Genomic DNA, 82,792 nt, shown 5'->3' with positions numbered 1-82,792 from the left:
GCACACACCGCAAAACCCCTGAAATCAGCCTATTACTTCGTAGCTCACTTCAAGTATTTCAATCTCACGCACCCCAACAGGACTCTGAAAACGAATCGAATCCCCTTCTCGACTCTTGATCAAGGCTGGGGCCATGCCTACTGCGAATTAACTACCCACACTGCGCCTCACCCCCTATCTGATTAACCTGAACGTAAAAAAGGCGGCTTTCGCCGCCCTTTTCCTTACTCCCGAACCGATCAGGCAGAAAAGGAGGAGCCACAACCGCAGGTGGAAGTCGCATTCGGATTACGAATGACGAACTGAGAGCCTTCAAGCCCCTCGCTGTAATCAATCTCGGCACCAACCAGATACTGATAGCTCATAGGGTCGATCAACAGCGTAACGCCATTCTTCTCCATAGTCGTATCGTCTTCATTGACCTCTTCATCAAAAGTGAAGCCGTACTGAAAACCGGAACAACCCCCACCCGTAACAAAGACTCGCAACTTGAGCCCCGGATTGCCCTCTTCCTCAATCAATTCCTTTACCTTGCCAGCGGCACTATCGGTAAAAACAAATGGCGTAGTCGTTTCGGTAACTGCATTCATAAGGCAAACTCCTGAGAAAATTCGTGCAAGATTATGCAAGCCGGCGATATCACGGTCAATCTAATTAGGCAGAGGTAGCCAACTTTAGTTCCACCGGCTTATTAGCCGAATGAAGCAGGCGGCCCTCGATCACCGCCCCTTGATGCATTTCAATTACCGCGTACTCGACATCGCCAACAATCTGTGCCTTTGATTGCATCTCGAGCGACTGAGTCACAACAACAGGACCAACCACAGTCCCATTGGTCACCACATGCGCCACGTTTACAGCCCCCTCAATGCGCGCGTGCTCGCTTATCACCAACACAGAAGAAGACGCGCCTTCGGCCGCAAGAATACTTCCCTTTACCTCTCCATCTATCCGCAAACCACCGGTAAAGTGAATACTCCCCTCAATGCGGGTTCCCGCGCCGATCAGGCTATCGATCCGCCCCAAGGGCTTGCTTTCATTTTTTTTTCCGAACACTTGATCCACTCCTAGAGTTGAGCCGATAACTTTGACTTAAGTGTATCACCCTGCAAAATCCTAGCCTCTACACCCAACAAGGTAGCCGACTCGGGCAACTCAAACTCGCCTTCGCGACGCAGAAAACGTTTTAGATCAATCTGATACTCCGCAAGCGCTTCGCGTTTATCCGGTAGCACCAACTGAACACTTTTGCCAGATTGAGCATAACCAATTACCAACTGAAGACGCCCCCGAAAGTCCGGAGTCAGCCTATCGGGCTGAAACGCAAGGAGCATTCGATATTGGAAACGCCCCGCCCCCCTCTGAACAACACGAAAACTCTCGACACGAACGGTAGCCCCATCACCAACTACCGGCATCAAACGCTCAAATAAAAGAATATCTTCCTTTAACGCTGCGTTTTGCGCCTCCAGCTCCTGAATTCTCCCCAACAATTGCTGCTGGCTCGCCCGCTCGATACTGACCGCATTTTGCCCCGTTCCCGCAGTCGACCGCAGAACATTCAATTCTTCTCGCTGAGCCTGTATTTGCTTGCGCAATCCATCCAATTCCTGGCCCGACATCCTGGCTTCACCACTCCGGGCAACAAGCGCCCCTACAAAGGACGCAAAGACCACCAACAAGAGCACAAGCAAAGCAAGCCACCGCCACGAAAAATGGCTTCGCACAACCACCCTAGGCGCGGCAACCCCGAAACGGCGGCGAAACCGCCTCACCTTCAGAGCAATAGCTGGAGTTGGCATAACCTTGATTCTTCAACTCGATACAAAATAAAGACCACTCCCCTTCGCACCAGCTAACCATCGCTGGCAAAACCCTTTAGATCTCATAGCATCGCCGACATCAGGAAGCCCCCCCCCCCTGCACTTAACATAGGCGAGGCCAGACTGGAGCATGATACTCCGCGCGCCCCAAAAACAAAAAAGCCGCCCAAAGGCGGCTTTTTGATCCTGCAGCGTATTAACGCTTGGAGAACTGCTTCCGGCGACGGGCCTTGTGGAAGCCGACTTTCTTACGCTCGACCTCACGGGCATCACGCGTAACGAACCCGGCTTTCGACAGCGCAGGCTTCAGTGCAGCATCGTATTCAATCAGCGCACGGGTAATACCGTGGCGGACCGCACCAGCCTGGCCTGATTCGCCACCACCGATAACATTTACCTTGATATCAAAACCGCTCAATTGCTCAACCAGCGCCAGCGGCTGACGCACAATCATGCGGCCCGTTTCGCGAGAGAAGAACTGATCAACCGGTTTGCCGTTGACAACGATGGCACCAGAACCACGCTTCATGAACACACGAGCAACGGCGCTCTTGCGACGACCGGTACCGTAAAAATAACCTTCAGCCATGATAACCCCTTAGATTTCCAGAGCCTTCGGCTGCTGGGCAGTGTGAGGATGCTGTTCGCCAGCGTAGCACTTAAGCTTCTTGAGCATGGCATAGCCCAGCGGACCCTTGGGCAGCATGCCCTTAACGGCGGTTTCCAGGGCACGACCCGGGAAACGCTGCTGCATCTTCTTGAAGTTGGTTTCGTAAATACCGCCCGGATAACCGGAATGGCGGTAGTACTTTTTATCTTCGGCCTTGTTACCTGTCACGGTAAGCTTTTCGACATTGGTGACGACGATAAAATCGCCGGTATCAACGTGCGGAGTATAGATAGCCTTGTGCTTGCCACGCAGTCGGCGGGCAATTTCGGTTGCGAGGCGGCCGAGCACCTTGTCTGTGGCGTCTACCACAAACCACTCGCGCTTCACCTCATGTGGCTTGGCGGAAAACGTTTTCATATAAGTGTGCCGTCCTGAAAAATTTGGGCGCAGATTGGAGAAAGGCGCGGATTCTAGTCGACTCCTGCTACAGGTGTCAATGCCTATCGACTCATTTCAACAAAAGGACAAAAAAAACGCGGCTCGCTGAGCCGCGTTAAATCCACACCAAAGGAGGAGGGTGGAGGAGACAAATCTGAACTGGAGAACTTATCGCTGTTAAGTCACTTCAGTTCGTACGCTTTGCATTCTCCACGAACAGCAACCTGAGCGCAAGAGCTTGTTTGTGCAACGCACCATTATTGTTCTTATGATTAAATAACTACTATTTATCAACTCTAACACAATGTTAATAAATATTAAATATTAGATGTTATGACGTAATTGATCATTATGGAATTACATGACAGCTCCATTAAACACAAGAAACAAACAATAATTTGCTGCGCCGCAACAACGCCCCAAGCCAAACCCGAATGCATCACATCCGTTAGAATTCACGATCTTGCAAGGAGATCAATATGGAATGCACCGTTAGATGGATGGGTAACGACGCCGGAATGTCGTTTGTCGCGGAGACCGGCAGCGGTCACGCCGTGGTCATGGATGGCGCGCCGGAGGCGGGTGGAAGAAACCTGGGCCTGCGGCCAATGGAGATGGTTCTAGCCGGGACCGGCGGCTGCACGGCATTTGATGTCGTATTGATTCTGAAGAAAGGGCGACATGCCATCAGCGCTTGCGATGTCAGCCTGAAAGCTGAGCGAGCGGAGAGCGATCCCAAGATTTTTACGCACATCCACTTTCATTACCGCGTCAAGGGCAAGCAGCTCAAGCCCGACGTAGTTGCGCGCGCTATCGAGTTATCGAAAGATAAATACTGCTCGGCATCGATCATGATCGCCAAGACAGCGGAGATCACTCACGACTTCGAAATTATCGAAGAAGCCTGAGCTCAGCCGCGACAAATCAAATGCGGTAGGCGACCCCGGTCATCACCTTGGCCGCCATTTTCATGGCAATCTTTACCGGCACGGGAAGTTCTGCAGCCCCGTACCGAATGGCCGTTTCGGCATGCTGAATCTCATCCCGGCGCATCTGGTCGACTATTGCCCGCGAACGACCGTCATCCACGGGCAAGCTGAGCAAATGCCCATCCAGATGGGCTTCGACCTGCCTCTCGGTTTCGGCCAGGAAGCCGAGATTCCACTTGTCACCCAGAGCACCTGCGGCAAGACCCAGGCCCAAAGAGCCAAGATACAGGAGCGGATTTAGCAGGCTCTTGTGCCCGCCTAATTCGGTGATGCGCTGTTCTGTCCAGGCCAGATGCTCGGTTTCCTCGTTGGCAGCACCGCGCAAAGCATTGCGGATTTGCGGATCCCGGGACGTAAGTGCTTGTCCCTGATACAAGGCCTGGGCGCAAATTTCGCCACAGTGATTAACGCGCATCAGGCCGACAACATGGCGCTTTTGCTCGGCATCAAGATCGGCCTCCGGCAGCACTTCGCCAGGCGTTGAACGAATGCTGCGGGCCGGTGCCAGCACCGTGCGCAGGGCACGGTCAAATTCGAGAATCAATTGATCCGGGGACATGAGTTTCAACGTTTGTTATCCGGGTGCACACCCTTGATCAAGGCATTCCGAGCTTCGGCGGCGTCTTGCACGATATTTCCAATTGGGCAGAAATACTCAAGAAAGAGCGCTGCATGCTGGCGATTGGCATAGGCATCCTGAATGCGCACCCATTCGTTTTTCCGCGCCTTCGACCAGCTTCCATCCTGCCGCCCCGAGGCATAGATACGACGCTCACGGGTCTGGCAACGCATCCCTTCATAGGTCACGTTGCGCGCGCCCTGCGGCGTCAAGACAAGTAGGACGTAGCGCACGACGCCATCGCTGCCGACGGTGAGCGTCGCCCCATCAATAAAAAAGCGATTTTCAGTGGCCGCGCTGACGTAAAACGGTAGCAAAGTTTCTTGCTTGGGCGCCGCCGGCAGTTGGACCTCGATTTCCTGCCATTCCTTGCTTTCGTAATCTTCTTCGAAATCAGCGAAGACCGCGGCGGATGCCAGCATGGCAGCCAACAGGAGAGGCGCACTACGGAACAATGACATGGCTAATCCTCGTGCTGGGCGGAAACATCGAAATCCGACGGTTCACTAGAAAGCCGCCGATGCTTCGCCCCTTTGCGGTCGAAATCGATAAAGCGGACGAGCTCGTTGAGCGCCTGCTCGTAAACCAGCCGTTTGAACTCAATCACCGCGTCAAGCGGAATCCAGTAATCGTTCCAGCGCCAGGCATCGAATTCCGGCTTGTTGGTGGCGCGCAGACTGACATCACTGTCGCGCCCTACCAGGCGAAGCAGGAACCAGATCTGTTTCTGCCCCTTGTAGGATCCGCGCCATTCGCGCTTGATCCAGTGTGTCGGCACTTCATAACGCAACCAGCCTTTGGTTCGCCCAAGGATACGCACGTGTTCGGGCAGGAGCCCGACCTCTTCGTGCAGTTCTCGAAACATGGCTTCTTCCGGCGTTTCGCCGCGTTTGATGCCACCTTGCGGAAACTGCCAGGAATGTTCACGTATGCGTTTTCCCCAGAAAACCTCGTTCTTGGCGTTACAAAGAATGATGCCGACGTTCGGGCGATAGCCTTCGCGGTCGAGCATAGAAATCCTGAAAAATTAATAGTTAGGCGGATTCTTTCACAAAGGGCTCCCGCATGCAAAGAAGCTGGACCGTGTAAAATCGAGGTTTCGCAACGAATTCAAGAGCATCCCATGCGCACTTCGCAGTTCTTTTTTACGACTCTCAAGGAAGCCCCGGCCGACGCTGAAGTTATCAGCCAGAAAATGATGCTGCGCGCCGGCTACATCAAGCGCGCTGCGGCGGGCATTTATACCTGGATGCCGCTTGGCCTGCGCGTACTGCGCAAGGTTGAAAATATCGTGCGCGAAGAGATGAATAATGCCGGCGCGCTGGAATTGCTGATGCCTGCAGTCCAGCCGGCCGAGTTGTGGCAGGAATCCGGCCGCTGGGAGCAGTACGGCCCGGAGTTGCTGCGTTTCAAGGATCGCCACCAGCGCGAATTCGTCATCGGCCCGACACACGAGGAAGTGATTACCGACGTGGTGCGTCGCGACGTGAAGAGCTATCGGCAACTGCCGATTCACTTGTATCAGGTCCAGACCAAGTTCCGCGACGAAATTCGCCCGCGTTTTGGCGTGATGCGCGGCCGTGAATTCCTGATGAAGGACGGGTATTCCTTCCACTCGTCTTTCGAGGATTTGAAACGCGAATACGGCAACATGTACGACACCTACAGCCGGATTTTCACGCGCCTGGGCCTGCGGTTCCGTGCCGTGGCGGCCGATACCGGCTCGATTGGCGGCACCGGCTCGCATGAATTCCATGTGCTGGCCGACTCCGGCGAGGACGACATCGCTTTCTGCCCGGACTCCGGCTATGCGGCCAACGTTGAACTGGCCGAGGCCGTGGCGCCCTCCTCCGCGCGCGGCGCCGCGACGCAAACGATTACCAAGGTCGCCACACCGGGCAAGATGGCTTGCGTCGACGTCGCTGAATGCCTGGGCGTGCCGCTGGAAAGAATCGTCAAGTCGATTGCCGTACTCAGCGAAAAGGAAGATGGCAGCACGACTTTCGCCCTCCTGCTGCTACGCGGCGACCACGAACTGAACGAAATCAAGGCGAGCAAGATCGCCGCCATCAACCCTTTCCGTTTTGCCACGGAAGGAGAGGTCGAGGAATATCTGGGCTGCAAGCCCGGTTACATCGGCCCTTCCACGGTCAACCGGAAAAAAGTGGCTATTTTTGCCGACCGCAGCGTTGCCGCGATGAGCGATTTCGTCTGCGGCGCCAACGAAGCCGGCTTCCACCTGACTGGCGTGAATTTCGGCCGCGACTTGCCGGAACCGGAAGTTGCAGATATCCGCAACGTCGTCGCTGGCGATCCATCGCCTGATGGCCAAGGCAAGCTGGAAATCTTGCGTGGCATTGAAGTCGGCCACATTTTCCAGCTTCGCCAGAAGTATGCCGAAGCACTGAACTGCGCTTACCTCGACGAAAACGGCAAGAGCCAGATCATGGAAATGGGCTGTTACGGCATTGGCGTGTCGCGCATCGTCGGCGCCGCCATCGAACAGGGCAACGACGACAAGGGCATCATCCTGCCGCCGGCCATTGCACCGTTCGAAGTCTGCCTGGTGCCGATGGGCTACCACAAGAGCGAGGCGGTCAAGGCGGCTGCCGACCAATTGTACGGTGAGCTGAAGGCAGCGGGCGTTGATGTCGTGCTCGATGACCGCAACGAGCGTCCAGGCGTCATGTTTGCCGACATGGAACTGATCGGCATTCCGCATCGCGTCGTCATCGGCGAGCGTGGCCTGAAGGAAGGCCAGCTCGAATACAAGGGCCGCCGCGATGCAGAAGCAACGATGATCGCCCAAGCCGATGCCCTCAGCGTCCTCAAAGGAAAGTTGTGCGCCGGCTGATTGCGGCGATTTGTTTGTGTAGCGCGTCGGCGGCCTTCGCCGGCGCGCAAAAGTATGAACCACTGTCGGCCAGCGTCCAGGCTGCACTGCACAAAGCTGTCTCAGACTCCCGCCCGACGGTCAGTTCGTTCAAGACACCGATGGAGGCGGCTGACTGGCTGGGCGAGATGTCGCGTCGGCTGGAAAAACGCATCCCGAACCGCGAATACCGCATCGATCTTCTGCGTAGCGTGCATTACGAAGCGACCAGGGCCGGGCTGGATCCGCAACTGGTACTCGGGTTGATGCAGGTCGAATCGGGCTTCCGCAAATACGCTGTATCGTCGGCTGGCGCGCGGGGATACATGCAGGTCATGCCGTTCTGGGTCAAGGTGATCGGCCGCCCGGACGACTCGCTGTTCGACCTGCGCACCAGCCTGCGCTACGGCTGCACCATCCTGCGTCATTATCTGGATATCGAAAAGGGCGATCTGTTCCGCGCCCTTGGCCGCTACAACGGCAGCCTGGGCAAACCGGAATACCCAAACATGGTTCGCGCCGCCTGGCAGAACCAGTGGGGCTACGAGAAGCCTGCTCGCCTGGCCCAGTCAGGACTTTGATTTTCGGCATTTTTTCCGGTTGACCGTGTGATTGCCACGGTCAACCGGAAAAACCGGCCAAAATTGAAATCAGCGCATTCCCGGCATCATGCCCTTCATGCCGCGCATCAGCTTGCCGATGCCGCCCTTGGTCATCATCTTCATCATTTTCTGCGACTGCTCAAACTGATTGAGCAGTCGATTGACTTCCTGCACCTGAACACCCGCCCCCATCGCGATGCGGCGTTTGCGGCTGGCCTTGATCAACTCAGGCTTTGACCGCTCAAGCGGCGTCATCGAATTGATGATGCCCTCGACCCGACCGACCATCTTGTTCTCGGCACCGGCCGGCATCTGGCCAGCCATCTGAGCGATCTGCGCCGGCATCTTGTCCATCAGCGCCGACAGGCCGCCCATGTTGCGCATCTGGCCAATCTGTTCCTTGAAATCGTTGAGATCGAAGCCCTTGCCGGATTTCAGCTTCTTGGCGAAAGCAATCGCCTTTTCCTCGTCCAGCCCCTTCTTGGCATCTTCAATCAGCGACAGCACGTCGCCCATGCCGAGAATCCGCGAGGCCATCCGTTCCGGATGGAACGCTTCGAGGCCCGAGAGCTTTTCGCCCACACCCGAGAACTTGATCGGCTTGCCGGTAACATGACGCACCGACAAGGCGGCACCACCACGCGAATCACCATCGAGCTTGGTCAGCACGACGCCGGTCAGCGGCAACGCTTCGTTGAAGGACTTGGCCGTATTGACCGCATCCTGACCCAGCATGGCATCGACGACGAACAGCGTTTCGATCGGATTGATCGCCGCATGCAGCCGCTTGATTTCGGCCATCATTTCTTCGTCGATAGCCAGACGGCCGGCCGTATCGACGAGCAAAACATCGTGGTAATGACGCTTGGCCCAATCCAGCGCGGCCAAGGCAATCGCCTCCGGCTTCTCGCCGATGGTCGACGGGAAGAAGTCGACACCAGCCTGCCCGGCCACCGACTTCAACTGCTCGATAGCCGCCGGACGATAAACGTCACAGGAAACCACCAGCACCTTCTTCTTGTGATTTTCCTTGAGAAACTTGCCCAGCTTGCCGACCGTCGTCGTCTTGCCGGCGCCCTGCAAGCCGGCCATCAGGATGATCGCCGGCGGCTGGGTATTGAAATTGATGCCTTCGTGGGCGTCGCCCATGATCTTGGTCAGCTCGGCGTGCACAACGCCGATCAGCGCCTGGCCGGGGCTCAGCGAACCGATCACCGCCTCGCCCACCGCCTTTTCCTTCACGGCAGCGATAAAATCCTTGACCACCGGCAAGGCCACATCAGCCTCGAGCAGCGCCATGCGCACTTCGCGCAGTGCGTCAGCAATGTTGGTTTCAGTCAGGCGAGCTTCGCCCTTGAGCGTCTTCATGACGCGTGCAAGGCGATTGGTCAGGTTATCGAGCATGTCGTTTGGGCTTCTAGTAGAATCTAAGGATGGTTGATATTGTAATTCAGCTTCTGCCGCACATTCTCGCCGCTCTGCTTTATGGTGCACTTGGCTTCCATTTCTGGAACACCCGTTGGCGCGAGGGAGAAAACCAGTGCGTCGCCTGTCCCATGCAAACCTGGGAGCGCATCGCCATTGCCGTGGCGCTGGTCATTCACGCCACCGGCCTCTACGACGCCCTGTTTGCCGAAGTCGGCATGCGCTTCTCATTCAGCTTCGCCCTGTCGCTGATGATGTGGCTTGCCGTGCTGATCTATTGGCTAGAGAGCTTCATGGCCAGAATGGAAGGTATGCAACCCATGGTGCTGCCGCTGGCCGCACTGTGTACGGTGCTTCCAGCCTTCTTTCCGAACGTTCATCTGGTCGCCCACGCCAGCGCCACCGGCTTCAAGCTGCACTTCCTCGCCGCCATGCTGGCCTACAGCCTGCTCACCCTGTCGGCGCTGCACGCTATCTTCATGGGCTTTACCGAAAATGCCCTGCACAAGCGCTCTCTAACACGCAGCCTGAGCAGTCTGCCGCCGCTGCTGACCATGGAAAAGCTGCTGTTCCGGATGCTGCTGGTCGGCTTCATTCTGCTGACCCTGACCGTCGGGAGCGGCGTGCTTTTCTCCGAAGCCCTGTTTGGCAAGCCGCTGACAGTGGATCACAAAACTCTATTCGCCTTCGCTTCGTGGGGCATCTTCGCCACCCTGCTGGTCGGCCGCCACGCATGGGGCTGGCGCGGCAAACGCGCTCTGCGCTGGACCCTGACCGGATTCGCGCTGTTGATTCTGGCCTACGTCGGCAGCCGTTTCGTCGCCGAAGTCATCCTGGGACGAGTCTGAGCCGTGGATGAAATTCCGCTATCGGCACTGCTTATAGTGCTGGTTGTCCTGCTGGCTCTGTCGGCTTTTTTTTCGCTCAGCGAAACAGCCATGATGGCCAGCAACCGCTTCCGTCTTCGCCATCTGGCCAAGTCGGGACATCACGGCGCACAAAAAGCGATCGCCCTGCTCGACCAGACCGACAAGATGCTCGGCGTCATCCTGCTCGGCAACAATTTGGTCAACTCCGCAGCAGCAACACTCGTTGGCGTAATCACCATCGCACTATTCGGCGAAGAGAAGTGGGCCCTCGCCGCAGGCACGCTCGCCGTCACCTTTGCCATCCTCGTCTTCTCGGAAATCACCCCCAAGATCATCGGTGCCACCCACGCAGACCGCCTGGCCGGCCGCCTCGGCTACGTGCTAACCCCGCTGCTCCGGCTCTTTTACCCGGCGGTCTGGTTCATCAACCTGTTCGCCAGCGGCCTGCTTCGACTTTTTCGCCTGACGCCCAAAAGCACCGACGGCCCAGCCAAGCTATCGCCAGAAGAGTTGCGCAGCCTGGTGCTCGAGTCATCGCACCTGATGCCCCACAAGCACCACGCGATTCTTTCGAGCTTGTTTGAGCTCAACAACATCACCGTCGAAGACGTCATGACGCCTCGCGGCAGCATTGAAATTCTCGATCTCGACCAAGAATGGGATGAGGTACACGCCCAACTCGCCACCAGCCATCACAGCCGACTTCCAGTCTGCCGTGAATCACTGGACCAATTGATCGGCGTACTGCCCGTTCGCCGCCTTCTAACCAACCTTGGCGACCCCGACTTTGACGAAGCGGCCCTGTTGCAACAGCTGCAACCACCTTATTACATTGCCCCGGGCACACCGGTTTTCTCGCAACTCGCCTTTTTCCAGGAAAACCGCCAACGAATCGGCTTCGTTGTGGACGAATACGGTGAGATCCTCGGCCTTTTGACGCTTGAAGACATCATTGAAGAATTTGTCGGTGATTTCACCACCTCTTTACCCGGCCTTGGCCACGAACTCGGCTGGTCAGATGCCGGCGATGCGATTGTTGAAGGCTCCCGCGCGCTGCGCGATCTGAACCGGATGCTTGGCCTGGATTTCCCGATCGATGGTCCCAAAACGCTAAATGGTCTGATTCTCGAACACTTTCAGGATATCCCCGAGTCCGGCACGAGCATCAAACTGGCCGGGGTGGCCGTTGAGGTTCTCCAAACCCAAGATAGAAGCGTCGTAACAGTCCGTATCTTTCGACCAGAAAGCACCTAGTACCTGACCTGTCCTTTACAAACGGGCGCCTGCGTAGCATCATCAAGCGATCTAATCAGCATTTCATATTGATCAATGGCGGCAACACCTCAAAATCCTCCACTCGGCGGCCTGGCACGAGCGCTTGTACAGGCCGGGCAACTCAAGGAGGCTGAGGCAGAACAATTGCTGGCCCAGGCCCACAGCAGCAAGACATCGCTGATTGAGCAGATCATCGCCAGTCAGAAAGCAGGCGCGTTGGATATTGCGCGTTTTGTAGCGGACACCTTTGGCTATCCGTTGCTTGACCTCGCTGCCTTCGACGAGGCGCACATTCCGTCAGATGCAATCGACCGGAAGCTGATCGCCACCCACAAAGTCATCCCACTCAACAAGCGCGGCAATCGCCTTTCGGTAGCCATTGCCGACCCGACCAATCTGCGCGCACTCGACGAAATCCGCTTTCAGACCGGACTCGCTGTCGATCCCATCGTCGTCGAGCAATCGAAACTAGCCCCACTGGTCGCCAAGTACGCCGAATCCGCCGCAGATGCCCTTAAGAGTTTCACCAGCGAAGACATCAACCTCGACTTTCTCGACGAGGAGGCGGCCGGCAAAGCCGACGAAGTAGCAGGCCAAGAGATCGATGACGCACCAGTTGTCAAATTCATCCAGAAAATGCTGCTTGATGCCATCAACGACGGCGCTTCGGATATCCATTTCGAGCCCTACGAAAAATTCTATCGCATCCGTTTTCGCGTCGATGGCATTTTGCGCGAAGTCGCCACCCCGCCATTAGCCATCAAGGAAAAAATAGCTTCACGCATCAAGGTCATTTCACGGCTGAACATCGCCGAAAAGCGTGTGCCACAGGACGGACGCATGCGATTGGTTCTTTCCAAAACAAGAGCCATCGATTTCCGGGTCAGCACCCTGCCGACACTGCAGGGCGAAAAGATCGTCATGCGGATTCTCGACCCCACTTCAGCAACCCTGGGCATTGAGGCCCTTGGTTATGAGCCGGAACAAAAAGCAGTATTGATGGAAGCCATCAGCAGGCCGTATGGAATGATTTTGGTGACCGGCCCTACCGGTTCTGGCAAAACAGTGTCGCTCTACACCTGCCTCAACATCCTGAACAAGGACGGCATCAACATTTCAACGGCCGAAGACCCAGCTGAAATCAATCTGCCGGGCGTCAATCAGGTCAATGTCGATGATCGCGCTGGTTTGACCTTCCCCGTCGCACTGAAAGCCTTTCTTCGCCAGGACCCGGACATCATCATGGTCGGCGAAATCCGCGACCTGGAAACTGCCGAAATATCGATCAAAGCGGCGCAAACTGGCCACCTTGTACTTTCGACGCTACACACCAACGACGCGCCGCAAACGCTGACCCGCCTCATGAACATGGGAGTTCCCATGTTCAATATTGCCTCCAGCGTTCTCCTGATTACCGCACAACGTTTGGCCCGTCGACTCTGCAATTGCAAAAAACCCATCACCGTTCCGGAACAGGCGCTTCTTGATGCGGGTTATACGGAGGCCGACCTCGATGGATCCTGGACATTGTTTGGCCCAGGAGGCTGTGATCGCTGCAAAGGCACCGGCTACAAGGGACGAGTCGGCATTTATCAAGTCATGCCAATCTCGGAAGCCATGCAGCGCCTTATCTTGAGCGGCGCCTCCGCTCTAGACCTGGAAGCACAGGCGAAGGTTGAAGGCATAAAAAACCTCCGCGAATCAGGGTTGTTGAAAGTAAAACAAGGCATGACGTCGCTTGACGAAGTTTTAAGCACTACCAACGCCTAATGAAAAGGAAAAGATATGGCTACCGCCGCAAGATCTAGGGCCTCGGCAGTCAAGGAAAGCACCTTCCTCTGGGAAGGTAAAAACAAGGATGGAAAATCCATTCGCGGCGAAATGCGCGCGGCCAGCGACTCCGTTGTGCAAACAACGCTGCGCAGGCAAGGCGTGACCAACACCAAGGTCAAAAAAGTCCGCTTTAAGACAGGTGGCAAGATCACCGAAAAGGATATTTCCCTTTTCACCCGTCAATTGGCGACCATGATGAAATCCGGGGTTCCACTGTTACAGTCGTTCGACATTGTTGGCCGTGGACACTCCAACCCCGCTGTGGGCAAGCTATTGCTCGACATAAAGTCCGATGTAGAAACAGGAAGTTCTCTGTCTCAAGCATTCCGCAAATTTCCGCTGCAATTTGATGCCTTGTATTGCAACCTGGTGGCTGCTGGCGAACAGGCCGGTATTCTAGACACATTGCTAGACCGTCTTGCTACCTACAAGGAAAAGATCATAGCAATCAAAGGAAAAATCAAATCGGCGCTTTTTTACCCGATTGCAGTTTTAGTTGTCGCATTCATCATCACAGCCGTGATCATGATATTTGTCATTCCTGCCTTTAAGGAGGTATTCCAGAGCTTTGGCGCGGACCTACCTGCACCAACCTTATTTGTCATTGCGTTGTCTGACTTTTTCGTTGCCTACTGGTGGGCGATATTCGGCATTCTCGGCGGTGGCCTTTATGCATTTCTGGAGAGTTGGAAGCGCTCTGAAAAAATCCAGATGGCAATGGACAGACTGCTTCTGCGCATGCCCATTTTTGGAGATATCGTCCGCAAATCGGTCATTGCTCGCTGGACCAGAACCTTGGCGACAATGTTTGCTGCAGGCGTACCGCTGGTCGAATCGCTTGAGTCTGTAGGTGGCGCGGCTGGTAATCATGTATACAAAGTTGCGACCCGACAAATTCAAAGTGAAGTATCGACAGGCATCAACCTGACCACTGCAATGCAAAACGCAAATATATTCCCCAATATGGTTACTCAAATGGTCTCCATTGGAGAAGAGTCCGGGGCACTCGATTCCATGCTTTCAAAGGTTGCCGATTTCTTTGAAGCAGAGGTTGACGATGCAGTAGATGCCATGTCCAGCCTAATGGAGCCCATCATCATGGTCGTCCTCGGCACGCTGATTGGGGGCATGGTTGTCGCCATGTACCTACCTATATTCAAGATTGGGGCGGTTGTTTGATGTTCCCCGAATCACTGGGTGGCCTGGCCGCCATGGCAGGACTGCTCGGTTTGTGTGTTGGCAGTTTTCTCAACGTGGTCATTCACCGTCTGCCCAAAATAATGGAGCAAGAGTGGCTGGCACAATGCGCCGAATTACGTGGTGATACACTTGCCACCACAGCGGAACCCCTGTCACTAGCAAAGCCTCGCTCACGCTGTCCTGCTTGCGGTCATCAGATCACGGCCATCGAGAATATTCCTTTGATCAGTTACCTGTTCGTCCTCAAGGGAAAATGCTCGGCGTGCGAGGCGCCAATTTCGTCTCGCTATCCGATCATCGAAGCTCTTTCGGGACTCTTGTCAGCGTATGTTGCCTGGCATTTTGGCGCAACGCTTCAAGCCGCCGGGGGGCTGATTTTGGTCTGGGCGTTGATAGCGCTCGCCGCCATCGACCTTGATACCCAACTATTACCGGATTCGATCACCTTGCCACTGCTGTGGCTGGGGCTCAGCCTGAACCTGTGGGGAGCTTATGCCGATCTCCCTTCTGCAGTCGTCGGAGCGATGTTCGGCTATCTGGCCCTGTGGAGCGTATTCTGGCTATTCAAACTAGCAACCGGCAAGGAAGGCATGGGTTACGGCGACTTCAAACTCCTTGCCGCGCTCGGTGCATGGCTGGGATGGCAAATGCTGCCCGCGATTATTCTGCTCTCTTCGGTTGTCGGCGCCATTGTCGGTATCACGTTGATCGTTGCAACGCGTCATGGTCGCAACGTGCCTATTCCATTTGGCCCCTACCTTGCAGCCGCGGGAGGCATAGCCCTTTTCTGGGGTGAATCCATTACACGCAGCTATCTTGGTCTGCTCGGTTGAAAAAAGCTGCCCTCGCCCCGATATAGCCAACTCCGACTCTCGGTTATAATTCAAGGTTTTGGAGGACTCCCATGCCGATTTACGAATATCGCTGTGACTCCTGCGGCTTCCAGAAAGAACATCTGCAAAAAATGAGCGATCCTGTGCTCACGATTTGCCCGGAATGCAGCAAGGAAAGCTACAGCAAGCTACTTTCCGCCGCCGGCTTTCAGCTCAAGGGCAATGGCTGGTATGCCACTGACTTCAAGGGTGGCAGCAAGAAGACTGATGCCGCGCCCCCATGCCAGACCGGAGAAGGAAGCTGCTCGTCGTGCGTGGCCAACTGATCAAACGCTATTTCATCACGGGCCTCCTGATTTGGGTCCCGCTGGTTATCACCGGCTGGGTTCTGTCAATGATCATCAGCACGCTCGACCAGTCCTTGCGCCTGCTACCAGAGGGCATGCATCCGCAAAGTCTGGTGGGCTTTGCCATTCCTGGCGCCGGGGCGGTCCTGACGCTGGCGATGATTCTATTTACCGGCCTGCTGGCCGCCAATTTCATTGGCCAAAAACTGGTGGTCTGGTCGGAAAAGGTCTTGGCCCGTATTCCAGTCGTGAACTCCGTCTACCACAGCGTCAAGCAGGTTTCCGACACGCTTTTTTCACCGAACGGCAATGCCTTTCGCAAAGCGCTGCTGATTCACTACCCCCATCAGGGAAGTTGGACCATCGCCTTCCAGACCGGACATCCAGGTGGCGATATCGTCAATCATCTTGATGGCGAGCATGTCAGCGTCTACGTGCCGACTACACCAAACCCGACCTCGGGATTCTTCCTGATGCTACCGGCCAAAGACGTCATTGAACTCGAAATGACCGTCGACGAAGCACTCAAATACATCATCTCGATGGGCGTGGTGGCTCCCCAGCCGCACCCCCGCGTCATCACCAACACCTGAATCAACCGGAAAGTTTCATGCGTACCCATTATTGCGGACAACTTAATGCCGCCCTCGACGGGCAAATCGTTACCCTGTGTGGCTGGGCCCATCGTCGGCGCGACCATGGCGGCGTTATTTTCATCGACCTGCGCGATCGCGAAGGCTTGGCTCAAGTCGTTTGCGACCCTGATCGCGCCGCCACGTTCGCCATCGCCGAATCGGTCCGCAATGAGTTTTGCCTGAAGATCACCGGCAAAGTCCGTCCGCGCCCGGCCGGCACGACCAATGCCAACCTGGCATCCGGCGAGATAGAAATCCTCTGCCACGAGATCGAGGTGTTGAACCCATCCGTCACGCCACCGTTTCAGCTGGATGAAGACAATCTCTCGGAGAACGTTCGCCTGCTGCATCGCGTCATCGACCTGCGCCGTCCGCAGATGCAGAACAACCTGATGCTGCGCTACAAGACCTCCCGCGCCTTCCGCCGCTTCCTTGACGACAATGGTTTCATCGATATCGAAACGCCGATGCTGACAAAGTCGACTCCGGAAGGGGCCCGCGATTATCTGGTGCCTTCACGCGTCCATCCGGGCCAGTTCTTCGCCCTGCCGCAATCGCCGCAACTTTTCAAGCAGCTGCTGATGGTCGCCGGCTATGACCGCTACTATCAGATCGTAAAATGCTTCCGTGACGAAGACCTGCGTGCCGATCGTCAGCCCGAATTCACCCAGGTCGATATCGAAACCTCGTTCATGAGCGAGGCCGAGATCATGGCGCTGACGGAAAAACTGATCCGTACCGTCTTCAAGGAAGCGATCGACGTTGATCTGCCCGACTTCCCGCGCATGACCTACGCCGAAGCTATGCACCGCTTCGGCTCCGACAAGCCGGACCTGCGCGTCACGCTGGAGCTGACCGAAGTCACTGATGCCTTCAAGGATGTCGCCTTCAAGGTATTCGCCGGTGTTGCCAACAGCGAGGGCGGCCGCATCGCCGCCATGCGCATTCCGGGCGGCGCCACGCTGACTCGCGGCGAGATCGACGCCTATACGCAATTCGTCGGCATCTATGGCGCTCGCGGCCTGGCTTACATCAAGGTCAATGACGTCACCCAGATCAACGAAACCGGCCTGCAATCGCCGATCGTCAAGAACCTCTCCGAAGCCTCCCTGAAGGCTGTCATCGAACGCACCGGAGCCCAATCCGGCGACCTGATCTTCTTCGGTGCCGACAAGGCCAAGATCGTCAATGATGCCCTCGGCGCATTGCGCATCAAGATTGGCCACGAAAAGGGCTTCGTCACCGGTGCCAAGTGGGCGCCGCTGTGGGTCATCGACTTCCCGATGTTCGAATACGACGACGAAAACAAGCGTTGGTCGGCCTGCCACCACCCGTTCACCAGCCCGAAGGACGAGCATCTCGACCTGCTGCTCAGCGATCCTGGCAAGTGCCTGGCCAAGGCCTACGACCTCGCGCTCAACGGCTGGGAGCTGGGCGGCGGTTCGGTCCGTATCCACCGTGCCGACGTGCAGGAAAAAGTCTTCTCGGCCCTCAACATCGGCCCGGAAGAACAACAGGCCAAGTTCGGCTTCCTGCTCGACGCATTGAAGTACGGCGCGCCCCCGCATGGCGGCCTGGCCTTTGGTCTGGATCGTATCGTCACCATGATGACCGGTGCCGAATCGATCCGCGACGTGATCGCCTTCCCGAAGACCCAGCGCGCCCAGTGCTTGCTGACCGATGCGCCATCTGGCGTCGACGAAAAGCAACTGCGCGAACTGCACATCCGCTTGCGCCAGAAGGTCGAAACGCAAGTCGAAGTCAGCCCGACCTAAACGCTGATGCAGATTTGCCTGCGCCTCCTGATCGTCGCCTGGCTGGCGATCGGGAGTGCGTTCGGTTTCAGCTTCGGCCGCGATGCTGCGGTCGACACGATTCTTGCGGCAAATTTGCCGGCCGAAGCCCGGCAAACACTCGCCCTGATCAAGGCAGGTGGCCCCTTTCCTTATGAGCGCGATGGCATCGTATTCGGTAACTTTGAGAAACGGTTGCCGCTACATCCGCGTGGCTACTATCGCGAGTACACGGTAAAAACCCCGTGGCGCAAGGATCGCGGGCCTCGCCGGATCATCACCAGTCGCGACAGCAGCTACTATTACACCGACGATCATTACCGGACCTTTCGGCGGATTGTCGAACAGGGACCTACCCATGAGCGATAACCTGCTGGAAAACGCTAGTGCTTCCGGGGTCTATCATCTGGAAGCAACACAACAGTCGACCATCGAGATGGCTGCCCACCAAGCAGATTTGTGTGTACTGAAGGCCGACATCGCAAAACAAGCGTCAACACAGGACGTCTTGCTTCAACTCGGTACCGCGCTGGATTTTCCGAGCTGGTACGGCAACAATTTCGATGCGCTCTACGACTGCCTGACAGATCCCGACTGGCACCCTGCCAAGGGGCACGTTCTGTTCATCAACGGCATAACCCGCTTGCGTGCATCGCAGCCGGCCGATTTCGCCACCTTGATCGAGGTCTTGGAGGCTGCCGCCGAAGACAGACGCAAAACGCATGTGCCTTTCTGGGTGCTGATCGATGCCCCGGCCCGCGGCATTTCGATGCTTGCCGAGGCATGACCACCGGCCACAAACAGCCAGTTTCCGTTCTGGTCGTCATTCACACGGTGGCCCTTGACGTACTCCTGCTGGAAAGATCTGCCCACCCGGAATTTTGGCAATCGGTGACGGGAAGCCGCGAAGGTAGCGAAGCACTGATCGACACCGCACGCCGCGAAGTCCTCGAAGAAACCGGGATCGACACTGCCCAAGGGCAGCTTGTTGACTGGCAGATGACCAACACCTTCGAAATATTCACTGAATGGCGGCACCGCTACGCCCCAGGGGTGACCCATAACGTTGAACATGTATTCAGCCTGCAGTTGGCTGATCGACCGCCCATCGTCACTGCACCTGATGAACACCGCGACTGGCAATGGCTTCCCTGGCGAGAAGCCGCCGAGCGCTGCTTCTCATGGACCAATCGAGACGCCATTCTTCTGTTGCCAAAAAGGCGCTCTTCGCGGGCTTGAAACTGCCAAAACCTCTCCTATATTTGGTCCACGAAAGCTTCATCAACCAAGGAGAAAACCATGGCAAACATTACCCGAATCGACCCATTCGACGACCTGTTTCGCGGCTTTTTCGTACGTCCCATGGATTTTGAAGGCGCCCCAGCCCAACCTCCGTCCATCAAGATGGATGTCAAGGAACAGGGCGACAGCTATCTGATCCATGCCGACCTGCCGGGCGTCAAGAAGGAAGACATCCATGTCGTCGTTGATGGCAGTCAGGTATCGATCAGCGCCGAAGTCAAACAGGAGAAGGAAACCAAGGAAGGGGAGCGCGTACTTCGTTCCGAGCGCTATTTCGGCAAGGTGTCCCGGTCGTTCCAATTGGGGCAGGAAATTGACGATGGCAAAGCTGTCGCCAAGTTCAACGATGGCGTACTTGAACTGACCCTGCCAAAGCGGACTGAAACGACCAGCAAACGCTTAAGCATCGTTTAACACCTGCGCCGTTCGCAACAGGCCGGACCCCGTTCCGGCCTTTTTCTTTGTACAATCCGCGGCGATTCCACTTGGAGCCCGCCATGAGCATCGAAGACCTCACCCCCGGCATCAAGGCCGCCGTTCTGGCCGAAGCCCTGCCTTACATCAAGCGTTTCCACGGCAAGACCATCGTCGTCAAATACGGCGGCAATGCGATGACCGACGAGCACCTGAAAAGCTGCTTTGCCCGCGATGTCGTGCTGCTTGAACTGGTTGGCTTCAATATCGTCGTCGTCCATGGTGGCGGTCCGCAGATCGAAAGCCTGCTCGCCCGCGTCGGCAAAAAGGGGGAATTCATCCAGGGCATGCGCGTCACCGATGCTGAAACCATGGAAGTCGTCGAAATGGTACTCGGCGGCCAGGTCAACAAGGACATCGTTAACCTGATCAACCAGCATGGCGGCAAGGCCGTCGGCCTGACCGGCAAGGATGGCAACTTCATCCGCGCCAAGAAGCTGATGCTCGAAAACAAGGACCACCCGGGCGACCTGATCGACGTCGGCCAGGTCGGCGAAATCGTTTCCATCGACCCGACCCTGATCGACCATCTCGACAAGGGCTCCTTCATTCCGGTCATCGCCCCGATTGGTGTCGGCAAGGATGGTGAAACCTACAACATCAACGCCGACGTCGTCGCCGGCAAGATCGCCGAAGTACTCAAGGCCGAAAAGCTGGTCCTGTTGACCAACACACCCGGCGTACTCGACAAGAACGGCGATCTGATCACCGGCATCACGCCCAAGCAGATCGATGAAATGGTCGAGGACGGCACGCTGTCCGGCGGCATGCTGCCGAAGATCGGCTCGGCGCTCGATGCCGCCCGCAACGGCGTCAAAGGCGTCCATATCATTGACGGCCGTGTCGAACATGCGTTGCTCCTGGAAATCCTGACCGACCATGGCGTCGGCACGATGATCAAGTCGCACTGATGCTTGATTGCTCCCCGAAAAGCCCGCGCCAGCGGGCTTTTTCCTTTCCGCAACGGAAATTGCCATGAAAAATCCGGTCTGGCTATTCGACCTCGACAACACCTTGCACAACGCGACTCCGCACATTTTCCCCCACATCAACCGTTCGATGCGCGAGTACATCGAGCGCCACCTCGGTGTGGACGAACATGAAGCAACCCGCATCCGGCATGGCTACTGGGTCCGCTACGGCGCCACGTTGCTTGGCCTGATGCGCCACCACGGGACAGACCCGCGCCACTTCCTGCGCGAGACCCACCAGTTTCCCGACCTGGAGCGCATGCTCGTCTTCGACAAACCACTGATCCACACGCTACGCCGACTACCAGGCCGCAAGATCATTTTCTCCAACGCACCACGCCATTACGCCGAGGCCGTTCTTGACCTCACCGGACTCGGCCGCTGTTTTGATGCGGTCTACACGGTTGAAAATCTGCGTTTTCAGCCCAAGCCCATGCTCGCCGGATTTCGCACACTACTCCGTGCCGAGCGCCTCGACCCGCGCCACTGCATCATGATCGAGGACAGTCTGGCCAACCTGGTTACTGCCAAAAAGCTCGGCATGAAAACCGTGTGGGTAAGCACTGGCTCACGCCGGTCGCCTTTTGTTGACGTTAAAATCCGCTCGGCAACACAACTATCACAATGCTACGGTCGACTGGAAATTTCGACCAAAAATGAAATCTGAGGAGGGGTAAACCATGGCGACAAAACCGGGCGAACGCCGCCTGCAAATCCTGCAGACACTGGCCGAAATGCTGGAAACTCCGAAAGGGGAAAAGATCACCACCGCCGCGCTGGCCGGCAAGCTGGCATGCTCCGAAGCGGCGCTCTACCGCCATTTCGCCAGCAAGGCACAGATGTTCGAAGGTTTGATCGAATTCATCGAGCAAAGCCTGTTCAGCGTCATCAACCAGATCACCACCGAGGAGAACGAAGGTTTCAAGCAAGTCGAGCTGATCATCGGCCTGCTGCTGCGTTTTGCCCAACGCAACCGCGGCATGACCCGGGTCCTGATTGGTGATGCCCTGGTCAATGAAAACGAGCGCCTGCAAATCCGCATCAACGCTCTGCTCGACAAAGTCGAAGCGGCCATCAAACTGGCCCTGCGCATCGCCGCCACCCAGGAAAATCTCAAGCCCGACGCCGATTTCGGCGCTCTCGCCAACCTGTTGCGCTGCTACGTCGTCGGCCGCTGGGAACAATACGCGCGCAGCGGCTTCACGCGCGAGCCGCTGACTCAATGGCCGCAACAATGGCCAATGCTCTATTTCGCCTGTCTGTCGCAATCGGGCGCCCCAGGCGCCTGAAAAACGAATGGCGGCCCAGGCCGCCATTTTTGAATCCAAAATCGCCGAGCTCAGCCCTTCAGATACTCCGCTGCATCGAGCGCAAAATAGGTCAGGATGCCATCGGCCCCGGCCCGCTTGAAAGCCAGCAAGCTCTCCAACACGCAAGCCTTTTCGTCCAGCCAGCCATTCTGCGCCGCCGCCTTCAACATCGCGTACTCGCCGCTGACCTGATAGGCATAGGTCGGCACCTTGAACTCGTCCCTGACGCGCCGCACGATGTCCAGATACGGCATGCCGGGCTTGACCATGACCATGTCGGCACCTTCTTCTAGGTCGAGCGCCACTTCGCGCAACGCCTCATCGGTGTTCGCCGGGTCCATTTGATACGTGTATTTGTTGCCTTTGCCCAAGTTGCCGGCCGAGCCGACCGCATCGCGGAAAGGACCATAAAAGGCCGAGGCGTACTTGGCTGAGTAAGCCAGAATGCGCGTGTAAATCTGCCCGGCGCCTTCCAGCTCGGACCGGATACGGGCAATACGGCCATCCATCATGTCCGACGGGGCGACCACATCCGCCCCGGCCTGGGCATGACAAAGCGCCTGCCTGGCCAGCACAGCCAGCGTCTCGTCATTGAGCACATAACCTGTTTCGTCGATCAATCCATCCTGCCCGTGGCTGGTGTAGGGGTCGAGGGCGACATCGGTAATCACGCCAAGATTCGGGAATTCGCGCTTGAGCGCGTTAATCACACGCGGCACCAAGCCGTTGGCGTTGTACGCCTCCTCGGCCCCGAGCGACTTCAGTGAAGAATCAATCACCGGAAACAACGCCAAAGCCGGAATGCCGAGTTTTACAGCCCGCTCAGCCGTCTTCAACAAAACATCGAGCGACTGGCGCTCGACGCCGGGCATGGACGACACCTTTTCGATGCGCCCTTCGCCCTCCAGCACAAAAACCGGGTAAATCAAATCGTCGGCCGTGAGCACCGACTCCCGCATCAAACGGCGGGAAAAGTCATCACGCCGCATCCGGCGCATCCGGGTTCCGGGAAAACCACCAGTCACAACAGCCATGCTTCAACCTCAATCAATTGAACACAGAAAAATTTTGATACTCGGCGGAACTTCCCGCCATGACGCGCGTCAGATTCCGCAGATGGCACGCGCTGTCTCCCGCTTCACCTCCCTGAGCGGGCGCCTTGATTATGTTAAGGCTTTTTGGCCCCCGGACCCCCCTTATCCGGGGGCCCTTTGTTTTCTTTTGGCTTGATTTCGATCTCCAGCCAACTGGCGAGAACTCCCTCAGCCTCTTCGACACCCGTCTTTTTCAGGCTGGAAAAGAGCTGGACCGAATACAGGTCAGCATCACCCCATGTCGCCACCTCGGCCTTGACCGATTTCAGGGCTTTCATCTGCTCCTGGCGGCTCAACTTGTCGGCCTTGGAAAGCAGGATGTGGATCGGCCGCCCGGTCGGACGGAACCAGTCGATCAGGCGCAAATCGAGGTCGGTCATCGGCCGGCGAATGTCCATGATGACGACCAGCCCGGCCAGCTGATCCCGCTTGCTCAGGTAGGGACCAATCAGACCCTCCCACTGCGAGCGGATGGCCTCTGGCGCCTTGGCGTAACCGTAGCCGGGCAGGTCGACAAAATACTTTCCGTCGGCCAGCGTGAAATAATTCAGGTGCTGTGTCCGACCGGGTGTTTTGCTGACGTAAGCGAGACGAACACGCCCCGCCAGGGTATTGATGGCAGAAGATTTTCCGGCATTGGAACGGCCGGCGAAGGCCACTTCGCGAACAGAATCCTGCGGTAAATCACGGAGATTGGCGACGGTTGTCAAAAAAACCGCCTGCTGGAACAGAGGCATAAAAAACTCGGAAGACCCGCCAAGAGGGCGGCGAACTGATATAGAATAACAGGTTTGTAACCTCCGTTCCGGCCAAAGCGCCCATAAACGCGCACTAGGAGTTCGAAATGATCCGTAAAGCGGCACTGGCGATCCTTTTCGCCACCAGTTTCGTCACCCACGCTTCAGAAGAAGCGCATGCCAAGGCTGACCCTGCCAAAGGCAAGGCTATCGCCGAATCAATTTGTGTTGCCTGTCATGGCGTCGATGGCAATAGCCCGACCTCGGCCAATCCGAATCTGGCAGGCCAGGTTGAGGAATACATTGCCAAACAACTGAAGAATTTCAAGCCGGTTGGCGACAAGCCACCCGTGCGCAACAACCCGATCATGGCCGGTATGGCTGCCCCCCTCTCCGACGACGACATCAAGAACGTCGCTGCCTGGTTCTCCAGCCAAAAGCAGAAGCCTGCTGCGGCCAAGGATGAAAAGCAGATCGCGCTGGGTCAGAAAATCTGGCGTCAGGGTGACTTCAAGAAAGGCGTTCCCGCCTGCGCCGGCTGTCACGGCCCGGCTGGCGCCGGCTTGCCCGCCCAGTACCCGCGTCTGGCAGGTCAGTTCCAGGAATACACCGAAGCCCAGTTGAAGGCTTTCCGTGTTGACGAACGCGCCAACGATCCGGAAAAGATGATGCGCATGATTGCAGCCAAGCTGTCCGACGCCGAAATCAAGGCAGTCGCCGAATACGCCGCCGGCCTTCGCTAATCAGCGTCGCAGCAAGGAAAAGGCAGCTTCGGCTGCCTTTTTGTTTTTCTGGCGCTTGGCAGTCTACGTCGACCGGGCTAGACTGGCCGCACAACACCCCACCTGAGTAGGAGACAAGAAATGAAGACGCTCAAACAGCTTCTCGCGGGCCGGAATCGCCCATTGGCCGTCGTCGCACCTGGCGACACCGTTTTTCACGCTCTTACGGTCATGGCCAAGCATGAGGTCGGTGCCGTGTTGGTTCTGGACGGCGAACAACTGGTCGGCATTTTTTCCGAACGCGACTATGCCCGGAAGATCATCCTGCACGGCAAGACATCAAAGGAAACCCTGGTCAAGGAAATCATGAGCGACAAGGTTGCCTACGTGACTCCGAGCGTTTCGCTTGATGAATGCATGGCCCTGATGACCGAAAAGCATTTCCGCCACCTGCCGGTACTGGATGACGAAGGAAATGTTCTTGGCATCATCTCCATCGGCGATCTGGTCAAGGAAACGATCTGCGACCAGCAATTCCTGATCACCCAGTTGGAACACTACATCGCCGGTTGAAATGACCAGCGGAAGCAGTATTCACTTTCATATCCTCGAAGACATCGCCCGCGATCTGTCGGGCGATGTCAATTTTCCGACCTGCCTGGATGCGGCCTTGCTTGTTCGCAACGCGCTGAAAGACCCATTTGCCAGTACCGAGCAAGTGGTTCAGGCAATCAGCGTCGAGCCACTGATCTCCAGCAAGCTTTTGCGGCTAGCCAACTCGGTCGTCTACAACCCTTCCGGCGAGGAGGTCTCCAACCTCAATGCCGTAGTCAAGCGACTGGGGTTCGACATCGTCCGAACGACATCCCTGGCCGTGGCCATGGATCAGATGCTGAGGTCCAGAAATCTTGCGGCCTACGACGATATTTCCCGGCAAACCTGGGAGCACTCATTGCAGGTTGCTGCAGTCGCTCGCGTACTGGCGCGCAATCTGGGCCGCGTTCAGCCGGAAAACGCCATGCTGACCGGCCTGGTCCACAACATCGGCATTTTTTACCTGCTGTTTCGTGCTGCGGAATACCCGGAGTACCGCAACAACGAACCGGCAATGATCGAACTCCTGGCCGGCTGGCACGAAGGGATAGGCGAGAGCCTGTTGCACATCCTGGGGCTGCCGGCGGCGATTACTGATGCCGTGCGCGACCAAAGCCATTTGAGCAGGGTCGAAAAGCCCTGCACCATCAGCGATATTCTCTATTTTGCCATCGCACTATCCGACAACAGCCTACCGTGGCAACGCAACGTGGTGGACCCCGAGGAAGCGGCGAGACGCGAGGCGGACCGCGTGCGCTACGCCGATCTCCTGAAGAGCGCTGAAGAGGACATCATTGAGTTGCGCGCCGCGCTTTCTGCCTGAACCTGCGGGCACCCTGACAGTCTGAAATTCATTGCACCGGGCCCTCCCCGTAAGGATTCGGGAAGAATACCGACTAATGGATACGCAGCCCCTCAGGAACCATCATGCTGATTCGCCATACCCCGGAACTCCCCAGCTCTGAAATCACTGATCCGCAGGTTTATGCTGGTCGCCGCGACTTCGTTCGTACGCTGGCCCTCGGCCTCGGCGCCGCCAGCCTGGGCCTGGCCCATGGCGCGGAAACCCGCGGCAGCAACCGTTTCGAGGGGCTGCTCGCGAGCCCATTGTCGACGCGTGACGACAAATTGACGCCTTACCAGTCGATGACGACCTACGGCAACTTTTACGAGTTCGGGCCGGACAAGGACAGCCCGGCAAAAAATGCGCACCGTCTACGCACGCAGCCATGGACGGTAACCGTCGATGGTGAAGTCAAGGCTCCAAAAACCTTCGCCATCGATGACATCCTGAAATGGGCGCCGCTGGAAGAGCGTATTTACCGGCTACGCTGCGTCGAAGGCTGGAGCGCTGTCGTGCCTTGGGTCGGATTTCCGTTCAGCGAACTGCTCAAGCGCGTCGAGCTGACCGGCAATGCCAAATTCGTCGAATTCTGGAGCCTGGCCGACCCCGAACAAATGCCTTACGTGCGCATTCCATTGCTCGACTGGCCATACCTCGAAGCGCTCCGGCTCGATGAAGCACGACATCCGCTCGCACTTTTGGCGGTGGGCATGTACGGCGAGGTCATGCCTAAACAGAATGGAGCCCCCCTCCGCCTCATAGTGCCTTGGAAATACGGCTTCAAGGGCGCAAAATCCATCGTTCGCATTCGGTTCGTCGAAAAACAGCCGCAAACAGCGTGGATGAAAGCCGGGCCTGACGAGTATGGCTTCTACTCCAACGTCAATCCGGATGTCCCGCACCGGCGCTGGAGTCAGGCAACCGAACGCCGCCTTGGCGAATTCCTCAAACGCAAGACCCTGCCTTTCAATGGCTATGCCGAGCAGGTCGCCGGCCTGTACGCCGGCATGGATTTACGGAAAAATTTCTGACATGAGCTTCAACCCCGACAACCGCCAACTTGGCTGGATCAAGATTGCCCTCTTCGCCCTCTGCCTGATCCCCGCGCTACGCCTCCTGTGGGCGGCCTACACCGACGACTTTGGCGCCAACCCGGTCGAGTTCGTCCAGCGCTGGACTGGAACCTGGACCTTCAGCCTGCTGCTCATCACGCTCTGCGTCACGCCGCTCCGGGCGATGACGCAAATGCACTGGCTGACGCGGCTGCGGCGCATGCTCGGCCTGTTCTGCTTTTTCTACGCGACGCTGCACTTTCTGAGCTTCATCGGCTTCGACCATGACTTTGTGCTCGATGACATCGCCAAAGACATTTTCAAGCGCCCCTTTGTGACGGTCGGCTTTGCTGCCTTTTTGCTGCTGATCCCGCTCGCTGCAACATCCAGTAACTGGGCAATTCGCAAGTTGGGCGGCAGAAAATGGCAGGAGTTGCACCGCAGCATCTATCTCATCAGCATCCTCGCCACGGTGCATTATTTCTGGCTGGTCAAGGCCACGGCGCTACTCTGGCCGATGGCTTATTCCGTGGCCGTCGCCGCCCTGCTGGGCTGGCGGATTCGAGAACGCCAGCGCAAGGCGATCCCCGTGCCGCAATTTCAGGGAGTCAAACCGCTGAAATTCTTCAAACAGAAGCCGGATTGATCTCAACCGCAGATTGCTACGGTCAACCGGAAAAATTGACCAAAATTGAAATGCCGCTCAGCCCTTGCGCGGCAGATCGAAGCGGACGATGGCGCGGCCGTCCGGCGTCTTCTTCGGCTCGGCCTTCCAGGCGTGGCCATAGATGACCTCGAAGGTCGCCGGCAGCCGACCGTCCTTGCGCATCGCTTCGTAGGCGGCCTTGCCGTTCGCCCACGACTTGCGTCCGGTCATCCCGTGGCGCCTGGCTTTCATGGCGCATGAGGAACCGGCAGCGCGCAATTCGGCGAACATGGCGTCCAGGTCGTCGTAGGTCAGCGTGATGACTTCCATGTCCATGACTGGGTCAGCAAAACCGCAGCCGACCAGCATATCGCCAAGATCGTGCATGTCGGCAAAACGCTGGGTGTGGGCGTAGCCATCGGCGAAAGCGCTGCGCAGTTCCTTCAGCGTATCCGGGCCGAGGGTCGAGAACATCAGCAGGCCGCCGACTTCGAGAACACGGTGCGCCTCGGCCAGCGCCGGAATCGGATCATCCAGCCAGTGCAACAGCAGATTGGACCAGACGATTGCGGTAGACCGCGATTTCAGGGGTAAATTGGCAGCATCGGCAGCAAGGCGAAGCGGCTCGGCATTCCGGCCAATACCCAGCCAGCGCTGCCAGCCGACACGCGGGACACGGCCTGCGGAGAGCATGGCCGGCGCGACATCCAGACCGATCAGTTGGGCTTCGGGATAGCGCTCTGCCAGACCGGGAAAACTCCCGCCGCGGCTGCAACCCAGATCAAGAATCCGTTTTGGTTCGACCTTGACGAAATCGAGCCGCTCCTGCATCCGGCGATCGACTTCGCGGGCGAAAAAGTCGCCTTCGCCGTAAGTTGCAGCAACTCGGGCAAAGCGTCGACCGACATGCTGCCGGTCGACGAAGCCGGAATGCGGACTGCCAGTACTCAAATTGCCTTGACGCCGAGACGGGCAAACAGCGCGTCGTCGCGTTCGATATCCGGATTGCCGGTGGTCAGCAGAAAATCGCCGTAGAACATCGAATTGGCCCCAGCCAGGAAGCACAGAGCCTGCAATTCATCGCTCATTTCCTGACGGCCGGCCGACAGGCGAACCCAGGAAGTCGGCATCATGATGCGGGCAGCGGCGATGGTACGCACGAACTCGAAGGGATCGAGACGGTCGTTATCGGCCAGCGGCGTACCAGGAATCGGCACGAGGTTGTTGATCGGCACGGATTCCGGCGCCTTGGGCAGATTGGCCAGCTGAACGAGCAGACCAGCGCGGTTCTTGCGCGATTCGCCCATGCCGATGATGCCGCCCGAACAGACGTTGATACCGGCGTCGCGGACCTGCTCTAGCGTATCGAGGCGGTCGTCATGGGTGTGCGTCTTGATGACCTGACCGTAGAACTCCTTGTCGGTATCGAGATTATGGTTGTAGTAGTCGAGGCCGGCATCCTTGAGCTTTTCGGCCTGGCCTTCCTTGAGCATGCCGAGGGTCACGCAGGTTTGCATGCCCAGCGCCTTCACTTCGCGAACCATGTCGAGCACACGGTCGAGATCGTTGTCCTTCGGCCCCTTCCAGGCGGCACCCATGCAGAAGCGCGACGCTCCCTTGGCTTTGGCGGCCTGAGCGGCGGCAACCACCTGATCGAGCGGCATCAGGCGTTCGCGCTCGGTGTCGGTGTCGTAGCGGGCCGACTGCGAGCAATAGCTGCAATCTTCGGAACAACCGCCGGTCTTGACCGAAAGCAGCGTCGAGCGTTGAATGGCGTTCGGATCGAAATTTGCGCGGTGCACGCCTTGCGCCCGCCAGATCAGATCCATCAGCGGCAACTCGTAGAGCGCGAGTACTTCGGAAACCGACCAGAGATGGACGGGAGCAGACGGCGAAACAGACGGAACGGCGGCGACGGAGCTAGCTTGCATGAAAGGCCTTGCGTGAAAAATGCTATAAAAATCAGATACGAAGCGCATCGGTAATTATGGATTATCACGGACACTCCGGCTGGCTGTCAATTTTACCCCAGCCCGATGGACTCAAACGGCTTGGTCGGAAAATCCTCGATGCCGCCTTGCCGGGAAGCTGCCTGCTCTGTGGCGCCGACAGCCAGGGAAGCCTGCTTTGCCCGCCGTGCACCAACGATCTTCCGCTGCTACCAGAGACCCGGTGCCCGATCTGCGCCGTCCCGACGACGCATGGCGAACGCTGCGGCGCCTGCCTGAGCGAGACGCCGCACTTCGCACGGACCATCGCCCTCTTTTGCTACGATTTTCCGGCCGACCGCATCGTTCATGCACTCAAGTATGGCCACCAACTGGCGGTTGCCGACTGGGCCGGACAAAAGCTGGCTGAGCTAAGCAGCACCGAAGCATTCGATTGCATCATTCCCCTGCCCTTGCACGCTGAACGCCTGCAGGAAAGGGGCTTCAACCCTGAGGTTTCCCCGCAGATTTCCAATTTAGATCAATTGGTTAAGATCAAGTAATGCATGCATGACACCGTTAAAACCTTCATCGCGGTGACCAAACGTTGATGGAGGTGGGCCATGCATGCAAAGGGAATTGTGAACGGGTTGTTGGGCAGCTGTCTATCCTGCTTGCATGCCAAGCGGGCAGAGTCGATTAGGGCAGCGGTATGGAGTGCTCTCGATGGCGGGCGATTGAGTCTGAGTCTGTTGGCCCGTTCCGTTTCCTCCGAGTGCGCCATGCGCCACCGGGTCAAGCGGATTGACCGATTGCTGGGCAACGCCGCCGTCTATGGCGCCCGGATGTCGATCTACCAAGCGGTCGCAGCGCATTGGTTGGCCGGAATCAGGCAGCTATTGATCGTCGTCGACTGGTCGGGGGTCACGCCGGACCAACAGTGGCACTTGCTTCGGGCAAGCGTTGCCGTTGATGGACGCAGCGTGACGCTCTATGAAGAAATTCATCCGCAACGAAAATATGGCGATCGAGGCATCCATCGTCGTTTTCTGGCCAAGCTGGCGAAATTGCTGCCTCAAGGATGTATGCCGATCATCATGACCGATGCGGGTTTCCATTCAACGTGGTTCGATCTGGTCACCCAGCGTCGCTGGCAATGGATTGGTCGAATTCGGGGCAAGGATATGGTTTGCACCGTAGGCCACCCTTGGCGGCGATGCACTGAGGTTTACGCAGAAGCGACCGCCCAGGTGAAGGCTTTTAGCGAAGCTCTCTATGTACGCAGCAACCCGACACCGTGTCGCTTGGTGCTGGTCAAGCGCCCACCTAAAGGACGAAGCCGTCGTACCCGCCTCAGAAAAATTTCGCGCTCGCGTACCTCGCTCAAGGCGGCACGCAGTGGCTGCGAACCGTGGCTGCTGGCCAGTTCTCCCGGTCTTGGGCACCTTGATCCGGAAGCCGTTGTTACCCTGTATGCGCAAAGAATGAAGATCGAGCAATCATTCCGTGACCTGAAAAATGAGCGGGGTGGTTTGGGCCTAAGTGCTTCCCGGTCACGGTCTGGCAAGCGGCTGGAAATACTGCTCTTGATCGGGCACCTGGCCTCTTGGTTGCTGCGCCTGATCGGAGAAAGTGCCGAGCAGCGTCAGATGCAATTGCAATTCCAGAGCGTCCCATGTCTCAAACACAAGGAAATTTCTGTCATGACTCTGGCCCGCCGCATCATCGATGCAGGCGGCAACTGGCTGCGACGACTACCGATCACGGATGCCTTGCCGTTGATTCATCACCAAGCGTTGGCTGCCACTCAAGGAGTAAAAATATGAGGGGAAACCTCAGGCTTCAACCAGTCGGCCGAGATCGCCAGGGCATTTCAATTTTGGGCAAAAATTCCGGTTGACCGTGGAAACGTCCTGCGCACGCGGGTAACCCCGCCACAAGCCACGATGCCGCACAAGGAACGGCACAAAAACGTGCGTGGCGCCTTCGAATGCCGCGCCGACTTCACGGGCAAACGCCTGCTGCTCATCGATGACGTGATGACCACCGGCGCCACGGCCAACGAGTGCGCCCGAGTGCTCAAACTGCATGGCGCCGCCGAGGTCACTGTCGCCGTCATCGCCCGTGCGCTACGACACTGAATCCATGCTCTAATTCGCCCCCTTCATCGCTCGAAAGCTGTCGCGTGTTTGCCGTCGTTCTCTACCAGCCCGAAATTCCGCCCAACACGGGCAACATCATTCGCCTGTGCGCCAATACGGGGGCCGAGTTGCACCTGGTCGAACCGCTCGGCTTTGACATCACCGACAAGGGCTTGCGGCGGGCCGGACTGGATTATCACGAATACGCCCGCGTCGTGCGTCACGCCGACTGGGATGCCTGCAAAGCGGCACTGGCCGGTCGACGCCTGTTCGCGATGACGACCAAGGGCAATGGCAGTCCGTTCGACGCGGCTTTGCAGGAAAACGATGTTTTTGTCTTTGGTCGGGAAACCAGCGGCTTGCCGCCGGAAGTGCTCGCCGAGTTTCCGCCGGAACATCGACTGCGCCTGCCGATGCAGGCCGGGCAGCGCAGTCTCAATCTCTCCAACGCTGCCGCCGTCACCGTCTTCGAAGCCTGGCGCCAAGCCGGCTTCAGCGGCTCAAGTTAAGCCAACTCTTCTTTCGGGTCGCGCGCCATCAACTGCTCGACGGCTTGCGCAGCACTCAACCGACCATCCAGCACGGCCGCCACGGCAGCGCTGATCGGCATATCGACGCCGAGCTGACTCGACAGACGATCCACTTCGCGGGCGGTATAAACGCCTTCGGCGACGTGACCGAGTTCTTCGAGAATCTGCGGCAGGGATTTGTTCTGGGCCAGCGCCAGACCGACGCGACGGTTGCGTGACAGATCGCCGGTACAGGTCAGGATCAGGTCACCCATGCCGGCCAAGCCCATGAAAGTCTGCCGGTCAGCACCCAGCGCCAGACCAAGCCGGGCAATTTCGGCCAGGCCACGCGTCATGAGCGCCGCCCGGGAATTGAGGCCGAGGCCAAGGCCATCGCAAACGCCCGTGGCGATGGCCAACACGTTCTTCACTGCGCCGCCGACCTCGACGCCGACCAGATCATCGTTGGCGTAGATACGCAGGCGCGCCGTATGGAGTTGGCGCGCCGCTTCGCGGGCGAAGGCCGGGTCATTGCCAGCCAGCGCCACGGCGGTCGGCTGACCGGCCGCGACTTCCTCGGCAAAACTGGGGCCGGAGAGTGCGCCGCACAAGGCCTGCTGGCCCAACACTTCGCTCACCACCTGATGCGGCAACTTGCCGCTACCCGCCTCGAAACCTTTGCACACCCACAACACCGGCAACTTGCAGCCGATGGCCTTGAGCCGTTCGACCGTCGGCCGCAGACCAGCTATCGGCGTTGCTACGATGAGCAACTCGGCCGCTGCGACAGCCGCCTCGAAATCCGTCGTCACGACGACCGAGTCCGGCAATTTGTGGCCTGGAAAAAATCGATGGTTTTCTCGGGTGGATGTCAGGTCGGCGGCGACATCCTCTTCGCGCGACCACAGGGTCAGCTCATGCTTGCCGGCAAAGGCAATGGACAGCGCCGTGCCCCAGGCGCCAGCGCCAAGCAGTGTGACTTTCATAGGCCCCAGACCTGCGTCGAACGAATGTAGCCGGTCGCGCCGTCGCGATGGCGCACCTTGGCCCAGCCCGGCGAGGCGGGTTCGATGAATTCAACAGCCACCCATTTGTCCAGTTCGGCCAGAACGGCCGATTCCGGCTTGTCCGACTGGCGGATTTCCGCCTTCGGCGCGGTCACGACGAGCGTCCGCTTGTCCACGAGATTGCGCGACTCCAGCCAGGCCAGCGTCCCTTCGGCATCGCGCACCTTGAACCAGCCCTCGAGCTTGACGACGACCTCGACCGGCGTCTGCGCCTTGATCAGGTAGAGCTTCTTGCCCTGCAGCGACGGCGCATCAAAAAGGATGGCCGCCGGCACACTGACCGAGCGGTAGTCGATAGCCAGCGCTGCTCCGGCAGCGCTGATCAGCGACAGGGCGACAAGCGCACGACGCCAGATGATCATCTTACTGAATCGACGCGTCAGCCGGAGCGCCAGCCTGCTCGGCCTGCTGCAGACGCTGCATGTACATGCCTTCGAAGTTGACCGGCTGCAGCACGATCGGCTGGAAGCCGGCGCGGCTGACCGAGTCAGAGACCGCTTCGCGGGCATACGGGAAGAGGATGTTCGGGCAGGCGACAGCAATCAGCGGCTCGATCTGGTCTTCCGGCACGTTCTGGATGCGGAAGATGCCGGCCTGGCCAACTTCAACCAGGAAAACCGTCTTGTCGCCCATCTTGGCGGTAACCGTCACGGTCAGCACGACTTCGTAAACGCTGTCGCCAACGGTACGGCCACCGGTATTGAGCTGGATCTCGACTTGCGGGGCTTCCCGCTCGAGGAAGATTTCCGGCGCATTCGGCACTTCGACCGACAGATCCTTGACGTAGAGTTTTTCAATACCGAAGACGGGCTGGGCGTTTTGTTCCATGGTTTTCTTTCAGAAGTTGAATCGGTTTAATCAGGCTTCGAGCAACGGCTTCAATTGGCCGGATGCATCGAGTGCGTAGAGATCGTCACAGCCACCCACGTGGGTTTCGCCGATGAAGATTTGCGGCACTGTACGCCGCTGAGTTTTCTGCATCATTTCATCGCGACGTTCCGGATCCAGATCAACGCGAACCTCCTCGATCTGCTCCACGCCGCGTGCCTTGAGCAATTGCTTGGCGCGCGTGCAATAAGGACAGACTGCCGTCGTATACATCAGGACATGGGCGCTCATTTGCTCTTGGCGCCTTTTTTGATCGGATAACCGGCGCCCACCCAGGCATCGACGCCACCGGACAGGTTATACAGCTTCTCGAAGCCCTGTTTCTTGAGCTCGCCACATGCCTTGTTCGAGCGCATGCCGGAGGCGCAGCAAACGATGATCGGCTTGTCCTTGAACTTGTCCAGCTCGCCAATACGCCCGGCCAACACGCTGTTCGGAATATTCTTCGCTTCCGGCAAATGCCCGGCTGCGTACTCGGCGGCTTCACGCACATCGAGGATGACCGCATCTTCACGATTGATCAGTTGCGTCGCCTCGGCCGGCCCGACGCTGTTGCCCGAGGGGCGCATCACCATCGGCCAGAGCAGGGAAAGGCCGCTGACAGCGACCAGCGAAACCAGCAGAATATTCTGGTTGATAAATTCCATCGGTATCACTTAAACCTCCGTCCCGCAAAAAACTTCGCGCATCATGCTGACCAGTTGCAGCGTGCGCTGATCGCCAACCCTGTAATAGACGCGGTTGGCGTCCTTGCGGGTAACCAGCACGCCCTTTTCACGCAGGATGGCCAAGTGCTGGGAAATATTGCTCTGCGATGTACCCACCGCCTCGACGATTTCCTGCACACACGCCTCCTGTTCGCCAAGCACGCAAAGGATTTTCAGGCGCAGCGGGTGGGCGATGGATTTCAGCGCACGGGCGGCCAGCTCGATGTGCTCCTGCTTGTCGATCAAACTGAAGGTTGGCGTTTCCAAGATAAAACCTCGTTTCGGTGAATGGCGCATTATAAAATAGCGTTTTACGTTTCGCTTAATCGAAATCACTCCGCGATGACCTTTGGACACACCCGGCCCGGCCAGCGCAGCCCTCGGCCCACCGGCAAAAGGCTGATGGCGGCACTGATTGCCACGGTTTTCCTGGGCGCAGCACCGGCCGATGCCAAGCCAACTGCGGCCGAAAAAAAATCCGCCCAGGTCGTCGCCTCGCCCGATATTGCCGAAAAACAGGCCGATCTGGGCGAATTGCGCAGCCGCATCGAAGGGTTACGCAAGGAATTATCAAACAGCGAAGAGAGCAAAGCCGATGCCGGCGACCGCCTGCGCGAATCCGACCGCCAGATTTCGCGACTGCAACGCGAGCTGCACGAACTGAACGATTCTCGCGGTCAACTGGAAAAAAAGCTCAAAAACCTCGAGCAACAATCACAGGAACTCGGCGTCACGCTCAGCCAGCAACAAGCCCAACTGGAAAAACTGATCTACAAACAATACCTGCGCGGCACGCCGGACTCGCTGCAACTGCTGCTCAATGGCGACGATCCCAACCAGATGGCGCGCGATCTGCACTATCTGTCAGCCATCGCCCTGACCCGCGCCGAGCTGATGGGCGAAATCAACGCCACGCTCGACAAAAAGAAATCGCTGGCCGCCGACGCCAAGGAGCGTAGCGCCGAATTGGCCGAGGTCGAGGCTGAGCAGAAAAAGCGCCATGCCGATTTGCAGAACCAACGCGAGGAGCGTCAGGCGCTGTACGCCCAGCTGGCCAGCAAGGTCAGCGCCCAGCGCAAGGAAATCGGCACCCTGCAACAAAACGAAAAACGGATGACCCAGCTGATTGATCGGCTGTCAAAAATCCTCGCAGCCCAGGCGGCAAGAGCTGCCAAGGCAGCCGAGGCCGCACGGCTGGCCGAAGCACGCCAGGCCGCCGCACGGCAAAAGGAAAAAGAGCGCGAGAAGGAACGGGAAAAGGACAAGCGTCCTTTGCATACAGAAGAGCGCGAAATCGCCCGCCCGACTCCCGCCATAGAGCCCACCCGCCCAAGAACCGTCGAAGCCGAAAACCACTACGAACCGGCCCCGAGCAACGGCAGCTTCGCCCGCCAAAAAGGCAGCCTGCGCCTGCCGGTACGCGGCGCGGTGTCCGGCCGTTTCGGTTCGGCCCGCGACGGCGGCGGCACCTGGCGCGGCCTGTTCATCAAGGCCGGCGCTGGCAGCGAGGTCAAGGCCATTGCCGGCGGCCGCGTTGTCTTCTCGGAATGGATGCGCGGCTTCGGCAATCTGCTCATCGTCGACCACGGCGATGCCTATCTGTCGATCTACGGCAACAACGATGCACTGCTCAAACAGGTCGGCCAGGCCGTCAAGGGTGGAGAAACGGTGGCCACTGTGGGTAACAGCGGGGGCAATCCCGAATCCGGTTTATACTTTGAACTCCGCCACCAAGGGCAACCGATCGACCCGATGAAATGGGCCAGCTTGAAATGAGCAAAACTAAAACCATTAGCTTGACCGTTGGCGCCTTCGTCGCCGGCGCACTGATCAGCCTGAACTTCCCGGCCATGGCCGACAAGGAAGTCAAACCCGGCCTGCCTATCGATGAACTTCGCACCTTTGCCGAGGTTTATAGCGCCATCAAGCAGGGCTATGTCGAGCCGGTCGAAGACAAGAAGATGATCACCAATGCCATTTCCGGCATGCTGTCCAACCTTGACCCGCACTCGACCTACCTCGACGCAGATGCCTTCAAGGATCTGCAGGTCGGCACGCAGGGCGAATTCGGCGGCCTGGGCATTGAAGTCGGCATGGAAGACGGCCTGGTCAAGGTCGTTTCGCCGATCGAGGATACCCCGGCCTATCGCGCTGGCGTCAAGGCTGGCGACCTGATCTTCAAGCTCGACGAAACCCCAGTCAAGGGTCTGACCCTGTCGGATGCCGTCAAGAAGATGCGCGGCAAGCCGAAGACGCCGATCAAACTGTCGATCATCCGCAAGGGCGAAACCAAGCCGATCGAGCTGACCCTGATCCGCGAAGTGATCAAGGTGCAGAGCGTCAAGTCCAAGCTGGTCGAGCCCGGCTACGGCTGGGTGCGCGTCACCCAGTTCCAGGAAAATACCGTCGCCGAACTGGCCAAGCATGTTTCCGCCCTCTACAAGGATGGCAACAAGCTGAACGGTCTGGTTCTCGATTTGCGCAACGACCCGGGTGGCCTGCTCAACGGCGCCATCGGTGTTTCCGCGGCGTTCCTGCCGCCGGACGTCAAGGTCGTGTCGACCGATGGCCGCACTGCTGACGCCAAGCAGGAATTCCGGGCTCGGGCACAGGATTACCTGCGCGGCAGCAAGGAAGATCCGCTCAAGAACATGCCCATCGAAGCCAAGAAGGTGCCGATGGTCGTTCTGGTCAATGGCGGCTCTGCCTCGGCTTCCGAAATCGTTGCCGGCGCATTGCAGGATCACAAGCGCGCCATCATCGTCGGCACCCAGAGCTTTGGCAAAGGCTCGGTGCAGTCGGTTCTACCGCTCCCCGGCAACACTGCCATCAAGCTGACCACGGCCCGCTACTACACGCCCGAAGGCCGCTCGATTCAGGCCAAGGGCATCACGCCGGACATCGTTGTCGAAGAGAGCGCGAACGGCGCCAGCCCCGGAATGCGCGTGCGCGAAGCCGATCTCGACCGTCACCTGAGCAACGACCGTGAAAAGGAAGCCGCCAAGGAAGCGGCAAAGCCGGAAGCCAAGGGGGCTGCCAAGACACCCAAAAACGGCAAGGACAAGAAGGAAGATGCCGAGGAAGAAATGCCGCAACGTCTGGAGTACGCCACCAAGGGCGACTACCAGTTCCAGCAGGCGCTGAATCTTCTCAAGGGTCTTCAGATCATGCAGAATAAGGCGCAATAGTTCATCGATCGGGAGGGATGATGACCGACACAGACCTCAAGAAAAACCGGGAAATTCTGTTCTCCAAGTTTCCGCCGGGCCAGGTGCCCGAAGCGGCAGATGATCTGCAGCACCTGGATGAACTTGAGGTCCAGGCCCGATTCGAAAAGCGCTCGCTGGGTGTCAGCTATGATCTGCAGCAACACACCTTGCGGGAGCTTGACGATCATCTGGTCGACAAGGGTTTTCACCTCGACAACACGCTGTACACGAAACTGACCAGGGCGCTGATCTACTACGTCGAAGAGACGCAATTGCACAACATCGGCGCTCCGGAAAAACGCCTGAAGCGCTCGGCCCAGGAAGCCTACGTCAATGCCTGGGAACAGCACCCGCACGGCGACCACGACGACACACCGCCGGAGTGGCGGGAATATAAGTAGCTCTCAGGATCGAGGATTGAGCTGTTAGCAAAACCACTCGACCCTGACAACTCGATCCTCGATCCCAAATGACTGACGAGCAGCTTCTCCGCTATAGCCGACACATCCTGCTCGACGCGCTGGGCATCGAAGGCCAGACGCGCATTCTGGATACGCACGCGTTGATCATCGGTGCCGGCGGTCTTGGCTCGCCGGCGGCGCTCTACCTGGCTTCGGCCGGGATCGGCAAGATCACGCTGGTCGATGATGACACGGTCGATTTCACCAACCTGCAGCGCCAAATTCTGCATACCCAGGCACGCGTCGGCATAGCCAAGGCCGAATCCGGTCGGCAGGCGCTGAGCGCCATCAATCCTGACATCGAGATCATCCCGCTACAGATGCGCCTATCAGGCGAAGCGCTTGATGCACTGGTTGCCAGCGCCGACCTGGTGCTCGACTGCACCGACAATTTCGCCACCCGCCATGCCATCAATCGAGCCTGCGTCCATCACCAGAAACCGCTGGTGTCCGGCGCCGCCATTCGCTTTGACGGGCAAATCAGTGTCTACGACCTGAGTCGCGATGACTCGCCGTGCTACCACTGCCTGTTTCCGGAAGGCGAGGACGTCGAGGAAGTGCGCTGCGCCGTGATGGGCGTCTTTGCCCCACTAACCGGCATTATCGGCACCATGCAGGCGGCCGAGGCGCTCAAGCTGGCGGCCGGCATCGGCGAAACGCTGACCGGGCGCCTGTTGCTTCTTGATGCATTGACCATGGAATGGCGCACGGTTCGCTTCAAGAAGGACAGCGATTGCGCTGTGTGCGGACCTAAAGGAAACGTGCGATCAGGCGAATATCTTCGCCAAGCTGGCGCAGATCCCGAATCTTCAGGCGCCGCTTGCCGTCTAGCGTAGTCAGTTCAGGCAGGTTGAACAGGCCGCTCGCCTCGTGACCGATCAGGCAGGGCGCCAGATAGAGCAACAGTTCGTCGACCAGGCCTTCGCGCAACAGCGAACCATTGAGCTTGAAGCCGGCTTCGGCATGAACCTCGTTGATGCCGCGCTGAGCGAGTAATTCGAGCAGGGCTTTGAGGTCAACCTTGCCGGCGCCATTATTCAGAATTTCGACGAAATTTCCGGTTGACCGTAGCAAAGCCATTTTTTCGGCGTTTTCGACGGCGCCAACGATGAGCACCGGCTCGCCTTGCAGAAGGCGCGCCGTCGGCGCTATTTCAAACTTGCTATCGACCACGACGCGCAAGGGTTGACGCGTCGTCGCCACATCACGCACGGTCAGACTCGGATCGTCGTCGCGCACCGTGCCGATACCGGTGAGGATGGCGCAGGCTCGGGCGCGCCAGGCATGGCCGTCGCGGCGCGCATCGGGTCCAGTGATCCACTGACTGACGCCGTTGTTCAGAGCAGTCTTCCCATCCAGACTGGCCGCCACCTTGAGGCGCAACCACGGCCGACCACGGGTCATACGCGAGACAAAGCCGATGTTCAGTTCGCGTGCCTCGTTTTCCAGCAGGCCGCTTGACGTTGCTATGCCAGTCGCCTGCAACAAGGCGAGTCCCTTGCCGGCGACGAGAGGATTCGGATCGGTCATCGCCGCCACGACACGCGAGACACCGGCCGCAATGAGCGCCTCGGCGCAGGGCGGCGTCCGCCCGTGGTGGCTGCACGGCTCCAGCGTCACGTACGCCGTCGCGCCCCTGGCCTTGTCGCCGGCGGCGCGCAGGGCATGAACTTCGGCATGCGGCTCTCCGGCTTTCTCGTGCCAGCCTTCACCAACGATTTCACTGTCGCGAACCACGACGCACCCAACCCGCGGGTTGGGCGAGGTCGTCCACAGGCCGCGCTCGGCCAGTTGCAGGGCGCGCGCCATCATGCCGTGGTCGACGGCCGAGAAGCTCATTTTTTCTTCGGGGTTGGTGAAACTTCGCGGATCGCCTTGGAGAAGGCATCGACGTCTTCAAAATTGCGATAGACCGAGGCAAAACGGATGTAGGCCACCTTGTCGAGCTTCTTGAGCTCGCGCATGACCAGTTCGCCCAACTGCTGCGTCGTCACCTCGCGCTCACCGGCCGAACGCAATCTTTCTTCGATATCAGCCACCGCCGCATCGACCGACTCGATCGACACCGGCCGCTTGCGCAGCGCCAGTTCGAGACTGGCGCGCAATTTGGCCCGGCTGAACTCGGTGCGCAGGCCATTTTTCTTGACCACTTGCGGCAACTGGATTTCCGCCCGCTCGTAGGTGGTGAAGCGCTTGTCGCAGGCATTGCACTTCCTGCGGCGACGCACGACGTCCGCCTCGTCGGAGAGGCGGGTATCAACAACCGCCGTGTCGTCGTGGCCACAGAAAGGGCATTTCATCGCAACAAATCCATCATCGTCATTCCCGCGCCAGCGGGAATCCAGCCATGGAGGACTGGATTCCGGGTCAAGCCCGGAATGACGAAGTCAATCACGCGCCGTAGACCGGGAACTTGGCACACAAGGCCGCGACCTTGGCGCGCACGGTGGCGGCCACAGCTTCGTCATTCGGCGCTTCGAGCACGTCGGCGACCAGATGGGCGATGGTCTCGGCTTCGATTTCGGTGAAGCCGCGAGTCGTCATCGCCGGCGAACCAATGCGGATGCCGGAAGTGACGAAAGGCTTCTGCGGGTCGTTCGGGATGCCATTCTTGTTGACCGTGATGTGGGCACGACCGAGGGCAGCTTCGGCTTCCTTGCCGGTAATGTTCTTGGCACGCAGGTCGAGGAGGAAGACGTGGCTTTCGGTACGACCGGAAACGATGCGCAGGCCACGCTCTTCACCGAGCACGCGGGCCATGACACGGGCGTTGTTGATGACCTGTTCCTGGTAGTTCTTGAACTCCGGCGTCGCGGCTTCCTTGAAAGCAACAGCCTTGGCTGCGATGACGTGCTCGAGCGGACCGCCTTGCAGGCCTGGGAAAATGGCGGAATTGAGGGCCTTTTCGTGCTCGGCCTTCATCAGGATGACGCCACCGCGCGGGCCGCGCAGGGTCTTGTGCGTGGTCGAGGTCACGACATCGGCGAAAGGCACGGGGTTCGGGTAGAAACCAGCGGCGATCAGGCCGGCATAGTGAGCCATGTCCACCCAGAAAATGGCGCCGACTTCCTTGGCGATCTTGGCGAAGCGTTCCCAGTCGATGCGCAGGGCGTAGGCCGAGGCGCCGGCGACGATGATCTTCGGCTTGTGCTCGCGGGCCAGCGCTTCCATCTTGTCGTAGTCGATGGCTTCGTTGGCATCGAGACCGTAGGAAACGACGTTGAACCACTTGCCGGACATGTTGAGCGCCATACCGTGGGTCAGGTGACCGCCTTCGGCCAGGCTCATGCCCATGATGGTGTCGCCGGGCTTGGCAAAGGCCATGAGCACTGCCTGGTTGGCCTGCGAACCGGAATTCGGCTGGACGTTGGCGGCATCGGCGCCGAACAGCTTCTTCAAACGGTCGATGGCGATCTGCTCGACGACGTCGACGTATTCGCAGCCACCGTAGTAACGCTTGCCCGGGTAGCCTTCGGCATACTTGTTGGTGAGCTGGGAGCCCTGGGCTTCCATGACGGCCTTGCTCACGTAGTTTTCGGACGCGATCAGTTCGATGTGGTCTTCCTGACGCTGCACTTCGGCCTGCATGGCCTTCCAGAGTTCAGGATCAACTTTTGCCAGGGTGTCTTTCGCGGAAAACATGTCAAATGCCTCAAGCCATTGAAAAGGGGTCGAATTTTATCACGCCGGAAGCTCATCAAGGGCGCCCGGCTCCAGATGGTCGGTTTCGCCCCAGGTTTTGAGCGTCCACTGCCCGTCGACCGTGGCAATCCAGTTGATGCCGGCGTTGGGAATCAGGAAATCGCGTGGCGTTTCGAGCGAGTTGCCACGCACGAAACGGTTAATGATGTCGAGCACCCCACCGTGCAGGACGATGGCGATGGTTTCGCCCGGATGCTTTGCCGCGAGTTGCTTGAGCTTGCCGGTGACGCGTTCAAACATGGCTAGCAGGCTTTCGCCATTCTCAAAATCGTAGTCGGCATTGCGCCCTTCGAAGGCCGCGTAGCCTTCCGGATGATTGGCTTTCGCCTCGTCGTAGGTCAGTCCTTCAAATACACCGTAACGGCGTTCGCGCATCTCGGGCACCGGCGTCGGCACCAGCCCGAGTTCGGCGCCGATCGATTGCGCCGTCGCCCATGCCCGTTTGAGGTCGCTGCTGTAGAGCGCCATAATGCCGGCCTGTTTGAGCCAGCGCCCGGCGGCAACCGCCTGACGCACACCGGTTTCGTTGAGGCCGATGTCGATCTGCCCCTGGATGCGTCGTTCCGCATTCCATTCGGTTTCGCCGTGGCGCACCAGACAGATTTGCGTTGATTGGGTTGTAGGGATTTCCACCATTCTCTGCCTCTCGCCTTCGCTGTAAATTTGGCCCACTTTGATTTTCAATTAACCCCGGCCATCTCAGAAGCCGGGAATTCTATCAACCGAGGAGAACTTTTCGTGACCCTTCTGCTCAAGCTCTCGCAGCTGATCGACTGGCTCAATGAGCGCGTCGGCAAAGGCGCATTCTGGCTGGTGCTGATCATGGCCCTCATCAGCGCCGGCAATGCCAGCTACCGCTTTGTTTTCGACGACAGTTCCAATGGCCTGCTGGAAATCCAGTGGTACCTGTTTGCCGCCGTCTTTCTGCTCTGTTCGCCTTACACGCTGCAAAAGAACGAGCACGTCCGTATCGACGTCCTGTCCGGCAAACTGTCGCCACGCGGTCTGGCCGTTATCGACATCATCGGCACCATCTTCTTTTTGCTGCCCATGGTGGTCACCGTGCTCTGGCTCTCGCTACCGCTGGTTGCCGAGTCATACAAGATTCAGGAAATGTCAGCCAACGCTGGTGGCCTGATTCGTTGGCCGGTCAAGATCCTGCTGCCTATCGGCTTTACGCTGCTCGCCCTGCAGGGCATCTCCGAGTTGATCAAGCGCATGGCCTTCCTGGCCGGGCGCATCGACGACCCGAACAACAAGGAAAAGGGCCCGACGCCTGAAGAAGAACTGGCCGCCGCCATTGCTGCAGCCAAAGCACAGGAGGCCAAATAATGGCGGAGTTCATGATTGCCAACATGGCGCCGCTGATGTTTGGCGCCCTCGTTGTATTCCTCCTCTTCGGCTATCCGGTCGCCTTCGCGCTGGCCGCCAACGGCATCCTCTTCGGCCTCATCGGCATTGAGCTCGGCCTGCTTCACCCGGCACTCTTCCAGGCTCTGCCGGAGCGCATCTTCGGCATCATGGCCAACGACACGCTGCTGGCCATCCCGTTCTTCACCTTCATGGGACTGATCCTCGAACGATCAGGCATGGCCGAAGATCTGCTCGACACCATCGGCCAGCTGTTCGGCCCGATTCGTGGCGGCCTGGCCTTTGCCGTCATCTTTGTCGGCGCGCTGCTCGCCGCGACGACCGGCGTCGTCGCCGCCTCGGTCATCTCGATGGGCCTGATCTCCCTGCCCATCATGCTGCGCTACGGCTACGACAAGAAGCTGGCCTGCGGCGTCATCGCCGCCTCCGGCACGCTGGCGCAAATTATCCCGCCGTCGCTGGTACTGATCATCATGGCCGACCAGTTGGGCAAATCAGTTGGCGACATGTACGAAGGCGCGATGATTCCCGGCCTTATCCTGACCAGCCTTTATGTCGGCTATGTCGTACTGGTCACCTTCATCAAGCCCAACGCCGCCCCGGCCCTGCCGCCGGAAGCCCGCACCCTGCGCGGTTTCAAGCTGATGTTGCGGGTCGTCACGACGATGGTGCCGCCGCTGCTGCTGATCTTCCTCGTTCTCGGCACCATCTTCCTCGGCATCGCCACGCCGACCGAAGGCGGCGCCATGGGCGCAGCCGGTGCGCTGGCGCTGGCCATCGGCCGCAAGCGCCTGAGCTTCAAACTGCTCAAGCAGGCCATGGAAACGACCGGCAAGCTGTCCTCGTTTGTCGTTTTCATCCTGGTCGGCTCGACGGTTTTCGGCCTGATCTTCCGGGCGGTCAATGGCGATCTGTGGGTTGAGCACTTGCTGCTCGGCCTGCCGGGCGGCCAGGTCGGCTTCCTGATCGTGGTCAATCTGCTGGTCTTCCTGCTCGCCTTCTTCCTAGACTTCTTCGAACTGTCCTTCATCATTGTGCCGCTGCTCGCTCCAGTAGCCGACAAGTTGGGCATAGATCTGGTCTGGTTTGGCGTGCTGCTCGCGGTCAATATGCAGACTTCGTTCATGCATCCGCCTTTCGGCTTCGCGCTGTTCTACCTGCGTTCGGTGGCGCCGAGTTCGATCAAGACGACCGACATTTATTGGGGTGCCATTCCCTTCGTCTGCATCCAGATCATCATGGTCGCGCTGATCATCATCTTCCCGAACATCGTCAGCTACGGCGACGAGGCACAAAAGGAAATGCAGCGCCTCGAGAAGGAAGGCAAGGCACCGGCCGCCGTCGATCTCGACTCGCTGATGAAGCAAAGCGAAGAGGAGCCCGACGAGAAAAAGGAAGGCAACGAGGACGCGGATGCGGCAGCTCTGCTCAAGGGCCTGCAGAGCGACAGCAAGTAATTGCGCCAGCTCGCATCAGGGCGGGGTCTGCGGACCCCGCTTTTTTTCGTCCAAACTCAGGGAATGAAGGGTAAGGCCAGTTCGTTCGTATCGTTTGCTTCACCGGACAGGCGACGACATTCCTCAATGAACATCCGGGTCGCCGTGCTGACATGGCGCTGACGCTGGCGGACGAACTGGAAGCGGCGGCGTAGCGCCAGTTCCGGCGTTTTGATCTCAACCAGACTGCCGCGCCGCAGTGCTTCGCGCAGGGATAGCCGCGACAGGCAACCGACGCCCAGGCCGGATTCTACGGCGCGCTTGATCGCCTCGGTATGCTCAAGCTGCAGACAGACATCGGGATCGACGCCGATGGCCCGCACGGCCCGGTCGAACAGGGCGCGCGTTCCCGAACCCGGTTCGCGAACGATCCATTTTTGTGCCGCCAGCACGGTCGACCGCGCCAATCCGGCCGCCGCCAGTGGATGCGAGGGGGCACAGAAGACGACCAATTCATCATCGAGCCAGGGCTCGAAAATCAGATCGGAATCACTCGCTTCGCCCTCGATCAGGCCGAGATCGAGCTCGAAGCGGCGCAGGCGTTCGATCACCTGCTGCGTATTGCAGACACTGAGATCGACCCGGCTACCGGGGTTCTTTTGCAGGTATTCAACGACGACCAGAGTTGCCAGGTAGTTGCCGATGGTCAGCGTCGCGCCGACGGCGACGGGCGCCAGCCGGCCACCGGCCAGGAAGCCCTCGACCTCGCTGGCCCGGGCCAGCATGTCCTCGGCCTGTGGCAGCAGGCCGCGCCCGCTTCCATTGAGACGCAGCGATTTGCCAATGCGGTCGAACAGCGGGCAATTGAAATGGCGCTCGAGTTCGAGCAGGGCTGTGCTCGCCGCCGATTGCGACATGTTGAGTTGCGCCGCGGCCCGCGAAACATTTTCCAGGCGGGCGATGGCGGCAAAGACTTCAATCTGGCGCAGGGTAATTTTCATATCTGCATTTTAGATTACCAATATACAAATTACCCGCTTTTATCAATAAACGATACCGCCTAAGATGGGTCACATTCTGTACAAGAAGGAGCATCAGCATGAGCAATCTGGCCACCGAAACCGTTACCTCCGTCCATCACTGGAACGACAGCCTGTTCACTTTCCGCACCACCCGCGACCCAGGCTTGCGCTTCACCAACGGCCAGTTCGTGATGATCGGCCTGGAGGTCGATGGCCGCCCGCTGACCCGCGCCTACAGCATCGCCAGCGCCAACCACGAGGAATATCTCGAATTCTTCAGCATCAAGGTGCAGGACGGCCCGCTGACTTCCCGTCTGCAGCACCTCAAGCCGGGCGACCCGCTGCTGGTCAGCAAGAAGCCGACCGGCACCCTGGTTCTGCGCGATCTGAGGCCGGGCAAGCGCCTGTTCATGTTCGCCACCGGCACCGGGCTGGCGCCGTTCATGAGCCTGATTCACGACCCCGAAACCTACGAGCGTTTCGAGAAGGTCATCCTCATCCACGGCGTCCGGTGGACCAATGAGCTGGCTTACCACGACTACATTGTCCAGGATTTGAAGGAGCACGAGTACTTTGCCGACTGGGTCAAGGAAAAGCTGATCTACTACCCGACCGTGACGCGCGAACCCTTCCGCAACGAAGGGCGCCTGACCGACCTGATCGAGTCCGGGAAATTCTTTACCGACATCGGCCAACCGCCACTCGACCCGGCCACTGACCGTGCGATGATCTGCGGCAGTCCGGCCATGCTCGAAGACACCGCTGCCATGCTCGACGCCCGTGGTTTCGAGGTCGGCAACCATCACACCGGCAAGCTCGGCGACTACGTCATCGAACGCGCCTTTGTTGAAAAATAGCCATTACTTCCGGTTGACCGTGGAAGGCGGGCAAGACTATCTTGCACATAGCCAAAATGAATTGGCAGCGCACAGATAAGACGCGCATCATTCAAGCGTTGCCAGACCAGTTTGTTTCTGGTCAAACGCCCACCTGATCAACGAAGGGAGAACATCATGGATATCGGAATCACCAAGAAGGATCGCGAAAAAATCGCCGAAGGCTTGTCCCATCTGCTGGCCGACTCATTCACCCTCTACCTGAAAACCCACAACTTCCACTGGAACGTCACAGGCCCGATGTTCAACACGCTGCACGTGATGTTCATGGACCAGTACACCGAACTGTGGAACGCGCTGGACCTGATTGCCGAACGCATCCGTGCGCTGGGCGTCGCCGCCCCCGGCACCTACAGCGAATTCGCCAAGCTCACGGTGATCAAGGAAAGCGAAGGCAAGGTTTCGGCCGAGGACATGATCAAGCAACTGGTCGCCGGCCAGGAAGCCGTCACCAAGACCGCCCGTGGCATTTTCGCCATCGTTGACAAGGTTGGCGACGAGCCGACCGCCGACCTGCTCACCCAGCGCATGCAGATTCATGAAAAGAATGCCTGGATGCTGCGCAGCCTGCTGGAAAAATAGACCGCTACGGTCTACCGTAAAAAACGGCCAAATTTGAAATCCTCAATCGGCCAGACGTAAAAAAACCCGCGAAGTTCGCGGGTTTTTGATTTTGGCCGATATTTCCGGTTGACCGTGGGATTCGATTACTTGCCGGTCTGCAGGAATCCGTCCATCCGTCGTTCGGCCAGACTGAACCAGGCCGACTGCGTTCGACGGTATTTGTCGTACTCGGTGAAGATTTTCTTGAACTCCGGATTCTTGCCGGCTTCATCAGCGTACAGGTCGGTCGCAGCCTTGTAGGTCGCCTTGAGGATTTCCGGCGAAAACTCCTTGACCTTGACACCGTTCTGCATGAGCTTGGCCAGCGCGGCCGGGTTCTTGTGGTCGTATTCAGCCATCATCGTCACGTTGGACTCATAGGCTGCGGCCTGGAAGGCTTCCTGGTACTCCTTCGGCAGCTTGGCCCATTCGGCCTTATTGACGAAGAAGTGGATGACCGGGCCCGGTTCCCACCAACCCGGGTAGTAGTAGTTCTTGGCGACCTTGTAGAAGCCAAGCTTTTCATCGTCGTACGGACCAACCCACTCGGCCGCGTCAATGGTGCCTTTTTCCAGCGCCGGGTAGATGTCACCACCGGCGATCTGCTGCGGCACCACGCCGAGGGCCGAGAAGACGGTGCCGCCGAGACCGGCGATGCGCATCTTGATCCCCTTGAGGTCGGCCACGGTCTTCACTTCCTTGCGCCACCAGCCGCCCATCTGGGTGCCAGTATTGCCGCCGGCGAAGGAGATGACGTTGTAGTTGCTGTAAAAGTCGTCGAGCAGCTTCTGGCCGCCGCCATAGTAGATCCAGGCGTTCATCTGGCGCGCCGTCATGCCGAACGGAATCGAGGTGCCGAAGCCGAAGGTCTTGTCCTTGCCAACGTAGTAATACGAACAGGTGTGGCAGCATTCGACGGTGCCTTGCTGCACGGCATCCAGCGCCTGCAGGCCGGGGACGATTTCGCCACCGGGGAAAACGCGGATGTCGAACTTGCCGCCGGTCATCGCGCGCAGGCGATTGGCCAGCACTTCCGCACCACCGTAAATGGTATCCAGACTCTTCGGGAAGCTCGAGGTCAGGCGCCATTTGATATTGGGCAGTGCCTGGGCGATGGCCGGGGCGGCCAGGGTGGTGGCAGCGCCGGCAACAGCACCGACAGAAGCCTTCTTGAGAAAATCACGACGTTGCATATTGTCTCCTTATTCGCGTTAGTGAGCATCTTGCCAACAAGCCGTATCGATTCTTTACCAATTTCCGGCTTTTTGCCATAGGGAAAACCCTCGCAGCATGACATTGACGACGACCGGCTACGCCCGAAAGCAGCAATAAAAAGGCTGGAACAACGCACGCTGCCCAGCCTCTTTCTCCCAACAACAATCAATGTCGCTTAGCGATGGGCCTGATTGAACTGGTCCATCGGCATTTCCGCCACCGCAAACCAGGCACGCTGGCTCTTGGCATACTTGGAGTAGGAATCGTAGATCTTCTTGAAGGCCGGATTTTTGGCTGACTCGTCGGCGTAGAGCTGCAGGGCCGACTTGTAGGCGGCTTCCATGATTTCCTTGGAGAAGGCATGCAGCTTGACGCCGTTTTGCAGCAACTTGGCCAGGGCGATCGGATTCTTGTGATCGTACTCGGCGGTCATTGTCACGTTGGCTTCGGCGGCGGCGCAGGCGAATGCAGCCTGGTATTCCTTGGGCAGCTTGTCCCATTCCTTCTTGTTGACGAAGAATTCGAGACAGGTGCTCGGCTCCCACCAGCCCGGGCCGTAGTAATTCTTGGCTACCTTGTAGAAACCCAGCTTCTCGTCGTCGTAAGGACCGATCCACTCGGCGGCATCGATCGTACCCTTTTCCAGCGCCGGGTAGATATCGCCGGCGGCGATCTGCTGCGGCACGACGCCGAGCGGCGTCAGCACGGCACCGCCCAGGCCGCCGATGCGCATCTTGATGCCTTTGAGGTCGGCCACGGTCTTCACTTCCTTGCGCCACCAGCCGCCCATCTGGGTGCCACTGTTGCCGCCCGGGAATGAAACGCAGTTGTAGCCGGCGTAGAACTCGTCAAGCAACTGTTGTCCGCCACCCTGGTACATCCAGGCGTTGGTCTGGCGGGCATTCATGCCGAACGGGATGGTCGTGCCGAAAGCGAAGGTGCGATCCTTGCCGACGTAATAATAGGAAGCAGTGTGGCAGCACTCAACGGTACCCTGCTGCACGGCATCCAGCGCCTGCAGGCCGGGAACGATTTCACCGCCCGGGAAGACGCGAATGTCGAACTTGCCGCCGGTCAAATCACGCAGGCGATTGGCCAATTGTTCGGCACCGCCGTAAATGGTATCCAGGCTCTTCGGGAAGCTGGAAGTCAGGCGCCACTTGATGCTCGGCAGATCGGCGGCAATCGCCGGCGCGGCGATGGTGGCGGCGGCACCGGCGGCAGCACCGATGGAAGCCTTTTTGAGAAAATCACGACGTTGCATCTTGTCTCCTGGACAGTGAATTTTTGAGGTTTTTACAACAGACCCCATTCTAGGAAACAGAATGAAAATTGCGATTGGAGAAAACCCGATTGGGAAAATCCCTAATTGCCAGTCAAAAACACCCAATCCGCATCACGCTCACCAACAAAACTGGTCAGTCGCCAGCCACCGTCATCCGGTCAAGCATGATCGAGCCGGTCTGCTTCGAGCCGCGGACCTGAACGTCGTTGCCAACGGCGACGATGCCGGCCAGCATGGCCTTGAGATTGCCGGCAATGGTGATTTCCTCGACCGGATAGGCAATCTTTCCGTCCTCGATCCAGAAGCCGGCGGCGCCGCGCGAATAGTCGCCGGTCACGTAATTGATACCGTGACCGAGCAGTTCGGTAACGAGCAGACCGCGGCCCATCCTGGCCATCAGGCCTTCAAGATCGAGCTCGCCGGGCTGGATGACCAGATTATGGCTGCCGCCGGCATTGGCTGTCGTCTGCATGCCCAGCTTGCGCGCCGTGTAAGTGCTCAGGAAGTAGCCCTGCAGGATGCCGTTGGCGACCAGATCGCGATCCTTCGTTGCCACACCATCGCTGTCGAAGGACGCACTGCCCAGGCCGCAGGGAATGTGCGGGCGTTCGGCGATGTTGATGAAGTCCGGCATGATTTTCTTGCCGAGTTGATCGATCAGGAAAGAGGATTTGCGATACAGCGCCCCGCCGCTCGCCGCATGCACCAGACTGCCGAGCAGGCCGCCAGCCAGCGGCGCTTCGAGGATGATCGGGAACTCACCAGTCTTGACCTTGCGGCCGCCCAGCCGCGCCACGGCGCGTTCGGCCGCAATGCGACCAACCTGCGCCGCGTCATCCAGGCGCTTGGCGTCGCGATGCGTCGTATACCAATCGTCGCGCTGCATCGCATCCTGCTCGCCGGAAATCACCGAGCACGAAATGTAATGGCGCGAGGTCGGATAGCCCCCCATGAAGCCAAGGCTGTTGGCCGAGACGAAATGGGCCTGCTGCGTCGAGATCGACGCCCCTTCCGAATTGCTGACCAGCGGGCTGGCCTCGAAAGCGGCCTGTTCGCACCGGCGGGCCGTCTCGATCGACTCTTCGACGGTCAAGGCCCAGGGATGGTACAAATCGAGATCCGGGTAATCCTTGGCCATCAACGCCGCATCGGCCAAGCCGGCACAATCGTCTTCAGCCGTGAAGCGGGCAATATCTAGTGCCGCCTCAACCGTTTCGCGCAATGCCTGAGCCGAAAAATCGGAGGTGCTGGCGTAGCCCTTGCGCTGACCAGAGTAGATCGTGATGCCGATACCCTTGTCGCGATTGAACTCGATGGTCTCGACCTCGTTGCAGCGCACCGTCACCGACTGGCCGAAACCTTCGGAGACATCGACCTCACAGGCCGTCGCCCCCTTGCTCCTGGCGTGCTTGAGCACATCCTCGGAGAGTTGCTGCAAGGTGGCGTGGGAATAGGAAAATGCGGCAGTTTCGGACATGGAGGCGGCGTCGGAGCGGGAAAGTCGCTATCATAACAGCCCGTTATTGCCTGCACCGGACGTACCCATGCAAGAAGAAGATTTCACCGAAGACACCGGCCGCCCCTCCAAGACCAAAAAGAAGGAGGCGATGCATGAACTGCGCGATCTCGGCGAAGAACTAGTCGAGCTTTCGGTCGGCCAACTGAAGGCAATCAAACTGCCGGAAAATATTTTCGAAGCCGTTCGCGAATGCCAGAAGATCACCGCCCACGGCGCCCATCGCCGGCAGGTGATGTACCTCGGCAAGCTCATGCGCGGCGTCGACGACGAGCCAATCCGGGCCGGCCTGGCCATGCTGCGCGGCGAATCGTCAGCCGAAACGGCCCGCCTGCATCGGCTGGAGCGTTTCCGCAACCGCTTTCTCGAAGACGAAGCCTACCTCGCCGAAATTGCCGCCGTCTGGCCGTCTATCGATCAACAGCACATGCGCCAGTTGCGCCGCAATGCGCTGAAAGAACAGGAAAACAACAAGCCGCCGAAAAACTTCCGAGCCATTTTCCAGATCCTGCAGGAACTGGACAAACAGGGTACGCCGGCGGCAGAAGAGGAAACTGGCGATGAGTGAAGAACTGATTGTCGGCCTCGTCTCGATCAGCGATCGCGCCTCGCTTGGCGTTTACGAAGACAAGGGTATCCCGGCCTTGCAGGAATGGCTGTCGGCAGCCCTGAGCACGCCGTGGCGCGCCGAAACGCGCCTGATCGCCGACGACCGCGAGACAATTGAAAATACGCTGATTTCTCTGGTTGACCGTAGCAATTGCCATCTGGTCCTGACCACCGGCGGCACCGGCCCGGCCCTGCGCGACGTCACCCCGGAAGCGACGTTGGCCATAGCCGACAAGGAAATGCCGGGCTTTGGCGAAGAAATGCGCCGGATCAGCCTGAATTTCGTGCCGACCGCCATCCTGTCGCGGCAGATCGCCGTCATCCGCAAGCAGGCGCTGATCATCAACCTGCCCGGCCAGCCGAAATCGATCAAGGAAACGCTGGAAGGCGTCCGCAACGCTGACGGGACGGTCGCCCATGTCGGCATTTTCGCCGCCGTGCCTTACTGCATCGACCTGATCGGCGGCCCCTACGCCGAAACGAACGAAGCGGTCATCAAGGCTTTCCGTCCCAAATCGGCGATTCGGGCCAGACAGCCGTAATCAGCCGAGCGGGCTCCGGCGGTAACGCGCCAGTTCGTAATCACCCGTCTGCTCGACCAGTGAAATCGGCGTCAGCTGAAAGCGCTTGCCATCCCGGGCGTACTCCATGCTGTCGCGCGGATCGAAAGTCATCGGCGGCAGAATTACCCGAAACTCGTCGGGTTCGTTGCCATCGAGCAGCATCAAGGCTGGCGTTGCGCCTGCTGCCGCCATGTAGATGGAAGTGCCCCGCGGCCGGACCTCGATCGAAACAGCCTTGGTAGCCAGCGCCTGAATGCCGACGCGGGCATCCTTTTCGGATAGCCGGTGATAACGGCGAACCACCCCGAGCAGCCAGTTGTCGCCGCCTTCGGGCTGCATGGCGAGCAGGGCACCGACCTTCAGCCATTCGCCGGGAATGCTGTCGAGCAAGGCACCGAAGCCGCCACGGCTGACATTTTCGGCAACCCAGTTCTCGGTCGGCAAACCGGCCGGGCGACCGCCAAACTCATCGGAGAACACCACGAAAGCGTTGACCAGCCCGTTCAGCACAGACATCCGGTGCGTCACGCGATGACGGTCGTGCAGGCGCTGCGGCGGGATCGGCGACAGGTAGTTGGTCAAATGGCGGAACACTGTGACCAGCAGCTTGACGGGATACTGCCCGCCCAGGCTGACCTCGGCCGGCATGTCGCCGCCCCGCTCGAGGCTCTCGAGCACCGCCCGCATTGCCTCATGGGCCGCACCGGGCTTGAGAAAACGCTGGGTCGGTGCGGCTTGCGCCGGCATGCGGGCCAAACGTTGTGGCGGCAGGGCCAGTTTGAGGTCGACCCAGTAAACGCTGTCAATCTGGGCCTCGGCCGTAAACACGAAGCCCGGCAGAAAATGGGCGATCACGTACTCGGCAAGCTCTATGCCGACAGGCAGCAGACTATCGAGCGATGCCGCCTGGAAAATCATGACCTTTTCGTATTCCTGCTGCGGCGAGGTCATGCCACTTCGGCCCGGCAAGGCCACGGCCCGGCTCGCCACGCCCGCCTCCTCGGCACTCAGCAAGGCCCGCCCGAGGCTCTGCCAGGACGTATCCGGCGACGGGCCATAGTGGAATTGCTCCCACTTGAGGGCGCGCCCGAGCGCAACAATCAGACGAACGCACAAGCTTGGCAGCACCGCCTTCGCCAGGTCGCCAGGCCGGATTTTGTCGCCGACCGATAGCAGGCAGCGCTCATAGGCTGCGGCCAGCCGGGTCCAGAAGCCATAGTTGATCGACCACAGGCGATTTTCTTCGGATTTCGACAGACGGGTAGCCCCGAAATATTCGCGGGAAAGTCGTTTGAGATGCGGCTGTGCCGCCTCGTCGAACTGCTCGAGCACCTCGTACAAGGTGCTGGCGGGGAAATTACCGACTCCGTCCAGCGATTCCAGCCAGCCGGAAATTTCGTCGAGCGCCTTGAAGGCGTTGTCCGTGGGCAATTCGCTCATGACCCGGCGCAGCTCGCGCGCATTGGCCAGTGGATGATCTGTTTTCTGGGCAAACATACCGCCCAGATTGGCAACCTTGTTAAGCACTGCTCCCTCCTCGAATAATTTCTTTTTCCAGTGTAGACCGATATACCGCCTTCTGCCGTGAGCAATTTCCACGCTTTGAAATATTGGAATTAGATAATCACAATTCTGCGGGCAGACGATGATTGTGTCTGCCATGTAAAATAGATCGCTTATTGATAGCCTCGGACAGCCGACTCGATGCAGCCCTACCTTGACCTGATGCGCCACGTTCTCGACAACGGGCACGACAAATCCGACCGCACGGGGACCGGCACGCGCTCGGTCTTTGGCTGGCAGATGCGCTTCGATCTGGCCAAGGGCTTTCCGATGGTGACGACCAAGAAGCTCCATCTGAAATCCATCGTGCACGAATTGCTGTGGTTCCTGCAGGGCGACACCAACATTGCCTACCTCAAGGAAAACGGCGTCCGCATCTGGGACGAATGGGCCGATGAAAATGGCGACCTCGGTCCGGTTTACGGCAAGCAGTGGCGCCGCTGGGAAACCCCGGATGGCCGCCTGATCGATCAGATCACGCAACTGGTCAGCAGCCTGAAGAACAATCCCAACTCGCGTCGCCACATCGTTTCAGCATGGAACCCGGGTGACGTGGACAGCATGGCGCTGCCGCCCTGCCACTGTCTGTTCCAGTTCTACGTGGCGAACGGTAAGCTGTCCTGCCAGCTCTACCAGCGCAGCGCCGACATCTTCCTCGGCGTACCTTTCAACATCGCTTCCTACGCCTTGCTGACCATGATGCTGGCGCAGGTCTGCGGTTATCAGCCAGGCGATTTCGTCCATACCTTCGGCGACTCGCATATTTACGCGAACCATTTCGACCAGGCCAAACTTCAGCTTTCGCGCGAAACACGCCCGCTACCGACGATGTGGATCAATCCCACGGTCAACGACATTTTTGCCTTCAAATTCGAAGACTTCCGTCTCGACGGCTACGAGCCGCATCCGCACATCGCCGCCCAGGTGGCCGTCTGATCATGCAGGTGCCTCTGCGCCCCGCCTGGCTCGCGCTGTCCGAACACGCGCGCAGCATCAAGCATCGCCACCTGCGCGAGTTGTTTGCAGCCGATCCAGCCCGCTTTTACCGGTTCTCGGTGCAAGCTGACAATTTCCTGCTCGACTACTCGAAACAGCGACTCGACCAGCACACCATGGGTCTGCTCCGGCAACTGGCCGAGCAAGCCGGCTTGCCGACATGGATGGAGCGGATGCGTAACGGCGAGCCGATCAACCACACGGAAGGACGCGCTGTTCGCCATGCCGATCTGCGTGCTGGCGGCGCCGCGCCGGCCGAGGTCAAGAGCGTGCTGGCCCGTCTGGCCGGCTTTTGCGAACAGATTCACAGCGGCCAATGGCGGGGCTTTTCGGGGGATCGCATCACCGATGTCGTCAACATCGGCATCGGCGGCTCCGACCTTGGTCCGCGAATGGCCGTCCGGGCGCTCGGCGCCTTTCACCAGCCCGACGTCACGGTGCATTTCGTCTCCAACCTCGACAGCGCCGATCTGGCCAGCACCCTAATCCACCTCAACCCGCGCAGCACGCTGTTCATCGTCGCCAGCAAAACCTTCACGACGCTGGAAACGATGGCCAACGCACGTACGGCGAGAAACTGGGTGCTAGCCGCCGCAGGTAACGAGCAAGCCATCGCCCGCCATTTCGTCGCGGCATCGACCAATCTGGCCGCCACGGCCGAATTCGGCATTGCCCCGGAAAACGTCTTCGAATTCTGGGACTGGGTAGGCGGCCGCTTCTCGATGTGGTCGGCTATCGGCCTGCCAATAGCGCTGGCCGTCGGCTTCCGCCATTTCGAACAGTTACTGGCTGGCGCCCACGCCATGGACACGCATTTTTTCAATGCGACCCCCGAAGGCAACCTGCCACTGACGCTGGCGCTGATCGCGCTGTGGAACACCAATTTTCTCCGCGCCCACAGCAACGGCGTGTTCCCCTACAGCCACTCGCTGGCCTTGCTCCCGTCGCACTTGCAGCAACTCGAAATGGAGAGCAACGGCAAGCGCGCCAACCGCGACGGGGTGGCTGTCGATTACCCGACCAACCCGATACTCTGGGGCGAAGCCGGCACCAACGGCCAGCATTCGTTCTTCCAGCTGCTGCACCAAGGCAGCGAGCTGGTCGCCTGCGATTTCATTGCGCTGGGCAAATCCGACTTTCCGCTGCCCGGCCACCACAGCGGCCTGCTCGCCAACTGCCTGGCGCAGTCGTCGGCCTTGGCCTTCGGCCAGACCGTCGACGAAGCGCGGGCCGCCGGCATTCCCGAGCATTTGTTGCCGTTCCGCCGCTTCCCGGGCAATCAGCCGTCATCGACGCTGGTTCTGCCCGAACTGACACCTTTCACGCTGGGCCAGCTCATCGCCCTCTATGAGCACAAGGTCTTCTGCCTTGGCGTGCTGTGGAACCTCAATTCTTTCGACCAGTGGGGCGTCGAACTCGGCAAGCAACTGGCCGGCAAGCTCGCCCCCTGCATTCGCGACGAGGCACCAACTGACGGTCTCGACCCGTCGACGCGCGGCCTGATCAACCATTTACGCCGTTTCCGGAGCGAACCCCATGACTGAAGTCGTCGTCATCGCCGCCGTGGCGAAGAACCGCGTGATCGGCAAGGACAACCAGCTGATCTGGAATATCCCGGAAGACATGGCGCACTTCAAGGTGCTGACTGCCGGCCACACGGTGATCATGGGACGCAAGACCTGGGAATCGCTGCCGCCGCGCTTTCGCCCGCTGCCCGGCCGCCGTAACATCGTGATCAGCCGACAAACCGACTACCCCGCCCCCGGAGCCGAATTGGCCGATTCCCTGGAAAATGCCCTGAAACTGGCGTCGTCCGCCGACACCGTTTTCATCATCGGCGGCGAGCAGATCTACGCGCAGGCGATGGCGCTGGCTGACCGTCTCGAAATTACCGAAGTCGACCTCGAACCCGAGGGCGATGCATGGTTTCCCGAGATTTCTACGGTCAACTGGAAAAAAACGTCAAATTTGAAAAGCGTAGGCTGCGCTTTCGTGACCTACCGGAAGCAGTAATTCATCGTCGCGGCGCAGCGGTCAGCCCGCTGCGCCGGACGACGATTCGTGCCAATCAGCGCACGCAATCCACGTAATAACGCCCATCCCCGCCCTTGACCAAGCCATGCACGTCGGTCTCGAAGCCCGGGAAGGCGGCATTGAATTCACGGGCAAACTTCAGGTAGTTGCAGATCGTCGCGTTGAAGCGCTCGCCCGGAATCAGCAGCGGAATACCCGGCGGGTAAGGCGTCAGCAGCACGGCCGTGACGCGGCCCTCCAGTTCGTCGACGGGCACCCGTTCGATGTCGCGGTGCGCCATCTTGGCGAAGGCATCGGCCGGACGCATGGCCGGCACCATGTCAGACAAATACATCTCGGTGGTCAGGCGGGCCACGTCGTTCTGCTTGTAAACGCTGTGGATCTGCGTGCATAGGTCGCGCAGACCGACGCGCTCGTAGCGCGGGTTCTTCTGCACGAACTCGGGCAGCACCTTCCACAACGGATGGTTCTTGTCGTAGTCGTCCTTGAATTGCTGCAACGCCGTCACCAGCGTGTTCCAGCGGCCCTTGGTGATGCCGATGGTGAACATGATGAAGAAGCTGTACAGGCCGCACTTCTCGACGATAACGCCGTGCTCGGCCAGGTACTTGGTAACGATGGCGGCGGGGATGCCGAATTCGTCGGCGAAATCGCCATCGACATCGAGGCCCGGGGTGATGATCGTTGCCTTGATCGGGTCGAGCATGTTGAAGCCGTCGGCCAGATTGTTGAAGCCGTGCCAGCGCTCGCCCGGCTTGAGCATCCAGGCTTCGCGTTCCTCGATGCCCTCTTCGGACAAATCGTCCGGACCCCAGACCTTGAACCACCAGTCGGCGCCCCACTCCTCGTCGACCTTGCGCATGGCGCGGCGGAAATCGAGGGCTTCGGCAATCGATTCCTCGACCAGCGCCGTACCGGCCGGCTCTTCCATCATCGCCGCCGCCACATCGCAGGAGGCGATGATCGAGTACTGCGGCGAAGTCGAGGTGTGCATCAGATAGGCTTCGTTGAAGATGTCGCGGTCGAGCTTCTGGTTCTCGGCATCCTGGACCAGGATCTGCGACGCCTGGCTCAAACCGGCGAGCAGCTTGTGCGTCGATTGCGTCGAGAAAATCATCGACTCCTTGCAGCGCGGACGGTCGGCGCCGATGGCATGGTAATCGCCATAGAAATCGTGGAAAGCGGCGTGCGGCAGCCACGCTTCGTCGAAGTGCAGCGTATCAATCTTGCCATCCAGCTCCTGCTTGATGTCCTCGACGTTGTAGAGGATGCCGTCGTAGGTCGACTGGGTGATGGTCAGGACGCGCGGCTTGGCCGTCTTGTCGGTAATGAACGGGTTGGCCGCAATCTTTTTCTGGATGTTCTCCCAGAGAAACTCGCTCTTCGGAATCGGCCCGATGATGCCGAAGTTGTTGCGCGTCGGCATCAGGAAAACCGGGATCGCCCCGGTCATCATGATGGCGTGCAGGATGGACTTGTGACAGTTGCGGTCGACGACCACGATGTCGTTCGGCGCGACGGTCGAGTGCCAGACGATCTTGTTCGACGTCGAGGTGCCGTTGGTGACGAAGTATAGGTGGTCGGAATTGAAGATGCGCGCCGCGTTGCGCTCGGAAGCGGCAACCGGCCCCGTGTGGTCAAGCAGCTGGCCGAGTTCCTCGACGGCATTGCAGACGTCGGCACGCAGCATGTTCTCGCCGAAAAACTGGTGGAACATCTGGCCGACCGGCGACTTCAGGAAAGCGACGCCGCCCGAATGACCCGGGCAATGCCAGGAATAAGAGCCGTCCGCCGCGTAATGGACCAGCGCCCGGAAGAACGGCGGCGGCAGCGAATCAAGATAGGCGCGGGCTTCGCGCTTGACATTGCGGGCGATGAACTCCGGCGTGTCCTCGAACATGTGGATGAAGCCATGCAGCTCGCGCAGCACGTCATTCGGAATGTGACGCGAGGTGCGCGTTTCGCCGTGCAGGAAGATCGGGATCTCGGCATTGCGATTGCGGATTTCCTTGACGAAGGCGCGCAGCTCGGCCAGCGTCTCTTCCGGCTCCAGCGCCAGTTCCTCGTCATCGATCGACAAGATGAAAGCCGAGGCGCGACTCTGCTGCTGGGCGAACGAGGTCAGGTCGCCGTAGCTGGTGACGCCCAGCACTTCCAGACCTTCCTTCTCGATGGCTTCGGCCAGCGCCCGGATGCCAAGGCCGGAGGTATTCTCCGAGCGGAAGTCTTCGTCGATGATGATGACGGGAAAGTGGAAGCGCATGGTGAGTCCTTAAAATGCGGCGACCCGCCGCAGCGGGTCACAGAATAAGACGATTTCGTTACGATCTGACGTCAGATTTTCGGCAAAGTAACACCGACCTGCCCCTGGTACTTGCCGCCACGGTCCTTGTACGACGTCTCGCAGACTTCGTCGGACTCGAAGAACAACACCTGGGCGCAACCTTCGCCAGCGTAGATCTTGGCCGGCAGCGGCGTCGTGTTGGAAAACTCCAGCGTGACATAACCTTCCCACTCGGGTTCGAAGGGGGTGACGTTCACGATGATGCCGCAACGGGCGTAGGTGCTCTTGCCAAGACAGACCGTCAAAACCGAGCGCGGAATGCGGAAATACTCCATCGTGCGCGCGAGGGCAAACGAATTCGGCGGAATGATGCAGACATCGGACTCAATCTCGACGAAAGACTTCGGATCAAAGTTCTTCGGATCGACGACAGTCGAGTTGATATTCGTGAACACCTTGAATTCGCGGGCACAGCGGATGTCGTAGCCGTAGCTCGAGGTACCGTAGGAAACAATTTTCTGACCATTGGCTTCGCGCACCAGCTCTGGCGAAAACGGCTCGATCATGCCGTGCTCTGCCGCCATCCGGCGTATCCACTTGTCTGATTTGATGGTCATTTTTTATCGTCCGCGCCACAAAAAGCAAAGGCGGGATTTTACCCGCCTTTGTCTGGGGATTTGGCAAAAAATTAGGTGTTTTGCACGACGATGTTGGGGAACTTCGAGGTCATGTCCTTGGCTTTCTCGCCAATCTTGATCGCCACACGGCGAGCGATGCCACGATAGATCTCGGCTGTCCGGGAATCCGGCGCGCCGACCACGGTCGGCTTGCCGCCATCGGCCATCTGGCGAATCGCCATTTCGAGCGGCAGACTGCCGAGAAATTCGACGTTGTAATCAGCACACATCTGCTCGCCGCCGCCCTCGCCAAAAATATGCTCTTCGTGGCCGCACTTCGAGCAGATGTGGATGCTCATGTTCTCGACGATGCCGATGATGGGAATATTCACCTTCTCGAACATCTTCAACCCCTTGCGCGCGTCGATCAGCGCGATGTCTTGCGGCGTCGTGACGATCACGGCGCCGGTCACCGGCACCTTCTGGGCCAGCGAGAGCTGGATGTCGCCGGTGCCCGGCGGCATATCGACGATAAGGTAGTCGATATCGTTCCAATTGGTCTGACCCAACATCTGGTCGAGCGCCTGCGCCACCATTGGGCCGCGCCAGACCATCGGCGTCTCGACATCGACCATGAAGCCAATCGACATCGCCTGCACGCCGTAGGCCTCAAGCGGCTCCATGCTCTGGCCATCCTTCGACTCCGGCTGCTGGCCGGCCAGGCCGAGCATTTGCGGCTGCGACGGACCATAGATGTCGGCGTCGAGAATACCAACCCGAGCCCCTTCCTGAGCCAGCGCCAGAGCAAGATTTACGGCCGTCGTACTCTTGCCGACCCCGCCCTTGCCGGAAGCGACGGCGATGATGTTCTTGACCCCCGGCAACAACTTGACGCCAAGTTGCACGGAATGGGCGACGATCTTGCTGAAAACATTGGCGGACACGTTACCGACCCCAGGGAGGGTGCGCACAGCAGCGATCACCTGCTTGCGGATCGGATCGATCTGGCTTTTTGCCGGGTAGGCCAGTTCGATGTCGAACGACACGTCGTCGCCATCGATTTTCACATTCTTGACCACCTTGCCGGCTACGAAATCCTTGCCGGTATTGGGGTCGACCGCAGCAGAAAGCGCCGCCCTGACTTGCTGTTCTGAAAGACTCATGGAAACTCCGGTTTTGGGGTGAGCAACGGGCAATACCCGAGTGATTTTGTCCAGTATACCCAAAACGTTGGCAGAAATCAGCCTTGGTGGACAGTATCCAGACGGTAGCCCTGCCCATAGACTGACGACAACATCAGCCCGCTTTCACCCGCCAGCCCCAGCTTCTTGCGCAGACGGCTGGCATGGGTATCGACGGTACGCGTATCGACACCGGCATCACGCGCCCAGACGCTGCTCAGCAGCTCATCCCGCGACAGAACGCGACCGACGTTGTGCAAGAGAATGACGGCCAGTTCGAATTCGCGCTGGGTCAGATCGACATCGACCCCGGCCAGCTTGATCCTCCGACCTTCCATGTCGATCTCGATGCTGCCGAACTGTACAGTGGCCGGACGCACTTGACGGCGGCGCAACAGGGCATGAATCCGTGCCATGAACTCCATGTAGCGGATCGGCTTCGGAATATAGTCATCAGCCCCGAGACGAAGGATGTCGGAAGCAGCCTCCTCATCGGTGCGGCCCGTGCAGAAGACAACAGGAACCTCCCAACCGCACTTTTCGCGCACATGGCGGAGCACTTCGTCACCGCCAATGTCAGGCAGCACCCAGTCAATGACAAAGAAATCGAAGCTTCGGGTCTGGAGCGCCTCGACGCAGGACTTCCCATCCACAAACACTTCAACCTGATGCCCCTCGCTCTTCAACAGCGCCTTGAGCACTTCGGCCTGGCTTCTACTGTCCTCAACCACCGCAAAAATCATAGATCCTCCCGTTCCGCGGCGAATTCTGCGCCCTTCGTGCAGCTTCGGCAATCATTCATCGATCATGTTTTACCAATCGAGCACACTGGTTTACGTTCTCTAACAATTTTCACGAAAGTGTGTCCGCGGGATTTGTGAATCGCCTCCCTGCTTCCTCGCGGTAAAATTGCCCTTTATTTTTCCAGCCTTGCCCACCCATGTCGCGCAAAATTCTCGTCACTTCCGCCCTGCCCTACGCCAACGGCGCCATTCACCTTGGCCATCTGGTCGAATACATCCAGACCGACATCTGGGTAAGGTTCCAGAAGATGGCCGGCAACGAATGCTGGTACGTCTGCGCCGACGATACACATGGCACGCCGATCATGCTCCGTGCCGAAAAGGAAGGCATCACGCCGGAAGCGCTGATCGCCCGTGTCCATGGCGAGCATTCGCGCGACTTTGCGGGATTTGGCGTCGGCTTCGACAATTTCTATAGCACCAACTCGGACGAAACCCGCGACTGCGCCAACGACATCTACCTCAAGCTGCGCGCCGCCGGCCTGATCGAAACGCGGACCATCGAGCAGTACTACGACCCGGTCAAGCAACTGTTTCTGCCCGACCGCTTCATCAAGGGCGAATGCCCGAAGTGCGGTGCCAAGGACCAGTACGGCGACAACTGCGAGTCCTGCGGCGCGGCCTATGCGCCAACCGACCTCAAGGAACCCTACTCCGCCATCTCCGGCGCCAAGCCGGAACTGCGCAACTCCGAGCATTATTTCTTCAAGCTCTCCGACCCGCGTTGCGAGTCGTTCCTGCGCCAATACACCAGCCGTGACAACGGCGTGTTGCAGACCGAAGCCGCCAACAAGATGCAGGAATGGCTGGGCGCCCCCGGCGAGAACAAACTGACCGACTGGGACATATCACGCGACGCCCCCTACTTCGGCTTCGAAATTCCCGACGCGCCGGGCAAATACTTTTACGTCTGGCTCGATGCGCCGATTGGCTACATGGGCTCCTTCAAGAACCTATGCAGCAAGAACGGCCTTGATTTCAACGAATACTTCAAGCCGGATTCGACGACCGAGCTCTACCACTTCATCGGCAAGGACATTCTCTATTTCCACGCGCTGTTCTGGCCGGCTGAGCTGCAACACGCCGGCTACCGCACGCCGACCAAGATCTTCGCGCACGGCTTCCTGACGGTCGACGGCGCCAAGATGTCAAAATCGCGTGGCACCTTCATCACCGCCCAAAGCTATCTCGACACTGGCCTTAACCCGGAATGGCTGCGCTACTACTACGCCGCCAAGCTGTCGGCCAGCATGGAAGACATCGACCTCAACCTCGAAGACTTCGGCGCCCGCGTCAATTCCGACCTGGTCGGCAAGTACGTCAATATCGCCAGCCGCTCGGCCGGCTTCATCACCAAACGCTTCAATGGCCAACTGGCTCCTGCTGCCGCCGACCTGCCGGCCATCAGGGCTATCCAGGAAGCAGCCGGTCGCGTCGCCGAGCTTTACGAAGCCCGCGAATTCGGCAAGGCCATGCGCGAAATCATGGCGCTGACCGATGCCGCCAATCAGTACGTCGATAGCGTCAAGCCCTGGGAACTGGCCAAGCAGGAAGGCCGCGAAGTTGAACTGCACGCGGCCTGCACCAATGCGCTCAACCTGTTCCGTCTGCTCACCGTGCTGCTCAAGCCAATCCTGCCGGTGGTGGCCGGCAAGGTCGAGAAATTCCTCAACATCGCGCCGCTCAACTGGACCGACGCGCAAGGCCTGCTTGCCGCCGGCCACGGCATCAATACCTACGAACACCTGATGACCCGCGTTGATCCGAAACAGATCGAAAAGCTGGTCGAAGCCAACAAGGAATCGCTGGCTCCGACGCAGGAGCAGCAGTCACCCCAGCGCCATGCTGAACATCAGCAGAACGAAGTCAAGGCCGAAAGCCCGTGGGAGCCGTTCTGCAACATCGACGACTTCATGAAGGTCGACCTGCGCATCGTCCGCATCGCCAACGCCGAACACGTTGAAGGCGCCGACAAGCTGGTGCGACTGACCCTCGAGGTCGGTAACAACGAAACGCGCAATGTCTTCGCCGGCATCAAGGCTGCGTACGACCCGGCGCAACTGATTGGCCGACTGACCGTGATGGTGGCCAATCTGGCACCGCGCAAGATGAAATTCGGGTTGTCCGAGGGGATGGTCCTGGCTGCTTCGGACACCGAGGGCAACACCCCGGGGATTTTCCTTTTGTCGCCCGATTCAGGCGCTCAACCCGGGATGCGAGTGAAATAAATTGATGCCGTCCGAAACGGTTGGCGCAGCAAGGAATCGCCTGCTGCGCCGCAGCAAAATTGTGACACAACCTAAGGTTTCACTTTAACTTAGCTAGCCAATCTAGCTATACCGTTTAGGCTTTTGGAACTATCCACAAAAACTGTGGATAAGTCTGTGAATGAATCAAGGGGTAAGTCGCTAAGTGACCGTTCCACAAGGATTTTCCTTACCCTGCCTGAAACTTGAGCTCAATGACAACACATTGATTCTAAACGACATTTAATTCATCGCACCAATCTGGCAAATCTATCAGTCAGAAAGAAAAGCCGAGAGCCGAAACGCCCCAACTCTGTGCATAAGTCAAGCCTTGACTTTCGCTTTGTCAAGACCATTTGATAAATATCAACAAACCAATCAAGAACCGGCCACGCACATGCTCAATCGAACCAATCGCCCTCCCCGCCCGACGCTGACCGGCCCGATATTCCTCTATGCGCTGGTCGACATGTTTGGCTTGGCCTGCGTTGGCATCGGGGCCAGCTGGTTTGCCGCCGGCAAGGGCGCGATTTTGGCTGATTTTCCGACGTCGACCGTGGAAGCTGTAGCCTGCACTGCCGGCGGCGTTGCCGTCATGCTGTGGGCAGTGGCGCGTATTCTGCGCGAACTGGCCAAGCAGTCGCCGCAAATGCAGGCCAAGTTCGATGCCTATATCAGCGCACATCACCCGGACAAGGTGCGGAAGGCCCCTGAAAACGAACAGGACTAGTCAGCGACCTTGCCGCTTGGCTTGAGCCACGCCGGCAACTCGCGGTCGCCGGCATTTTCGATAATGTATTGGCGCACCAGACGACGGACAACCTGCGACGAGGTCAGGTCCTTGGCGGCGCAGATTTCCTCGAAGATTTTCTTTTTCTGAGGATCGATCAGGATCGTCAAACGTGCTGTGCGTTTCTCCATGATTCACTCTTGTTTGATTCGTATTGCATCATATTAACATGTGATTAACATTGACGATTAACAAGGTGCTCATATAATGCTGCGCTTACCCTCCGAGCGTGCGTCATGAAAATCGCCTTCCACCCCAAGCTGCTGGATTGCCTGCCTACTTATAACCGCGCGCAATTCGGCAAGGACATTGCGGCGGGAATCACGGTTGGCGTACTGGCCCTGCCGCTGGCCATGGCCTTCGCCATCGCCTCGGGCTGTTCGCCGACGGCTGGGATCTGGACAGCCATCGTGGCCGGCCTGATCACCTCGGCGCTGGGCGGCTCACGGGTACAGATCGGCGGCCCGACCGGCGCCTTCATCCCCATTGTTTACGGCATCGTCGCCATCCACGGCTATGCCAACCTGATGGGTGCCACCATTCTGGCCGGCATTTTTCTGCTTGCCATGGGCCTCGCCCGCATGGGGCAATTGATCCGCTTCATTCCGGTTACAGTCGTCATCGGTTTCACCAACGGCATCGCCGTCGTCATCTTCCTTGCCCAGATCAAGGATTTCTTCGGGCTGCAAATCGACAGCCTGCCGGCCGAATTTTTCCATCGCATCAAGACCCTGGCCGCCAACGCTCATACGGTCGACCTGCCGACCCTCGGCCTGGCCTCGGCCTGCTTTGTCTTCCTGCTGTCCTACAACTGGCTGGCCCAGCGCATTACCTTCCTGCGCCGGGCCCCCGGCCCACTTGCCGTACTCCTGGTCGGGACGCTGGTCTCCTATCTGTTCGACCTGCCGGTGCAGACCATTGGCAGCCGGTTTGGTGGCATTCCGCAGGAACTGCCCAACTTCGGCCTGCCAGATCTGTCGATTCACGATATCGGCAAGCTGATCTCGCCGGCCATTACCATCGCGTTGCTCGGCGCCATTGAGTCACTGCTCTCGGCGCGCGTTGCCGACAGCCAGATTGACGACCGTCATGACCCCAACCAGGAGCTGATTGCCCAAGGGCTGTCCAATATCGCCGCGCCTTTGTTCGGCGGTTTTGCTGCGACCGGCGCCATCGCCCGCACCTCGACCAACGTCAAGTCCGGTGGCCGGACGCCAATCGCCGGCATGGTCCACGCCGCCGTGCTGCTCGGCATCGTCCTCGTTGCCGCGCCGCTCGCCTCATACGTGCCGCTGGCCACGCTGTCGGCCATCGTCATGGTCGTTGCCATCAACATGGGCGAGTGGCACCAGTTCGTCGAGTTGCGCCGTTACAGCTACAACTACCGGATCATCCTGCTCGCCACCTTCTTTGTGACCGTGCTCTTCGACCTGACCATCGCCGTTGAACTCGGCATGGTGCTGGCCAGCCTGTTCTTCATTTACCGGATGTCGGAGTTGACCAAGATCGACCGCCTGCCGCTCAGCGAAGAAGCCCAGGAACCGCAATTCCTCTATCCGGACGGCACGATGCGCGTTGCGGCCTGGCAGATGTTCGGCTCGCTGTTCTTTGGCGCGGTGAACAAGCTCGAAGAGTTGCTTGATCCGCGCGAAGGCCACCCCGAGGTCGTCATTCTCGACATGACGCGCCTGATCCAGCTCGACACCACCGGGCTGGAGGGCCTCGAAAACCTGCGAGACAAGCTCTCCAAACGCGGCTGCACCTTGCTCGTCTGCGGCCTCAACTCGCAGCCCGGCTCGCTACTCTACCGCTCGGGCTTCATCGATCATCTCGGTGACGAAAACGTCCTGACCGACCTGAGCGAAGCCCTCAAACGCGCCTACATCCTGCTGCCCAACCTGATGGGCGGCTTTGAAGAAGACTACTGAAAAAGGAAACACCATGAGCGGCTTGCCGAACTGTCCGAAGTGCAAATCGGAATACACCTACGAGGACGGCACGAACTACGTCTGTCCGGAATGCGCCCATGAATGGAGCAAGGATGCCGGCGAAAGCGCCGAGCAGGCCCGCGTCTGGAAGGATGCCAACGGCAACGTGCTGCAGGACGGCGACTCGGTCACCGTCATCAAGGATCTCAAGATCAAAGGCTCGTCGTCGGTCGTCAAGGTCGGCACCAAGGTCAAGAACATCCGCCTGATCGACGGCGATCACGATATCGACTGCAAGATCGACGGCATCGGCGCCATGCAATTGAAGTCGGAATTCGTCAAGAAGGCCTGAAAACCACCCACAGCCAACAAACCCGGCGCAACGCCATGTCATAATTCGCGCTCCACATTTTGCTGTCTCTGCCAACCATCGGTTGAGCCGGCTTCAGGGAGAGGTCGATGTTGCGTTCGCAAATGCGCCGGGGTTTCGGAATTGTTCCACTTTTGCTGGTTGTCGCCGCGCTAATAGCAGCCGGCGTGTTTGTCGCCAAAACGTGGAACGGTGATGGCGGCGGTCCGGTCGACGGACCATTCCAGATCGCCGACTTTGCCAATCGCGACTTCGAGGGCTCGCCTGCCCTGGCATTGAGCTTCACGCATCCGATGGATGCCCGCAAAGGCTACGACGAACAAATCCAGGTCTTCGAGATGCCGCACCGCTCCGGCGAAGCCACGCCGCGCGTCCATGCGGATGACGAGGAAACTGGCAACGAAGGCACGCCCGGCAGCGGCAATCCGGAAATCAGCACAAAACCGGAGGATGTCGCCATCGACGGCGGCAAGCTCGTCAAGGGCGCCTGGGTCGTCGGCGACAACCCGCGCATCTTGTATTTCCCGCACATCAAGGCGCAGACCCGTTACGTCGTCCGCGTTGCCGCCGGTCTGCCCTCGCTGGCCGGCGAGAAACTCACCGAAGAAGGCCGCTATTCGGTGCTCACCGCCATCGTCTCGCCGGCCTACTACTTCGCCAGCCGCGGCATGGTGCTGCCGGCCAAGCAGAACGGTGGGCTGCCGGTGGTCACGGTCAATGTACCCGAGGTTGATGTCCAGTTCCTCCGCGTCAAGCCGGACCAGCTGCCGCGGTTCCTTGACAAGGTGATCAGCGGGCCGCGCCCGCAGCGCGCCAAACGCCAGAACACCGAAGACTACGATTACGACTATGAGTACGAAGGCGATTACGACTGGCGCGCCACCGATCTCAAGGGTGCGGTCAACAACTGGTCGCTCGACACGCTGCACAACCTGACCGAGAGCGTCTTCGTCGGTCGTTTCCTGACTGAACAAAAACCCAACAAACGCAACGTCACCTTCCTTCCGGTCGAGGACATCAAGGAACTGCGCGAACCCGGCATCTACATCGCCGTGATGAGCCAGCCGAACCGCTTCCGCCACGATTATCAGGTGACTTACTTCTACGTCAGCGATCTCGGCCTGAGCACCCGGCTGTTCGCCAAGGGCGCCGATGCCTGGGTCAGTTCGCTAACCACCGGCAAAGCTATTTCCGGCGTCGAAGTGGCATGGATGGACGAGAACGCCAAGGTCGTCGCCCGAGCTGAAACTGACAGCAGCGGACGTGCCAACTTTGCCGAACGGCCAGCCGCCGCCAAGGTTGTCGTCGCTCGCCACGGCCAGCAGATTTCGATGATCACCCTCAAGGAACCGGCGCTCGACCTGTCCGAATACGACGTCGCCGGCCTGCCCGGCCGGCCGGTACGCCTGTTCGCCTATTCCGGCCGCAACCTCTACCGCCCCGGCGAAAGTTTCGACCTCTCGGTATTGGCGCGCGACGCCGACGGGCGTTCCGTACCAGCCCAGCCGATCCAGGCCATACTCAAGCGCCCGGACGGCAAGAGCCAGTTCACCGCGACCTGGCAGCCGGACGCCAAGCTGGGCGGCTACTTCCAGAGCCGCATCGAACTGCCGGTCGACGCGCCGACCGGCTCGTGGACCCTGGAACTGCGCGCCGACCCGGCCGACAAGCTGGCCACCACCAGTTACCGCTTCGGCGTCGAGGAGTTCCTGCCCGAACGCATGAAGCTCGACCTGGCCAGCAAGCAAGCTACCGTCTCGCCCGACGACACGCTGACCATCGATATCAAGGGCGCCTATCTCTACGGCGCCCCGGCAGCCGGCAACCAGCTTCTCGGCGTCGCCGTCTTCGAGCGCCAGAAAAATCCGCTCGCCCAGAAACTGCCCGGCTTCGAGTTTGGCGACACCAACGAGGACAGCCAGCGTCAGCGCGTCGAACTGGAGCAGAATCAACTCGACGAAAACGGCAACCTGGCACTTGATGTTGACCTCTCGCCAGCCCAGGGCAAGCGCTCGCCTTTCACCGTGCGGACCACGCTGAGCCTGCTCGAAAGCGGTGGCCGGCCGATAGTGCGCAATTTTGAGCGGGTGATCTGGCCGGCCCCCGTGCTGGTCGGCGTCCGCCCGCTGTTCACCAGCGACTACGCCCGCGAAGGCAGCATCGCGCAGTTCGAGGTCATCCGCGCCAACGCCGACGGCAAGTTGAGCGCCGGCGCCGGGCTACCGGTCCGCCTGTTCCGCGAAAACCGCGACTATTACTGGCGTTTCGACGACCAACGCGGCTGGCATTCCGGCTTCACCGAAACTGACGAACTGGTCGACACGGCCAGCGTCAGCATTCCCGACGGCGCTCGCGGCAAGCTTGGCGTACCGGTCAAATACGGTCGTTATCGCCTGGAAATCACCGACCCGGCGACGCAGCTCACCACCAAATACCGTTTCTACGCCGGCTGGAGCGCCCGTGGCGACGAAACGCAGGGCGTCCGCCCTGACCGCGTCGCGCTGAAATTCGACAAGCCGGCCTATCAGGACGGCGAAACCGCCAAGCTGACCATCACCCCGCCGCATGCCGGCGAGGCACTGATCACCGTCGAAGGCGATAAGACGCTGTGGGTCAAGCGCACCTCGGTGTCGCTCGACGGCACGACCATCGAGATTCCCGTCGACAAGGAATGGAAGCGTCACGATCTCTACGTTTCGGCCGTCGTGCTGCGCCCCGGCAGTGCCGGCGAAAAGGTCACCCCGGCCCGTGCCCTCGGTCTGGCCCACCTGCCGCTCGAACGCGGCGACCGCAAGCTGGCGGTCAGCCTCGACGCGCCGAAGAAGATGCTGCCCGACACGCGCCTCAAGGTGAAGGTCAAGGTACCCGGCATCGCCGGCCAGCAGGCCGTCGTCACGCTGTCCGCCGTCGATGTCGGCATTCTCAACATCACGCGCTTCACGACGCCCGACCCGCACGGCCATTTCTTCGGCAAGCTGCGCTACGGCGCTGATCAGTACGACGTTTACGGCCGGCTGATCGAGAAGATGGGTGGCCAGAAAGGCAAGCTCAAATTCGGTGGCGACGCTGCGCCGAAAGCCACCAAGAGCCTGCCGAAGAAGGTCCGGCTGGTTGATCTGTTCTCCGGTCCGGTGCTGCTCAACGCCCAGGGCGAAGCCGAAATCGCACTCGACGTGCCCGATTTCAACGGCACCCTGCGCCTGATGGCGGTTGTCGCGGCGCCCGACAAGTTCGGCAATGCCGAGGCGGAAACCATCGTCGCGGCGCCGCTCGTCGCCGAGCTCATGACACCGCGCTTCCTGACCGTGGGCGACAACGCGACCATCGCGCTCGACCTGCACAACCTGTCCGGCGCCGCGCAAAAGCTCAAAGTCCGCATTGAGAACGCCGACGGCCTGAAGATCCAGAACGCCGAACGCGAACTGGATCTCAAGGATCAGCAGAAGCAAACCCTGCGCTTCCCGCTCGAAGCCGGCAACGCCTTCGGGCTGACCGACGTTCGCGTGCTGGTCAGCAGCGCCGCCGGGCTCAAGCTCGAACGCAGCTTCGGCCTGCAGGTCCAGGCCGCGACGCCGCAACAGCAGATACTCAAGCTGCTTGCTGTCGGACCGGGCGAAACGGTCGAGGTCAAGGAGGCCGAACTTGGCGGCTTCATCAGGAGCACCGTGCAGTCGCATCTGGTGCTTTCCGACAAGGCGCCAATCGACGTGCGCAGCGCCATTCAGGGCCTGCTCACCTATCCCTACGGTTGCGCCGAGCAAACGACCAGCACCGCCTACCCGCACGTCTTGATCGACGAGGAAGGCGCCAAGCTGTTCGGCCTCAAGGCTTACACCCGCGAACAGCGGGCCGACATGCTGGAGAAGGCCATCGCGCGGCTCGGCGCCATGCAGGCGCCGAACGGCGGTTTCAGCCTGTGGGGCAATGTTTCCGAATACCAGTACTGGCTCTCGGCCTACGTCGGCAACTTCCTGCTCGACGCCCGCGAACAGGGCTTCAAGGTGCCCGAGGCGATGCAGAAGAACGCTCAGGAATTCCTGCTCAAGAACTTGCAGGAAGGTGCCGCCGGGCTGCCTACCGGCAAGCTGGTCTACAACGAGAACGGCTGGCAGGACTACCGTTACGGTGGTTCCGGCCGCTTCGGCGTGCTCAGCTATGGCGCCTACGTTCTGGCCCGCGAGTCCAAGGCACCGCTGTCCACCCTGCGCCAGATGTTCGAAGTCCGCGCCCAGGCCCATTCCGGGCTGGCCTTGGTCCATCTCGGCCTGGCCCTCAAGCTCATGGGCGACGAAACCCGCGCCCAGACGGCACTGGCCGAAGGCGTCAAGAAGAGCCGCGACAACGGCTATTGGTGGGGCGACTACGGCAGTCCGCTGCGCGATGCGGCCCTGTCCTACGCCCTGCTCGACCGCCACAAGCTGAAGATCGAAGGCCAGGACAATCTGGTTGCCATCGCCGCGGCCGAACTCGGCAGGAACCGCTACACCAGCACCCAGGAGAAACTCGCCCTCTTCCTGCTCGGCCGCAATTTCGCCAAAGCCGCCGAAGGCGAGATGGCCTGGACGGCCGAAGTGCTTGGCAAGGACAAGCCGGAAACCATCAACGGCACCGGCAACGTGATCCGGCCGCTGTCAGCGGGCGCCTTGCAGAGCGGCATCCGCATCAAGAACACGCACAAGGAAAGGCTCTACCTGCAACTCAGCCTGAGTGGCAACCCGGCGAAAATGCCGGCCAACCGCGACGATGCCATTGCCCTGAGCCGCGATCTGTTCGAAGCGGATGGCAAGCCGATGAAGAGCCGCACGCTGAAGGTCGGCGAATCGGTCATCGTCCGCATCAACGTCAATCCGCGTAGCTGGGTCAATACCGGCATGGTCGTCGACCACATCCCGGCCGGTCTTGAGATAGAGAATCTCAACATCGCCCAGGGTGAAGGCATGGCCGGCACGATGATCAACAACGTCAATCCGGCCGAAGCCATGCTCGATCCGCGCATCCAGCACGTCGAGTTCCGCGATGACCGTTTCGTCGTTGCCGCCCGCCTGCACGGCAAGCTCAGCCTGTTCTACCGGGCCCGCGTCGTCACCCCCGGCAAGTTCGTCTTCCCGCCGATCTACGCCGAGGACATGTACCGGCCGGACGTCTATGGCCTGGCCACTGGCGACGCCACGCTGACGGTAAGCGACGGCAAGGAAAAGCCGGCGGCTGCCACGCCGGCACCAGCCGCAGCCCCTGCTGCCGCGCCAGTCGCGGCGGCGACACCAGCACCGGCCAAGCCCTAAGGCCCGGTGCGCGTAGCGGGCTGGCAAAAAAACTGGCGCGGCTGGCTGAAAAGCCGGCCACGCTGGCAGTGGGGCGTGCTGTTCGCCCTGCTGGTGCTGGCGGCCCTCGACCTCGCCTTTCCACCGCCAGTACCCGGCCGCGACGCACCCAACGCCCTGCTCATCGTCGCCCGCGACGGCACGCCGTTGCGGGCCTTTCCGGATCGCGACCATGTCTGGCGCTACCCGGTGGCGCTCGACGACATTTCACCGCTCTACCTGCAAGCGCTGGAACGCTACGAGGACCGCTGGTTCCGCTGGCACCCCGGCGTCAATCCGCTGTCCCTGATACGCGCCGCGTGGCAATGGTTGCGCCACGGACGCATCGTTTCCGGCGGCTCGACGCTGACCATGCAGGTCGCCCGCATCATCGAGCCAACGCCGCGCACGCTGGCCGGCAAAGGCAAGCAGATCCTGCGCGCCCTGCAACTCGAACTGCACTACTCGAAAGACGAAATCCTCGCCATCTACGTCAATTACGCGCCCATGGGCGGCGTTCTCGAAGGCATCGAGGCGGCCAGCCGGGCCTATCTCGGCAAACCGGCCCGACGCCTGAGCCACGCCGATGCCGCGCTGCTCACCGTCCTGCCGCAAGCCCCCTCTCGCCTGCGCCCGGACCGTCAGCCAGCACGCGCCCGCGTGGCGCGCGACAAGGTGCTGCTCCGCATGGCCGGCGTCTGGCCGGACAGCGAAATCCAGGATGCCCTGCAGGAACCGATCATCGCCCAGACCCTGCGCGACCCGCTGCTCGCCCCCCTGCTCGCCGAACGCCTGCGCAAGGAAGCGCGCGGCCGTCAGCGCATCGACACGACCATCGACGCCCAGACCCAGCAGACCGTCGAACTGCTCCTGACCAGCCGGCTGCCTGCCCTGCCGCCGCGCGTCTCGATGGCCGCGCTGGTGGTCGATAACGAAACGCTGGAAGTCCGCGCCTACGCTGGTTCAGCCGATTTCGGCGACGCCGACCGCTTCGCCTTCGTCGACATGGTGCGCGCCTCGCGCTCGCCCGGCTCGACGCTCAAGCCCTTCCTCTACGGGCTGGCGCTCGATGAAGGGCTGATCCACTCTGAATCGCTGCTCGCCGACGTGCCGCAGTCTTTCGGCGGCTACCAGCCGGGCAATTTCCAGCAATCCTTTCACGGCGCGGTCAGCGTTTCCGAAGCCCTCGCCAAATCGCTCAACGTGCCGGCCGTCGAAGTCCTCGACCGCCTGGAGCCGAACCGTTTCGTCGCCGCCCTGCGCCGGGGCGGCCTCAAGCTCGACTTCCCCAAGGGCGAAACGCCCAACCTCTCGGTCATCCTCGGCGGCGCCGGCACAACGCTCGAACAACTGGTCGGCGCCTACACCGCCTTCGCCCGCCAGGGCGTCTCCGGCAAGCCTCGCTATACGGCGGAAGCGCCGCTCGTCGAGCAGCGCATGCTGTCGCCCGGCGCCGCCTTCATCATCCGCGACGTGCTCGAATCGGGCGGCCCGGTCGGCCGTGCCGTTGAGCAGGGGCCGGGCATTCGCCGCGGCATCGCCTGGAAAACCGGGACCAGCTTCGGCTTTCGCGACGCCTGGTCAATCGGCGTCTCGGACCGCTACACCGTCGGCGTCTGGATCGGCCGCCCGGACGGCACACCCAACCCCGGCTTCTTCGGCGCCAACATCGCCGCGCCGCTGCTCGTCGACATCTTCTCCGCCGTCGACAGCCAGCCGGCGATAACCCGAACGCCGCCCGCCTCGGTGCATCAGGAAAAAATCTGCTGGCCGCTCGGCACCCGTTTCGACCCCGCCGACCAGACGCTCTGCTACCAGCAGGCGCTGGCCTGGGTGCTCAACGACACGGCACCGCCGACCTTCCCCGACCGCCTGCGCAGCGGCGAAGTGCGCTACGCCTACGAAGTCGACGCCGCCAGCGGCCGGCGCGTCACCCCGGAATGCAGCGACCGCCCGCGCCGCCGCGTCGAAGCCGTGCGCTGGCCTGCCGCGCTGGAGCCCTGGCTGAGCGCCGACCTCCGCGCCAAAGCCCAGCCCCCGGCCTGGGATGCCAAGTGCCAAACCCAGGCCGAACCGGAAGCCGGCCTGAGTATCGTCGGCCTGCGCAACGGCGAAGTCATCAAACGCCCCCGCCCCGACCAACCGCCCGTCATCCGCCTGGAACTGCGCGGCCAGCGCGGGCAAGTCTACTGGCTCATCAACGGCCGCCTGATCGCCCACCGCCCGGCCACCCAGCCGCTCATCCACAGCCTGACCGAAACCGGCCGCGTCGATATCACGGTGATGGACGAACAGGGGCGCTATGACCGGATTAGCGTTGGCGTGCGCTGAGGGGGATGCATTGAAATTCGAGGGAATAACGACGAGTAGGTAGCTCCCAGAAATGTGAAAGGCACCCGAAGGCGCCGATCTCTACTCCTGCTTTGTGCCCATTCCGGTCATCGCGGTTTCCCGATAGCAGCCGCTCAGCCAAACCCGGAGTTTTTGAAGTGGAATGCTCCGAACCGGCCATTCGCGACCTCACCCATTCGGCCATGAGCCGCCGGTCGCCACTTCTCCAGAGCAGTCATCTGAACGACCGCTTGACTCAGAAACCTGCCGGAAAGCCTACGCGAGCAACTCGGCAAAAGAAGGCAGTCACGTGTTCGGCCGTCACAGGCAGCAATGTTTGGACACCTGCCACTTATACGTCCATGAAGAAGCAACTTGCTAAGCCGACGCGCCAACGACCCGAATTGGACTCCTCGCAATCATTCATTTTTCGGGCGCCACCTCGCGCCAAATGTATATAAGAACCGATGAGTGTAGACGGCAGACCTACTAAATACGATTCGCCATTAACTGCGCTCATCCGTATGGCCACCTAATTTGCATAGAGATTGAAGCGAGTTGGCGGCTGGGGTTTGCCCGGCAGCGCAATTTGGCAGAGCAAATCTTTTTTATATAAATAAAACATAAATTATTCAATATTTCAGTAGCTTACGATTTGTTGTTTTTATGCTTTGATACTGTATTTATGTCGACAGCGCAGCGCGACATGGCAGCAATACCAAACCAACGCTCACCCGTCAAACCGCTGAATACCGTTGCAAATCAACCGTTCGGCCTTTGCCGTGGATGTTTGGCACAAATGCTGCTGATTGACAGGCAAGCCATTCCAATAGCCAATCATGGACGCCCTGCCTGTTCTGCCTACCGCCTCGCCGAAGAAGAAGCCCGCCCCCTACGTTCACGGCCTGATTCTGTTCGCCTTCTGCCTTGGCTTTGGCTTGCTGCTCGCCATTACCGACGCGATTACCCTGGACGACATCGCAGCCCGGGCGATGGAGGACAAGCAGAACTCGCTGAGCCAGGTGCTGCCGGATGACATCCACGACAACAACCCGGTAACCGACACCCTCACAACCAAGAACAAGGAAGGCAGGGAACTCACCGTCTATCGCGCCAGCAAGGGCGGTCAGGTGACTGGCGTCGCCTACGAAATTTTCGGCACCGGTTACGCCGGAGAAATCCGCCTGATGATGGGCATTGCCGCCGACGGCCGCTTGCTCGGCGTGCGCGTTCTGGCGCACAAGGAAACGCCGGGCCTCGGTGACAAGATCGAAGTCAAGAAAACCGACTGGATCGAGCGCTTTACCGGTCTCTCGCTGGGCAAACCGCCGCTCGAACGCTGGAGGGTCAAGAAGGATGGCGGCGACTTTGACCAGTTTGCCGGCGCCACCATCACCCCGCGCGCCGTGCTGGCGGCCATTCGCAGCGGACTCGAATTCTTCGCCGAGAACAAGCAAACCCTGACGGAGGCGCACTGATGTCGATCCAATACAAGACGATCGCCAAGGATGGCCTGTGGGACAACAACGGCGTCTTCAGCATGCTGCTCGGCATGTGCCCGACGATGGCGATGACCACCAGCGCCACCAACGGTTTCGGCATGGGTATCGCTACTGCCGTGGTGATGGCGGCGTCGAGCTACCTGGTCGCCGTCTTCCGCAACCGCATCACCAGCGAGGTGCGGATTCCGGTTTATATCCTCATCGTCGCCGCCATGGTGACGGTCGTCGATCTCGGCATGAACGCCTGGATGCATGAGCTGTACAAGGTGCTCGGCCTGTTCATCCCGCTCATCGTCTCCAACTGCCTGCCGCTCGCCCGGCTGGAAGCCTTCGCCGCCAAGCAGCCGCCGCTGCCGGCCTTCCTCGACGGCCTGTTCATGGGCCTCGGCTTCACCATCGCCCTGACCGTCATTGGTGCCGTGCGCGAGATCATCGGTTCCGGCACCCTTTTCGCCGATGCCTCGCTGCTCCTCGGCCCGACCTTCAAGGCCATCGAGTTCCGCGTGCTGCCAGCCAACATGGGCGTCCTGATGATGATCCTCCCGCCCGGCGGCTTCATCGTCACCGGCCTGCTCGTTGTCGCCAAGCGCGTCCTCGACCTGCGCGCCGGCAAGGAAATCCAGATGGCCGGTGCCCACAGCGCTTGAGGCTGAAGAATTGAGCCAAGACCACCACTCCCAGAGCAACACCGTCGAAGGCATCGCCCGCGTCGTCCGGCTTGATGGCGAGATGGTTTGGCTGGAGCCGGAACAGACGGCCAGCTGTGGCTCCTGCGCCGGCGCGGCAGCCTGCGGGACGGCCGGGCAGGAACCCGGCATCGGCACCGTAACCAACCGCATCCAGGCCCGCCGCTTCACGCTCGACAACCCGCAAGGCACGATGGAACTGAGCGTCGGCGACCGCGTCATCATCGCCGTCAGCAGCCGCTCCCTGATCAAGGCCTCGCTCGTCGCCTTCGCCGTGCCCATGTTCTTCGCCATCGTCGGCGGCAGTGTCGGCCAGGACCTTTTCGCCGACGACGCGACGACCATGGCCTGCATGGTCGCCGGCCTCGCCATCGGCCTGCTCGCCGCCCGCTTCGGCGCCAATTACCTTGCGTCGCGCGGCGACCTGACGCCTCACCTGATCCGCCGGGCCCGCCCCGGTGAAACCTGCAACAGCTAGGACAGACCATGAAAGATTTTGCCTTGATGATGATCGGCGCGGCGCTGGTGAACAACGTGATCCTCGCTCGCTTCCTCGGTTTGTGCTCGTTCATGGGGGTGACCACCCGGGTCGACACGGCGGCCGGCATGGGCCTCGCCACCACCTTCGTCATCACCGTCTCGTCGATGGCCGACTGGGCCGTCCAGCGGTACCTGCTCGATGCCTACAACCTCGGTTTCCTGCGCACCGTGACCTTCATCCTGGTCATCGCCAGCGCCGTGCAATTCACCGAGATGACCATCAAGAAGGTGTCGCCCAGCCTGTTCCAGATGCTCGGCATCTACCTGCCGCTGATCACCACCAACTGCGCCGTCCTCGGCGTCGCGCTGTTGCTCGTCGAAGGCCACATGGGCTTCCTCAACGCCACGCTGTTCGCTTTCGCCTCGTCGCTCGGCTACAGCCTGGTCATGGTCATCTTCGCCGGCCTGCGCGAACGCCTTGTCCTGGTCGATGTGCCACGCCTGTTCGCCGGGCCACCGATCGCCTTCATCGTCGCCGGTTTCCTTGCCATGGCCTTCATGGGCTTTTCCGGCATTGCCGCCAGCTAACCACACAAACACGCAGGGAGAACCGCCATGTTGATGTCCGTCGGAAGCCTCGCCACCATGGGTTTGGTCCTCGGCAGCCTGCTCGGGGCCGCATCACGCTACCTCGCCGTCGAGGAGAACCCCATCGAGGCCGAATTGCAGGCGATGTTGCCCGGCTCGCAATGCGGCCAGTGCGGTTATGTCGGCTGCGCCCAGGCCGCCGCTGCCCTGGCCAAGGGCGAAGCGGCGGTCACGCTCTGCCCGCCGGGAGGCAAGGCGACAGCCGAAGCCCTGGCGGCCAAGCTCGGCATCAAGGTCGACCTGTCGGCGGTCGAGGACAAGGGGCCGCAAATTGCCCAGGTCACCGAAGAAATCTGCATCGGCTGCTGCCGCTGCATGAAGGTCTGCCCGACCGACGCCATCATCGGCGCCGCCAAGCAGATTCACAACGTCATCCGCGAAGCCTGCACCGGCTGCTCGTCCTGTGTCGACGTCTGCCCGACCGAAGCCCTCGGCATGACGCCGATTCCGGTCACGCTGCAGCACTGGACCTGGCCCCACCCGATTTCTGCCGCGAACTGAGAACGATCATGGGATTTCTCGACCGCTTCCTGAAACAACCGAGCTGGGGTGTCCACCCCGACGATCACAAGCGTCCGGCGGCCGATGTGCCGCTCCGCCACCTGCCGACCCCGGAACGAATCTACATGCCGCTGCACCAGCACGTCGGCGGTGCTGCCCGGCCGGTCGTCCTGGTGGGTCAGCAGGTGCGCAAGGGGCAACTGATCGCCGAAGCCCAGGGCAACATTTCGGCGCCGATCCACGCCCCGGTCTCCGGTACCGTCTTCGCCATCGGCGACGTCACGGCGCCACACCCGTCCGGCCTGCCGCTCAAGGCCATCACCATCGATGCCGATTTCCGCAACGACTGGGTCGAGGCCGACATCCCGGCCGACCCCTTCGCCCTCGCTCCGGAAGACATCGCCAAGCGCGCCGCCGCGGCCGGCGTCGTTGGTCTGGGCGGCGCCACCTTCCCGTCGGCAGTCAAGTTCGCCCTTGGCAAGCGCCTCAAGGTCTCGACGCTGATCGTCAATGGCGGCGAATGCGAACCCTATCTGTCGAGCGATGACCGCATCATGCGCGACTTCGCCGAGCAGGTTGTCGATGGCGCCCGCCTGGTCATGCATGCCATCGGCGCCCGTGAAGCGCTGGTCGGCATCGAGGACAACAAGCCGGAAGCCACTGCCGCCATGCGCAAGGCCGCCGCGCCTTATCCCGAAGTCAAAATCTGCCCGGTACCGACGCGCTATCCGATGGGTTCCGACAAGCAGTTGATCCAGACCCTGACCGGCAAGGAAGTGCCGTCCGATGCCCGTGCCGCCGAAGTTGGCGTGCTGGTGCACAACGTGTCGACGTGTGCGGCCGTCCATAAGGCAATCCGCCTCGGTCAGCCGCTCGTCGAACGCATCGTCACTTTGAACGGCGGCGCCATCGCCCAGCCGGGCAATATCTACGCCCCGCTCGGCACGATGATCGGCGACCTGCTGGCCTTTGTCGGCCTCAAGGAAACGCCGGCCCGCCTCATTCTCGGCGGGCCGATGATGGGCACCCCGCTGCTCCATGACCGTATCCCGCTGGTCAAGGGCGCCTCCGGCATTCTTGCCTTCAATGCCCGCGAAGCCAGCAAGCCCGACGCCGGCCCGTGCATACGCTGCGGCACCTGCGCCGACGCCTGCCCGATGGGTCTGCTGCCGATGGAAATGGCCGCCCGCATCCGCGTGCACGACCTCGAAGGGGCCGAAACCTTTGCCCTCGCCGACTGCATCTCCTGCGGCTGCTGCGCCTACGTCTGCCCGTCGCACATCCCGCTCGTCCAGTACTTCAGTCACGCCAAGGGCGAACTCTCGAATAACGAGCGCGCCAAGCTGCGCGGCGAAGCAACCAAGCGCCTGACCGAGGCCAAGATGGCCCGCATCGAACGGGAAAACCAGGAAAAAGCGGCAGCCGCTGCAAAACGGAAGGCCGAACGGGAAGCTGCCAAGGCCGCAGCCGAGGCGGCCAGCCAGCAAGCCCAAGGAGAAACCGCATGAGCCAGGACTTCGGCGCCCCGGTTGCTGCACCGCACGCAACTACAAGCAACAACACCACGCGCATCATGGCCACGGTCATGCTGGCCCTGGCCCCATCGACGCTCTACGGTTTCTGGCTGTACGGCTGGCCGTCGATCTACCTGTGGCTGATCACCATCGCCGCCGCCCTGTTCGGCGAATTGTTCTTCCTGCGCCTGCGCGACAAGGATGCGCGGCCGGTCCTGCTCGACGGTTCGGCTGTCCTGACCGGCTGGCTGCTCGCCGTCTCGCTGCCGCCCTGGGCGCCATGGTGGATCGGCGTCTTCGGCGGGCTGTTCGCTACCACGCTGGGCAAACAGGCCTTTGGCGGCCTCGGCCAGAACCTGTTCAACCCGGCCATGGTCGCCCGGGTGGCACTGCTCATCTCCTTTCCGGTGCAGATGACCGCCTGGGTCAGCCCGGCGCCGCTGTTCAGCGCTGCCGCGCCGGGGGCAATCGACGGTCTGATGATCTTTTTCAAGGGCATCACGCCAGCCTACGATGCGCTGAGTAGCGCGACAACCCTGGGTTTTGCCAAGACCGAATTGTCGCGCGGCGTCGATCTCTTGCAATCGGCAGCCCATGCGCCAGCCCTGTCGTTCTTCGGCAACCGTTCGGGCAGTCTGGGCGAAACGGCGGCCTGGCTGATCGCCGCCGGCGGCCTGATCATGCTCTTCCAGCGCATCATCAGCTGGCATATCCCGGTCGCCATGCTGGTCGGCATCGGCCTCCCGGCGGCCATCCTGCATGCGGTCGATCCGGCCCGCTACCTCGACATGGGCAGCCACCTGCTGTCGGGCGGCGCCATGCTCGGTGCCTTCTTCATCGCCACCGACTACGTCACCTCGCCCAACTCGCCGGTCGGCAAGCTGGTGTTCGGTGCCGGTTGCGGCCTGCTCACCTACATCATCCGGACCTGGGCCGGCTACCCCGAGGGCATGGCCTTCGCCGTGTTGCTCATGAACTCGCTGACACCGATCATCGACACCTATTTCAAGCCCCGTATCTATGGTCGCGACCGCAAGGGCGCTCCTTTGCCGACTTCCAGCTAATTGAGCGAATAGAGAGATTCATGCAGGTTGCCATCAGTTATTCAGATTCAGTCCAACAAGTCTGGCTGACACTGGAAGTGCCGGCAAATGCCGACCTTCGCACGGCGATTGACGCCTCGGGCATCCTGAAAATGATTCCGAACATCAATTTGGAAACTAACAAGGTGGGTGTTTTCGGTCGGCTGACCAGGCTCGATGCCGGACTACGGCCTGGTGATCGCGTGGAAATCTACCGTCCCCTCATTTGCGATCCCGAGACGGTACCTCGCCGCGACAAGACGAAAATGGACGCAGGCTGACAGGTCCGGCAACAGTCCGGTCCCTACTGATATTTTCGGTAGCGAACAGCGGGAATCAAGGCTATTGTTTTGATGGCTTTTTTATACCGAAGTACCTAGCATCCGCCGCTCGTCATGAGGATCGATGCCTTGCTTGTCCCCGCAAACCTGCTTATCGCGTACCTGTGGTCGGCGATCATGCCGGTCGTCGTAACCTTTTTTGTGCTGCCGTTTCGCCTGTCGATCGATCTTTCCAACGTCGCTCTGCTTTACGTACTGTCAGTCGTCGTCGCGGCAACCCGCACCGGGCGCGGCCCGGCTGTAGTCAATGCGATGCTCGGTTCGCTCCTGTTTGCCTACGTTTTCGTTCCACCCCACTTTTCCCTGGCCATCACCGAGACCCAGTATTTCATCAGCGCAATCATCATGCTGGTGGTGGCACTGATGGTTGGCCACATTACCTCCAAGCTCAAGCAACATGCCGACTTCACCGAGCGCAAGTCGATGCAGAGCCGGACGCTGTACGAATTCTCGCAAGCCCTGTCGGGCGCCCAAACAAGCCAGGCCGTACTTGACATCACTCGCCACTTTTTCGCAGATTCGCTTAGTGCCAGACAAATCGACGTGATCTTCCCGAAG

The 82,792-nt window shown here is 59.7% G+C and carries 88 protein-coding genes (1 of these 88 only partly in view); 55 read left to right on the top strand and 33 right to left on the bottom strand.

Annotated features, from left to right (window positions below; all coding sequences use genetic code 11):
• Nucleotides 1-239: 239 nt before the first annotated feature.
• The 5 genes from erpA to rplM all read right to left on the bottom strand — a co-directional run bounded on the left by erpA (nucleotide 240) and on the right by rplM (nucleotide 2,850).
• Entirely contained in the window at nucleotides 240-590 is a 351-nt protein-coding gene (erpA, locus tag WBK19_RS07370) for an iron-sulfur cluster insertion protein ErpA (RefSeq protein WP_494648130.1), read from the bottom strand.
• A gap of 64 nt (nucleotides 591-654) precedes the next feature.
• Complete coding sequence (locus WBK19_RS07365; protein WP_511288351.1) at nucleotides 655-1,056, bottom strand: bactofilin family protein; 402 nt, start codon at nucleotides 1,054-1,056, stop codon at nucleotides 655-657.
• Between the two features lie 11 nt (nucleotides 1,057-1,067).
• Nucleotides 1,068-1,622 (bottom strand): DUF6776 family protein, encoded by a 555-nt coding sequence (locus tag WBK19_RS07360; RefSeq protein WP_511288349.1) that lies wholly within the window; start codon nucleotides 1,620-1,622, stop codon nucleotides 1,068-1,070.
• A gap of 397 nt (nucleotides 1,623-2,019) precedes the next feature.
• On the bottom strand, nucleotides 2,020-2,412 hold the full coding sequence (rpsI, locus tag WBK19_RS07355; RefSeq protein ID WP_226403796.1) for a 30S ribosomal protein S9: 393 nt from the start codon (nucleotides 2,410-2,412) through the stop codon (nucleotides 2,020-2,022).
• 9 nt (nucleotides 2,413-2,421) lie between these two features.
• Nucleotides 2,422-2,850, bottom strand: a complete 429-nt coding sequence (gene rplM / locus WBK19_RS07350) for a 50S ribosomal protein L13 (protein WP_117607868.1) — start codon at nucleotides 2,848-2,850, stop codon at nucleotides 2,422-2,424.
• Between the two features lie 500 nt (nucleotides 2,851-3,350).
• On the opposite strand from rplM, the gene WBK19_RS07345 reads away from it, so the two are divergent.
• Complete coding sequence (locus WBK19_RS07345) at nucleotides 3,351-3,779, top strand: OsmC family protein (RefSeq protein WP_511288347.1); 429 nt, start codon at nucleotides 3,351-3,353, stop codon at nucleotides 3,777-3,779.
• A 16-nt stretch (nucleotides 3,780-3,795) separates the two neighbouring features.
• On the opposite strand, the gene coq7 is transcribed toward WBK19_RS07345, so the two are convergent.
• Genes coq7 through WBK19_RS07330 form a run of 3 tightly spaced genes read right to left on the bottom strand, consistent with a single transcriptional unit; the run spans nucleotide 3,796 to nucleotide 5,491 of the window.
• The gene (gene coq7, locus WBK19_RS07340) at nucleotides 3,796-4,419 is read right to left on the bottom strand and encodes a 2-polyprenyl-3-methyl-6-methoxy-1,4-benzoquinone monooxygenase (RefSeq protein ID WP_511288360.1); all 624 of its coding nucleotides are present in this window, start codon (nucleotides 4,417-4,419) and stop codon (nucleotides 3,796-3,798) included.
• Between the two features lie 5 nt (nucleotides 4,420-4,424).
• Complete coding sequence (locus WBK19_RS07335) at nucleotides 4,425-4,940, bottom strand: CNP1-like family protein (protein WP_511288345.1); 516 nt, start codon at nucleotides 4,938-4,940, stop codon at nucleotides 4,425-4,427.
• Nucleotides 4,941-4,942: 2 nt separating this feature from the next.
• Nucleotides 4,943-5,491: an RNA pyrophosphohydrolase gene (locus WBK19_RS07330; protein WP_511288343.1), complete on the bottom strand. Its 549-nt coding sequence runs from the start codon at nucleotides 5,489-5,491 to the stop codon at nucleotides 4,943-4,945.
• Between the two features lie 111 nt (nucleotides 5,492-5,602).
• On the opposite strand from WBK19_RS07330, the gene WBK19_RS07325 reads away from it, so the two are divergent.
• Together WBK19_RS07325 and WBK19_RS07320 are read left to right on the top strand one after the other, a co-directional pair.
• Nucleotides 5,603-7,333, top strand: a complete 1,731-nt coding sequence (locus WBK19_RS07325) for a proline--tRNA ligase (RefSeq protein WP_511288341.1) — start codon at nucleotides 5,603-5,605, stop codon at nucleotides 7,331-7,333.
• Nucleotides 7,321-7,932, top strand: a complete 612-nt coding sequence (locus WBK19_RS07320) for a lytic transglycosylase domain-containing protein (RefSeq protein WP_511288339.1) — start codon at nucleotides 7,321-7,323, stop codon at nucleotides 7,930-7,932. Before WBK19_RS07325 ends, WBK19_RS07320 begins: the two co-directional genes overlap by 13 nt.
• A gap of 69 nt (nucleotides 7,933-8,001) precedes the next feature.
• Here WBK19_RS07320 and ffh read toward each other — a convergent pair whose 3' ends face one another.
• A complete protein-coding gene (gene ffh, locus WBK19_RS07315; RefSeq protein ID WP_511288337.1) occupies nucleotides 8,002-9,357 on the bottom strand; it encodes a signal recognition particle protein in 1,356 nt (451 codons plus the stop codon).
• Nucleotides 9,358-9,386: 29 nt separating this feature from the next.
• Here ffh and WBK19_RS07310 point away from each other — a divergent pair, with 29 nt between their 5' ends.
• The 15 genes from WBK19_RS07310 (at nucleotide 9,387) to slmA (ending at nucleotide 22,199) form a co-directional block, all read left to right on the top strand.
• Nucleotides 9,387-10,226, top strand: coding sequence for a cytochrome C assembly family protein (locus WBK19_RS07310; protein ID WP_511288335.1), 840 nt, complete (start codon nucleotides 9,387-9,389; stop codon nucleotides 10,224-10,226).
• Nucleotides 10,227-10,229: 3 nt separating this feature from the next.
• Complete coding sequence (locus WBK19_RS07305; protein ID WP_511288333.1) at nucleotides 10,230-11,501, top strand: HlyC/CorC family transporter; 1,272 nt, start codon at nucleotides 10,230-10,232, stop codon at nucleotides 11,499-11,501.
• A 75-nt stretch (nucleotides 11,502-11,576) separates the two neighbouring features.
• Nucleotides 11,577-13,292 (top strand): type IV-A pilus assembly ATPase PilB, encoded by a 1,716-nt coding sequence (gene pilB, locus WBK19_RS07300; protein ID WP_511288331.1) that lies wholly within the window; start codon nucleotides 11,577-11,579, stop codon nucleotides 13,290-13,292.
• Nucleotides 13,293-13,307: 15 nt separating this feature from the next.
• Nucleotides 13,308-14,534 carry a type II secretion system F family protein gene (locus WBK19_RS07295; RefSeq protein WP_511288329.1) on the top strand — a complete coding sequence of 409 codons (1,227 nt, stop codon included), beginning with the start codon at nucleotides 13,308-13,310 and terminating at the stop codon, nucleotides 14,532-14,534.
• On the top strand, nucleotides 14,534-15,388 hold the full coding sequence (locus WBK19_RS07290) for a prepilin peptidase (RefSeq protein ID WP_511288327.1): 855 nt from the start codon (nucleotides 14,534-14,536) through the stop codon (nucleotides 15,386-15,388). The genes WBK19_RS07295 and WBK19_RS07290 overlap by 1 nt, the downstream gene beginning before the upstream one ends.
• Before the next feature lie 71 nt (nucleotides 15,389-15,459).
• Nucleotides 15,460-15,714: an FmdB family zinc ribbon protein gene (locus WBK19_RS07285; RefSeq protein WP_511288325.1), complete on the top strand. Its 255-nt coding sequence runs from the start codon at nucleotides 15,460-15,462 to the stop codon at nucleotides 15,712-15,714.
• Nucleotides 15,714-16,328 carry a DUF502 domain-containing protein gene (locus tag WBK19_RS07280; protein WP_511288358.1) on the top strand — a complete coding sequence of 205 codons (615 nt, stop codon included), beginning with the start codon at nucleotides 15,714-15,716 and terminating at the stop codon, nucleotides 16,326-16,328. Before WBK19_RS07285 ends, WBK19_RS07280 begins: the two co-directional genes overlap by 1 nt.
• A gap of 17 nt (nucleotides 16,329-16,345) precedes the next feature.
• Complete coding sequence (gene aspS / locus WBK19_RS07275) at nucleotides 16,346-18,145, top strand: aspartate--tRNA ligase (protein WP_511288323.1); 1,800 nt, start codon at nucleotides 16,346-16,348, stop codon at nucleotides 18,143-18,145.
• A 6-nt stretch (nucleotides 18,146-18,151) separates the two neighbouring features.
• On the top strand, nucleotides 18,152-18,532 hold the full coding sequence (locus WBK19_RS07270) for a guanyl-specific ribonuclease (RefSeq protein WP_511288321.1): 381 nt from the start codon (nucleotides 18,152-18,154) through the stop codon (nucleotides 18,530-18,532).
• Entirely contained in the window at nucleotides 18,522-18,950 is a 429-nt protein-coding gene (locus tag WBK19_RS07265; protein WP_511288319.1) for a barstar family protein, read from the top strand. Before WBK19_RS07270 ends, WBK19_RS07265 begins: the two co-directional genes overlap by 11 nt.
• Nucleotides 18,947-19,402, top strand: a complete 456-nt coding sequence (gene nudB / locus WBK19_RS07260; protein ID WP_511288317.1) for a dihydroneopterin triphosphate diphosphatase — start codon at nucleotides 18,947-18,949, stop codon at nucleotides 19,400-19,402. Before WBK19_RS07265 ends, nudB begins: the two co-directional genes overlap by 4 nt.
• Before the next feature lie 60 nt (nucleotides 19,403-19,462).
• Nucleotides 19,463-19,879, top strand: a complete 417-nt coding sequence (locus WBK19_RS07255; RefSeq protein ID WP_511288315.1) for an Hsp20/alpha crystallin family protein — start codon at nucleotides 19,463-19,465, stop codon at nucleotides 19,877-19,879.
• 83 nt (nucleotides 19,880-19,962) lie between these two features.
• On the top strand, nucleotides 19,963-20,850 hold the full coding sequence (gene argB / locus WBK19_RS07250) for an acetylglutamate kinase (RefSeq protein ID WP_511288313.1): 888 nt from the start codon (nucleotides 19,963-19,965) through the stop codon (nucleotides 20,848-20,850).
• A 64-nt stretch (nucleotides 20,851-20,914) separates the two neighbouring features.
• Nucleotides 20,915-21,577, top strand: coding sequence for a pyrimidine 5'-nucleotidase (locus tag WBK19_RS07245; protein WP_511288311.1), 663 nt, complete (start codon nucleotides 20,915-20,917; stop codon nucleotides 21,575-21,577).
• 13 nt (nucleotides 21,578-21,590) lie between these two features.
• Entirely contained in the window at nucleotides 21,591-22,199 is a 609-nt protein-coding gene (gene slmA, locus WBK19_RS07240; protein ID WP_511288309.1) for a nucleoid occlusion factor SlmA, read from the top strand.
• 50 nt (nucleotides 22,200-22,249) lie between these two features.
• Here slmA and hemB read toward each other — a convergent pair whose 3' ends face one another.
• Both hemB and yihA read right to left on the bottom strand, forming a co-directional pair.
• On the bottom strand, nucleotides 22,250-23,254 hold the full coding sequence (gene hemB / locus WBK19_RS07235) for a porphobilinogen synthase (RefSeq protein WP_511288307.1): 1,005 nt from the start codon (nucleotides 23,252-23,254) through the stop codon (nucleotides 22,250-22,252).
• 134 nt (nucleotides 23,255-23,388) lie between these two features.
• Nucleotides 23,389-24,051 (bottom strand): ribosome biogenesis GTP-binding protein YihA/YsxC, encoded by a 663-nt coding sequence (gene yihA / locus WBK19_RS07230; protein WP_511288305.1) that lies wholly within the window; start codon nucleotides 24,049-24,051, stop codon nucleotides 23,389-23,391.
• A gap of 107 nt (nucleotides 24,052-24,158) precedes the next feature.
• On the opposite strand from yihA, the gene WBK19_RS07225 reads away from it, so the two are divergent.
• From WBK19_RS07225 to msrQ, 5 genes are all read left to right on the top strand, one after another.
• Nucleotides 24,159-24,794 (top strand): c-type cytochrome, encoded by a 636-nt coding sequence (locus WBK19_RS07225; RefSeq protein WP_511288303.1) that lies wholly within the window; start codon nucleotides 24,159-24,161, stop codon nucleotides 24,792-24,794.
• Between the two features lie 120 nt (nucleotides 24,795-24,914).
• A complete protein-coding gene (locus WBK19_RS07220) occupies nucleotides 24,915-25,346 on the top strand; it encodes a CBS domain-containing protein (RefSeq protein WP_511288301.1) in 432 nt (143 codons plus the stop codon).
• A 1-nt stretch (nucleotide 25,347) separates the two neighbouring features.
• A complete protein-coding gene (locus WBK19_RS07215; RefSeq protein WP_511288299.1) occupies nucleotides 25,348-26,190 on the top strand; it encodes an HDOD domain-containing protein in 843 nt (280 codons plus the stop codon).
• Nucleotides 26,191-26,294: 104 nt separating this feature from the next.
• Nucleotides 26,295-27,242 carry a protein-methionine-sulfoxide reductase catalytic subunit MsrP gene (msrP, locus tag WBK19_RS07210; RefSeq protein WP_511288297.1) on the top strand — a complete coding sequence of 316 codons (948 nt, stop codon included), beginning with the start codon at nucleotides 26,295-26,297 and terminating at the stop codon, nucleotides 27,240-27,242.
• Between the two features lies 1 nt (nucleotide 27,243).
• Entirely contained in the window at nucleotides 27,244-27,909 is a 666-nt protein-coding gene (gene msrQ, locus WBK19_RS07205; RefSeq protein ID WP_511288295.1) for a protein-methionine-sulfoxide reductase heme-binding subunit MsrQ, read from the top strand.
• Nucleotides 27,910-27,966: 57 nt separating this feature from the next.
• Here msrQ and WBK19_RS07200 read toward each other — a convergent pair whose 3' ends face one another.
• Together WBK19_RS07200 and bioB are read right to left on the bottom strand one after the other, a co-directional pair.
• The gene (locus tag WBK19_RS07200) at nucleotides 27,967-28,860 is read right to left on the bottom strand and encodes a methyltransferase domain-containing protein (protein ID WP_511288293.1); all 894 of its coding nucleotides are present in this window, start codon (nucleotides 28,858-28,860) and stop codon (nucleotides 27,967-27,969) included.
• The gene (gene bioB, locus WBK19_RS07195; protein WP_511288291.1) at nucleotides 28,857-29,840 is read right to left on the bottom strand and encodes a biotin synthase BioB; all 984 of its coding nucleotides are present in this window, start codon (nucleotides 29,838-29,840) and stop codon (nucleotides 28,857-28,859) included. The genes WBK19_RS07200 and bioB overlap by 4 nt, the downstream gene beginning before the upstream one ends.
• 56 nt (nucleotides 29,841-29,896) lie before the next feature.
• On the opposite strand from bioB, the gene WBK19_RS07190 reads away from it, so the two are divergent.
• The 4 genes from WBK19_RS07190 to WBK19_RS07175 all read left to right on the top strand — a co-directional run bounded on the left by WBK19_RS07190 (nucleotide 29,897) and on the right by WBK19_RS07175 (nucleotide 32,487).
• On the top strand, nucleotides 29,897-30,400 hold the full coding sequence (locus WBK19_RS07190) for a ComF family protein (protein WP_511288289.1): 504 nt from the start codon (nucleotides 29,897-29,899) through the stop codon (nucleotides 30,398-30,400).
• Nucleotides 30,401-30,460: 60 nt separating this feature from the next.
• Complete coding sequence (locus WBK19_RS07185) at nucleotides 30,461-31,663, top strand: IS4 family transposase (protein ID WP_511288287.1); 1,203 nt, start codon at nucleotides 30,461-30,463, stop codon at nucleotides 31,661-31,663.
• Between the two features lie 120 nt (nucleotides 31,664-31,783).
• On the top strand, nucleotides 31,784-31,978 hold the full coding sequence (locus WBK19_RS07180; RefSeq protein WP_511288285.1) for a ComF family protein: 195 nt from the start codon (nucleotides 31,784-31,786) through the stop codon (nucleotides 31,976-31,978).
• A gap of 44 nt (nucleotides 31,979-32,022) precedes the next feature.
• On the top strand, nucleotides 32,023-32,487 hold the full coding sequence (locus WBK19_RS07175) for a tRNA (cytidine(34)-2'-O)-methyltransferase (RefSeq protein ID WP_511288283.1): 465 nt from the start codon (nucleotides 32,023-32,025) through the stop codon (nucleotides 32,485-32,487).
• On the opposite strand, the gene WBK19_RS07170 is transcribed toward WBK19_RS07175, so the two are convergent.
• The 6 genes from WBK19_RS07170 to WBK19_RS07145 are packed head-to-tail and all read right to left on the bottom strand — an operon-like array spanning nucleotide 32,484 to nucleotide 35,416.
• A complete protein-coding gene (locus WBK19_RS07170; protein ID WP_511288281.1) occupies nucleotides 32,484-33,473 on the bottom strand; it encodes an NAD(P)H-dependent glycerol-3-phosphate dehydrogenase in 990 nt (329 codons plus the stop codon). The two genes, WBK19_RS07175 and WBK19_RS07170, sit on opposite strands and share 4 nt — an antisense overlap.
• Nucleotides 33,470-33,916 (bottom strand): SH3 domain-containing protein, encoded by a 447-nt coding sequence (locus WBK19_RS07165; protein ID WP_511288279.1) that lies wholly within the window; start codon nucleotides 33,914-33,916, stop codon nucleotides 33,470-33,472. Before WBK19_RS07165 ends, WBK19_RS07170 begins: the two co-directional genes overlap by 4 nt.
• A 1-nt stretch (nucleotide 33,917) precedes the next feature.
• Complete coding sequence (gene secB / locus WBK19_RS07160) at nucleotides 33,918-34,382, bottom strand: protein-export chaperone SecB (RefSeq protein ID WP_511288277.1); 465 nt, start codon at nucleotides 34,380-34,382, stop codon at nucleotides 33,918-33,920.
• Nucleotides 34,383-34,412: 30 nt separating this feature from the next.
• A complete protein-coding gene (gene grxC / locus WBK19_RS07155; protein ID WP_511288276.1) occupies nucleotides 34,413-34,673 on the bottom strand; it encodes a glutaredoxin 3 in 261 nt (86 codons plus the stop codon).
• A complete protein-coding gene (locus WBK19_RS07150) occupies nucleotides 34,670-35,089 on the bottom strand; it encodes a rhodanese-like domain-containing protein (protein WP_511288274.1) in 420 nt (139 codons plus the stop codon). Before WBK19_RS07150 ends, grxC begins: the two co-directional genes overlap by 4 nt.
• A 9-nt stretch (nucleotides 35,090-35,098) precedes the next feature.
• Nucleotides 35,099-35,416 carry an ArsR/SmtB family transcription factor gene (locus tag WBK19_RS07145; RefSeq protein ID WP_511288272.1) on the bottom strand — a complete coding sequence of 106 codons (318 nt, stop codon included), beginning with the start codon at nucleotides 35,414-35,416 and terminating at the stop codon, nucleotides 35,099-35,101.
• A gap of 135 nt (nucleotides 35,417-35,551) precedes the next feature.
• Here WBK19_RS07145 and WBK19_RS07140 point away from each other — a divergent pair, with 135 nt between their 5' ends.
• The 4 genes from WBK19_RS07140 to WBK19_RS07125 all read left to right on the top strand — a co-directional run bounded on the left by WBK19_RS07140 (nucleotide 35,552) and on the right by WBK19_RS07125 (nucleotide 39,655).
• Nucleotides 35,552-36,925 carry a murein hydrolase activator EnvC family protein gene (locus WBK19_RS07140; RefSeq protein ID WP_511288270.1) on the top strand — a complete coding sequence of 458 codons (1,374 nt, stop codon included), beginning with the start codon at nucleotides 35,552-35,554 and terminating at the stop codon, nucleotides 36,923-36,925.
• Nucleotides 36,922-38,337: a S41 family peptidase gene (locus tag WBK19_RS07135; protein ID WP_511288268.1), complete on the top strand. Its 1,416-nt coding sequence runs from the start codon at nucleotides 36,922-36,924 to the stop codon at nucleotides 38,335-38,337. Before WBK19_RS07140 ends, WBK19_RS07135 begins: the two co-directional genes overlap by 4 nt.
• Nucleotides 38,338-38,357: 20 nt before the next feature.
• Complete coding sequence (locus WBK19_RS07130) at nucleotides 38,358-38,759, top strand: hypothetical protein (protein ID WP_511288266.1); 402 nt, start codon at nucleotides 38,358-38,360, stop codon at nucleotides 38,757-38,759.
• A gap of 68 nt (nucleotides 38,760-38,827) precedes the next feature.
• On the top strand, nucleotides 38,828-39,655 hold the full coding sequence (locus tag WBK19_RS07125) for a HesA/MoeB/ThiF family protein (protein ID WP_511288264.1): 828 nt from the start codon (nucleotides 38,828-38,830) through the stop codon (nucleotides 39,653-39,655).
• Here WBK19_RS07125 and ribD read toward each other — a convergent pair.
• From ribD to WBK19_RS07105, 4 genes are all read right to left on the bottom strand, one after another.
• A complete protein-coding gene (gene ribD, locus WBK19_RS07120; RefSeq protein ID WP_511288262.1) occupies nucleotides 39,570-40,658 on the bottom strand; it encodes a bifunctional diaminohydroxyphosphoribosylaminopyrimidine deaminase/5-amino-6-(5-phosphoribosylamino)uracil reductase RibD in 1,089 nt (362 codons plus the stop codon). The two genes, WBK19_RS07125 and ribD, sit on opposite strands and share 86 nt — an antisense overlap.
• The gene (nrdR, locus tag WBK19_RS07115) at nucleotides 40,655-41,119 is read right to left on the bottom strand and encodes a transcriptional regulator NrdR (RefSeq protein WP_511288260.1); all 465 of its coding nucleotides are present in this window, start codon (nucleotides 41,117-41,119) and stop codon (nucleotides 40,655-40,657) included. The genes ribD and nrdR overlap by 4 nt, the downstream gene beginning before the upstream one ends.
• 91 nt (nucleotides 41,120-41,210) lie before the next feature.
• Complete coding sequence (glyA, locus tag WBK19_RS07110) at nucleotides 41,211-42,461, bottom strand: serine hydroxymethyltransferase (protein WP_511288258.1); 1,251 nt, start codon at nucleotides 42,459-42,461, stop codon at nucleotides 41,211-41,213.
• A 39-nt stretch (nucleotides 42,462-42,500) separates the two neighbouring features.
• Nucleotides 42,501-43,157: a histidine phosphatase family protein gene (locus WBK19_RS07105; RefSeq protein WP_511288256.1), complete on the bottom strand. Its 657-nt coding sequence runs from the start codon at nucleotides 43,155-43,157 to the stop codon at nucleotides 42,501-42,503.
• 102 nt (nucleotides 43,158-43,259) lie between these two features.
• Here WBK19_RS07105 and WBK19_RS07100 point away from each other — a divergent pair, with 102 nt between their 5' ends.
• Nucleotides 43,260-43,853 (top strand): TRAP transporter small permease subunit, encoded by a 594-nt coding sequence (locus tag WBK19_RS07100; RefSeq protein WP_511288254.1) that lies wholly within the window; start codon nucleotides 43,260-43,262, stop codon nucleotides 43,851-43,853.
• Nucleotides 43,853-45,349, top strand: a complete 1,497-nt coding sequence (locus WBK19_RS07095) for a TRAP transporter large permease (protein WP_511288252.1) — start codon at nucleotides 43,853-43,855, stop codon at nucleotides 45,347-45,349. Before WBK19_RS07100 ends, WBK19_RS07095 begins: the two co-directional genes overlap by 1 nt.
• 56 nt (nucleotides 45,350-45,405) lie before the next feature.
• On the opposite strand, the gene WBK19_RS07090 is transcribed toward WBK19_RS07095, so the two are convergent.
• Nucleotides 45,406-46,329 carry a LysR substrate-binding domain-containing protein gene (locus tag WBK19_RS07090; protein WP_511288250.1) on the bottom strand — a complete coding sequence of 308 codons (924 nt, stop codon included), beginning with the start codon at nucleotides 46,327-46,329 and terminating at the stop codon, nucleotides 45,406-45,408.
• A 98-nt stretch (nucleotides 46,330-46,427) separates the two neighbouring features.
• Here WBK19_RS07090 and WBK19_RS07085 point away from each other — a divergent pair, with 98 nt between their 5' ends.
• Both WBK19_RS07085 and WBK19_RS07080 read left to right on the top strand, forming a co-directional pair.
• Nucleotides 46,428-47,207, top strand: a complete 780-nt coding sequence (locus WBK19_RS07085; RefSeq protein ID WP_511288248.1) for a ferredoxin--NADP reductase — start codon at nucleotides 46,428-46,430, stop codon at nucleotides 47,205-47,207.
• Between the two features lie 156 nt (nucleotides 47,208-47,363).
• Complete coding sequence (locus WBK19_RS07080) at nucleotides 47,364-47,828, top strand: Dps family protein (RefSeq protein ID WP_511288246.1); 465 nt, start codon at nucleotides 47,364-47,366, stop codon at nucleotides 47,826-47,828.
• Nucleotides 47,829-47,953: 125 nt separating this feature from the next.
• On the opposite strand, the gene WBK19_RS07075 is transcribed toward WBK19_RS07080, so the two are convergent.
• From WBK19_RS07075 to pmbA, 3 genes are all read right to left on the bottom strand, one after another.
• A complete protein-coding gene (locus WBK19_RS07075; RefSeq protein WP_511288244.1) occupies nucleotides 47,954-49,042 on the bottom strand; it encodes a TRAP transporter substrate-binding protein in 1,089 nt (362 codons plus the stop codon).
• 197 nt (nucleotides 49,043-49,239) lie between these two features.
• Nucleotides 49,240-50,328: a TRAP transporter substrate-binding protein gene (locus WBK19_RS07070; protein WP_511288242.1), complete on the bottom strand. Its 1,089-nt coding sequence runs from the start codon at nucleotides 50,326-50,328 to the stop codon at nucleotides 49,240-49,242.
• 154 nt (nucleotides 50,329-50,482) lie between these two features.
• The gene (gene pmbA, locus WBK19_RS07065; protein ID WP_511288240.1) at nucleotides 50,483-51,826 is read right to left on the bottom strand and encodes a metalloprotease PmbA; all 1,344 of its coding nucleotides are present in this window, start codon (nucleotides 51,824-51,826) and stop codon (nucleotides 50,483-50,485) included.
• Nucleotides 51,827-51,893: 67 nt separating this feature from the next.
• Here pmbA and yjgA point away from each other — a divergent pair, with 67 nt between their 5' ends.
• The gene (gene yjgA / locus WBK19_RS07060) at nucleotides 51,894-52,433 is read left to right on the top strand and encodes a ribosome biogenesis factor YjgA (protein WP_511288238.1); all 540 of its coding nucleotides are present in this window, start codon (nucleotides 51,894-51,896) and stop codon (nucleotides 52,431-52,433) included.
• Nucleotides 52,426-53,016: a molybdopterin adenylyltransferase gene (gene mog, locus WBK19_RS07055; protein ID WP_511288236.1), complete on the top strand. Its 591-nt coding sequence runs from the start codon at nucleotides 52,426-52,428 to the stop codon at nucleotides 53,014-53,016. The genes yjgA and mog overlap by 8 nt, the downstream gene beginning before the upstream one ends.
• Here mog and WBK19_RS07050 read toward each other — a convergent pair whose 3' ends face one another.
• On the bottom strand, nucleotides 53,017-54,564 hold the full coding sequence (locus WBK19_RS07050; RefSeq protein ID WP_511288234.1) for a cyclic-di-GMP receptor FimW-related protein: 1,548 nt from the start codon (nucleotides 54,562-54,564) through the stop codon (nucleotides 53,017-53,019). It lies immediately after the preceding gene.
• Nucleotides 54,565-54,741: 177 nt separating this feature from the next.
• Between WBK19_RS07050 and WBK19_RS07045 the strand changes: the two genes are divergently transcribed.
• From WBK19_RS07045 to WBK19_RS07035, 3 genes are read left to right on the top strand one after another with little or no spacing between them, the layout of a single operon-like run.
• Nucleotides 54,742-55,536, top strand: coding sequence for a thymidylate synthase (locus WBK19_RS07045; RefSeq protein WP_511288232.1), 795 nt, complete (start codon nucleotides 54,742-54,744; stop codon nucleotides 55,534-55,536).
• 2 nt (nucleotides 55,537-55,538) lie between these two features.
• Nucleotides 55,539-57,140, top strand: coding sequence for a glucose-6-phosphate isomerase (gene pgi, locus WBK19_RS07040; protein WP_511288230.1), 1,602 nt, complete (start codon nucleotides 55,539-55,541; stop codon nucleotides 57,138-57,140).
• On the top strand, nucleotides 57,133-57,609 hold the full coding sequence (locus WBK19_RS07035) for a dihydrofolate reductase (RefSeq protein ID WP_511288228.1): 477 nt from the start codon (nucleotides 57,133-57,135) through the stop codon (nucleotides 57,607-57,609). The genes pgi and WBK19_RS07035 overlap by 8 nt, the downstream gene beginning before the upstream one ends.
• A 55-nt stretch (nucleotides 57,610-57,664) precedes the next feature.
• Here the strand turns inward: WBK19_RS07035 and WBK19_RS07030 are convergent, their stop codons facing one another.
• The 4 genes from WBK19_RS07030 to WBK19_RS07015 all read right to left on the bottom strand — a co-directional run bounded on the left by WBK19_RS07030 (nucleotide 57,665) and on the right by WBK19_RS07015 (nucleotide 62,455).
• A complete protein-coding gene (locus WBK19_RS07030) occupies nucleotides 57,665-59,893 on the bottom strand; it encodes an Orn/Lys/Arg family decarboxylase (RefSeq protein ID WP_511288226.1) in 2,229 nt (742 codons plus the stop codon).
• 71 nt (nucleotides 59,894-59,964) lie between these two features.
• Nucleotides 59,965-60,531, bottom strand: coding sequence for a dCTP deaminase (dcd, locus tag WBK19_RS07025; protein ID WP_226403733.1), 567 nt, complete (start codon nucleotides 60,529-60,531; stop codon nucleotides 59,965-59,967).
• Between the two features lie 71 nt (nucleotides 60,532-60,602).
• Nucleotides 60,603-61,694: an iron-sulfur cluster carrier protein ApbC gene (gene apbC / locus WBK19_RS07020; RefSeq protein ID WP_511288224.1), complete on the bottom strand. Its 1,092-nt coding sequence runs from the start codon at nucleotides 61,692-61,694 to the stop codon at nucleotides 60,603-60,605.
• Nucleotides 61,695-61,771: 77 nt separating this feature from the next.
• Entirely contained in the window at nucleotides 61,772-62,455 is a 684-nt protein-coding gene (locus WBK19_RS07015) for a response regulator transcription factor (RefSeq protein WP_511288222.1), read from the bottom strand.
• A gap of 197 nt (nucleotides 62,456-62,652) precedes the next feature.
• On the opposite strand from WBK19_RS07015, the gene metG reads away from it, so the two are divergent.
• Together metG and WBK19_RS07005 are read left to right on the top strand one after the other, a co-directional pair.
• Nucleotides 62,653-64,743 carry a methionine--tRNA ligase gene (gene metG, locus WBK19_RS07010; protein ID WP_511288220.1) on the top strand — a complete coding sequence of 697 codons (2,091 nt, stop codon included), beginning with the start codon at nucleotides 62,653-62,655 and terminating at the stop codon, nucleotides 64,741-64,743.
• Nucleotides 64,744-65,158: 415 nt separating this feature from the next.
• Nucleotides 65,159-65,491 (top strand): hypothetical protein, encoded by a 333-nt coding sequence (locus WBK19_RS07005; protein ID WP_511288218.1) that lies wholly within the window; start codon nucleotides 65,159-65,161, stop codon nucleotides 65,489-65,491.
• On the opposite strand, the gene WBK19_RS07000 is transcribed toward WBK19_RS07005, so the two are convergent.
• Nucleotides 65,488-65,682, bottom strand: coding sequence for a ribbon-helix-helix protein (locus tag WBK19_RS07000; protein WP_494648195.1), 195 nt, complete (start codon nucleotides 65,680-65,682; stop codon nucleotides 65,488-65,490). The genes WBK19_RS07005 and WBK19_RS07000 overlap by 4 nt on opposite strands.
• A gap of 105 nt (nucleotides 65,683-65,787) precedes the next feature.
• On the opposite strand from WBK19_RS07000, the gene WBK19_RS06995 reads away from it, so the two are divergent.
• From WBK19_RS06995 to WBK19_RS06935, 13 genes are all read left to right on the top strand, one after another.
• A complete protein-coding gene (locus WBK19_RS06995) occupies nucleotides 65,788-67,479 on the top strand; it encodes a SulP family inorganic anion transporter (protein ID WP_511288216.1) in 1,692 nt (563 codons plus the stop codon).
• A 13-nt stretch (nucleotides 67,480-67,492) separates the two neighbouring features.
• Nucleotides 67,493-67,831 (top strand): zinc ribbon domain-containing protein YjdM, encoded by a 339-nt coding sequence (locus WBK19_RS06990; RefSeq protein ID WP_511288214.1) that lies wholly within the window; start codon nucleotides 67,493-67,495, stop codon nucleotides 67,829-67,831.
• 107 nt (nucleotides 67,832-67,938) lie between these two features.
• Nucleotides 67,939-73,131, top strand: coding sequence for an alpha-2-macroglobulin family protein (locus tag WBK19_RS06985; protein ID WP_511288212.1), 5,193 nt, complete (start codon nucleotides 67,939-67,941; stop codon nucleotides 73,129-73,131).
• A 75-nt stretch (nucleotides 73,132-73,206) separates the two neighbouring features.
• Nucleotides 73,207-75,480, top strand: a complete 2,274-nt coding sequence (pbpC, locus tag WBK19_RS06980) for a penicillin-binding protein 1C (RefSeq protein WP_511288210.1) — start codon at nucleotides 73,207-73,209, stop codon at nucleotides 75,478-75,480.
• A gap of 839 nt (nucleotides 75,481-76,319) precedes the next feature.
• On the top strand, nucleotides 76,320-76,958 hold the full coding sequence (rsxG, locus tag WBK19_RS06975; protein ID WP_511288208.1) for an electron transport complex subunit RsxG: 639 nt from the start codon (nucleotides 76,320-76,322) through the stop codon (nucleotides 76,956-76,958).
• Entirely contained in the window at nucleotides 76,958-77,629 is a 672-nt protein-coding gene (locus WBK19_RS06970) for an electron transport complex subunit E (protein WP_511288206.1), read from the top strand. Before rsxG ends, WBK19_RS06970 begins: the two co-directional genes overlap by 1 nt.
• 10 nt (nucleotides 77,630-77,639) lie before the next feature.
• The gene (locus tag WBK19_RS06965) at nucleotides 77,640-78,146 is read left to right on the top strand and encodes a SoxR reducing system RseC family protein (protein ID WP_511288204.1); all 507 of its coding nucleotides are present in this window, start codon (nucleotides 77,640-77,642) and stop codon (nucleotides 78,144-78,146) included.
• An 8-nt stretch (nucleotides 78,147-78,154) separates the two neighbouring features.
• Nucleotides 78,155-78,736, top strand: coding sequence for an electron transport complex subunit RsxA (gene rsxA / locus WBK19_RS06960; RefSeq protein ID WP_511288202.1), 582 nt, complete (start codon nucleotides 78,155-78,157; stop codon nucleotides 78,734-78,736).
• A gap of 27 nt (nucleotides 78,737-78,763) precedes the next feature.
• Nucleotides 78,764-79,297, top strand: a complete 534-nt coding sequence (locus tag WBK19_RS06955; protein WP_511288200.1) for an RnfABCDGE type electron transport complex subunit B — start codon at nucleotides 78,764-78,766, stop codon at nucleotides 79,295-79,297.
• Nucleotides 79,298-79,305: 8 nt separating this feature from the next.
• Nucleotides 79,306-80,805, top strand: a complete 1,500-nt coding sequence (rsxC, locus tag WBK19_RS06950) for an electron transport complex subunit RsxC (protein WP_511288198.1) — start codon at nucleotides 79,306-79,308, stop codon at nucleotides 80,803-80,805.
• A complete protein-coding gene (locus WBK19_RS06945) occupies nucleotides 80,802-81,875 on the top strand; it encodes an RnfABCDGE type electron transport complex subunit D (RefSeq protein ID WP_511288196.1) in 1,074 nt (357 codons plus the stop codon). The genes rsxC and WBK19_RS06945 overlap by 4 nt, the downstream gene beginning before the upstream one ends.
• A gap of 20 nt (nucleotides 81,876-81,895) precedes the next feature.
• Nucleotides 81,896-82,174 (top strand): RnfH family protein, encoded by a 279-nt coding sequence (locus WBK19_RS06940; protein ID WP_511288194.1) that lies wholly within the window; start codon nucleotides 81,896-81,898, stop codon nucleotides 82,172-82,174.
• Between the two features lie 129 nt (nucleotides 82,175-82,303).
• Nucleotides 82,304-82,792, top strand: the beginning of a protein-coding gene (locus WBK19_RS06935; RefSeq protein WP_511288192.1) for an ATP-binding protein. Its footprint extends 993 nt past the window's final position; the window shows 489 of its 1,482 coding nt (coding positions 1-489); the start codon lies at nucleotides 82,304-82,306; its stop codon lies off the right edge, out of view.

The sequence above is a fragment of the Azonexus sp. genome (assembly GCF_049652925.1).
Taxonomy (GTDB): domain Bacteria; phylum Pseudomonadota; class Gammaproteobacteria; order Burkholderiales; family Rhodocyclaceae; genus Azonexus.
This window is presented reverse-complemented; position numbering and strand designations above follow the sequence as displayed.

What these genes read in the sequence shown, in the direction of transcription:
- erpA (WP_494648130.1), bottom strand. Translation starts at nt 590, where the DNA reads ATGAATGCAGTTACCGAAACGACTACGCCATTTGTTTTTACCGATAGT.
- WBK19_RS07360 (WP_511288349.1), bottom strand. Translation starts at nt 1,622, where the DNA reads ATGTCGGGCCAGGAATTGGATGGATTGCGCAAGCAAATACAGGCTCAG.
- rpsI (WP_226403796.1), bottom strand. Translation starts at nt 2,412, where the DNA reads ATGGCTGAAGGTTATTTTTACGGTACCGGTCGTCGCAAGAGCGCCGTT.
- rplM (WP_117607868.1), bottom strand. Translation starts at nt 2,850, where the DNA reads ATGAAAACGTTTTCCGCCAAGCCACATGAGGTGAAGCGCGAGTGGTTT.
- WBK19_RS07345 (WP_511288347.1), top strand. Translation starts at nt 3,351, where the DNA reads ATGGAATGCACCGTTAGATGGATGGGTAACGACGCCGGAATGTCGTTT.
- coq7 (WP_511288360.1), bottom strand. Translation starts at nt 4,419, where the DNA reads ATGTCCCCGGATCAATTGATTCTCGAATTTGACCGTGCCCTGCGCACG.
- WBK19_RS07335 (WP_511288345.1), bottom strand. Translation starts at nt 4,940, where the DNA reads ATGTCATTGTTCCGTAGTGCGCCTCTCCTGTTGGCTGCCATGCTGGCA.
- WBK19_RS07330 (WP_511288343.1), bottom strand. Translation starts at nt 5,491, where the DNA reads ATGCTCGACCGCGAAGGCTATCGCCCGAACGTCGGCATCATTCTTTGT.
- WBK19_RS07325 (WP_511288341.1), top strand. Translation starts at nt 5,603, where the DNA reads ATGCGCACTTCGCAGTTCTTTTTTACGACTCTCAAGGAAGCCCCGGCC.
- ffh (WP_511288337.1), bottom strand. Translation starts at nt 9,357, where the DNA reads ATGCTCGATAACCTGACCAATCGCCTTGCACGCGTCATGAAGACGCTC.
- WBK19_RS07310 (WP_511288335.1), top strand. Translation starts at nt 9,387, where the DNA reads ATGGTTGATATTGTAATTCAGCTTCTGCCGCACATTCTCGCCGCTCTG.
- pilB (WP_511288331.1), top strand. Translation starts at nt 11,577, where the DNA reads ATGGCGGCAACACCTCAAAATCCTCCACTCGGCGGCCTGGCACGAGCG.
- WBK19_RS07295 (WP_511288329.1), top strand. Translation starts at nt 13,308, where the DNA reads ATGGCTACCGCCGCAAGATCTAGGGCCTCGGCAGTCAAGGAAAGCACC.
- WBK19_RS07290 (WP_511288327.1), top strand. Translation starts at nt 14,534, where the DNA reads ATGTTCCCCGAATCACTGGGTGGCCTGGCCGCCATGGCAGGACTGCTC.
- WBK19_RS07285 (WP_511288325.1), top strand. Translation starts at nt 15,460, where the DNA reads ATGCCGATTTACGAATATCGCTGTGACTCCTGCGGCTTCCAGAAAGAA.
- aspS (WP_511288323.1), top strand. Translation starts at nt 16,346, where the DNA reads ATGCGTACCCATTATTGCGGACAACTTAATGCCGCCCTCGACGGGCAA.
- WBK19_RS07270 (WP_511288321.1), top strand. Translation starts at nt 18,152, where the DNA reads ATGCAGATTTGCCTGCGCCTCCTGATCGTCGCCTGGCTGGCGATCGGG.
- WBK19_RS07265 (WP_511288319.1), top strand. Translation starts at nt 18,522, where the DNA reads ATGAGCGATAACCTGCTGGAAAACGCTAGTGCTTCCGGGGTCTATCAT.
- nudB (WP_511288317.1), top strand. Translation starts at nt 18,947, where the DNA reads ATGACCACCGGCCACAAACAGCCAGTTTCCGTTCTGGTCGTCATTCAC.
- WBK19_RS07255 (WP_511288315.1), top strand. Translation starts at nt 19,463, where the DNA reads ATGGCAAACATTACCCGAATCGACCCATTCGACGACCTGTTTCGCGGC.
- argB (WP_511288313.1), top strand. Translation starts at nt 19,963, where the DNA reads ATGAGCATCGAAGACCTCACCCCCGGCATCAAGGCCGCCGTTCTGGCC.
- WBK19_RS07245 (WP_511288311.1), top strand. Translation starts at nt 20,915, where the DNA reads ATGAAAAATCCGGTCTGGCTATTCGACCTCGACAACACCTTGCACAAC.
- slmA (WP_511288309.1), top strand. Translation starts at nt 21,591, where the DNA reads ATGGCGACAAAACCGGGCGAACGCCGCCTGCAAATCCTGCAGACACTG.
- hemB (WP_511288307.1), bottom strand. Translation starts at nt 23,254, where the DNA reads ATGGCTGTTGTGACTGGTGGTTTTCCCGGAACCCGGATGCGCCGGATG.
- yihA (WP_511288305.1), bottom strand. Translation starts at nt 24,051, where the DNA reads ATGCCTCTGTTCCAGCAGGCGGTTTTTTTGACAACCGTCGCCAATCTC.
- WBK19_RS07225 (WP_511288303.1), top strand. Translation starts at nt 24,159, where the DNA reads ATGATCCGTAAAGCGGCACTGGCGATCCTTTTCGCCACCAGTTTCGTC.
- WBK19_RS07220 (WP_511288301.1), top strand. Translation starts at nt 24,915, where the DNA reads ATGAAGACGCTCAAACAGCTTCTCGCGGGCCGGAATCGCCCATTGGCC.
- WBK19_RS07215 (WP_511288299.1), top strand. Translation starts at nt 25,348, where the DNA reads ATGACCAGCGGAAGCAGTATTCACTTTCATATCCTCGAAGACATCGCC.
- msrP (WP_511288297.1), top strand. Translation starts at nt 26,295, where the DNA reads ATGCTGATTCGCCATACCCCGGAACTCCCCAGCTCTGAAATCACTGAT.
- msrQ (WP_511288295.1), top strand. Translation starts at nt 27,244, where the DNA reads ATGAGCTTCAACCCCGACAACCGCCAACTTGGCTGGATCAAGATTGCC.
- bioB (WP_511288291.1), bottom strand. Translation starts at nt 29,840, where the DNA reads ATGCAAGCTAGCTCCGTCGCCGCCGTTCCGTCTGTTTCGCCGTCTGCT.
- WBK19_RS07190 (WP_511288289.1), top strand. Translation starts at nt 29,897, where the DNA reads ATGGATTATCACGGACACTCCGGCTGGCTGTCAATTTTACCCCAGCCC.
- WBK19_RS07185 (WP_511288287.1), top strand. Translation starts at nt 30,461, where the DNA reads ATGCATGCAAAGGGAATTGTGAACGGGTTGTTGGGCAGCTGTCTATCC.
- WBK19_RS07180 (WP_511288285.1), top strand. Translation starts at nt 31,784, where the DNA reads ATGCCGCACAAGGAACGGCACAAAAACGTGCGTGGCGCCTTCGAATGC.
- WBK19_RS07170 (WP_511288281.1), bottom strand. Translation starts at nt 33,473, where the DNA reads ATGAAAGTCACACTGCTTGGCGCTGGCGCCTGGGGCACGGCGCTGTCC.
- WBK19_RS07165 (WP_511288279.1), bottom strand. Translation starts at nt 33,916, where the DNA reads ATGATCATCTGGCGTCGTGCGCTTGTCGCCCTGTCGCTGATCAGCGCT.
- secB (WP_511288277.1), bottom strand. Translation starts at nt 34,382, where the DNA reads ATGGAACAAAACGCCCAGCCCGTCTTCGGTATTGAAAAACTCTACGTC.
- grxC (WP_511288276.1), bottom strand. Translation starts at nt 34,673, where the DNA reads ATGAGCGCCCATGTCCTGATGTATACGACGGCAGTCTGTCCTTATTGC.
- WBK19_RS07150 (WP_511288274.1), bottom strand. Translation starts at nt 35,089, where the DNA reads ATGGAATTTATCAACCAGAATATTCTGCTGGTTTCGCTGGTCGCTGTC.
- WBK19_RS07140 (WP_511288270.1), top strand. Translation starts at nt 35,552, where the DNA reads ATGGCGGCACTGATTGCCACGGTTTTCCTGGGCGCAGCACCGGCCGAT.
- WBK19_RS07135 (WP_511288268.1), top strand. Translation starts at nt 36,922, where the DNA reads ATGAGCAAAACTAAAACCATTAGCTTGACCGTTGGCGCCTTCGTCGCC.
- WBK19_RS07130 (WP_511288266.1), top strand. Translation starts at nt 38,358, where the DNA reads ATGACCGACACAGACCTCAAGAAAAACCGGGAAATTCTGTTCTCCAAG.
- WBK19_RS07125 (WP_511288264.1), top strand. Translation starts at nt 38,828, where the DNA reads ATGACTGACGAGCAGCTTCTCCGCTATAGCCGACACATCCTGCTCGAC.
- ribD (WP_511288262.1), bottom strand. Translation starts at nt 40,658, where the DNA reads ATGAGCTTCTCGGCCGTCGACCACGGCATGATGGCGCGCGCCCTGCAA.
- nrdR (WP_511288260.1), bottom strand. Translation starts at nt 41,119, where the DNA reads ATGAAATGCCCTTTCTGTGGCCACGACGACACGGCGGTTGTTGATACC.
- glyA (WP_511288258.1), bottom strand. Translation starts at nt 42,461, where the DNA reads ATGTTTTCCGCGAAAGACACCCTGGCAAAAGTTGATCCTGAACTCTGG.
- WBK19_RS07105 (WP_511288256.1), bottom strand. Translation starts at nt 43,157, where the DNA reads ATGGTGGAAATCCCTACAACCCAATCAACGCAAATCTGTCTGGTGCGC.
- WBK19_RS07095 (WP_511288252.1), top strand. Translation starts at nt 43,853, where the DNA reads ATGGCGGAGTTCATGATTGCCAACATGGCGCCGCTGATGTTTGGCGCC.
- WBK19_RS07090 (WP_511288250.1), bottom strand. Translation starts at nt 46,329, where the DNA reads ATGAAAATTACCCTGCGCCAGATTGAAGTCTTTGCCGCCATCGCCCGC.
- WBK19_RS07085 (WP_511288248.1), top strand. Translation starts at nt 46,428, where the DNA reads ATGAGCAATCTGGCCACCGAAACCGTTACCTCCGTCCATCACTGGAAC.
- WBK19_RS07080 (WP_511288246.1), top strand. Translation starts at nt 47,364, where the DNA reads ATGGATATCGGAATCACCAAGAAGGATCGCGAAAAAATCGCCGAAGGC.
- WBK19_RS07075 (WP_511288244.1), bottom strand. Translation starts at nt 49,042, where the DNA reads ATGCAACGTCGTGATTTTCTCAAGAAGGCTTCTGTCGGTGCTGTTGCC.
- WBK19_RS07070 (WP_511288242.1), bottom strand. Translation starts at nt 50,328, where the DNA reads ATGCAACGTCGTGATTTTCTCAAAAAGGCTTCCATCGGTGCTGCCGCC.
- pmbA (WP_511288240.1), bottom strand. Translation starts at nt 51,826, where the DNA reads ATGTCCGAAACTGCCGCATTTTCCTATTCCCACGCCACCTTGCAGCAA.
- yjgA (WP_511288238.1), top strand. Translation starts at nt 51,894, where the DNA reads ATGCAAGAAGAAGATTTCACCGAAGACACCGGCCGCCCCTCCAAGACC.
- mog (WP_511288236.1), top strand. Translation starts at nt 52,426, where the DNA reads ATGAGTGAAGAACTGATTGTCGGCCTCGTCTCGATCAGCGATCGCGCC.
- WBK19_RS07045 (WP_511288232.1), top strand. Translation starts at nt 54,742, where the DNA reads ATGCAGCCCTACCTTGACCTGATGCGCCACGTTCTCGACAACGGGCAC.
- pgi (WP_511288230.1), top strand. Translation starts at nt 55,539, where the DNA reads ATGCAGGTGCCTCTGCGCCCCGCCTGGCTCGCGCTGTCCGAACACGCG.
- WBK19_RS07035 (WP_511288228.1), top strand. Translation starts at nt 57,133, where the DNA reads ATGACTGAAGTCGTCGTCATCGCCGCCGTGGCGAAGAACCGCGTGATC.
- WBK19_RS07030 (WP_511288226.1), bottom strand. Translation starts at nt 59,893, where the DNA reads ATGCGCTTCCACTTTCCCGTCATCATCATCGACGAAGACTTCCGCTCG.
- dcd (WP_226403733.1), bottom strand. Translation starts at nt 60,531, where the DNA reads ATGACCATCAAATCAGACAAGTGGATACGCCGGATGGCGGCAGAGCAC.
- apbC (WP_511288224.1), bottom strand. Translation starts at nt 61,694, where the DNA reads ATGAGTCTTTCAGAACAGCAAGTCAGGGCGGCGCTTTCTGCTGCGGTC.
- WBK19_RS07015 (WP_511288222.1), bottom strand. Translation starts at nt 62,455, where the DNA reads ATGATTTTTGCGGTGGTTGAGGACAGTAGAAGCCAGGCCGAAGTGCTC.
- metG (WP_511288220.1), top strand. Translation starts at nt 62,653, where the DNA reads ATGTCGCGCAAAATTCTCGTCACTTCCGCCCTGCCCTACGCCAACGGC.
- WBK19_RS07005 (WP_511288218.1), top strand. Translation starts at nt 65,159, where the DNA reads ATGCTCAATCGAACCAATCGCCCTCCCCGCCCGACGCTGACCGGCCCG.
- WBK19_RS07000 (WP_494648195.1), bottom strand. Translation starts at nt 65,682, where the DNA reads ATGGAGAAACGCACAGCACGTTTGACGATCCTGATCGATCCTCAGAAA.
- WBK19_RS06995 (WP_511288216.1), top strand. Translation starts at nt 65,788, where the DNA reads ATGAAAATCGCCTTCCACCCCAAGCTGCTGGATTGCCTGCCTACTTAT.
- WBK19_RS06990 (WP_511288214.1), top strand. Translation starts at nt 67,493, where the DNA reads ATGAGCGGCTTGCCGAACTGTCCGAAGTGCAAATCGGAATACACCTAC.
- WBK19_RS06985 (WP_511288212.1), top strand. Translation starts at nt 67,939, where the DNA reads ATGTTGCGTTCGCAAATGCGCCGGGGTTTCGGAATTGTTCCACTTTTG.
- rsxG (WP_511288208.1), top strand. Translation starts at nt 76,320, where the DNA reads ATGGACGCCCTGCCTGTTCTGCCTACCGCCTCGCCGAAGAAGAAGCCC.
- WBK19_RS06970 (WP_511288206.1), top strand. Translation starts at nt 76,958, where the DNA reads ATGTCGATCCAATACAAGACGATCGCCAAGGATGGCCTGTGGGACAAC.
- rsxA (WP_511288202.1), top strand. Translation starts at nt 78,155, where the DNA reads ATGAAAGATTTTGCCTTGATGATGATCGGCGCGGCGCTGGTGAACAAC.
- WBK19_RS06955 (WP_511288200.1), top strand. Translation starts at nt 78,764, where the DNA reads ATGTTGATGTCCGTCGGAAGCCTCGCCACCATGGGTTTGGTCCTCGGC.
- rsxC (WP_511288198.1), top strand. Translation starts at nt 79,306, where the DNA reads ATGGGATTTCTCGACCGCTTCCTGAAACAACCGAGCTGGGGTGTCCAC.
- WBK19_RS06945 (WP_511288196.1), top strand. Translation starts at nt 80,802, where the DNA reads ATGAGCCAGGACTTCGGCGCCCCGGTTGCTGCACCGCACGCAACTACA.
- WBK19_RS06940 (WP_511288194.1), top strand. Translation starts at nt 81,896, where the DNA reads ATGCAGGTTGCCATCAGTTATTCAGATTCAGTCCAACAAGTCTGGCTG.